Origin of the sequence: Paenibacillus sp. FSL R7-0273, assembly GCF_000758625.1 — a bacterium.
Taxonomy (GTDB): Bacteria; Bacillota; Bacilli; order Paenibacillales; family Paenibacillaceae; genus Paenibacillus_AQ.
This window is the reverse complement of record NZ_CP009283.1, coordinates 5780001-5895343: the sequence shown is the minus strand read 5'-3', so window position 1 is coordinate 5895343 and position 115343 is coordinate 5780001. Positions and strand designations below refer to the sequence as shown.

Annotated in this window: 98 protein-coding genes, 1 tRNA gene, 1 rRNA gene, 1 riboswitch and 1 other annotated feature (2 of these 102 cut by a window edge); of the genes, 87 read left to right on the top strand and 13 right to left on the bottom strand. The window is 51.0% G+C overall.

The genetic code is table 11. The features are described 5' to 3' along the window. Positions 1 to 690: the 5' portion of an ABC transporter permease gene (locus tag R70723_RS25320; protein WP_039876581.1), read on the bottom strand. 348 nt of this gene lie to the left of the window's left edge; the window shows 690 of its 1038 coding nt (coding positions 1–690); the start codon lies at positions 688 to 690; the stop codon falls past the left edge of the window. Continuing rightward, a complete protein-coding gene (locus R70723_RS25315; RefSeq protein WP_039876579.1) occupies positions 687 to 1418 on the bottom strand; it encodes an ABC transporter ATP-binding protein in 732 nt (243 codons plus the stop codon). The genes R70723_RS25320 and R70723_RS25315 overlap by 4 nt, the downstream gene beginning before the upstream one ends. Positions 1419 to 2742: 1324 nt before the next feature. On the opposite strand from R70723_RS25315, the gene R70723_RS25310 reads away from it, so the two are divergent. The 6 genes from R70723_RS25310 to R70723_RS25285 all read left to right on the top strand — a co-directional run bounded on the left by R70723_RS25310 (position 2743) and on the right by R70723_RS25285 (position 9739). Continuing rightward, entirely contained in the window at positions 2743 to 3192 is a 450-nt protein-coding gene (locus R70723_RS25310; protein WP_039876577.1) for a hypothetical protein, read from the top strand. A gap of 184 nt (positions 3193 to 3376) precedes the next feature. Next, the gene (locus R70723_RS25305) at positions 3377 to 4789 is read left to right on the top strand and encodes a stalk domain-containing protein (protein WP_144027111.1); all 1413 of its coding nucleotides are present in this window, start codon (positions 3377 to 3379) and stop codon (positions 4787 to 4789) included. 60 nt (positions 4790 to 4849) lie between these two features. Next, positions 4850 to 5713, top strand: coding sequence for a phosphate ABC transporter substrate-binding protein (locus R70723_RS25300; RefSeq protein ID WP_039876573.1), 864 nt, complete (start codon positions 4850 to 4852; stop codon positions 5711 to 5713). An 80-nt stretch (positions 5714 to 5793) separates the two neighbouring features. After that, positions 5794 to 6738: a phosphate ABC transporter permease subunit PstC gene (gene pstC, locus R70723_RS25295; protein WP_039876571.1), complete on the top strand. Its 945-nt coding sequence runs from the start codon at positions 5794 to 5796 to the stop codon at positions 6736 to 6738. Beyond that, positions 6738 to 7616 carry a phosphate ABC transporter permease PstA gene (pstA, locus tag R70723_RS25290; RefSeq protein ID WP_039876569.1) on the top strand — a complete coding sequence of 293 codons (879 nt, stop codon included), beginning with the start codon at positions 6738 to 6740 and terminating at the stop codon, positions 7614 to 7616. The genes pstC and pstA overlap by 1 nt, the downstream gene beginning before the upstream one ends. Before the next feature lie 254 nt (positions 7617 to 7870). Further along, positions 7871 to 9739 (top strand): FapA family protein, encoded by a 1869-nt coding sequence (locus R70723_RS25285; RefSeq protein WP_039876566.1) that lies wholly within the window; start codon positions 7871 to 7873, stop codon positions 9737 to 9739. A gap of 94 nt (positions 9740 to 9833) precedes the next feature. Here R70723_RS25285 and R70723_RS25280 read toward each other — a convergent pair. Further along, a tRNA-Arg gene (locus tag R70723_RS25280) sits at positions 9834 to 9907 on the bottom strand. A 217-nt stretch (positions 9908 to 10124) separates the two neighbouring features. Between R70723_RS25280 and R70723_RS25275 the strand changes: the two genes are divergently transcribed. From R70723_RS25275 to ispG, 5 genes are all read left to right on the top strand, one after another. After that, positions 10125 to 10970, top strand: coding sequence for a hypothetical protein (locus R70723_RS25275; protein WP_039879259.1), 846 nt, complete (start codon positions 10125 to 10127; stop codon positions 10968 to 10970). 95 nt (positions 10971 to 11065) lie between these two features. Then, positions 11066 to 12388 (top strand): trigger factor, encoded by a 1323-nt coding sequence (gene tig, locus R70723_RS25270; protein WP_039876562.1) that lies wholly within the window; start codon positions 11066 to 11068, stop codon positions 12386 to 12388. Positions 12389 to 12749: 361 nt separating this feature from the next. Next, positions 12750 to 13340: an ATP-dependent Clp endopeptidase proteolytic subunit ClpP gene (gene clpP / locus R70723_RS25265; protein ID WP_039876559.1), complete on the top strand. Its 591-nt coding sequence runs from the start codon at positions 12750 to 12752 to the stop codon at positions 13338 to 13340. Positions 13341 to 13352: 12 nt separating this feature from the next. After that, positions 13353 to 14609, top strand: a complete 1257-nt coding sequence (gene clpX, locus R70723_RS25260) for an ATP-dependent protease ATP-binding subunit ClpX (protein WP_039876556.1) — start codon at positions 13353 to 13355, stop codon at positions 14607 to 14609. A gap of 115 nt (positions 14610 to 14724) precedes the next feature. Beyond that, complete coding sequence (ispG, locus tag R70723_RS25255) at positions 14725 to 15858, top strand: flavodoxin-dependent (E)-4-hydroxy-3-methylbut-2-enyl-diphosphate synthase (RefSeq protein WP_039876555.1); 1134 nt, start codon at positions 14725 to 14727, stop codon at positions 15856 to 15858. Between the two features lie 93 nt (positions 15859 to 15951). Here the strand turns inward: ispG and R70723_RS25250 are convergent, their stop codons facing one another. From R70723_RS25250 to R70723_RS25235, 4 genes are read right to left on the bottom strand one after another with little or no spacing between them, the layout of a single operon-like run. Then, positions 15952 to 17103 (bottom strand): GerAB/ArcD/ProY family transporter, encoded by a 1152-nt coding sequence (locus R70723_RS25250; protein ID WP_039876552.1) that lies wholly within the window; start codon positions 17101 to 17103, stop codon positions 15952 to 15954. Between the two features lie 28 nt (positions 17104 to 17131). Continuing rightward, positions 17132 to 17344 (bottom strand): hypothetical protein, encoded by a 213-nt coding sequence (locus R70723_RS25245; protein ID WP_039876551.1) that lies wholly within the window; start codon positions 17342 to 17344, stop codon positions 17132 to 17134. Then, the gene (locus R70723_RS25240; protein WP_039876548.1) at positions 17341 to 18549 is read right to left on the bottom strand and encodes a Ger(x)C family spore germination protein; all 1209 of its coding nucleotides are present in this window, start codon (positions 18547 to 18549) and stop codon (positions 17341 to 17343) included. The genes R70723_RS25245 and R70723_RS25240 overlap by 4 nt, the downstream gene beginning before the upstream one ends. Before the next feature lie 28 nt (positions 18550 to 18577). Beyond that, positions 18578 to 20041 carry a spore germination protein gene (locus tag R70723_RS25235; protein ID WP_039876546.1) on the bottom strand — a complete coding sequence of 488 codons (1464 nt, stop codon included), beginning with the start codon at positions 20039 to 20041 and terminating at the stop codon, positions 18578 to 18580. 170 nt (positions 20042 to 20211) lie between these two features. Between R70723_RS25235 and lonB the strand changes: the two genes are divergently transcribed. The 26 genes from lonB to R70723_RS33835 all read left to right on the top strand — a co-directional run bounded on the left by lonB (position 20212) and on the right by R70723_RS33835 (position 47169). Beyond that, entirely contained in the window at positions 20212 to 21918 is a 1707-nt protein-coding gene (gene lonB, locus R70723_RS25230) for an ATP-dependent protease LonB (RefSeq protein WP_039876544.1), read from the top strand. Between the two features lie 417 nt (positions 21919 to 22335). After that, positions 22336 to 22491 (top strand): hypothetical protein, encoded by a 156-nt coding sequence (locus R70723_RS33585; RefSeq protein ID WP_156123845.1) that lies wholly within the window; start codon positions 22336 to 22338, stop codon positions 22489 to 22491. 182 nt (positions 22492 to 22673) lie between these two features. After that, entirely contained in the window at positions 22674 to 25037 is a 2364-nt protein-coding gene (lon, locus tag R70723_RS25225) for an endopeptidase La (RefSeq protein WP_047171228.1), read from the top strand. Positions 25038 to 25051: 14 nt separating this feature from the next. After that, positions 25052 to 25699: a ribosome biogenesis GTP-binding protein YihA/YsxC gene (yihA, locus tag R70723_RS25220; RefSeq protein ID WP_039876542.1), complete on the top strand. Its 648-nt coding sequence runs from the start codon at positions 25052 to 25054 to the stop codon at positions 25697 to 25699. Positions 25700 to 25709: 10 nt separating this feature from the next. Then, the gene (locus R70723_RS25215; RefSeq protein ID WP_039879257.1) at positions 25710 to 26297 is read left to right on the top strand and encodes a hypothetical protein; all 588 of its coding nucleotides are present in this window, start codon (positions 25710 to 25712) and stop codon (positions 26295 to 26297) included. Positions 26298 to 26405: 108 nt separating this feature from the next. Then, a complete protein-coding gene (locus tag R70723_RS25210) occupies positions 26406 to 27188 on the top strand; it encodes a tyrosine-protein phosphatase (RefSeq protein ID WP_039876540.1) in 783 nt (260 codons plus the stop codon). Between the two features lie 139 nt (positions 27189 to 27327). Beyond that, positions 27328 to 29328, top strand: coding sequence for an S-layer homology domain-containing protein (locus R70723_RS25205; RefSeq protein WP_039876536.1), 2001 nt, complete (start codon positions 27328 to 27330; stop codon positions 29326 to 29328). A 107-nt stretch (positions 29329 to 29435) separates the two neighbouring features. Next, positions 29436 to 30215 (top strand): YveK family protein, encoded by a 780-nt coding sequence (locus R70723_RS25200; protein ID WP_039876533.1) that lies wholly within the window; start codon positions 29436 to 29438, stop codon positions 30213 to 30215. Then, complete coding sequence (locus R70723_RS25195; protein ID WP_039876532.1) at positions 30196 to 30882, top strand: CpsD/CapB family tyrosine-protein kinase; 687 nt, start codon at positions 30196 to 30198, stop codon at positions 30880 to 30882. The genes R70723_RS25200 and R70723_RS25195 overlap by 20 nt, the downstream gene beginning before the upstream one ends. Before the next feature lie 43 nt (positions 30883 to 30925). Next, positions 30926 to 32758 carry a polysaccharide biosynthesis protein gene (locus R70723_RS25190; protein ID WP_039876528.1) on the top strand — a complete coding sequence of 611 codons (1833 nt, stop codon included), beginning with the start codon at positions 30926 to 30928 and terminating at the stop codon, positions 32756 to 32758. Positions 32759 to 32782: 24 nt separating this feature from the next. Beyond that, complete coding sequence (locus tag R70723_RS32355) at positions 32783 to 33445, top strand: hypothetical protein (RefSeq protein WP_052421466.1); 663 nt, start codon at positions 32783 to 32785, stop codon at positions 33443 to 33445. Positions 33446 to 33447: 2 nt separating this feature from the next. Then, complete coding sequence (locus tag R70723_RS25180) at positions 33448 to 34461, top strand: stalk domain-containing protein (RefSeq protein ID WP_039876526.1); 1014 nt, start codon at positions 33448 to 33450, stop codon at positions 34459 to 34461. A gap of 109 nt (positions 34462 to 34570) precedes the next feature. Beyond that, positions 34571 to 35200 carry a sugar transferase gene (locus R70723_RS25175; protein WP_039876525.1) on the top strand — a complete coding sequence of 210 codons (630 nt, stop codon included), beginning with the start codon at positions 34571 to 34573 and terminating at the stop codon, positions 35198 to 35200. Positions 35201 to 35202: 2 nt separating this feature from the next. Beyond that, the gene (locus R70723_RS25170) at positions 35203 to 36003 is read left to right on the top strand and encodes an NAD-dependent epimerase/dehydratase family protein (protein WP_039879254.1); all 801 of its coding nucleotides are present in this window, start codon (positions 35203 to 35205) and stop codon (positions 36001 to 36003) included. 26 nt (positions 36004 to 36029) lie between these two features. Next, a complete protein-coding gene (locus R70723_RS32350; RefSeq protein WP_052421465.1) occupies positions 36030 to 36932 on the top strand; it encodes a glycosyltransferase family 2 protein in 903 nt (300 codons plus the stop codon). A gap of 28 nt (positions 36933 to 36960) precedes the next feature. Next, positions 36961 to 37887: an alpha-1,2-fucosyltransferase gene (locus R70723_RS25160; protein ID WP_039876524.1), complete on the top strand. Its 927-nt coding sequence runs from the start codon at positions 36961 to 36963 to the stop codon at positions 37885 to 37887. After that, complete coding sequence (locus tag R70723_RS25155) at positions 37884 to 38783, top strand: glycosyltransferase (RefSeq protein WP_039876522.1); 900 nt, start codon at positions 37884 to 37886, stop codon at positions 38781 to 38783. The genes R70723_RS25160 and R70723_RS25155 overlap by 4 nt, the downstream gene beginning before the upstream one ends. After that, entirely contained in the window at positions 38783 to 40045 is a 1263-nt protein-coding gene (locus R70723_RS25150) for an O-antigen polymerase (protein WP_039876521.1), read from the top strand. Before R70723_RS25155 ends, R70723_RS25150 begins: the two co-directional genes overlap by 1 nt. Continuing rightward, positions 40042 to 41118: a glycosyltransferase family 4 protein gene (locus R70723_RS25145; RefSeq protein ID WP_047171227.1), complete on the top strand. Its 1077-nt coding sequence runs from the start codon at positions 40042 to 40044 to the stop codon at positions 41116 to 41118. Before R70723_RS25150 ends, R70723_RS25145 begins: the two co-directional genes overlap by 4 nt. Next, a complete protein-coding gene (locus R70723_RS25140) occupies positions 41115 to 42545 on the top strand; it encodes a polysaccharide biosynthesis protein (protein WP_039876520.1) in 1431 nt (476 codons plus the stop codon). Before R70723_RS25145 ends, R70723_RS25140 begins: the two co-directional genes overlap by 4 nt. Positions 42546 to 42568: 23 nt before the next feature. After that, entirely contained in the window at positions 42569 to 43735 is a 1167-nt protein-coding gene (locus R70723_RS25135; protein WP_039876518.1) for a nucleotide sugar dehydrogenase, read from the top strand. Positions 43736 to 43752: 17 nt separating this feature from the next. After that, positions 43753 to 44631: a glucose-1-phosphate thymidylyltransferase RfbA gene (gene rfbA, locus R70723_RS25130; protein WP_039876517.1), complete on the top strand. Its 879-nt coding sequence runs from the start codon at positions 43753 to 43755 to the stop codon at positions 44629 to 44631. A gap of 18 nt (positions 44632 to 44649) precedes the next feature. Beyond that, positions 44650 to 45204, top strand: coding sequence for a dTDP-4-dehydrorhamnose 3,5-epimerase (gene rfbC / locus R70723_RS25125; protein WP_039876516.1), 555 nt, complete (start codon positions 44650 to 44652; stop codon positions 45202 to 45204). A gap of 40 nt (positions 45205 to 45244) precedes the next feature. Further along, positions 45245 to 46240 (top strand): dTDP-glucose 4,6-dehydratase, encoded by a 996-nt coding sequence (rfbB, locus tag R70723_RS25120; protein WP_039876513.1) that lies wholly within the window; start codon positions 45245 to 45247, stop codon positions 46238 to 46240. Positions 46241 to 46243: 3 nt separating this feature from the next. Further along, on the top strand, positions 46244 to 46891 hold the full coding sequence (locus R70723_RS25115; protein ID WP_039876511.1) for a YdcF family protein: 648 nt from the start codon (positions 46244 to 46246) through the stop codon (positions 46889 to 46891). A 122-nt stretch (positions 46892 to 47013) separates the two neighbouring features. Next, positions 47014 to 47169: a hypothetical protein gene (locus tag R70723_RS33835; protein ID WP_179088066.1), complete on the top strand. Its 156-nt coding sequence runs from the start codon at positions 47014 to 47016 to the stop codon at positions 47167 to 47169. Between the two features lie 35 nt (positions 47170 to 47204). On the opposite strand, the gene R70723_RS25110 is transcribed toward R70723_RS33835, so the two are convergent. Next, positions 47205 to 48893: a methyl-accepting chemotaxis protein gene (locus R70723_RS25110; protein WP_039876509.1), complete on the bottom strand. Its 1689-nt coding sequence runs from the start codon at positions 48891 to 48893 to the stop codon at positions 47205 to 47207. Between the two features lie 282 nt (positions 48894 to 49175). Here R70723_RS25110 and R70723_RS25105 point away from each other — a divergent pair, with 282 nt between their 5' ends. Then, positions 49176 to 54452, top strand: a complete 5277-nt coding sequence (locus R70723_RS25105; protein ID WP_156123844.1) for an S-layer homology domain-containing protein — start codon at positions 49176 to 49178, stop codon at positions 54450 to 54452. 122 nt (positions 54453 to 54574) lie between these two features. Continuing rightward, a complete protein-coding gene (locus R70723_RS25100; RefSeq protein ID WP_039876506.1) occupies positions 54575 to 54943 on the top strand; it encodes a hypothetical protein in 369 nt (122 codons plus the stop codon). 6 nt (positions 54944 to 54949) lie between these two features. Here R70723_RS25100 and R70723_RS25095 read toward each other — a convergent pair whose 3' ends face one another. Next, entirely contained in the window at positions 54950 to 55411 is a 462-nt protein-coding gene (locus tag R70723_RS25095; protein WP_144027108.1) for a hypothetical protein, read from the bottom strand. 138 nt (positions 55412 to 55549) lie between these two features. Between R70723_RS25095 and R70723_RS25090 the strand changes: the two genes are divergently transcribed. After that, positions 55550 to 55852, top strand: coding sequence for a hypothetical protein (locus R70723_RS25090; protein WP_052421464.1), 303 nt, complete (start codon positions 55550 to 55552; stop codon positions 55850 to 55852). Positions 55853 to 55931: 79 nt separating this feature from the next. Here R70723_RS25090 and hpt read toward each other — a convergent pair whose 3' ends face one another. From hpt to R70723_RS25075, 3 genes are read right to left on the bottom strand one after another with little or no spacing between them, the layout of a single operon-like run. Then, entirely contained in the window at positions 55932 to 56465 is a 534-nt protein-coding gene (gene hpt / locus R70723_RS25085; protein WP_039876500.1) for a hypoxanthine phosphoribosyltransferase, read from the bottom strand. Between the two features lie 32 nt (positions 56466 to 56497). After that, positions 56498 to 58009 carry an IMP dehydrogenase gene (locus tag R70723_RS25080; protein WP_039876498.1) on the bottom strand — a complete coding sequence of 504 codons (1512 nt, stop codon included), beginning with the start codon at positions 58007 to 58009 and terminating at the stop codon, positions 56498 to 56500. Between the two features lie 29 nt (positions 58010 to 58038). Then, positions 58039 to 58599: a phosphoribosyltransferase gene (locus tag R70723_RS25075; RefSeq protein WP_039876496.1), complete on the bottom strand. Its 561-nt coding sequence runs from the start codon at positions 58597 to 58599 to the stop codon at positions 58039 to 58041. A 123-nt stretch (positions 58600 to 58722) separates the two neighbouring features. Beyond that, positions 58723 to 58825: riboswitch (purine riboswitch) on the bottom strand. A 203-nt stretch (positions 58826 to 59028) separates the two neighbouring features. Here R70723_RS25075 and R70723_RS25070 point away from each other — a divergent pair. The 11 genes from R70723_RS25070 (at position 59029) to ypfJ (ending at position 73599) form a co-directional block, all read left to right on the top strand. Beyond that, on the top strand, positions 59029 to 60348 hold the full coding sequence (locus R70723_RS25070; RefSeq protein ID WP_039876494.1) for a hypothetical protein: 1320 nt from the start codon (positions 59029 to 59031) through the stop codon (positions 60346 to 60348). A gap of 26 nt (positions 60349 to 60374) precedes the next feature. Then, the gene (locus R70723_RS25065; protein ID WP_179088065.1) at positions 60375 to 61205 is read left to right on the top strand and encodes a protein phosphatase 2C domain-containing protein; all 831 of its coding nucleotides are present in this window, start codon (positions 60375 to 60377) and stop codon (positions 61203 to 61205) included. 207 nt (positions 61206 to 61412) lie between these two features. Beyond that, positions 61413 to 62810: a glutamyl-tRNA reductase gene (gene hemA / locus R70723_RS25060; RefSeq protein WP_039876490.1), complete on the top strand. Its 1398-nt coding sequence runs from the start codon at positions 61413 to 61415 to the stop codon at positions 62808 to 62810. Between the two features lie 5 nt (positions 62811 to 62815). Continuing rightward, positions 62816 to 63643, top strand: a complete 828-nt coding sequence (ccsA, locus tag R70723_RS25055) for a cytochrome c biogenesis protein CcsA (RefSeq protein WP_039879250.1) — start codon at positions 62816 to 62818, stop codon at positions 63641 to 63643. Between the two features lie 2 nt (positions 63644 to 63645). Beyond that, on the top strand, positions 63646 to 64305 hold the full coding sequence (locus tag R70723_RS25050; RefSeq protein WP_231574779.1) for a precorrin-2 dehydrogenase/sirohydrochlorin ferrochelatase family protein: 660 nt from the start codon (positions 63646 to 63648) through the stop codon (positions 64303 to 64305). A gap of 159 nt (positions 64306 to 64464) precedes the next feature. After that, entirely contained in the window at positions 64465 to 65499 is a 1035-nt protein-coding gene (hemC, locus tag R70723_RS25045) for a hydroxymethylbilane synthase (RefSeq protein WP_039876489.1), read from the top strand. A gap of 5 nt (positions 65500 to 65504) precedes the next feature. Next, on the top strand, positions 65505 to 67061 hold the full coding sequence (cobA, locus tag R70723_RS25040; RefSeq protein ID WP_039876487.1) for a uroporphyrinogen-III C-methyltransferase: 1557 nt from the start codon (positions 65505 to 65507) through the stop codon (positions 67059 to 67061). Between the two features lie 752 nt (positions 67062 to 67813). Then, on the top strand, positions 67814 to 68812 hold the full coding sequence (gene hemB / locus R70723_RS25035; RefSeq protein WP_039876486.1) for a porphobilinogen synthase: 999 nt from the start codon (positions 67814 to 67816) through the stop codon (positions 68810 to 68812). A gap of 28 nt (positions 68813 to 68840) precedes the next feature. Beyond that, on the top strand, positions 68841 to 70142 hold the full coding sequence (gene hemL, locus R70723_RS25030) for a glutamate-1-semialdehyde 2,1-aminomutase (protein WP_144027107.1): 1302 nt from the start codon (positions 68841 to 68843) through the stop codon (positions 70140 to 70142). Between the two features lie 407 nt (positions 70143 to 70549). Next, a complete protein-coding gene (locus R70723_RS25025) occupies positions 70550 to 71419 on the top strand; it encodes an RluA family pseudouridine synthase (RefSeq protein WP_047171529.1) in 870 nt (289 codons plus the stop codon). Between the two features lie 1322 nt (positions 71420 to 72741). Further along, the gene (gene ypfJ, locus R70723_RS25020; RefSeq protein WP_039876484.1) at positions 72742 to 73599 is read left to right on the top strand and encodes a KPN_02809 family neutral zinc metallopeptidase; all 858 of its coding nucleotides are present in this window, start codon (positions 72742 to 72744) and stop codon (positions 73597 to 73599) included. A gap of 115 nt (positions 73600 to 73714) precedes the next feature. On the opposite strand, the gene R70723_RS25015 is transcribed toward ypfJ, so the two are convergent. Then, positions 73715 to 74950 carry a GGDEF domain-containing protein gene (locus R70723_RS25015; protein WP_039876482.1) on the bottom strand — a complete coding sequence of 412 codons (1236 nt, stop codon included), beginning with the start codon at positions 74948 to 74950 and terminating at the stop codon, positions 73715 to 73717. 193 nt (positions 74951 to 75143) lie between these two features. Between R70723_RS25015 and R70723_RS25010 the strand changes: the two genes are divergently transcribed. The 36 genes from R70723_RS25010 to R70723_RS24830 all read left to right on the top strand — a co-directional run. Then, complete coding sequence (locus R70723_RS25010) at positions 75144 to 76547, top strand: glycosyltransferase family 4 protein (RefSeq protein ID WP_052421462.1); 1404 nt, start codon at positions 75144 to 75146, stop codon at positions 76545 to 76547. Between the two features lie 159 nt (positions 76548 to 76706). Next, a complete protein-coding gene (locus R70723_RS25005) occupies positions 76707 to 78131 on the top strand; it encodes a LysM peptidoglycan-binding domain-containing protein (RefSeq protein ID WP_039876481.1) in 1425 nt (474 codons plus the stop codon). Positions 78132 to 78904: 773 nt separating this feature from the next. Then, on the top strand, positions 78905 to 81604 hold the full coding sequence (locus R70723_RS24995) for a valine--tRNA ligase (RefSeq protein ID WP_047171528.1): 2700 nt from the start codon (positions 78905 to 78907) through the stop codon (positions 81602 to 81604). A 5-nt stretch (positions 81605 to 81609) separates the two neighbouring features. Continuing rightward, positions 81610 to 82986: a bifunctional folylpolyglutamate synthase/dihydrofolate synthase gene (locus R70723_RS24990; RefSeq protein WP_039876475.1), complete on the top strand. Its 1377-nt coding sequence runs from the start codon at positions 81610 to 81612 to the stop codon at positions 82984 to 82986. Between the two features lie 7 nt (positions 82987 to 82993). Beyond that, positions 82994 to 84382, top strand: coding sequence for a UDP-N-acetylmuramate--L-alanine ligase (murC, locus tag R70723_RS24985; RefSeq protein WP_039876473.1), 1389 nt, complete (start codon positions 82994 to 82996; stop codon positions 84380 to 84382). Between the two features lie 258 nt (positions 84383 to 84640). Beyond that, on the top strand, positions 84641 to 85810 hold the full coding sequence (locus R70723_RS24980) for a GGDEF domain-containing protein (protein WP_039876472.1): 1170 nt from the start codon (positions 84641 to 84643) through the stop codon (positions 85808 to 85810). A gap of 47 nt (positions 85811 to 85857) precedes the next feature. Beyond that, positions 85858 to 87072 carry a GGDEF domain-containing protein gene (locus tag R70723_RS24975; protein ID WP_039876469.1) on the top strand — a complete coding sequence of 405 codons (1215 nt, stop codon included), beginning with the start codon at positions 85858 to 85860 and terminating at the stop codon, positions 87070 to 87072. A 170-nt stretch (positions 87073 to 87242) separates the two neighbouring features. Further along, entirely contained in the window at positions 87243 to 88430 is a 1188-nt protein-coding gene (locus R70723_RS24970; RefSeq protein ID WP_081957487.1) for a glycosyltransferase family 4 protein, read from the top strand. Positions 88431 to 88613: 183 nt separating this feature from the next. Beyond that, positions 88614 to 89792 (top strand): glycosyltransferase, encoded by a 1179-nt coding sequence (locus R70723_RS24965; RefSeq protein ID WP_039876466.1) that lies wholly within the window; start codon positions 88614 to 88616, stop codon positions 89790 to 89792. Positions 89793 to 89879: 87 nt separating this feature from the next. Beyond that, on the top strand, positions 89880 to 91496 hold the full coding sequence (locus R70723_RS32345) for an SPOR domain-containing protein (protein ID WP_052421461.1): 1617 nt from the start codon (positions 89880 to 89882) through the stop codon (positions 91494 to 91496). 889 nt (positions 91497 to 92385) lie between these two features. Next, entirely contained in the window at positions 92386 to 92631 is a 246-nt protein-coding gene (locus R70723_RS24955; RefSeq protein WP_039876464.1) for a DUF4321 domain-containing protein, read from the top strand. Between the two features lie 37 nt (positions 92632 to 92668). Beyond that, complete coding sequence (locus R70723_RS24950; RefSeq protein ID WP_039876462.1) at positions 92669 to 93277, top strand: Maf family protein; 609 nt, start codon at positions 92669 to 92671, stop codon at positions 93275 to 93277. A 20-nt stretch (positions 93278 to 93297) separates the two neighbouring features. After that, positions 93298 to 93987 carry a RadC family protein gene (gene radC, locus R70723_RS24945; protein WP_039876461.1) on the top strand — a complete coding sequence of 230 codons (690 nt, stop codon included), beginning with the start codon at positions 93298 to 93300 and terminating at the stop codon, positions 93985 to 93987. Positions 93988 to 94027: 40 nt separating this feature from the next. After that, positions 94028 to 95062 carry a rod shape-determining protein gene (locus R70723_RS24940; RefSeq protein ID WP_039876459.1) on the top strand — a complete coding sequence of 345 codons (1035 nt, stop codon included), beginning with the start codon at positions 94028 to 94030 and terminating at the stop codon, positions 95060 to 95062. Between the two features lie 59 nt (positions 95063 to 95121). Beyond that, positions 95122 to 96000, top strand: coding sequence for a rod shape-determining protein MreC (gene mreC / locus R70723_RS24935; RefSeq protein ID WP_039876458.1), 879 nt, complete (start codon positions 95122 to 95124; stop codon positions 95998 to 96000). Beyond that, positions 96000 to 96530: a rod shape-determining protein MreD gene (gene mreD, locus R70723_RS24930; RefSeq protein ID WP_081957486.1), complete on the top strand. Its 531-nt coding sequence runs from the start codon at positions 96000 to 96002 to the stop codon at positions 96528 to 96530. The genes mreC and mreD overlap by 1 nt, the downstream gene beginning before the upstream one ends. Positions 96531 to 96610: 80 nt before the next feature. Next, positions 96611 to 97270, top strand: a complete 660-nt coding sequence (locus R70723_RS24925) for a septum site-determining protein MinC (protein WP_039876456.1) — start codon at positions 96611 to 96613, stop codon at positions 97268 to 97270. Between the two features lie 5 nt (positions 97271 to 97275). Next, positions 97276 to 98070: a septum site-determining protein MinD gene (minD, locus tag R70723_RS24920; RefSeq protein WP_039876455.1), complete on the top strand. Its 795-nt coding sequence runs from the start codon at positions 97276 to 97278 to the stop codon at positions 98068 to 98070. 222 nt (positions 98071 to 98292) lie between these two features. Next, on the top strand, positions 98293 to 99153 hold the full coding sequence (locus tag R70723_RS24915; RefSeq protein ID WP_039876453.1) for a M23 family metallopeptidase: 861 nt from the start codon (positions 98293 to 98295) through the stop codon (positions 99151 to 99153). Continuing rightward, entirely contained in the window at positions 99146 to 99988 is an 843-nt protein-coding gene (locus R70723_RS24910; protein ID WP_039876451.1) for a M50 family metallopeptidase, read from the top strand. Before R70723_RS24915 ends, R70723_RS24910 begins: the two co-directional genes overlap by 8 nt. Positions 99989 to 100049: 61 nt before the next feature. After that, positions 100050 to 101291: an Rne/Rng family ribonuclease gene (locus R70723_RS24905; protein WP_039876449.1), complete on the top strand. Its 1242-nt coding sequence runs from the start codon at positions 100050 to 100052 to the stop codon at positions 101289 to 101291. A gap of 80 nt (positions 101292 to 101371) precedes the next feature. Next, positions 101372 to 101457 (top strand) — a sequence feature (ribosomal protein L21 leader region). 14 nt (positions 101458 to 101471) lie between these two features. After that, positions 101472 to 101783, top strand: a complete 312-nt coding sequence (rplU, locus tag R70723_RS24900) for a 50S ribosomal protein L21 (RefSeq protein WP_039876447.1) — start codon at positions 101472 to 101474, stop codon at positions 101781 to 101783. 12 nt (positions 101784 to 101795) lie between these two features. Further along, the gene (locus tag R70723_RS24895; protein WP_039876445.1) at positions 101796 to 102131 is read left to right on the top strand and encodes a ribosomal-processing cysteine protease Prp; all 336 of its coding nucleotides are present in this window, start codon (positions 101796 to 101798) and stop codon (positions 102129 to 102131) included. 18 nt (positions 102132 to 102149) lie between these two features. Next, a complete protein-coding gene (rpmA, locus tag R70723_RS24890; RefSeq protein ID WP_039876443.1) occupies positions 102150 to 102461 on the top strand; it encodes a 50S ribosomal protein L27 in 312 nt (103 codons plus the stop codon). A gap of 226 nt (positions 102462 to 102687) precedes the next feature. Further along, positions 102688 to 103428, top strand: coding sequence for a Spo0B domain-containing protein (locus R70723_RS24885; RefSeq protein WP_047171226.1), 741 nt, complete (start codon positions 102688 to 102690; stop codon positions 103426 to 103428). Between the two features lie 15 nt (positions 103429 to 103443). Continuing rightward, positions 103444 to 104754, top strand: a complete 1311-nt coding sequence (gene obgE, locus R70723_RS24880; protein ID WP_039876439.1) for a GTPase ObgE — start codon at positions 103444 to 103446, stop codon at positions 104752 to 104754. 232 nt (positions 104755 to 104986) lie between these two features. Then, positions 104987 to 106162, top strand: a complete 1176-nt coding sequence (locus tag R70723_RS24875) for an SPFH domain-containing protein (RefSeq protein ID WP_039876438.1) — start codon at positions 104987 to 104989, stop codon at positions 106160 to 106162. A gap of 11 nt (positions 106163 to 106173) precedes the next feature. Then, positions 106174 to 106920 (top strand): hypothetical protein, encoded by a 747-nt coding sequence (locus tag R70723_RS24870; RefSeq protein ID WP_144027220.1) that lies wholly within the window; start codon positions 106174 to 106176, stop codon positions 106918 to 106920. Between the two features lie 15 nt (positions 106921 to 106935). Then, entirely contained in the window at positions 106936 to 107724 is a 789-nt protein-coding gene (locus R70723_RS24865) for a hypothetical protein (protein WP_076418585.1), read from the top strand. Between the two features lie 158 nt (positions 107725 to 107882). Continuing rightward, complete coding sequence (locus tag R70723_RS24860) at positions 107883 to 108320, top strand: ACT domain-containing protein (protein WP_039876434.1); 438 nt, start codon at positions 107883 to 107885, stop codon at positions 108318 to 108320. Between the two features lie 32 nt (positions 108321 to 108352). Then, positions 108353 to 109639, top strand: a complete 1287-nt coding sequence (locus tag R70723_RS24855; RefSeq protein WP_039876433.1) for a homoserine dehydrogenase — start codon at positions 108353 to 108355, stop codon at positions 109637 to 109639. 64 nt (positions 109640 to 109703) lie between these two features. Next, positions 109704 to 110681, top strand: coding sequence for a homoserine kinase (thrB, locus tag R70723_RS24850; protein WP_039876430.1), 978 nt, complete (start codon positions 109704 to 109706; stop codon positions 110679 to 110681). Further along, on the top strand, positions 110681 to 111568 hold the full coding sequence (pheA, locus tag R70723_RS24845) for a prephenate dehydratase (protein WP_039876427.1): 888 nt from the start codon (positions 110681 to 110683) through the stop codon (positions 111566 to 111568). The genes thrB and pheA overlap by 1 nt, the downstream gene beginning before the upstream one ends. Positions 111569 to 111571: 3 nt before the next feature. Next, on the top strand, positions 111572 to 112453 hold the full coding sequence (gene ilvE / locus R70723_RS24840; protein ID WP_039876425.1) for a branched-chain-amino-acid transaminase: 882 nt from the start codon (positions 111572 to 111574) through the stop codon (positions 112451 to 112453). 329 nt (positions 112454 to 112782) lie between these two features. Continuing rightward, entirely contained in the window at positions 112783 to 114351 is a 1569-nt protein-coding gene (locus R70723_RS24835; protein WP_039876424.1) for a LysM peptidoglycan-binding domain-containing protein, read from the top strand. A gap of 453 nt (positions 114352 to 114804) precedes the next feature. Beyond that, positions 114805 to 115343 (top strand): 16S ribosomal RNA (locus tag R70723_RS24830); it runs 1009 nt beyond the window's last position.

Here is a 115343-nt window from a genome sequence, read left to right as displayed (position 1 = left end):
GAAGCTGCCGGCCATCATAATGCCGAGCACCTGGACCGAGAACCAGGAGATCAGCAGCGCCTGGACAACCGTAAAAATCCCGAAGCCGCCGACATACCCGAGCACAATCTCCCAGCGCTTCAGCGGAGTGGAGAGCAGGCGTTCCAGCGTACCGGTCGTCCGCTCCCGCAGGAAGGAAACACCGGCAATCAGGAAGACGAAAAAGAAGACAAACACGCCGATCATAATCGGCCCGAACCGGTCGATCGTCGTCATATCCTCAGATCCGTACATGTAGCTGACCGACGGCTGAAGCAGCCCTTGACTGGAGGCGGCCGGCTGCAGCTGCAGAATTGCTTCCTGCAGAGCCTGCATGACGGCGCGGTTAGCGGCCGGATTGCTGCCCTCCAGGGTAATTGCGGGTGCTGTTCCTTCAACGGTAATCAAAGCATCAATGCTGCTGTCACGCAGGGCAGCCTCTCCTTGTTCAGCGGTAGTAAAACTTATAACAGTAGCGTCCTGTTCCTCCAGCGCAGAGGTGAAGACAGCAGCGCCTCCGCTAACGCCGATATTCGGCTTGTAAGCCTCACTGTTAAAAACAAGGCTCATCAGGCTGAGCACGAGCAGGGGAGCGATGAACATCAGCGCCATCGTCCGTTTATCATGAATGAACTGCCGCAGAATACGCAGAGTTATCGCACGGATTCTCATTTGCGGGCACCTCCATAGGTTACAAAAGCTTCCTCGATCGTTGCCGAGCCGGCAGCCTGCATTAATCCTGCCGGAGTATCTACCGCCAGCAGCTCACCGTCCCGGATCATGCCGAGCCGGTCGCATTTTTCTGCCTCATCCATAACGTGAGTAGTCAGCACGATGGTGGTTCCCTGTTGGTTGAGCGACCGCAGCTCCTTCCAGATCGACTGGCGCAGCAGCGGGTCAATTCCTACAGTAGGCTCATCCAGAATGAGCAGCGAAGGCTCATGCAGCAGGGCAATGGCCAGCGACAGCCGGCGCTTCATCCCGCCGGAGTACTGGTCCACGCGCTTGCGCAGATGCTCCTGCAGGTTGACCAGCTCCATCACATCGCCGATCCGCCGCGTGCGGTTCCCGCCCTTCAGCCCGTAGAGGGCTGCGAAGAACTCCAGATTCTCCTTCGCGCTAAGCTCCGTATACAAAGCATCCGACTGGGCCATATAACCGATTTGCTGCAGCATCGTGAGCTTGGGCATCGTGACACCCATAACCTGTACGTCACCGGAGCTAGCCTCGTCGATACCGGTCAGCAGCTTAACCAATGTAGTCTTGCCCGAACCCGACGGGCCCAGCAGCCCGAACGTCTCCGCACGGTTCACCTGAAGGCTGATATCCTTCAGCACGGTTTTGCTGCCAAAAGCCCTGCTGACGTGGTTTACGGAAATAACCGGAGCATCCTGTCTCATGTCGATCTCCTCGATTCCATTATAATGAGTGAGTACTCACTCATTATTGTAGCGGGTTGCCTGCAAATTGTAAATTATTATTTGCGGAGGGTGGAGAACGAGCGGGAATGGGTCAAGTAACGGTAAAAGTCCCGTTGTTTCCGCGCTAAGTGGGCGGGAGCGGGCCAAGTAACGGTAAAAGTCCCGTTGTTTCCGCGCTAAGCGGCGGGAGCGTGCCAAGTAACGGTAAAAGTCCCGTTGTTTCCGCGCTAAGCGGCGGGAGCGGGCCGAGTAACGGTAAAAGTCCCTTTGTTTCCGCGCTAAGCGGGCGGGAGGGGCCAAGTAACGGTAAAAGTCCCGTTGTTTCCGCGCTAAGCGGCGGGAGCGGGCCGAGTAACGGTAAAAGTCCCGTTGTTTCCGCGCTAAACGGGCGGGAGCGGGCCAAGTAACGGTAAAAGTCCCGTTGTTTCCGTGCTAAGCGGCGGGAGCGGGCCGAGTAACGGTAAAAGTCCCATTGTTTCCGCGCTAAGCGGCGGGAGCGGGCCAAGTAACGGTAAAAGTCCCGTTGTTTCCGCGCTAAACGGGCGGGAATGGTCAAGTAACGGTAAAAGTCCCGTTGTTTCCGCGCTAAGCGGGCGGGAGCGGGCCAAGTAACGGTAAAAGTCCCGTTGTTTCCGCGCTAAACGGGCGGGAATGGTCAAGTAACGGTAAGAGTCCCGTTGTTTCCGCACTAAACGGGCGGGAATGGGTCAAGTAACGGTAAAAGTCCCGTTGTTTCCGTGCTAAGCGGGCGGGAGCGGGCCGAGTAACGGTAAAAGTCCCGTTGTTTTCGTCCTAAGCGTGGTTTTATCTGCTCCTGCATTTGCAGCAGCAGATAATGGATTAGTTAACGAGTAGTTAAACTGATTAGTTAGAGCATCAGTTTAGCTCGAGCATCTGGTTAGTTAGAGCATCTCATTTGTTTGGATATCTGATTAGGTGGAGCATTTGGATAGTTAGAGCAACTGATGGGTTTTAGCATCGGCCTATTTTTAACATCTATTATGTTCAAATAATTTGCCCGCTGGATCAACCGTTTCATTTGCGATTTTATATAAAATTTGTAGAAACCGTTTGCTATACAGCCAAAAAGGTTAATTACCTCTATATACTTCATTCATATTTATTTCATTCACATTATTTACCCAACTCACTCTATTCACTCTATTCACTCTATTCACTCTATTCACTCTATTCACTCTGCCACCCAACCCACTCCATACACCCTACTATTCCAGCCGCACAACTAATCACGCTCGCGCCTTTGTCTTCTCTCACCCTAATACCGACTAGGAGGATTCTACCGATGCCTACCAAGAAACCTGTGCTTCCCCTGCTGATTATGCTGGCCGCCAGCCTGAGCCTCAGTGCGTGCAGCCGGACGGAGAGCGGCGGTGCGGAGAACCGGCATTTTCATACGCTGGCTGAGGAGCAGATTGTTGAGCCGCAGTATTTTCCGGACGATTTGCCGATTCCTGAGGGTGCGGGTATTACGTTTACGGAGGGGGAACTGGTGGACGGCAAGAAGTCCTCGATGCTGATCTACGAGACTGAGCAGACGATGGCAGCGCTGGGCACCACTTATATGAAATATATTGCGGACAAGGCACTGGAGAGCGGTACACAAATTGTGGACAAAAACAATATTCTCATCAGCGGTAAAGCGCCGGGCAGCTACTCTTACTCGATTATCGGCAGCAGCTCTGCGGCGAACCCCGGGGGTGCCGAAATTATAGTAACCTGGATCGAGAACTGACATTGCTTATTGAATTTTTTGCAGAGGATTTTACATAGCGTTTACCAAAGAGCTATCCCCAGGGTATTACGGGGCTGGTTTTTTTGTGCTAGTTAATATTTGCCAAACAATCCTCTCGAACAGAATTCACACTGATAGAAGAAAATAACAGTAGCAGTTACCTATAGGAAAAGGGTGAATCTAATTGAGAAATAGTAAATGGTTCAGCGCGGCTTTAGCTTCTGCACTTCTTGTAACAGGGGGAGCGGGCAGTATTGTAGGAGCGGGTAGCGCTAGTGCCGCAGCCGTCGCCAGTACAGTGAAAACAGGTACAGCCACTTGGACTGTAAACAGCAATCCGGCCCAGTTCAGCACCATCGACAGCAGCGGTTACAAGCTGTATTCGCTAAGCCAGGTAGCCGGTGAGCTTGGTGCCAAGCTGATTCTCACAAACGGCGGCTTTGAATTAAATGACAGCAAAGGATTACATACAGTACAGCTTCAGGCAGGCTCCAAAAGCTATGTGGTAGACGGTGCAGCACAGCAGTTTACGGTAGCGCCTGTTGTATACAACGGAAAAGTGTACGTAGAGCTGACCAAGCTCGTAACCGCTCTGGGCGGTGAGCTTTCGGCTGAAGGCCAGGAGATTCTGAGCTTTGCCCGTCCGGAAGGCCAGTTCGATACCCTGCACTGGACCGCAGACGGCAGCATCATTGCGAACAAAAGCGATTCCGAAACAGCACAGCTGCTCAAATTCAGCGCTTATCCGGGTGACTATGAAGTGTTTTCTTCTAATGAAAGTGCACTGGATTTCGCAGTTTCCGCTGACCAGAAATGGGGCGCATTTACGGATGAGACAGGCCAGCTGAAGCTAATCAACCTGGCGAACGGTGCGATTTCCTCCCTCGGTACCGATACAAGCGTGAAGACAGACCTGGTCTGGTCGCAGGACGGCAAAACGATCTACTTCATCCAGGGCGACAAGCAGGAAAAGATTGCCCAAATCGCGGTTGAGACCGGAACGGTTAAAGCTGTGCTTGAGGATAAGGTGGAAAACAAATCCGAACTCCGTCTTGCTGCTGATGCAAAAAGCGTAGTTTATATCGTCAATGTAACGGGCGTAGCCAAAAATGATGCCGACAGCACCGAGGATTCCCTGACTGTAGACTACAGTAAAGCAGGAGAGCAGCTCTACAAACTGGACATCGTAACCAAGGATGCTAAGCCAAAAGCACTGACTACAGAGCTCGACAACAAGCTGTATCCTGAAATTCTTGCTAACGGCGGCGTGGTCTATCTGAGTGCTGATGCGGAAGGAAATGCGGCTAACACCCTGAAATCGATCAGCGCAGACGGAGCCATTACAAACATTGCACTGGATACGGAAGCAACCTGGTCTGCCGGAGTAGCTACAGGTCTTGTTGTATCCGGTATGGCTGCAGACGGAAGCACTACGATCTACTCCATTGACGCAAGCGGTAATAAAACGGTGCTGTTCCAGACAGCTGAAGATGTATCCGAGGTTGCGGTATCCCATGACGCCAGCAGGCTGGCAGTAGTAAGTGACGGTAAAGTCCTGCTGATCCAGGGCGGCAAGGCGCTGCAGCTGACTAAATAAGACACGTCCCTCATAGCCCACACAATATAACGGCATAGCGCCGGGAGGAGAATTCAGATCATGAAGCTTTTCAAAAAATTTACGGTAACGGCTCTGACAGCAGTGATTGCTGTGACAGCAACATTCGCGGGGATTGCATCGGCAGCCGACACCCTCAAGGGTAAAATCACCATCAACGGCTCCACGGCACTGCTTCCGCTCACCTTGCAGGCGGCTAAGGAATTCCAGAAGCTGCACCCTAAGGTGAAAATCGCTGCATCCGGCAAAGGCTCCGTAACCGGACCGCAGGCTGTTAAAAAAGGCATCGCTGACATCGGTGCCTGCGACTGGGATGCAAGCGTCGACGTTCCGGGCTTCAAGGCTTTTGACGGACAGGTAGCGAACAAGGTAGCGGTTATTCCTTTTGCCACCATCGTTAACAAAAACGTCGGCGTAGACAACCTGACTACGGAGCAGCTGGCCGGTATTTTCTCCGGTAAAATCACGAACTGGAAGGAAGTCGGCGGTTCGGACGCCAACATCGTGGTTATCACCCGTTCTTTCGGTTCCGGTACACGCGTTAACTACCAGGCTAAGGCGCTGGGCGGCGGCGACATCGTGAAGAAAGAAAAGAACTACAAGGAAACCGGCTCCAGCGGTGACATGAAAACTGCCGTTGCCACTACTCCGAACGCTATCGGCTACATTGACCTTGTCTACGTAACCGGCAGCGACATCAAGGCTGTGAAGCACAACGGTATCGCAGCTACTACGGATAACGTAATCAACGGCTCATACAAGATCTGGGCATACGGCTACTACATGACTAAGGGCCAGCCAACCGGCGCGACCAAGGAATTCATCGAATATGTACAGAGCAAGAAGTTCCAGAACGGCTCGCTCAAAAAGCTTAAGTTCATCCCGATCGCAGCAATGAAAGGCTAAACCAAAAGCTTCATTATATTGAACGGTAACAGCGGCCAGCTCCGGAACATACGGGGTTGGCCGCTTACAGGAGGGAAAGTATGGGGGCACCCGTCCAAAGCCTGGCATCCCAGACGCCAAAGAAGGCTGAGCACAGTATCATTAATGACAAACGCCACAGAAGACATCTGCTTGGCAACCGGTTATCGCGTTATTATTTCTTTTTTAGCATCCTGGCGCTTTGTTTCGTGCTTGGACTTGTCATTGTATTCATTGGAAAAACAGCGCTGCTGCTGTTCGGGGATGTCTCTCCGGCCGAGTTCTTCCTGTCCTTTAACTGGACACCGGAGGAGGAGGTTTTTGGTGCGGCTGCCTTTATAGTCAATACATTAATTCTAACTGCGCTTACCCTGCTGATTGCAGTGCCTGTCTCTGTCGGGATGGCTGTGCTCTGTGCGGAGATCGCCCCCAAGTGGATGAAAAGCTTTATCCGCCCCGTGCTCGATCTGCTTGTCGGCATTCCTTCTATAGTATACGGCTATCTTGGTCTCACCGTACTGCTGCCTTTCCTGCGCAGAGTCAGCGGTGAAGGGCTGGGCGACGGCGTTCTGGCTGCTGCGCTGGTTCTGGCGCTGATGGTGCTGCCGACAATCTGCCGGATCAGCGATGATGCCATTATTGCCGTACCGCGCAAATTCCGCGATGCGGCCTACGCCCTCGGCTCCACCCGTCTGCAGGTCATTATGCGGGTTGTGCTGCCGGCGGCCAAGCGGGGGATCATCTCGGCGATCATCCTGGGGATGACCCGTGCAGTCGGTGAAACAATGGCGGTGGTCATGGTAATCGGGAATACGCCGCAGCTGGCTAAAAGCCTGTTCACCCCGTCCTCCGTACTGACCAGCAATATTGTTATGCAGATTTCGAACGTGGAATTCGATTCGAACTGGAACTACGCGCTGCATATGATGGCCTTCCTGCTGCTGCTGATTTCCTTTGTGCTGATTCTTATTATCCGAGTAATCGGCCGGAAAAGGGAGGATGCGTGATGAATTTTACCCGTAATCCTCATACTGCACGCTCCCGGCGCAACAACCAGCTTGCGACCTACGGCTTCTATGCCCTGGGTGCGCTGGTTATGCTGCTGATCTTCTGGCTGCTCTTTACCATTCTCGGCAAAGGCTTGCCGCAGCTCAGACCGGAGTTCCTGTTCAAGCTCCCGGAGGAGATTGATCCGGGCGGCGGGATCGGGCCGGTCCTGTTCAACTCCTTCTATATCCTGTTCATCTCCCTGCTGATATCCATTCCGATCGGACTGGGAGCCGGGATCTATATGGCGGAGTATGCTCCGGATAACCGTTTTACCGGCGCGCTGCGCATCTGCGTGGAGTCGCTGTCCTCCGTACCTTCGATCGTGTTCGGTCTCCTGGGTCTGGCCATCTTCGCCGAATATTTCGGCATCGGCCTGACCATCCTCGGCGGCGGTGTCTCCTTGGCTCTGCTTAACCTGCCGATGCTGGCCCGCGTAACCGAGGAAGCGGTGCGGGCCGTTCCCGGTGACATCCGGGAAGCCGGCTATGCGCTGGGGATGACCAAATTCCACGTCATCCGCAAGGTTGTACTGCCGGTGGCCCTGCCGGCCATCGTTACCGGCATCTGCCTTGTGGCCGGACGCGCCTTCGGGGAGTCGGCGGTCATTATACTGACCGCCGGCCTCAGCACCTCCGGCGAAATGTGGGACTTCAACCTGTTCTCCCCGGGTGAGACCCTGGCGGTGCATCTCTGGTATGTGCAGTCCGAGGCCATTGTCGAAGACGCGCGGCAGATCGCCGACAAGTCGGCGGCAGTGCTGGTCTTCGTTGTGCTGCTGATCAACTTTATTTTCCGGTTCCCGCTGTGGCTGGGCAACCGCAAAAGAGGGAACTAATAGAGAGGCTTACCGGCTGTCCGTGGTGGTAATTTGCACTCCGGACAGCTTTTTTTTGGTAATAAAGAATGGGGTCCCCGCAAAGCACCTGATTCAGCATCCTTGTAAGGGCCCCACCTTGTGGGGTTATTTGGCGTTTCTCCGCCTGCGGCTGTTTATCAATTGCTTAAAATTATTAATAATAATAGAATGAAGCAACAGGCATATAATGCCGTTTTTCGACAATTATGCAGTAACCTGGAGGTGCAGATCTGATGCCGGACCGGATGAATGAGCAGGAGCTGAACCAGCTGATCAATATGCTGGAGCTTTCGGAGAATGTGGATGAAGAGGCGCTTGATGCATCCTTTGCTGAACCTGACCTTGATAATGATCTCGGAGGCCGCGTGCTCGTCCGTGCGGGTAAAATCTTTGTCCAGGACCCGCTGCCCGGCGGCAGTCCTGCAGTCATTACAGCTGCGGCTCCGGTCGTAGTCCTTGTCAACGGACAGCCGGTTACAGGTCCTGCCGAGGTGACCTCACTCGATAAGATCGAATGGTCGATCACGGAGCCGCCGCTGTATAAGATTCATGTATCCGAGGATCACCTGCAGGCTTTTTTCACCCTGTATTCCACGCGGCGTTACCAGTGGAAGCTGAATGACTGCTATTCGTCCAGCATGATTGAGGTGGGGGCGGCGATGGATACGGATACTGTAATAGAGCTGCTGGGCTTGAATCAGATTATTGCCGACTTTGAGCAGCGGGGCATTATGCAGAATCTGAACATCTCCGGCATTCATGCCGAGCTGCAGAACCCGACATACCAGCCGATTACAGCAGCTAAGGGGAGGGCGGCAGTCCCGGGGGAGAATGCGTCGCTGGAGCTGTTTTTTTCCGAGACGATTGAGAACGATTTCAGTGAAATCGAAGGCCAGGTGGACTTCCGCAGCCATCTCCGCATTCCGTCTGTGATCAGGGGCCAGGTCATTGCCCGCAGGCTTCCTTTTGTAGAGGGCATTCCGGGCTGTGACGTGTACGGGGAAATCCTGTATCCGCCGCGTCCGGGCGATATTACGATAGCTGCCCATAATAACACGGTGCTGCTGATCAACAACGAGATTCGTGCGCTGCGCGAGGGCCGCCCCCGGGTGACCGGGGAGAAGGTCAAATCTTTTGACATTACAACGACCTATACGGTGCCGGGCAATGTCAGCATCAAGACGGGCAATATTCTGTTCTCGGGTGATGTGGTGGTGCGGGGGAACGTTGAGGACAATATGATTATTGAATCGCTCGGCAATGTGTACGTAGAGGGCAGCGTCTATAACTCAACCATTACCGCCACCGGAAGTATTGTCGTAAAAGGAAACGTCGTTAACAGCAATCTGTATTCCGGCTATTTCGGCGTGATGTACAACCGGATTTTTAACTGCTCCAAGCTGTTAATTGAAGAAGCGATGCTGCTGAAAAAAGCGGTCCGCATGCTCATCCAGGCCGTCCAGGCCCGCAAGCAGAGTGTAAAATACGGCCAGGCCGTCGTGCTGCTGCTGGAGAGCAAGTTTCAGAAAATTCCCGAGCTGATTAAAGAGCTGCTCTCGGTGCTGGCAACGGTGCAGGCCTCGTATCATCAGGATCTGGAGCAGACGCTGCATTTTCTGAAGCTGATGCTGAAGCCGGTGCAGCTCATTGACTTCATGAACGAGGCCTCGCTGAGCGGTGTGATCAACATGATCGAGGAGCTGCACGCGGGCGTGGCCCGGATGCAGGAGAATAAGGTGGAGGTCAACATCGGCAAATGCCAGAACAGTACGCTCAAATCTAACGGAGATATCATTATCCACCGTGACGGTATTGTGCAGAGCGAGCTGTTCTCTTCGGGCAATATCAGCTTCCGCAAGGTGTTTGCGGTGTGCCGGGGCTCCAGGCTGGAGGCGGGCGGCAGCATCAGTGCGTATTATGTCGGCGGCGAGAGCGGGGCTCAGTCCTATCTGAAGGCCAAGCACAGTATCACCGTGCGTAAAATCTACCTCGGCCGCATCACCATCGACCGCTACGCCGCAGATATCACCACGCCGCTGGAGAACATTACGTTCGACGCGGACAATATCCGCATAATCAAGCTGCGGATGGAGTCGGAGTAACGAAGCGTATGCTCCCACGTCCCCCGGAATGGGGTTCTCATCCCGCCGGAACGCAAAAACAGCCTCCCCGAAGGAAGGCTGTCAGTGCTTGTTACGTCCCGGAAGGGATTCGAACCCCCGACCGTGCGCTTAGAAGGCGCATGCTCTATCCGGCTGAGCTACCGGGACATGAATACTCAAAAGCAAGCAAAAATTATGTTATCACATATGAATAACTTTATCAACTTGTTTTTTTGAATGCGTTGCAGGATATGCTATAATCTACAATTGATCATGGATCGGATAAAAAGGAGGTGCCCTCATTAATCAATTCAATTCCCCCGCCAAAGAGAATATCGTGCTGTTTCCGAAGACGCTGGATTATTACCAGATTCAGCTTACGGTCATGCTGGAGAGTGAGCGTTACGGGGAAGCGATGGAGCTGCTGCGGTTTCTGCTGCAATGCCAGGGACAGGAAGAGCGGCACTATGAGGAATGGCAGTCGCTGCTGGACTGGCTGGAGGCGGCTTTTCCCTATGATGCCCGGAGCAACGGCGCAGATCATGCAGAATCCGGCGAGGAGCAGGATCTGAAGGAAGAGGATATGGCGCGTATTTTGGCGAAATCCAAGCTGGAGGAAGATGCGGGCTACCCTGACAAGCTGCTGCGCAAGGTCATGCAGGAGCCGCTGTCGGAAGGAACAATTCTGGCGCTGGAGCAGCTATCGTATCTTGAGGGCAGTCATGTGGATGACACGCTGACGAATTGGCTGCAGAAGACACCTGTACATCCGCTGCTGCAGTTCCGTACACTGCAGACGCTGAAGAAGCGCGGGGTGCAGGGCGTGATCAGGCTGGCCCGCGGCAGCGAGCTGGCGCAGATTGAGATTGAAGCGGTGCCGCTGCAGAATGACGATTTTCCGCCGCAGGTCGCCCAGGTGATGGAGCGGGTAGCGGAGCAGGCCGAGGTGCACGAGCCTACGCTGTACTATTTTGCCCAGGAGCTCTGGGGGCAGTTTATGATGTCGATATACGGGTCGGGCGATTACCGCAAGCTGCTGGACGGCGGCGATGACCTGCTTGATATCTGGGCCGGCGCGCTGCATCAGCTGGTGTCTGAGAGCCTGAACGGAACCCGGCAGGAGGAAGAGACGCGGGCCATGTACGGCATTACGGACAGCATGCGCTTTCAATTTGAAGGGGCCTACAGGTCCCTGAGGGGATTTGTTAAGAGTTCCATACTTGATAAATAAAGCAATGTTGTATATAATATAATGGTTATTCTGTGCGTGAAAAATGTGATTATCTAAACTAACATGCAACCTATTTTTGGAGGGAAAAGTATATTATGAAAGCAACCTGGGAAAAAATAGAGAAGAACCTTGGAGTTCTTGAAGTCGAAGTAGAAGCAGAGCGCGTAGCTGCTGCCCTCGACAAAGCTTTTAATAAAGTAGTTAAGAAAGCAAACGTACCTGGCTTCCGTAAAGGTAAAGTGCCGCGGCCGATCTTTGAATCCCGTTTCGGTGTAGAGAGCCTCTACCAGGATGCAATCGACATCCTTCTTCCTGAAGTATACGGCGAAGCTGTTGAGCAGGCTGACATCTTCCCTGTTGACCGTCCTGAAGTGGACATCGAGCAATTCGCTAAAGGCCAAGCCTTCATCTTCAAAGCGAAGATCACCGTTAAGCCTGAAGTGAAGCTGGGCCAGTACAAAGGCCTGGAAGTTCCTGCCCAGAAGGCAGAAGTTACTGAAGACGAGCTGAACGCTGAACTGAAACGCCTGCAGGAGCGTCACGCTGAGCTGGTTGTTGTTGAAGAAGAAGCGGCAGTTAATGGCGACATCGCTGTTATTGACTTTGACGGTTCCGTTGACGGCGTTCCTTTCGAGGGCGGTTCGGCTGAGCGTCATTCTCTGGAGCTTGGCAGCAACTCCTTCATCCCTGGCTTCGAAGAGCAGGTTGTAGGTATGGCTACTGGCGATTTCAAGGATGTTGAAGTAACTTTCCCTGAGAGCTACCATGCAGAGAACCTTGCCGGCAAGGCTGCAGTATTCAAAGTGAAGCTGCACGAAATCAAACGCAAACAGCTTCCTGAGCTGGATGATGAGTTCGCTAAGGATGTAAGTGAATTCGACACTCTTGAAGAATACAAGGCAGACCTGAAGGCACAGCTGGAATCCCGCAAGCAGGAAGAACTGAAAGGCACCCGTGAGAATGCAGTAGTTGATGCAGCGGCTGCTAACGCAGAAGTTGAAATTCCTGAAGCGATGATCAACAGCGAAGTAGCGAACATGGTTCGTGATTTCGACAACCGTCTTCGACAGCAGGGCATGAACATGGACATGTTCCTCAGCTTCTCCGGCCAGACCCGTGAAGATCTTGAAGGCCAGATGAAGGGCGATGCCGAGAAGCGCGTCCGCAACAACCTGGTTCTTGAAGTGATCGCGAAGGAAGAGAACATCGAAGTTTCTGAAGAAGAAGTAACACAGGAGCTTGCCAGCATGGCTGAATCCTTCAAGCGTTCGCCTGAAGAGATCCGCAGCATCCTGGCAGCGAACGGTTCCCTGAGCAGCCTGAACGAAGAAATCTCCCTGCGCAAAACCATCGACCTGCTTGTATCAAGCAGCGTTGAAGTTGAAGCGCCAGCAGCTGAAGAAGCAAGCGCTGAGTAAGTTCAGCTGTAAACTCCATTTTACCTAGAGCGGCCAGGCAAGTCGGCCTCCATAATAGCAGTCAATAAGGCACGTAAGTTCTGTTACGTGCCTTATTTTTTATCGGCGGCCGGGTGTTTGGGTGTGTATAAGGGTCTGGGTGTACATAACCGGAAGGTGTAATTGGCATTCTGGCAGGAAGTACGCTATAATGGCATGCACGCGGGTTTATCAGCTTTTGCAGAGAGAAGTGATGCCGTTCCTGAGTGGACGGGCAAGCTGCTTCTGCTTGTAAAGTGAAAAAATGACATCCCGCTGCGAACGTGTTAAACTATTTCTGAAACGGCAAGACTAATCTGTATAGAGAAAAGAGGTTGGTGGCATGAGTCTGGTACCTATGGTTGTGGAATCAACTAATCGTGGCGAACGCTCATACGATATTTATTCCCGGTTGCTTAAGGACCGCATTATCTTCCTGAGCAATGCGATTGACGATGATGTTGCCAATCTGGTTATTGCCCAGCTGCTGTTTCTGGCTGCGGATGACCCGGAAAAAGACATACACCTGTACATCAACTCACCCGGTGGTTCTGTGACAGCCGGCATGGGTATATATGATACGATGCAATATATCAAACCGGATGTTTCCACCATTTGCGTCGGGATGGCAGCCAGTATGGGCTCCCTGCTGCTTACAGCCGGAGCGCCAGGCAAGAGATATGCACTGACCAACAGTGAGGTTATGATTCATCAGCCGCTCGGCGGTGTTCAGGGGCAGGCATCCGATATTTGGATTCATACAGACTGGATTCTCAAGACGAGACAGAAGTTGAATCAGATTTATGTGGATCGCACAGGTCAACCCCTTGAAAAAATCGAACGGGATACGGACCGCGATAACTTCATGAGCGCGGAAGAAGCGAAGGATTACGGGCTTATTGACCAGGTACTCTCTTCACCGATCATATCTTAAAGGGGTGGTAAGATGTTTAAGTTTAATGATGAAAAAGGGCAGCTGAAATGTTCCTTTTGCGGTAAATCACAGGAGCAGGTCCGCAAGCTTGTAGCAGGACCAGGCGTTTATATATGCGATGAGTGCATCGAGCTGTGCACGGAAATCGTTGAGGAAGAGCTCGGCCATGAGGAAGAGCTGGATCTGAAGGATATTCCGAAGCCGAAGGAAATCCGCGACATTCTGGATCAGTACGTAATCGGCCAGGAGCAGGCGAAGAAATCGCTCTCCGTTGCTGTATACAATCACTACAAGCGTGTTAACAGCCAGAGCAAGATTGAGGATGTTGAGCTGACTAAGAGTAACATCCTGCTGCTCGGTCCGACCGGCTCCGGTAAGACCCTGCTGGCTCAGACTATGGCGAAGATCATCAACGTGCCTTTTGCCATTGCTGACGCGACTTCCCTGACGGAAGCCGGTTATGTGGGCGAGGATGTTGAGAACATTCTGCTCAAGCTGATTCAGGCTGCAGATTATGATGTTGAGAAGGCCGAGCGCGGCATTATCTATATTGACGAAATTGACAAGGTAGCCCGCAAATCCGAGAATCCGTCGATTACACGTGACGTTTCCGGTGAAGGTGTACAGCAGGCGCTGCTGAAGATTCTGGAAGGCACAGTGGCTTCCGTTCCTCCGCAAGGCGGACGTAAGCACCCTCACCAGGAATTCATTCAGATCGACACGACGAACATTCTGTTCATCGTCGGCGGTGCTTTTGACGGTCTGGAGCAGATGATCAAACGCCGTATCGGCAAAAAAGTCATCGGCTTTAACGCAGCCATGGAAGGCCAGAAGGATCTCAAGGCCGGCGAATACCTGTCCATGGTATTGCCTGAGGATCTGCTGAAGTTCGGTCTGATCCCTGAGTTTGTCGGCCGTCTGCCGGTTATCTCCACCTTGGAGCCGCTTGATGAAACGACGCTGGTACGCATTCTCTCCGAACCGAAGAATGCACTGACCAAGCAGTACATTAAGCTGCTGGAGATGGACAACGTAGCCCTGAAGTTTGAGCCGCAGGCCCTGGAAGCTATTGCCAAGGAAGCGATCAAACGCAACACAGGTGCCCGCGGTCTGCGTGCCATCATCGAGAGCATCATGCTCGATGTAATGTACGAGGTTCCGTCACGCGACGATATTAAGGACTGCGTGATCACGGAGCAGGTTGTCCAGGAGAAGGCTTTGCCTGAGCTGGGCATTAAGAAGGACAAAAAGAAAGAGGAAAGCGCCTAAGAGCCGCTGGCCTTACAATAAATTACATCACAGCCTCCACCGTTCTCCCGCTTAGCCCGCTTCACCGCGGAACGGGAGGGGTGGAGCTTTGATCGTTATGGGGGAGAGAGAAACCATGTTCTTGAGACACCAGACCCGGCCCGTCAATGTAGGCGGAGTCATCATCGGGGGTAATAACGAGGTTGCAATTCAAAGCATGTGTACGACCAAAACCGCTGACGTAGAAGCTACAGTGGCTGAAATTCTGCGTCTGGAAGAAGCAGGCTGCCAGATTGTACGCGTAACCGTCAACAATGAGGAAGCGGCTGCGGCGATCAAAGAGATCAAGAAGCAGATTCATATTCCGCTCGTAGCGGATATTCATTTCAACCACAAGCTGGCGCTGCTGGCGATTGAGAACGGCATCGACAAGGTGCGGATTAATCCCGGCAATATCGGCCGCCGCGACAAGGTAGAGGCAGTAGTCAAAGCCTGTAAAGAGAAAGGCATTCCAATCCGGATCGGCGTTAACGCCGGCTCCCTGGAGACTCATCTTCTGGAGAAATACGGTTATCCGACACCGGAAGCGATGGTCGAAAGCGCCCTATATCATATTGGTATTCTCGAAGAGCTGGATTTCCATGATATTATCGTCTCGCTGAAGGCTTCCGATGTCCCGATGGCAATTGAAGCATACCGCAAGGCGGCGGAGGTCATCCCTTATCCGCTCCATCTAGGCATTACCGAGTCCGGTACGCTGTTCGCCGGAACCGTGAAGAGCTCAGCCGGTATCGGTGCATTGCTCTCAATGGGTATCGGCAGCACTGTGCGGATCTCGCTTAGCGCAGACCCGGTTGAAGAGGTGAAGGTAGCCCGTGAGCTGCTCAAGACCTTCGGCCTGATCTCCAATGCGGCTACGCTGATCTCCTGCCCGACCTGCGGACGTCTGGATATCGATCTCTTCTCCATTGCCAATGAAGTAGAAGAATACATCTCCAAGCTCAAGGTACCAATCAAGGTGTCTGTACTCGGCTGTGCGGTTAACGGCCCCGGAGAAGCACGTGAAGCGGATATCGGTATTGCCGGTGCCCGCGGTGAAGGCCTGCTGTTCCGTTACGGCCAGATGATCCGCAAGGTCCCTGAGGCTGAACTGGTATCCGAGCTGAAGAAGGAAATTGATGTGATTGTAGAGCATTTTGAACGGACGGGTGAAATTCCGGGCCGCAAGCATGCCAATCTGGCTCCGGCTGTACAGCCGGGTAATGCTTAAGTTAAAAGGTTCAGCAGATTTTCTCTGCAATAACGTACTCATATAACAATTAGCTATACAACAAATCCCCTTAGCTTCCGGAGCATCCGGAGTTTAAGGGGATTTTTGGGTTTTCTGCTGCTGTGACCGGCCTTCTGCCGGTTTCCCGGGCGGCTTCTGCTTCAATAGCTTTACCCGCACCAGCGCGATAATATAGAGCAGGGCCGGTATAATCAGCAGGTAAATGGACGAGAATTTCATCCACACTGTAGCGATGATCTCATTAACGTAGACGGTGTTAATATAGGTGTTCCAGGCGATGATCATGAACAGGGCGGCTAAAGGATAGATCAGATGATTCTGCCGCTTCAGTCCGAATATGCTGCGCAGGCCCTGGAGCATGGACAGGAACAGCACGGAGATTTTGATGAAATAGGTCAGGATCCAGATCGTAATCAGAATACCCTCCACGCGCTGCAGGATGTTGCCGATATTGATCGTTTTAGCCAGGGCGTATGCCGGAAAGGTGCTGTTCTCCGTCTGTTCGATGCCGAGCACAAGCACGCTGAGCAGAACGATGCTACTAAGGACAAGATCACCTGCAGCGGCTCCGAGGAGGTAGGCACGTTCACGGGGCTTATTCCGCTTGACCAGCGGAAGGAAGACCATCAGCACAATCAATTCCTGAAAAATAGAGGTCTGCAGTCCGGCCTGCAGCACCGGCATCCATCCCTCCTCCAGCACAGGCTTGATGTAATTCCATTCGATCTGCGGAACCAGGGCCAGAATGAGGATGAGCAGCAGCACCACTACCCACGGGAAGAACAGCTCCCCGACCCGGGCCACAATGATAAGCCCTTTACGGGCGCTGATGATAGCGGCAATCAGAAAAATGATCTGCACCACCTCAGGCGGTGTTTCGGGCATCACCTCACCGGAGACAAAGAAGCCGAGATTGCCCAGCAGCGTGCCGGTCAGTGAGATGAAGTAGAACAGGTAGACCAGCGTCAGCAGCTTGCCGGGCCATTTTCCAATCACCGATTCCAGAATCTCATACAGGGACTGTCCGGGATACAGCCTGGAGAGGGCGATATACAGCAGCACCATTATCAGATTGATCAGCATGCTGACCAAGGAGGCAATCCAGGCATCTTCCCGGGCTATGTGGGCGATTCCGCTCGGGGTCACAAGAATGGAGGTGCCGATGGTGAAGCCGAAGGTCAAGATGAAGAATTGCAGTGCGCTTATACCGGTTTGCCGCTTCAAGGCCAGCCGCCTCCCTCCTCATAGTTAATCATCCCGGGAACAGCTGAACGAAGCTGCGGGCCCAGTCCAGCACCCGCCACTGCGGGAGCCCGGCCATAACCCCGATAGTAGATGCCAGAGCAACAGCCCATATCCCCAAAAAGACAAGCAGATCCCGGCGCGAGCGCAGCTTGATAAGCTGAGGTATTTCGAACACCGGCACCAGAAGCAGTGACAGGAGTAAAAAGAGGCTCCAGCTCATTTCTGCTCCATCTCCTTCTGCTGCGGCTGTACAACCGAACCGATCCGGCGGATGTCGACATCTGATTTAACGCTGACCTTAACTGACTGGAAGCTTTCGGCCCAGTGCTTGCGGTAGCTTCGCCATAGTTTCGGGTACTGCCGGTGCAGCTCCTCGCCGAGTCCAAAAATATCTGAGTCATATTCCTCCTGCACCAGCCGGATGTTGGCAGTCATCAGATTATTGAACTTCCCTTCGATCCGCTGCTCCAGCTCCCTGATGCTGGCCGTTTGGCTGAGATCCATTCTGCTGTGGAGCGCAGTGAGATTGGCCTCCGCTTTTAGATGAATAACGAATTCGGGCTCTTCCTGCTCATTGATTGAAATCCTGATCCGGCTCTTGGCATTGGTGATGATAAATCCTGCAACTCCGCCGTCAGGACATTCTACATTGCCTTGGGTCGATTCCACCTCATTCAGCACATAATTGACGGTTTTACTCGGGCCTTCACCCAGCCAGCCGATCAGCTTGTCCTTCTTGAATACGGCGATGCCGGCCTGCTTGATCAGCGATTTGGGGATGACGCTCTGCACATTTTTGAGCGAGCCCTGCTCTGAAGTGTCGCCCTCCAGCTGTACACCCGACATGATCGGATTGGAGCCGCCGCGCTCCAGCTCTACGATGAATTGCTGCAGCGTTACTTTTCCGGTGCCTGCCCAGTTTTTGTGGGCGACCAGAATGGAGGAGTAAAGAGAGTTGGCCGGGATCTGCTCAAAGGGGGTGATGACATCGAGTATGGTGGACGCTTCGGTGTGTTTGGCTACCAGCAGAAAGAAATCCGTACGCAGCTCATGGTTGCGGGTAATAAAATCCACGGCATCGCCCACTCCCTGCCTCGCGAAGGCTTCCCCGAAGACAAGCACACGGATATGAGCCAGGTACAGATTACGCGGAGTGGTGCTTAACATACGCTGGAGCGCTTCGGGAATCGTTTTACCCTTCGCTTTGTAGGTCACAATCGGCAGACTTCCATTGGCCCCTCCCGACAGGCTGCCGGCCTGACCGGGATTCATCACCTGGGCCGATACGGCGTAGCCGTCCTTGTCGAGATCTACGCCGAGCGCCATGACGATGGCCAGATCATTAAGCTCCCTGCGGCTCCAGCAGCCGCTAAGAACGGTCAGGCTGATGAGCAGCAGGATGCAGCTGAGTGATTTTGTGTGCAAAAGACAGCCCCTCCTTTTCCCGCCATAATCAGCTCGGGCCAAAGTACCGATTCTTCATCCGCTGTGACAGCCTCAGCAGTGTATCCTTCTGTGCTCCCCGGCGCAGCGGTGCGAATGAGCTCATATAAGGAACGCCCAGCGACTCCAGGCTGCAGAGATGCAGAGCGAGGATAATCAACGCAATTACTATGCCGTACAGGCCGAACGAAGCGGCAATTGCCATCAGTACGAACCGCAGCATCCGCACGGAAATGCCCACATTGAACGCCGGCAGGGCAAAGTTGGCGATCGCGGTAATCGCGACAACAATGACCATGGCTGCAGATACAAGCCCGGCATCCACCGCCGCTTGGCCGATTACGAGAGTTCCGACAATCGAGACGGACTGGCCGATCGACTTCGGCAGCCGGATGCCTGCCTCGCGCAGAATTTCGAAGGTAACCTCCATAATGAAGGCCTCCAGAAAAGCGGGAAACGGAATGCCCTCACGCTGGCCGATCAGGCTGATCAGCAGGGTGGTCGGGATCATCTCCTGGTGAAAGGTCGTAATGGCGATATAGAACGACGGTGTCAGCAGGGCAAGCAGGAAGCAGAGGTAGCGGAGCATCCGGACCAGGCTGGCAAAATCACTGCGCTGGTAGTAGTCCTCACTGGACTGGAAAAACTGGACAAGCAGCGCCGGAACAATCAGCACAAACGGTGTGCCGTCCACGAGAATGGCGATCCGCCCTTCCAGGAGGGCTGAGGCAGTTACATCCGGCCGTTCGGTATTGTATACGGTGGGAAATGGGCTGTAGCGCTTATCCTGGATCATCTCCTCTATATAGTTGCTCTCCAGCACGCTGTCGAGCTTCACGGCATCCAGCCTGCGCCTAAGCTCCTCCAGTGCCGCCATGTCTACCCTGTCTTCCATGTACATGACGGAAACGGAGGTCCGGGTGGCTGCGCCCAGCTTCCGCTCTTCAATCCGCAGCTGCGGATTCTTGACCCGTCTGCGGACAAGGGCCGTATTCTCGCGCAGCGATTCCGTGAAGCCCTCCCGCGGACCTCTTACGACGGACTGGGAGGTAGCATCCTCTACAGCGCGCTGCTTCAGATTTTCGGTCCCTGCAGACAGGGCTGCTACAGCCTGCTCGATATACAGAATCGTGTTGCCGCTGAGGATTTCCGCTTCAATCTCCTCCAGAGTCTGTACCTCACCTACTTTGCCGAGCGTGATCGTCCGTTCTTTTAACAGCTTCAGCCCTTCGCCGGGCTCTGCGCCGTCCATCTCCGCAAACAGGGGCAGATCGCGGTGCAGTGACTCAATCAGCGCCTGGGGATCGGCCATTCCTTCTATGAAAACAACGGCGGCAGAGAAGGGGCCCAGGGCCAGAAAACGGTAGATGATATCCGTGCTCCTCCCCAGCCGTCCGCGCATCGCCTCCAGAAAAAGCGCCAGCGAACCGGGCAGCTGGCCTTGCGGTTCCTCCGGATGATGCTTCTCAGTCATTTCGATCTCCTCCTGTCCGCTCAGTATTTCCGCCTGAATATGGTAGTATGCAAAAAATAGTGCAGTACGATTCCCCTCTGCGGCGTTTATGAATTTCCGAAACGGCTATACTACCAAGTAGTAGCCAAAAGAGCCGAACAGATAGAATGAATGAAACAGGAGGATGACCTATGCAACTCAGTATACTGCTGATGATCGTGCAGCTCTTTTTCGCGCTGGTTATCGGCATTTATTTTTGGAATCTGCTGCGTGGACAAAAGACGAATAAGACTGCGGTGGACCGGGAGTCACGCAAGGAGCTGGACAAGCTGCGCAAAATGCGGATGATCTCTCTGACCAAGCCGCTCTCGGAAAAAACACGTCCTGCCACTATTGGAGATATCGTCGGACAGAAGGACGGGCTGCGTGCGCTCAAAGCGGCGCTGTGCAGTGCCAACCCTCAGCATGTCATTATCTACGGGCCTCCGGGAGTCGGCAAGACGGCAGCTGCCCGTGTGGTGATGGAGGAAGCGAAGCGGAATCCGCTGTCGCCTTTTAAGAATGATGCAAAGTTCACGGAGATTGATGCGACTACGGCGCGTTTCGATGAGCGGGGGATTGCCGATCCGCTGATCGGCTCTGTACATGACCCGATCTATCAGGGGGCCGGGGCGATGGGGATCGCCGGTGTGCCGCAGCCGAAGCCGGGTGCGGTGACGAAGGCGCACGGGGGCATCCTGTTCCTCGATGAGATCGGCGAGCTGCACCCGATTCAGATGAACAAGCTGCTTAAGGTGCTGGAGGACCGCAAGGTGCTGCTGGAGAGCGCGTATTATAACTCCGAGGACAGCAATACGCCTGCTTATATCCATGATATTTTTCAAAATGGCCTGCCCGCCGATTTCCGGCTGGTTGGAGCCACCACCCGCTCGCCGGACGAGATCTCACCGGCACTGCGTTCGCGCTGCATGGAGATCTATTTCCGTCCGCTGCTGCCGGAAGAGATTGAGGTTATTGCCAGGGATGCGATTCAGAAAATCGGCCTGAAGCCTAGTCCGGAAGCAGTGGCTGTAGTCCAGCAGTATGCGACGAATGGCCGAGAAGCAGTCAACATGATCCAGCTGGCCGCAGGGCTTGCGCTCACCGAGCAGCGGGATACACTAAGTGCCGCGGAGGTGGAGTGGGTGGCAGGAAGCAGCCAGCTGCCGCTGCGCACCGAACGTAAAATCCCATCCTCGCCGCAGATCGGGCTCGTCAACGGGCTCGCCGTCTACGGGCCGGGCATGGGCACGCTGCTTGAGATCGAAGTCTCCGCCGCACCGGCGAAGAACGGCCAGGGCAGGCTCAACATTACCGGAGTAGTCGATGAAGAAGAGATTGGCGGCGGCTCACGGACCATCCGCCGCAAGAGCATGGCCAAGGGCTCTGTCGAGAACGTGCTCACCGTGCTGCGCATGATGAACCTGGAGCCGGACCGCTTCGACCTGCACGTGAACTTCCCCGGCGGGACGCCGATCGACGGCCCGTCCGCCGGTGTGGCCATGGCCGTCGCCATCGTCTCGGCCATCCGCCAGCTGCCGGTGGACAACACCGTTGCCATCACCGGCGAGATCGGCATCCACGGCCGCGTGAAGCCGGTCGGCGGCGTCATCGCCAAGGTCGAAGCCGCCTTCCAGGCCGGCGCGACCACCGTCTTCATCCCCAAGGACAACTGGCAGTCCCTGTTCGCCGATGTCGCTCCGCTCCAGGTCATCCCTGTCGATACCGTGGACGAGGTGTTCCGCAGCCTGTTCGGTGCGGGTACCGCCGACATCCGCCTGCCGGCGGTGTCGGGGGAGACGTTCTCCTCGCCTTCTCTGCTGAAGGCGGATGCTGCGGGTGAGGGGTCGCAGGCTTAGGGTGAAGAACAGTATAAAGAGGCTGCCTTTGTGGAGGGCAGCCTCTTGTGCTTGTTAAAGTAACAAATTTTACATACATATTTGGTAATTTGCTGGTATTATATTAAGGTGATGTAAAATTAATGAGTAGATTAGGAGTACGCAATGCGAAACAAGCCGTTACATAGAAAGCATATTGTTACTGTTCTGATTATCTTGTTACTTCTTCTATCATTCCTGTTGCCGGTAAAAGCGAATATTCTCGGATAATAATAGTGCCAGATATACATATCATATGAAGTACATACTGCAAGACAAGCTGTTTCAAAAGCCGGAGGAATGTTCTCCGGCTTTTTGTGCTGGCTGTACTATTTTCGCTTAATCCCTCATACATATGGGTAATAATCCATACAAACAATTCAGCAAAGGGGGATTCTCATGCTACACGAATGGAGACGCAAGTGGAACGATTTTCTGGCCGGGTATTATGAAACTCTTTATGCCGATTGCCTCGTCCCTGCGAAGAGAGAAGAGCTGCTGTTGAAAGCCCGCGAGCATTCATACAGATCCTATAGATTGAGCCGGACGCCGTGAGGCGTCTTTTTATTTACGCTGCCCTGACATATTCTTCTGAGGAAACACGGATAATACATATGAATTGTCCTGCGATTGAATATTAACGTCTGCTTTATGCTTAGTCAGTTGGTGTTTTCAACCTGCTTTTGTTAAAATGATGTATATGACATAACTTGAGAACCATGGGAGGTGCGAAAGCGATGATGCCAAACAAATCAAAAGGTCGTCGTTTTCCTTTATTGCCGCTTAGAGGTCTTCTTGTGTACCCTAGCATGGTTCTGCACCTTGACGTAGGGCGCGAGAAGTCCGTTCGTGCACTGGAAAAAGCTATGGTTGAAGATAACCTGATTCTCCTCTGCTCCCAGTCGGAAGTGAATATTGAGGAGCCTGGACAAGAAGATATTTTTCGGGTCGGCACGGTCGCCAATGTGCGGCAGATGCTGAAGCTTCCGAACGGCACGATCCGTGTGCTGGTGGAGGGAGTGGAACGGGCCGAGATTATTCATTATACAGACAATGAGGAGTATTACGAGGTTATGGCGCGTGAGCTGCCGGAGCAGGAGGATGTCGATCAGGAGAGCGACGCCTTGATGCGTACGGTACTCAGCCAATTCGAGCATTACATTACGCTGTCAAAGAAGGTTACTCCAGAGACGCTGGCAGCCGTATCGGATATTGAGGAGCCGGGGCGTCTGGCCGATGTGATTACAAGCCACCTGGCGCTAAAGATCAAGGATAAGCAGGAGATTCTGGAGACCATCGATGTCAGCAAACGTCTGGAGAAGCTGCTCGACATTCTCAACAATGAGCGTGAAGTGCTGGAGCTTGAGCGTAAGATCAACCAGCGCGTGAAGAAGCAGATGGAGAAGACCCAGAAGGAGTATTACCTGCGTGAGCAGATGAAGGCGATCCAGAAGGAGCTGGGTGAGAAGGAAGGCCGGGCCGGTGAAGCCGAAGAGCTGCGCTCGCAAATGCAGGAAAAGAATCTGCCGGAGCGGGTACAGGAGAAGATTGAGAAGGAAATCGACCGTCTGGAGAAAATGCCGGCAAGCTCGGCCGAAGGCAGCGTAATCCGCAATTATGTCGACTGGCTGCTTGGACTCCCGTGGAGTGAAGAGACGGAAGATGATCTGGATATTCAAAAAGCGGAGCAGGTGCTCGACGCCGATCACTACGGCCTTGAGAAGCCGAAGGAACGCGTCCTGGAATACTTGGCGGTACAGAAGCTGGTCAAACAGCTGAAGGGTCCGATTCTCTGTCTGGTAGGGCCTCCAGGTGTCGGTAAAACCTCACTGGCCCGTTCCATCGCCCGTTCCCTGAACCGCAAATTCGTCCGCATCTCGCTGGGCGGGGTACGTGATGAAGCTGAAATCCGCGGTCACCGCCGCACTTATGTCGGCGCAATGCCGGGCCGGATTATCCAGGGGATGAAGACGGCGGGAAGCATCAATCCGGTCTTCCTGCTCGACGAAATCGACAAGATGGCTTCAGACTTCCGTGGTGATCCATCTGCCGCTCTGCTTGAAGTACTCGATCCGGAACAAAACAATACGTTCAGCGACCACTTTGTGGAGCTGCCGTTCGATCTGTCGAACGTTATGTTCGTGACTACAGCCAACGCTGTACACAACATTCCGCGTCCGCTGCTCGACCGGATGGAGATGCTCTATATTCCCGGTTATACGGAGCTTGAGAAGCTGCAGATTGCCAGCCGCTACCTGCTGCCGAAGCAGCGTAAGAATCATGGGCTAGATGAAGGACAGCTTATTATTGAAGACGACACGCTTCTTAAAATTGTCCGCGAATACACCCGGGAATCCGGAGTGCGTAATCTTGAGCAGCAGATCGCAGCGCTTTGCCGTAAGGCTGCGAAGCAGATTGTCTCCAGCGAGAAGGAGCAGGTCACTATCCTGCCTGCTGAGGTCAAAGATTATTTGGGTGAATCCAAGTACCGTTATGGAATGGCGGAGCTGGAGGACCAGATTGGTACCGTAACCGGGCTGGCATGGACCGAGGTCGGCGGCGATACGCTGCTGATTGAAGTGACGGTTGTTCAGGGTACCGGGAAGCTGACGCTGACCGGTAAGCTGGGAGATGTCATGAAGGAATCGGCGCAGGCTGCCTTCAGCTATACCCGTTCCAAAGCAGAGGAACTGGGACTGGCACCCGACTTTCATGAGAAGAATGACATTCACATTCATATCCCTGAAGGTGCGATACCGAAGGACGGTCCGTCTGCCGGGATTACCCTTGCCACCGCGCTGATCTCTGCACTTACTAAGCGTTATGTCTCTAAGGATGTAGCGATGACGGGAGAGATTACCCTCCGCGGACGTGTTCTGCCGATTGGCGGACTCAAAGAGAAGTCACTTGCCGCCCACCGGGCCGGTTACAAGAAAATTCTGCTGCCGAAGGATAACGAACGCGACCTCAAGGATATTCCGGAGAGCGTACGCAACGATGTGGAGTTCATCCCGGTATCCCATATGGATCAGGTGCTCCAGCATGCGCTGGTAGACGGGCAGGGAGCCATTAGCAGTAAAGCGCCGAGTAGTGTGCATTAGAAAGGAAGTTCTATTTGAAAGTTAATAACGCCGAATTTATCATCAGCGCCGTAGGCCCTGATCAGTACCCGATGGACGCCTTGCCGGAGATTGCTCTGGCAGGGCGCTCCAACGTCGGTAAGTCTTCCCTTATCAACCGGATGATCAACCGCAAGAATCTTGCGCGTACCAGTTCTACACCGGGTAAGACCCAGCATATGAACTATTACCGGGTTAATCAGGATATGTATTTTGTCGATTTCCCGGGTTACGGTTATGCGAAGGTATCCAAGACCCAGCGGGCCTCATGGGGCAAAATGGTTGAGAAATACATGGAAGAGCGTGAGACACTGAAGCTTATCCTGCTTGTTGTAGATCTGCGTCATCCGCCGACAGGCAACGATAAAATGATGTTTGACTGGCTCAAGCATTACGACCTGCCGCTCTGCGTGGTAGCAACCAAGGCAGACAAAATTCCCAAGACACGCTGGCCGAAGCACATCAAGATCATGAAGCAGGAGCTCGGCGTGTTGCCGGGGGATAACTTTATTCCATTCTCATCGGAGCTGGGGCTTGGCCGTGATGAGCTATGGGCACTTATTGAGGATTACAGCAGAGTTAATGAAGCAGATCAGCAGCCAGAAGAAGAAGCAGTTGAACAGGAGGAGCTATCACAAGAATAGAGGGATGGTTATGGCTCAGCGATTGGCTACAGAATATGTAAATGCGACTCTGCAGATGACAGAATTTCAGATGAACCAATTTCTGCTTACTGCCGACACCTGCTATATCAGCCACCGGGTTAAGGTGGTCGGCGGCGGTGAGCAGGTAATTGTTCTTGAGGAGACCGGTGGAGAGGAAGTACGCTTCACGGTAGCGAACAAACGCGGGATTTACTGGTGTACGTTATCCTGCCGTGTGGTCAATCCGCATCTTAACAATGCTATCCGCAAGCTGTTCATTACCTATAAAGGCTCGGGGACTATTAATAGAATTTATCAAGGGTTTACTATGGTCTATTACTATGAACACGGCTCTGTACGCCGGATTTCAGAGCTGACGGCTTCGGGCAGTAAGCTAATCTACCAGCACAAGCACTCTCTGTCAGAGATAGTGGCCGTATATAAGTCGGAAGCAGTGGAGCGGGAAATTGCTGTGCTGCGCTGTAAAGCCGACGGGTTACTCGATATTCGCAACTCATTGCGTTCTGCAGAAGAAATTAACGATATTGATAATGAGCTTGCCTCAATAGCCGAAACTTTGTTTTATCTGGAAGCTTAGGCTACAATACAATAAGATCACATAACTAGCAATCATTTCCTAGTGAAATGGTTGTATTTTTTTGATAAAACTATACAATACAACTGGAAAAGGACCGATAAAAAGTATATGATAGATATTCATAGCCACATTTTGCCTTTTATGGATGACGGAGCTGCCGACTGGGAAGCGGCCCTCGCCATGGCACAGGATGCTGTACAGGACGGTATTTCCACGGTTGTTGCAACACCACACCATGCGAATGGAGTGTATATGAATCCCGCCCAGACTATTGGACAAGCGGTGGAGCTGCTGAATGATAGAATCCGGCAGGCTGGACTTCCGCTGCTTGCGCTTCCCGGTCAGGAGATCCGTGTCTACGGGGATCTGTTGAATGATCTGGAGCAGGGTGAACTCCTTACGCTGGCTAATACGCGGTATATTCTGCTGGAAATGCCTTCTTCACGTGTGCCCCGCACCATGGAGGAGACGTGCCACGAGCTGGTGATTCAGGGTTATGTGCCGGTTATCGCCCACCCGGAGCGTAATGCTGAGGTTGCCAGTAATCCTGCCAAGCTTGAGAGATTAATAGAGCTGGGAGCGGTGGGTCAGGTAACTGCCCAGAGTCTGGCCGGAACCTTTGGCAGTAAGCTGCAGAGGCTGTCTGTTGATCTGTGCCGGCGGAACGCCGTTCATGTGATCGCATCGGATGCACACGATAACAGTCATCGTCCGTTTGGATTGAGCGAGGCTTACAAGATTATTGAGAAGGAACTGGGTCCTGTGGCTTACGACAATTTCCGCCAAAATTCGCAGAGAATCATCGACAATGAGGAGTTAATTCGAGCTAATTATAGCAATTCAGGCAAGAAGCTTCATAGAATGTTCGGATTTTTTTCTCGTAAAGGGTGACCTATCCTTTGAATAATGGTAGAATGGTTTTTACTGGGTTATTGTTACAATTTATCAGATTAGTATGAGTTAGGGCGAAACTTTTCTGGCATTACCGCAGTATAAGAGTTATTACTACATAAGAAGAGGTGGATGACAAGTGAGTTTGAAGAAGAAACTGGCAGTATCAACTCTAGCAGTAAGCATGGCGGCAGCATCCGTTGCAGGGTTTCCATTCAGCAGCGAAGGACTGGCTAAGCACCTTGGCGTGAGCGTAGCATCTGCTGCGACTGGCACTACAATTATTGACACACTGAAGACCCGTGCAAGCGTGCTTTACGCATCGCTGACTGCTGATGAGAAAGCGATTTTACGTGATTTCCGTACAGAACTGCAAGGTCTGTCCCAAGCGCAGCTGGCAGCAGACTTCTCACCTGTAGTGGACAAGCTGACTTTCCTGGACAGCGCGGATAAAGCACTTTTCTACGAACTTTACAGTGAACTGGTTAATTCTTATTTCACAACTGATTTCTCGGCAGTGACTGATATTCAGCAGTCTCCGAACTACCAGGCCTACAAAAACCTGCTGAAAAAGGTAGCAACTAACATTGGTGTACCTAGCCTTACCGTAGATGATCTGTACAACACACTCTTCGGATCAGCTGGTGTTGAGCAGACTCTTATTCCAGTTCTGAAGGGTAAGGGCGAGGCTGTAATTGCAGCAGCGCTGCTTGATCCGAGCAGTGAGCTGTTTAAGCAAGTCGAAACAGCTGTATACGGCGTAAAGGTTGGCAGTTCAACAGTTAAGGATGTAGTGTATGGACTGAATGATTTCAATGTTACTAAGGCTGACTTCAGCGAAGTTAAAACTAACCTGGAGCAATCTATCTCACCTGCAAAAGCTAAGGCAGCTGCACTTGTGCTGGCTCACGCCTACTATAATGCTTATCTACAGCCAACTGATCCGGGAACTAACCCAGGAACAACTAATCCGGGAACTGGTGTAGTTACTAATCCTACTGCAACCCCAGGGATTTATGATGTATCTGCTCTGGTAAGTGTGGTTAACGGTAAAGCAACACTGAAGCTGGTTGACGCTGACGTGCTGAAAGCTTTTGATGCTCTGCTGGCAGCAAACCCTGGAAAAACCGGCTTGACACTTACATTGAATCTTGGAACTGTGAACGCAACTGTTGTTGAAGTTCCGCTGTCTAAAGCGATTATCGAAGCTGCTAAGGCTAAAGGTATTGCCAATATCGCAATTACGTTTAATGGTCTGACAGTTACTATTCCGGTAGCCCAGTTCAGCGATGCTGTGACACTGACAGTTACCAATGAAGCTGATTCTACAGTAACCTCGCTGACAAGCCAAAAGCTGGCTTCCAAGGTCTACTCTTTCGACATGACAGTAGGCGGCGTAGCAACAACAGTCTTCAAACAACCTGTGACTATCAAGCTTCCACTGGTTAACACAACAGGCCTTGATAAAGAACTGTTGTCTGTAGCGAAGGTTGTATACGGAGCCCTTCAATACCAGGGTGGTGTTGTAGACGGTGAGCACATCGTTGAACCGCGTGATACATTCTCTTCTTATGCAGTAGTTGAGAACAAAGTTAGCTTCAACGATATTGCTAATGTACAGGCTTGGGCTGGCAGACAGATTCAGGTTGTAGCTGCTAAGGGCGCAATCGAAGGTATCGGCTCCGGTAAATTTGCTCCTAAGAGCAATGTAACCCGCGCTGAATTCTCCAAGATGCTGATCCGTGCGCTGAACCTTGAGAACAGCACTGCAACTGAAAGCTTCAGTGATGTGGCTTCCACAGCATGGTACGCTCCTTATGTTGCAGTAGCAGCTGAGAAGGGTATTATCACTGGACGTAACGCTTCGACCTTTGATCCAAATGCAACTATTACCCGTGCTGAGATGGCTACAATGATCTCCCGTGCAGTTAAATCCATTAACCCTGCTGCTGTTACAGACGCTTCCGCACTGAGCAAGTTCTCGGATGCTGCTAAGATCAGCGCTTCCCTGAAAGATGGCGTGGCATTTGCAGCCAGCAATAACCTGGTAATTGGTAATGCCGGTAAGTTCAACCCTAACGACACTGCTACTCGTGCAGAAGCTGCCGTTATTATCTACCGTACTATTAACTTCAAGTAAGAAGTATGTAAAGAAGCAAGTGGAGAGCCTCCTCTCGTCAGTTTGAGAGGGGGCACTTTTTTAGCACAGATTATATCATTATAGAAACCGCTTGGAGGGAAATTCACTTGTCAGCACAAGAATTGGATCTTCGCGATTATTTTCAGATTGTTAAGAAGAGACTGTGGATGATTGTCAGTATTGTGGTCGTTGTATGTCTTCTAGCCGGGATTTACAGCCTTTATATTAAGAAACCGGTGTATGAAGCATCAACCAAGATTATCGTTAATCAGACACAGCAAGTACAGACCGCAGGATCGGAGCTGGACCTGAACCAGATTAATACCAATATCCAAATGATTAACACGTACAAGGAAATTATTAAGACCCCCGCCATTCTGGATGTTGTGTCCAATAACTACCCGGAGTTTAATACTAACGCCGAAGAGTTGCTTAAGAAGGTTAATGTGAGCTCAGTCAATAATACGCAGGTGATGACACTTGTCGTTCGAGATAATTCATACCAGAGAGCAGCAGAACTCGTAAATGCCATTTCACTTGTGTTCAAACAGGAGATCCCTTCCTTGTTCAATGTACAGAACGTATCGATTCTGAATGAGGCTAAGCTTAATCCGCCTGTTGAGCCGGGACCGGTTGAACCTAATGTCGTGATGAACCTGGCCATTGCTTTTATCGTATCGTTAATGATCGGTCTGGGTATTGCCTTCCTGCTGGAGTATCTGGATGATACATTGAAGACGGAAGAGGATATCGAGAAATACTTGGGGTTGCCGACAATTGCAATGATTACCAGACTCGGCCAGGAAGAAACAAGAGGAACAGAAACACAGGTACAGAAGCTTTCCAGAAAGGCGGGCGAACTCGAACATGTCACAGCAGCCAAATAAACAACGCCACTTGATTACCGTGACCAATCCGCGCTCTCCGGTATCGGAAGCCTTCCGGGCACTGCGCACGAATATTGACTTCTCTTCAATCGATGAACGCATTCAGATTATTATGGTTACTTCATCAGGTCCAGAAGAAGGAAAGTCCACTGTAACAGCTAACCTTGCTGCGGCATATGCTCAGGCTGATAAGAAGGTGCTGCTAATTGATGGTGACATGAGAAAGCCGACTGCACATAAGACCTTCTCACTTAGTAACCGTCATGGTCTGTCTTCATTACTGTCTCAACAATCTAATCTAAATGAAGTCATTCAGGAATCTGGTGTTCCTAATTTATTTATTATGACTTCAGGACCAATTCCTCCTAACCCTGCTGAAATGATGGCTTCTAACCGGATGAGTATGGTCCTGCAGGAGCTGCGTCAGCAATTTGATGTCATTATGTTTGATACACCTCCCTTGCTGGCAGTTACAGATGCACAGATTGTCGCCTCGAAGAGTGACGGTGTCATTATGGTTGTCAGCTACGGTAAAGTGAAGCGGGATATTGCCGCCAAGGCTAAGGCGAACCTGGATAGAGTCGGTGCGAAGATGCTTGGAGTAGTGCTGAATAATGTCAAACGTAAAGCCAGCGAAGGCTACTATTATTACTACTATGGAAATTGACATTGTTCTATAGATCAAATTGTTATTTTTGGAGGCACTAAAAATGACAGCGAAAACTAGAGTGTTCATGTTGTTCCTAATAGATCTTGCTATTATATGGTTCAGCATTGTGACATCGTACCTGTTCCGTTTCTATAGCGATATTCCACAAGAATATGTTGTGCAAATGCTGTTTTATGGCTTAATCTGCACCCTATCCTTTGGGGGGAGTCTGATTTACTTCGGACTGTACCGAAGACTATGGCAATATGCCAGTATCGGCGAGATCGTATCGGTCATGAAAGCTATTGTAGTAGGGGCGGTAATCTCATACGCAGTAGCTTTTGTTATGCTTCCGTCACGGGTTCCGTTCAGCATAGAGATCCGATCTGTAGAGACTATTCTATTATTAGTAGGTGGTGTACGCCTTTTCTGGAGAGTTGTTCGCAGGGGGAAATTTAATAATACAGAAACTGAGATTCACACTTTAATTGTTGGAGCCGGGGACTGTGGTATATTGATTGCCAGAGAACTGACGGGTGTATCCTTTGCCAATACACGCTTAATAGGCTTCGTGGACGACAATGCTGATAAGCTTCACTTGAAAATTCTTGGAGTGCCCGTTCTGGGCAACCGGTATGATATTCCTAGAATCGTGAAGGAACGGGAGATTCATGAAATTATTATAGCGATGCCTTCGGTTTCACGCAGTGTTATATCTGAGATTGTTAGCCTATCCAAGGCTACTGGTGTGAAGCTGAAGATTATACCTGCGCTCAGTGACTTGATCACCGGTAAGGTATCTGTGAAGAAGCTGCGGGATGTCAGTGTGGAAGATTTACTTGGACGCGAACCGATTGTTGAAGATATGAACAGTATCCTTGGTTATGTACACAATAAGACGGTTCTGGTTACTGGAGCAGGAGGATCAATAGGTTCTGAGTTGTGCCGGCAGATTTCTCCTTACTCACCTGACAAGCTGCTAATACTAGGGCATGGAGAGAACAGTATCTACACAATTGAAATGGAACTCCGAAAGAGCTTTCCTGAGTTGAATATTGTCACTGTAATTGCTGATGTGCAGGATCGCACCCGGATGATGGAGGTCTTTGAAAGCCACAGACCGCATGTAGTCTTTCACGCGGCAGCGCATAAGCACGTGCCACTGATGGAGCGTAATCCCTCTGAGGCTATTAAGAATAATGTGTTTGGTACACGCAATGTAGCCGATTGTTCTGAAAAGTACGGAGCAGAACGATTTGTAATGATTTCTTCTGATAAGGCTGTTAACCCTACAAGTGTTATGGGAGCGACGAAACGGATTGCAGAAATGTATGTACAAAGTCTAAATACTACAAGCAGCACCAAATTTTCGGCTGTCCGCTTTGGTAACGTACTCGGAAGTCGTGGCAGTGTTATTCCTGCCTTTAAGCAGCAGATTGCCGCTGGCGGCCCTGTGACGGTTACACATCCAGAAATGATTCGTTATTTCATGACCATTCCGGAAGCCGTACAATTGGTTATTCAATCCGGTGCTTTCGCCAAAGGCGGCGAAGTGTTCGTGCTTGATATGGGGGAACCGGTTAAGATCCTAACCCTTGCAGAAGATTTAATTACCTTGTCTGGCTATGAGCCTTACAAAGATATCGACATCGTCTTCTCAGGTATTCGCGAAGGCGAGAAGCTGTATGAAGAACTGCTGACCGCTGAAGAGAATCTGGGCTCGACCCAGCATGACCGTATCTTTATAGGTAAACCAAATGTCATCAGTCAGAATCAGCTGGAGCTGGAATTTAAGAGGTTGGAACGCGTCTTGTCTGAAGAGCCAGAAGCGATCCGTGAAGTGATTAATCAGATTGTGCCAATGCAGCCGGTAGCCCAGGTGGCAATTAGCTAACTATTGTATGTGGAGGTACTTGAAGTGAAGAAATGGAAGAAAGTATTGATTTGGACGTTGTCGGTAATTGTGGTGCTGGGAGTTGGCGGACTGTTCGCCGCGAATTATGCGGTAGACAGGCTGATGAATTCTATGGCAGGCGGGTTCGAGGTAGAAGATACTGCTGACAATGTAGCACAGGGCGAGGTTGTTGAGCCTGTGGTTGCAGAGGGGGATGATACTGCTTCATCACCATCAACAGCGCCAACACTAAGTGCATCTCCTGCTAAGACAGAGTCGCCGTCGTCCAACAATACTAGTAATCAGGGTTCAGAAGCAACTGCTAGTACTCCTAAGCCTGCTTCTACCCCAGCACCAACACCTGAAGCTGTGGATGGGATTGCTCACATTTCAACGGACAAAGCGAAAGAAGTTCAGGATGATGTCTCTATTAAGGATAAAGCTAACGTGGCTTCTATAGTGGCACAGCAATTAAGTGTTTCGGATATTAAGAGACTTCAAGAGCTAGCCAAAGGTGGCTTAACTAATGAAGAGAAACGGGAAGCGCGCAGTATTATTCTTGGTAAAGTATCTGAAGAACAGTACAATGAACTGATAGGAATCGCAAAAAAGTATGGTGTTAGCCAGGGGAAAACCTACAATGAGGTAAGTGGAAGTAAGAAAACAACAGAACAAGGTGGTGAGTAGTTATGTTTAATATTAAATTACCTGCAGCGGTATGTTTGCTAGCTGTGCTAATAGGAGCCGCACCCTTAACCGCCTCAGCTCCAGTATCAGTTTCTGCTGCATCTGTCCATGATTCCATTAAAGTTCAGAGTGTGAATGTGAAAATGGTATTTGACGGTGTAGATATACAACCTCCAACGGGTCAATATGTCTTTATTTACAATAATACAACCTATGTGCCGATTAGATTTGTCTCCTACTCCTTACAGAAGAGTGTCAGCTGGGACGCTAAAAATTTGAAAGTTACTGTTGCTGAACCAAGCAGTTCTGAACATGTCATTATTAAAGAATATCTTATGAATGCTGGAAATGCGAACACTTCCATAACAGCAGCTAAGAGTATTACTCTTAATAATGTGAAAGCGAGCTATGTCTTTAATGGAACAACTAAAGCTATACCATCAGGACAGGCAAGTTATATGTTGAACGGTTCTTTATACGTTCCACTTCGTTATCTTTCTGAGTCTGTAGGTCATAAAATCTCTTGGGATCAAAAGACAAAGACTATTACTTCTACATCCGCTAGTTATCAAGAGCAGAATAGCGGCTCAACTAACAATAGTTCTACAGGGGTTGGAGCAACTCCAGCAACTCCTTCTGCAACAGCTACACCAGCACCGCCGACTGGAGCAGCTGGAGGAGGCGGATCTACTGGAACAGGTACAGTCACCTATGAACAAATTACAAGTGCCACAGAAGCGAAGCTCTCTTCATTACGTAATCAGAGCAGTTCGGCTTTGATGAGTCTTGCACTTCAATATGTTCAAGCAACAGATCAAGCAACCAAAGCTAGCCTCCTGGCTCAAGGTAAGCAACAACTGGCTTCATCCACTTCTAGCTTCAATAGCATAGTTGCTGATGCAGAGAAGCAGTTGACTGCCAGTGGGTACAGTACAGATGTTATCAGTCAGTATAGAGCAACCTTTGAAGCTGAATTACAACAAGGTATGGCACTGGCTGAAGGTATGGCGGACTAACAAGGTTGCTATTTAATTTGTACAGCACAACCTCACTCTCTATTTCTAATAACGAGAATGAGGCTGTGCATATTTCGAAATACTAGTACTAAAAGGATCAGGTGAAATTATGAAGCCTTATACCATTGTAAAACCAATCTTTGATTTTCTACTGGCTCTAATCGGAATTCTCCTGTTATGGCCTTTTTTCTTGATTATTGCTATTTTCATAAAAGTAGGTTCTAAAGGACCGGTTTTATTTAAGCAAAAAAGAATAGGTAAAGATAAAAAAGAGTTTTACATATTCAAGTTTAGAACAATGCGTATAGATACTCCAGCAGAAATGCCAACGCATCTGTTACAAGACCCTGATTTCTTTATTACAAGGGCAGGTAAATTCCTGAGGAAGACAAGCCTAGATGAGCTGCCTCAGATTATTAATATACTAAAAGGGGACATGAGTATTATTGGTCCACGACCAGCTCTATGGAATCAATATGACTTGAGTGCTGAACGGGATGTTTATGGAGCGAATAATATAAGGCCTGGATTGACAGGCTGGGCGCAAATTAACGGTAGAGATGAACTGCCCATCGATGTTAAAGCTAAACTGGATGGCGAATATGTAACAAAGCTTTCGCTTTTTTTCGATATCAAGGTTTTTTTCATGACCATAACAAGTGTGCTTAAGTCTGATGGTGTAAGAGAAGGGGCCGACGAGCAGGAAGCAACAACACGCACCAAAGGAGCTGCTTTGTAATTATGTACAAGAAAAAGATATTGATCACCGGTAAGGGAAGTTATGTAGGTACAAGCTTTATGAAATGGCTGGAGCAATGGCCTGAGCAATATGAGGTTGAAGAAATCTCCGTACATGGAACGGCGTGGAGGAAACATGACTTTTCGAAATATGATGTTGTACTGCATGTAGCTGGAATAGTACATAAACAAGAAAAGACTGAGATGAAAGAAATGTTTTTTGAAGTAAATGCTATTCTACCTACAGAAATAGCAATGGAAGTAAAGAAAGCAGGAGTTAAACAGTTTGTATTTTTAAGTACAATGGCTGTATATGGGGAAGAAGGCGAGTTATTAAAGAAAGTTGTATTAAACAAAAAGTCTGTTCCTTCTCCCAAAACTATGTATGGTATAAGTAAGCTAGAAGCGGAAAAAAAACTGAATAATCTAAATGATAAGAAATTTAACGTTGTAATAGTTAGACCTCCTATGATCTACGGTGATAACTGCCCTGGAAATTATTCTAGATTAAAGAGACTTGCTGTGAAAATTCCAGTCTTTCCTCGCATTGAAAATGAAAGAAGCATGATTAGTATTATTAAACTATGTAAAGATTTGAAGGGTTATATTGATAATGAGAACCCTGGACTATATTTACCTCAAGATGAACAATATACTAATACTAGCAGGTTAATTCAGGAACTAGCGGCAACTGAGGGCAAGAATATACACTTATCTCCTATACTGGGTTGGATAGTAATTACCTTTTTCAAAAATGTAAATATCGTGCGGAAAATGTTTGGTAATTTAACATATGAGAAGTAATACAAGTAACTTTGAGGATGGATGAAATGAATTATAAAGTTAGTGTTATTATTCCAACATATAAGCGTAGTGAGTTCTTAACAAGAGCAATTGACTCTGTTTTAGAGCAATCATATAAAAATGTTGAAATAATTGTTGTGGATGATAATGATCCGATTTCCGATTTCAGAAGTCAGACAGAGGATAGAATAAAGGAATACATAGAAAGAGCAAAAGTTATCTATCATAAAAATATTACTAACATGGGTGGAGCTCTAGCAAGAAATGAAGGAATCAGTGTCGCCTCAGGTGATTATATAACTTTCTTAGATGATGACGATGTGTATGAAGAGATGAAAATCGAAAACCAATTACAGTATATGCTCGATAATAATTTAGACGCTTCTTTTACTAATGTGAAAATATGTAATATTACGGGGAAGTTAATTGATTACCGAGACCATAAGTATGTCACAGATCTTTCCAACGGTGAATTGCTAAAACAGCATATTATGCATCATTTAACTCCTACAGATACTTATATGTTTAAAAGAGAAAAACTTATTGAATTAAAGGGTTTTGATGATGTAACTATGGGGCAAGAGTTTAGGCTTATGCTTAAGGCTATTGTGGGAAATCTGCGAATTGGCTATCTGCCAAGGGCCGATGTGATTCAATATATACATGATGCAGAAAGAATTTCGGTTGGTAAAAATAAAATAATAGCAGAAAACGAATTGTATGAGTTTAAAAAAAACTATTTCAGCAAATTAAATAACAGTCAGATCAAGTATGTAAAGTTCAGACATTATTCTGTTCTGGCTGTCGTGGGAGTAAGGAGCAAGGAGTATAAATTGTCTATAGTAAATTTATGCTTGGCTTTTCTTACCTCTCCCAAATACTTTTTTTCTGAAATATTCCAAAAATTACGAATGAATTCAATGAATTGAATGGTGGAAGCGGAAATGGGAGGTTCTAATGATTTTAGTTAGATTGATGGGCGGGTTGGGAAATCAAATGTTTCAGGTGGCATATGCAAGAATGCTTGCCTTGGAATATGGAGACAATATTTATCTTGATATAACAGGCTACGAAAAGTATAAAATAAGAAATTACTCGTTGCTGAATTTGAAAATAAATGACTTTCTTAAAACTAATAATGACCTTGAAATAAATAAGATAGAGAGTTTTTTATTACGTTTTTCACAAAAAACATATCATATTTATCATAAAGTGGCGAAAATATCAACAAAAATTGATCGATATGGAAATTACCCGTTCAAAATATTATCTAAATATGGCTTGTATTATAATTTTGATCGATACTATTATGAAAGCATGTCCAGTAAATCTAAACTGAAATGTGTATATGGATATTTTCAGAGCGAAAAGTATTTTGAAAAATATAGTCAACAGATTTGTAGTGAATTGAAGGTTAATAAGCCAGTATCAGAACGTGAACAGAACGAGTTGGATGATATTACACAATCTAACTCAATAGCTGTCAGTATGCGTCTTGGTGATGATTACCGAAATTCTTCTTCACTTAATATTTGCAATGAGGACTATTTTACTCGTGCAATGGACGAGATTTTCGAACAACATCCAGATTCGGTATTTTATATTTTTTCGGATGATATTGACAGAGCAAAAAAAATTAATTTCAAATATCCAGTGCGTTTCATCGAGGGATTTCAGGATTATGAAAGCCTTCGTTTAATGTACTCTTGCAAACACTTTGTGATTTCAAATAGTTCATTTTCATGGTGGGGGGCTTATTTAGCAGATAATCCCAATAAAATAATTATTGCCCCAGATCGCTGGTATAATGATTGTAAGATTAAGCCGGATATTTACTTTGAACAGATGCTAAGTCTAAATAGTTTTAAAGGAGTTTCTACATGAATAGTTACGTTGAGTTTGCTATTGGAGTGGTTTTTTACAATCCGACAGATGAAGAAGTTCTTAAGGTTAAAGATTACTCGGAAATTGTTCCTAGAGTATATATTTATGACAACACAGAAGAAAATCCTAATCCCCTTTGTTTAATTAACCTGAAACAAGATGAGTATACCTATATTGCAAATAATAAAAATGACGGAATAGCAGTAGCTTTAAATAAACTATGTAACTTGGCTAAAAAAGATGGGTATAAATATTTACTGTTGTTGGATCAAGATAGTATTTTTAAAATTGAAGATATTCGAAAAATGTTTCAAGAAATTAGAAATCATGCTTCAAAAGATATTGGTATATATACTCCTGAAATTCACTATATGAAAGGAAATGGTGAGATTAGAGCAAGAACAGTACAGACAAAGCCAAGTACTGTTTTTTCGGAGATTTCATGGGCTATTACTTCAGGAAGTGTTGTAAGTCTTGAGGTGTATTCTCAGAGTAGTGGCTTCGATGAATTTTTATTTATTGATAGGGTTGATTATGAATATTGTGTACAGCTAAGGAAACTTGGTTTTAAAACAGTTAGAATTAGTGGTGCTATTTTATATCAGTTTCTAGGAGAAACCCAAGGGGGAATATTTAAATTTTCAGGGCATAATCCTATCCGTCATTATTATATTTTCAGAAATAGACTTTATCTTGTACAAAAGTATAAAGAAAATTTCAACGGAATTAAAAAAGTTGCATATTTAGGTTTAACTATTACCCGTCATCTGGCTCTAGTTCTAATATGTGAATCTAGAAAGACTGAAAAATTTAAAGCTATAAAAGTTGCGTACCGTGATTATAAAAAAGGGAAAATGGGGAAATATGATCCTGAAAATTCAAGGGAGCTGGCCTAGTGTTTGTAGCAATTATTTTACTGTGTACATTTTTAATGGGCTTTAGTTGGATTAAAGAAAAAAATATATATAATCCCCTGTTTTTGTTTTCTGGACTATGGACCCTAGTTGTTATAGGGAGTAAATTGCAGCTATATGATCTATTTAAGCCTAATGATTATGTATTTCTTATTTATAGTTTAGGAATAGCTTCTTTTGGTATTGGATGTCTTCTTGTCTCCGGTCTTAAAGTGGGGACTTTGATAAAACCAGATAATCAAATTTCCCAGTACATGATTAATGATAGAGTTTATTATTTGTTTACAATTATCACCTGTATAATCGTATGGAGTGCAGCCGCACCAACTATCAAGCTATTGATGGAAGGTGCGAATTTCTATGAAATTCGATATATTATGATAGGTCAGATTCAGGAATCTCAAAATAATCTATTACTGAGCTATTTTGCCTTGCCATTTACACATGTTATGATGCATATTTCAGTGATATATATGTTGGTACACAAGAACAAAAAGTACTTGTTTATAACTTTATTTACGATACTCGGAGTTGTATTAACGAATGGAGCAAGATTATTTCTTTTATACTATTTAATAGATGTTGCTATTACGAAAATAATTTTAAAAACGCTGTATGAGGATAATAAAAAAAACAAAAAGAAAAAAGACAGCAATATTTATGTGACCCTTATAACCTTATTTATAGTAATTGGTATGGTGTATATTACATTATTGCGTAAATCGGATATTTTTAGAACTATATATATGTATACTGTGGGCACAGTTCCTCATATGAGTCAGAGAATTGAGCAGTTTAATGTAATTGGACAACATACTTATGGATTAACCTCACTACAGGGGGTATTTAGACCCGTCTTTTCTGTACTTGAAAGATTGGGAGTTAATAGTTCATTATTTCAATTATCTGATATATATATCGAACAATGGCAATCTATAGCATTTATAGCACCAGAGGTGACATATAATTTCTGTGTCTCTTTATTTATGTATTTTTATGCTGATTTTGGTTTGTTTGGTGTTTTCATTGGTTCTATTCTTTTTGGGCTTATTAGCTCGTTTGCATACAAAGCATTAAAACGTAATTTTAGTATCAGGAGTCTTGCAATTTATCTGATATTTGTTCAGGCAATTCTGCTTTCTATGATAAGATTTCAATTCTCAGATCTTTCTTATGCACTAGCATTCATATACCTGTTCATTGTTATGAGAAAGAAGTCGAATCTAGATGAGGAGATAAAATGAACATTAATTTCATCCTACCGCCTCCCAGTGCAAAAATAGCGGGCGGTTATAAAATTGTATATCAGTATGCGAATTATTGTTCCATTAATGGGATGGATGTGAATATTATCTATGACTGTGGGACTGGGAAGAATCCATATCGAATACCACCCTCCCTTTTTTTTCAGTTGAAACGTATTACTGCCGCAAGGGAGCCTAGATGGTTCCCTTTAGATAAGAAGATAAGGAAATTACCTGTCTTCGCGGTAGATAATCATTCAATTCCAGACGCTGATTTTATTGTCGCTACCGCTTGCGGTACTGCTCCTAAAGTCAATGCACTGCAGTCTTCCAAAGGTAGAAAATTATATTTGATTCAAGATTTTGAAAACTGGAATAGAACGGATCAAGAAGTTTATGATTCATACAAATTTCCTATGGAACATATTGTAATATCCAAATGGTTGAAGCAGATTGTCGATGTGCATAGTTCTACTGAGTCGATTTATATTCCTAACGGTATTGATGGCAATCGGTTTTATGTATCTGTCCCTGTTGAGTCTCGATCCCCTCATTCTATTGCAATGTTATATCATCGGGATGAGAGAAAGAGAAGCAAAGAAGGATTGGAGATTATCCATAAAGTTAAGGAAAAGTATCCTGATCTGACTGTTGAGTTGTTTGGTTCCCCGGAGCCGCCTAAAGATTTACCCGACTATATCACTTATACAAGAAATGCTAACGAGTCAAAACTTCATGAAATATATAATAAATCAGCAATCTATATGGTTACGAGTGCGGTTGAAGGTTATGGTTTAACTGGCCTCGAGAGTATGTTTTGTGGCTGTGCGTTAGTAAGTACCGATTGTCAAGGAGTTCATGAATACGCTACTAACGGTAGAAATGCTCTACTGTCACCAGTTAAGGAATTGGATAAGTTGGAAGCGAATCTATTGCATTTATTGGAGAATAGCCCCAAAAGAATTGAAATTGCTCATAATGGAAGCAGTGATGTCAAAGGTTTTTCACTTTATCAAGCTCAAACGCAATTTATGAGTATACTCAATAATACTGAAATTAAGAGGACAATATGAATTCAAAGTTAAAGGTATTGACCCGAAATTTGACTTACAGCGTTAATGCTAAAGTATTATCCACCTTAATCTCTATTTTTCTTATACTAATTGTTCCTAAGGTACTAGGTGTAACAGAATATAGCTATTGGCAGCTTTATGTTTTTTATTTGAATTACATAGGAATTTTAGGTTTTGGGTGGAGCGATGGCATTTACCTGAAGATCGGGGGCGCTAAATATATAGAATTGGATAGAGCTGTGCTCATCTCTCAGTTCTGGCTGATGGCTATAACGGAGACTATTTTGTCACTTGCTTTCCTTGGAATTATATTTAGTTTCATAGCAGACCCAGATAAACGTTATATCCTCATAATTACAGCAATCAGCGGTTTTTTTCTTATCATGAGGTCGCTTTTCTTTTATATCCTGGAGGCAACGAACCGGATCAAGGAGTTTGCACTATTTAATATTATTGACCGGGTATTGTACCTCTTGCTTACAGTTGTTGCACTTGTTCTTCACGTCGTATCTTATAAACCACTTATCATAATTGATATGGTGAGTAAGATCGTGAGTTTTCTAATGCTTGCGTATCTGTGTAAAGATATTGTCATTGGTAAAGCCATTTCTTGTAGCCAGGGTATTCGAGAAGCATGGGATAATATTAGTATAGGAATAAAATTGATGATTGCCAATATTGCCAGTACTCTTATCATTGGGGTGGTTCGATGGGGGATTGAACGTCAATGGGATATTGCAACCTTTGGTAAGGTATCACTCACATTAAGTATTTCAAATTTATTGTTGCTATTGGTTAACTCAGTAGGGGTTGTAATGTTCCCTTTGTTAAGGCAGGCAAAGCAGGAGAAATTACCAAGATTATATTTGCATCTGAGGAATGGGATGATGTTCCCACTGTTTGGATTGCTAGTTCTCTATTACCCTGGAGTTCTGCTCTTGTCACAATGGTTGCCTAAATACAGCGAATCCTTAAAATATATGGCTATTATTCTACCGATATGTATTTATGAAAGCAAGATTTCTATGCTTATCAATACTTACTTAAAGAACTATCGAAAAGAGAAAACAATTTTGTTCGTGAATGGGATTACACTAGGACTTAGTGTTCTAACAACATATGTATCGATCTTTGTTGTATCCAACCTCTTGTTGGCTGTTTTATCAATATTTATCTTACTTGCCTTCAGATGTATACTTGCAGAAATTATTCTGGCTAAGTTTATCAAGATTCAAGTTTTCAAAGATACAGTGTACGAGCTTGTTGTTAGTATTTGTTTTATTTTATTCAATTGGTACTTTGCTGGTTATGTGGGATTTATATTATATCTAGGAATTTACTTCGTATATCTACTAATTAAACGAAAAGAACTTTCGAATTTGCTGATTCTAATTAACACACGCTTGCGTTCGAGTAATACAGAATAAAAGCCGATGTTGTGGGAGGAACTATGAAAATTGCAATAGCAGGAACTGGGTATGTGGGGTTATCCAATGCAGTCCTATTGGCTCAACATAATGAAGTAACGGCTTTAGACATTGATACTCAAAAAGTGGAGATGATTAATAATCGGATCTCACCTATTATTGATGCTGATATTGAACATTTCCTTGCAAGCAAGAAATTAAATTTGACTGCAACAGCTGATGTCGTTCGCGCGTTTCAACAGGCCGAATACATTATTGTTTCGACACCAACCAACTATGATCCAGATAAGAATTATTTTGATACCAGTAGTGTAGAAGGGGTAATTGAGCAGGTCATTGAAATAAACCCTAATGCAATTGTAATCATTAAATCTACAGTTCCTGTTGGATATACAGAATCTATTCGAGAAAAGTTTAAAACGGATAATATTATTTTCTCACCTGAGTTCTTAAGGGAAGGAAAAGCACTTCATGATAATTTGTATCCTTCTCGAATAATAGTAGGGGAACAGTCAGAGAGGGCTAAGGTATTTGCTGACTTGTTGGTTCAAGGTGCATTTAAAGATGATATTGATGTGCTCTTTACTAATTCTACTGAAGCTGAAGCAATCAAGCTGTTCGCGAATACTTACTTAGCAATGAGAGTTGCATTTTTTAATGAACTGGATTCATATGCTGAAGTTAGAGGACTTGATGCCAAACAAATCATTGATGGTGTAGGACTTGATCCGCGTATAGGCAACCATTACAATAATCCATCCTTTGGTTATGGAGGTTACTGTCTTCCGAAGGACACGAAGCAACTATTGGCTAATTATGAGAACGTTCCTAACAATATCATTGCCGCTATTGTTGATGCTAATCGCACCAGAAAAGACCATGTTGCTGACATGATACTACAGAGGAAACCAAAAATTGTAGGCATTTACCGATTGACAATGAAGCTTGATTCCGATAATTTTCGACAGTCTGCAATTCAAGGTGTTATGAAGAGAATTGAGGCTAAAGGTATTGAAGTAATTGTATATGAGCCCAATTTTTCGGGTGAGAAATTCTATAATTCACGAGTAATAAATGATTTTTCACAATTTAAAGAGCTATGTGATGTAATTGTAGCGAATCGGTTATCTTATGATTTAGAAGATGTTAGTCACAAAGTATATACAAGAGATTTGTTTGGACGGGATTAATTAGAGGAGGTGCTCAATTGAAAGGTATTATCCTAGCAGGCGGCAGCGGAACCCGCCTCTACCCACTAACCATGGTAACCAGCAAACAACTGTTACCCATATACGACAAACCTATGATCTATTACCCACTTTCTACATTAATGCTCGCTGGCATTAAAGAAATCCTTATTATTTCTACCCCAGAGGACACACCGAGATTTGAAAGTCTCTTAGGTGATGGATCACAGTTCGGTATCTCGCTGGAATACATAATTCAGCCAAGTCCTGATGGTTTAGCTCAGGCTTTTATTTTGGGGGAGTCCTTTATCGGAAATGACTCCGTTGCTATGATCCTTGGGGATAATATCTATTATGGTAACGGAATCCGAAAAATGCTAAAACGGGCTTCGGAAAAGGAGCAGGGTGCCACTGTGTTCGGGTACCATGTACAAGATCCGGAGCGTTTTGGTGTGGTTGAATTTAATGAAGATGGTAAAGTATTGAGTGTCGAGGAGAAACCGGTACATCCTAAATCTAATTACGCTATTACTGGACTCTATTTCTACGACAACCGGGTTGTTGAGATTGCGAAGAGTGTTAAGCCTTCCGTAAGAGGAGAGCTTGAGATTACGTCCATTAATGAAGCCTACCTTAATCTAGGTGATTTAGATGTGGAATTGCTGGGTCGTGGCTTTACTTGGTTGGATACTGGGACTCATCAGAGTCTAGTAGATGCGACTAATTTTGTTAGAACTATTGAGGACCATCAAGGCATTAAAATTGCAGCTCTTGAAGAGATTGCCTATATCAATGGCTGGATCACTAAAGAGCATCTGTTAGAGTGTGGTCAGAAGCTCAGTAAAACGGGTTACGGTCAATATTTAATTAAAGTTGCTACTGGTAAAATTAAATACTAGGTACTGAGGTGTGAGCAGATGAAATTGACAGAAACATTGCTACCAGGAGTCTATATTGCTGAACCGGCAGTCTTCGGGGATCATCGCGGATGGTTCATGGAGACCTTCAGTGATGCGAAATTCAAAGAACAGGGCATTGATATTACTTTTGTACAAGATAATCAATCCTACTCAGCTGTCAAAGGAACGCTTAGAGGACTTCATTACCAATTGAATCCTAAAGCTCAGACTAAGCTCGTTCGCTGTACGCGAGGCGTTATCTATGATGTAGCAGTTGATATTAGAAAAGGTAGCCCTACCTACAGTAAGTGGTTCGGAATTGAACTGAGCGCAGATAATAAGAAGCAACTGCTTATCCCTAAAGGATTCGCACATGGGTTCATGACTCTGACCGAGGAGGTTGAAGTTCAATACAAATGTGATGAGCTGTATGCTCCGGACTGCGATGGCGGTATTCTTTGGAATGACCCTGCTATTGGTGTAGAATGGCCCATCGATGTAACGCCAATCCTTTCTGGTAAAGACGAGAAGGCACCTTTGCTAAAGGATGCTCAAGTGAATTTCGAATACTAAGCTTTCATCGAGAAAAATAGATAAATCTGAGGTGTATAGAATGAGCAGGAAAAAGTTGCTGATTACAGGCGGTGCCGGTTTTATTGGCGGTAATTTCGTACAATACATGGTTAAGAAATATGCTGATTACGATATTACTAACCTGGATTTGCTGACATATGCCGGAGAGTTAACCAAGCACTCTGAGATTGAACATAAGTCAAATTATCATTTTGTTCAGGCTGATATTGCGGATCGTGAGGCCGTTATATCCCTGTTTGAACAAGAGAAGTTTGATTATGTCGTGCATTTTGCAGCTGAGAGTCATGTGGACCGTTCGATTACAGATCCTGAAGTGTTCGTTCGTACGAATGTAATGGGGACTCAAGTATTGCTTGATGCTGCCAGAAAGATTGGAATCTCTAAGTTTGTTCATGTCTCTACCGATGAGGTTTATGGCGAATTGGATTTCGATCCGACTGTTTTCTTTACAGAAGAGACTCCGTTACAGCCTAACAGCCCATATAGTGCAAGTAAAGCCTCTTCTGATTTGCTCGTACGTGCCTACCATGAAACGTTTGGCTTACCGATGAATATTACACGTTGTTCTAATAACTATGGACCTTATCATTTCCCTGAGAAACTGATTCCGCTGACCATATCTAAGGTAATGAATGAGCAGAAGGTTCCTGTCTATGGTGACGGTAAAAACATCCGTGATTGGCTGCATGTATGGGATCACTGTGCTGCGATTGATCTGGTGCTTCATGAAGGTGTTAGCGGTGAGGTCTATAACGTTGGCGGCCATAATGAGCGCACTAATCTTGAAGTGGTTAAAACGATTATTGAGACTCTGGGTAAATCCGAAGATCTTATTGAGTTTGTCACGGACCGATTGGGTCATGATAAACGTTATGCTATCGATCCGACCAAGCTTGAGAAGCTAGGATGGAAACCGACTTATACTTTCGAGACAGGAATAGCTCAGACTATTCAATGGTACATAGATAACACCGAATGGTGGGAGCTTATTCTTAGTGGCGACTATCGGAAGTAATTCATGAAAAAATTTTCATTCAAATTTAAGCCAGGTAAATATAGGAAAAAAATCATATTTCTATATTTACCTATGTTACTTCTCGTTGCATTCTTGCTTTTTGCGGGGCGTTTTCTTGTGCTTTCACAAGCTCCACAGAAAGCAGATGTTATTATAGTACTAAGTGGTGGAGCAGGAAGAGTAGAAAAAGCAGCGGAGATATACAATGAAGGATACGCGTCTGAAGTTATCCTCACAAATGTAAATGGATTTGCTGGCCCTCTAGGAAATTTATTAAATACAGCAATTGCAAATAACATATCTGAAATCGACATTATATCAGAAGAGTCAGCTAGAAGTACTTATGAGAATGCTGTATTTACTTTGGCAATAATGCAAGAAAAGAAATATACTTCGGCAATTGTAGTCTCTTCTAATTTCCATATGCGCAGAACAAAGTTTAATTTTGATAACATATACAAAAATTCTGATATTCAACTCACCTATGTATCATCTCCAACCAATTTTAATGCTAGTCGCTGGTGGAGTAATCAATACAGTAGAGGGTTAATTTTTGAAGAATACAGTAAAATGTTGGGGAATTTTCTCGGGTATAATGGTCCAGAAGCTAAAAAGATACTTTATCAAGTTAAAAAGTGGTTTGATATATAACGATTTCTGACAAAAAAACATAAAACATTTCATGTTTTGGTGGACAGGTTCCGACAAACAAATTAGTTATCCCGGTCTATAATTAGATTAAGAATCTACTTATCCTCTGGGAGAGAAGTCCTATGCCAAATTATTACTTCAAGGAAATTTGGACACCGCTGAAGTGGGTAAAGATAAAGTTTTTCCGGGATGATGATGACCGGATCTGGGTGAAGTTCGGATCGAAGAGACGGCAGTTATTGAACCGGCGGGCTGGAGACAGCAAAACGGAGGCCTAAGGGCCTCCGTTTTGCTGTCTATAATACTTTATTGTTTATATCCTAAACCGCCCCAGCGCCCCCTTCAGCTCCTCCGAAGTCTTGACCAGCCCCGCGGCAGAGCGGCTGATCTCATCGATCCCCTCAAGCTGTACCGCAGTAGCGGCCGCGACCTGGTGGGAGCTGGTGCTGGTGGTGCGGGCGATTTCGGTGATGCTGGTGACGGAGGCGGTGATCTGCTGGACTCCGGCGGACATTTGCTCGGAGGCTGCGGCCATCTCTTCGATCTGCGAAGTGATCTGGCCGTTGGTCACGAGGATCTCCCGGAAGTTGTTCTCGGTATCACTCGCGATCTGCAGGCCGGACTGAACCTCGCCGATCATCTGGGCCATGGCCAGCACGGACTGCTGCATTCCGTTCTCCATCTGATGAACCAGCTCGGCAATGCGGGCAGAGGACTGTCCGGACTGTTCGGCCAGCTTGCGGACCTCAGTGGCTACAACGCCGAAGCCCCGGCCATGCTCGCCTGCCCGTGCTGCTTCAATAGAAGCGTTAAGGGCAAGGAGGTTCGTCTGGCCTGCAATCTGCTGGATAACAGCAAGAATAGCGGAGATTTCCCGGGACTGCTCGTCCAGCTGGCGGATGACGCCGTCTGTCTCATGCGCGGAGCGGCTGATCTGGTTCATTTGCTGGACGGTGCTGTTAACGAACCCGGCTCCGGCCTCTGCCTGCAGTCTAGAATGATGGGCAGAGGCGGAAATGTCGGCGGCGCTTTCGGCAATCTTTTGGATTCCGATCGAGACCTCCTCCATAGCCAGCAGATTTTCGTTGCTGCTTTGGGTTTGCATTTCTGCCCCTTGTGCGACCTCTCCGATGGCCAGGGCAATCTGCTTAGACTCTGCAGCTGTCTGCGTTGTGACCTCTTTAATTGTGCCGGTTGCGTTGCCCACCTTGGCTGCTGTGGTGAGACCGTGAGCGATCAGGGTCTGCAGACTGTTTTTCATCTGATTATAGCTTGTGACCAGGTCGCCGATTTCATCCCGTGTAGCATCCTGTATGGAAACGGTGAAGTCACCGCCGCCTGCATGCTGCAATGCTGAGGAGATTCTGCTGAGTCTGGCACTCATCCGGCGGATGAACCACACCATCACCAGAACAGATAGGATTATAGAAATGACTATCACCCACGCAAAATGCTTCATAAAGGAAGCGATAATCACATCAATCAAGCCTTGCGGTGCGCCAACATAGAAAATGCCGATAATCTCATTTTGTTCGCTCAGAATCGGCATATATGCAGTCTGGTAGGTTTGGCCTACTACATCCGCTTCCCCGTAGAACTCTTCCCCCTGGATCAGCACCGCTTGATTGACCTCTTCCGAGACTGCTGTACCGACCGCGCGCTGATCATCGATCATCACGTTAGTCGTTACCCGCTCCTCCCCCTGAAAAATAGTCACCGTATCACCGGTCATCTCGCCGATCTCATCGACAAGTTCGAAATTCCCGTTAATCTGCAGGTTGCCTTTGTAGAGCTGACCGTCTCTGATCTGCCAAGGTCCTGGGTATTTATATTCAAGGAACCCTTCAGCCAGCTTCAGATCGCTCCGCGCCTTCTCCTTGGCAAAGGTGGTAATTCCGCTCTTCATCTCATTAATGGCGACCACCATCACAGCAGCCGAAAAGACAAGCAGCACGCCTATCATAATCATGCTAATTTTGGTTCCGATACTTCTCTTTTTCATCCTTTTCCCGCTTCCCCCAGTCAAAATATCCGGTATGTAAATTAAGCCGCAGCTCTACTATATTTATCGGCAGAAAAATAGCTGTTTATTAAAAATTAAAATCTTTTTCATTTTCAGATAACGACCTTTTAAGACAGCAATAGACAATATTTTCAAAAGTAGTTATCATGGAGCTTGGAGTTAAATTTTGGCATGGTATTTCTTAGTAAAGGGGCGTTGTGATTACACTGGAGGAAAGTCAACCGATTGTTCAATTATTCACTGGGGAGTAGGAGATAAGGTATGTATTCAAAGAGATTACGCATGACTGTGTCACTGGTATTAGTATTTATGTTGTCTTGCATGAATGTGCTGGGAGCCTCAGCAGCTTCGTTAAAAGCCGGGCTGGCTTCCAATGAACAGGCTCAGGATGGCACTCAATCCATTACGGTGAACAGTGTGGTAGATGTCACCTATCACGATCTTAAGGTTCTGCAGGATGTCCGGTTCATCCTTAGTAAGGATGGGGCTGAAATCGCAAGGGTAGTGAAGCCTAAGCAAGAGGCTAAGCATACTGTGCTGGACGCTGTATACACTTCCTTGGAATATAGCCGTATTCCGTTCGCAGGCCTGGCAGCCGGCGGGGAGTATACCTTGCGGGCAGAATATGAAGGGGCAGGGGGAACGATTGTCACTCCGTCCGAGACTGTAAGGGTTCCTTCATCGACCGGAATTGAAATTAACATTGAACGGATGGCTAAGGATTCCGACACCTATGTAAGTGCCGGCAATGCCGAAGTCCGCAGCGACGATAAGAACATCAGAATTACAGTGTTACACAATGGGGTTCCTGCAGCCGGGGAATCTGTCGCAATCTGGAATTATTATTATTCTTCTTATTATACAGCAGATGCCAACGGCCAGATTCTGTTGAAGAATAACGCCAGCTTTACTTTCCGCTCAGCAGTGTCCGTTGTACTGCTAAGACAAGGGAGCGAGCAATACGAGGCTAAGCCTTTCTATGCGACGGATCTGGAGGAAACAGGAACTTATACCGCTGCTATCCGTTATCTTGATGCAGACGGCAAGCTGATGCCTAAACATAGTGAAAGCTCATATATATCGAACGGCTACGTTAACCGTTTCAGCTTACCGGGAATGGATGTCCTTGTGCTGAGAGCCGGTGAAGGTTCAGGAAGTGCTTCAACCCGTTTCACTACAGGCAATGAGACCTATCTGTTCGAGATCGGACAAGCGGCTTTATATTCATCTGTCAGTGGAGTACATAAGGAGATCATTGAAGACGGAAGCAGCTACAGCAGGCTGAGCTTCAATTATACCTGGGACAACAAGCCGATAGAGCTGGAGTCCATTAGTTTGATTAACAATAACCAATACAAGCAGATTAATAACGGATACAATGCTATAAGTCTTACCAATCTTACAGCCCCTGTGCTCTATGTAAAAAAAGATAAGGAATATGAATTTACCGCACTAGGTACGGCTCAGGGTGTGGACGGCAAAGTGGTGGTACGTAAAAGAATTCAACCGACTGAAGCGGCAGAAGAAGTTGCATATAATGCCAAACCAGCTGATTTCAGTGCAATTACACTTCAGGTTCCAGTCATCTATACCGGAGCTGGACAGGTGCACCTCTCTTATCTTAACAGCAAGTATAATTATAGCCAGATAAGCACTGCAATTTCTGCCGGTAAGGGAAAGCTGTATGTCCAAAGAGATGAAGAAATCCACCGGCTGACAGCAAGTCCGGTTACTGAAACCAGTCAATATAGCTATAACGCAGACCGTATTCTGCTGAAAGCCTTCTTCACTCCATCTGAGAGCGTGTATTCTCTGAAGGCCGGCAGTAGCTATACGGCGCAGATCAATACGATTGTTACTGATCCTAACTACAATGGGGAGCCCGAGGCACGGAATGAGCTTGTGCTGGGTGAAAGTGTAAATAACCGTGTAGTAATGAAGGATGAATATGGTAATCTTCTCGATTTGGGTAGTCACAGGCTAGTCGTTGTAGACGCCAAGGGGGTTACCATTGCGGATGACTCGCTCAATTGGTCAGCCATGGAGCAGGACGGCCATCTTCAGCGGATCAACCAGCGTGACTGGAAGCCGGCAGCAGCAGGTGACTACAAAGTCCAGCTGTATTCGTCAGACTACATCAATGGACAACTTGTAAACGGGCCTTTGCTCGCCGAAACGCAGCTAAAGGTTCTGCCCAAGAATGAACTGGATGTTGAAATCAGAGACAAGGACGGCAAGCTGGTTGATCTGGTGGATAAGCCGTACTTAACTGTTGACCAGGCTAACCAGGTTACCTTTACTGTGCGGCAGCATGTGACCGGCGAACAGGGAGCGCTGCAATCCGGTGTCAAAATATACCGCTATGGCCAGCTCCTTGGAGAGACGGATGCACAAGGGCAGTTCACTATACCTGAGGATCAAGGCGTTTATCTCGGTGAGCTTCTGTTTAAGAAGCCTGCTTACCTGTTCAAGAAGGTGAACGTGGCGGTCATTAATCCCGAGAATCAGGCGGTAGTAAGGGTACGTGGGCTGGACAAGGCTGAAGGCAGCACTTATGCCGGCGGTGTACCGCTGGATTATGCAAGTATTCAGGCCGTGGTCAAGAACCCGGACGGCTCCCATATCAACCAATCGGCCTTCATTGATACCTCCGGATCGCAGGCCCTGCTGATTGTCGATTCCCCTTCTGTGGTGGACGTTGACTTCATACGCTATAACCGGAGCTACACAGGGATTGAATCTAAGTTTGGATACTATATGTACGGCTCAGTCCGTACGGAGCCGGGCAAAGAATATTCACTTGTGCTGGATGCCAGACAAGAGCAGCAGGAAGTCAGCAAGGTGATTCTGGACAGACCGGCTGAAGATCTTTCGGTTATTAGAAAAGACTTGGCTGGTGTGAATAATGCACCATACGTAGTTGACAGCAATGCAGTGAATGAGAATTACTTCTATGCTACCCAGGGTACGTACAGTATGCTGGCCCAGACAACGCGGGGAACCTTTATCTACCGTGATAACGTGGTAGTCGGTGCAGGAGACAATACGCTTGTTCTCGATGATTCTACGGCTGGCTTGGCAACTGTAGTCGCACCTGAAGCGGCTACGATTTACAGAGTCGAATATACAACCCCTGATCAGTCGAAGCTGAGCAGCTATGTATATAATATGAATCAGGTTCAATTGACGCCTGGTGATGTAACCATCCAAATGGATCAGTCTATTGGAGCTACAGAATATCAGTTTAATATCCGTTTTGCGCCGGGTTCACTGAAGGCCGGAACGATTACTGAGCTTACAACGCAGACGATACAGGGGCTTGATATTTTTGGACTGCAGGACGGCAAAGTGAAGATATCGCGTGGGACGGGCTCTCTGCGGATAGGTCTGGTTGATACTGCAGGCAATCAGATCGGACAGATTAAGAAGCCGCAGATTCTCGTTACCAACGGGGGCTGGTCCAACGGATACAGATCCGTTTCTCCGGAAACGGCATCCTACGAAGTACAGGATGAGTCCGGTAAAACCCTGATTTCAGATATAGCCGGAGGCTATCCTTTATACGTTTCCACGTATACTTTTGACGCTTATAATGGTTATCGTGAGCTTCCTTCCGGTACGTATGTGATCAAAGCTTCGGTGACGATTGACGGACAGAAGTATAGCCTGGATAAGAAGGTTGTGCTCGAAACATCAACAGATACTATAGTCGATCCTGGCGGGGAGAATCCGGGTAACGGCGGTCCGGGTACGGTTGATCCTGGCGGGGAAACTCCGGGCAACGGCGGCCCAGGCCCAGGCCCTGGTGTAGGTCCTGGGCCGGTTGCACCGGCCCCGTCTCCGGCTCCAGCAGCGGGGAACAGCACTGAGAATGTGCAAAAGCAGAATGACAAGCTGCAGGAATTGCTGACCAATCCGGCTGGCTCGGCTGCGGATAAAGCTGCGGCAGCACAGACTGCAATCAGCAGTATTGCGGATTCTCTCAAATCTGCGGCAACCTCCGCTGAAGCGGAGCAGAACAGCAAGAGTCTTACTCAGGCAATTGACACTGCTGCAGGATTGCTTGGAACCATTCAGGATGCTGCAGCAAAACAAAAGATTGTAGATTCCATCACTGAACTGGTCGGAAGCGCATCTTATCTGCTGAACAAGCTGGACAGCGCTGATAAGGCGGTTACACTGGCGCAGAGTCTGATTACCAATGCGGCGGCGGTATTGAATAATTCGCAGGGTGTAGCAGCCGATGAAATCCAGAAGCTGAAGGAGAATGTGATCTCCTCTAGCCAGACTGCTCTTAATAAAGCTGGTGAGGTTACTATCGCGAAATCCAATGTTACGGTGTCAGGCAACGAGGTGTCTTCACAGCTCGATCAGAGCCTGGTCAGCTCACAGATCCAATCTGCCAAGCAGACCCTGTCGGATCTCTCCAAGAATCTGACCAGTAAGCTGGGGGCAGGAAGTGCCGCAGATCTGAAGGTAGGTATTACCGTTAAGGTACCGGCAGTAGAAGAAGGGATTCACAAGCTGAACACCTCACTTCCGTCGGATATCCTTACACTGGTTAAAGACAATGATATTTCCGGCCTGAAAATCCAGATGGACCAGACCGCATTCACTATTGAAGCAGATACCTTCGGTCCCCTGGAACCAGGACAGACGATTAAGCTGGCAGCAGAGGTTGTTGAAAATGCAGTCGTGACCAAACCAAGCCAGGCTGATCCGCTGGCCAGTATTCCGGTAATGGAGTTCAGTGCGAATATCGGCGGACAGCAGGTCAAAAACTTTGCCAAGCCAATCGATGTTACCTTTGATGTATCCACGATTGATACTGCCAAATACTCTGAAGCCAACCTGGAGAATCTGACAGTATACGTATTAAATGAAGAAAGTCTTACCTGGGAAGCTGTCGGCGGCAAATATGATCCGGTTACCCGCACGGTGACAGCGCCAAGAGGACATTTCAGTAAATATACAGTGATGCTCGCGAAGGCAGCATTCACAGATGTTCCGGCAACCCACTGGGCTGTTCAGGAAATCAGCTACCTGCTGAATAAAGGAATTGTGGACCAGAGCGCGGCATTCCGTCCTGCAGACAAGGTTACCCGTCAGCAGTTCGCGGCTATGATCGCCCGGGCTTATGGTCTGAGCGGCGACGGTCTGGTATTATCGTTCAAGGATGTAACAGCAGCAAATCCATACTACAAAGAAATCGCTGCAGCCTATGCAGCAGGCATTATTACAGGTAAATCGGCTAACGCATTTGACCCGGATGCAACCATTACCCGTGAGGAGATTGCAACAATGCTGGCCCGGGCGCTTACAGCCTTTAACGGCGAGCAGGCTGTCTCCCAGCCTGAATCTGTGAATGCAGTCTTTACAGACGCGGCCAAGATCTCCAAGTGGGCAGCAGCAAGCGTAGCCCTGACCAAGAGTATCCGGTTGTTTGAAGGCTTCGAGGATCAGAGCTTCCGTCCGGCCCAGACCGCAAGCAAAGCGGAGGCCGCAGCGTTAATCTACCGTTTATACCAGCTGAAATAAAACGCAGCAAACAAGCAGGGCAGCCGTCATCCATCTGGATGATTGCTGCCCTGTTTTTCATGTTTCTTTTTAATAGCAATGCGCTATTATAATAGAAATAACATCTTCAGGGAGTGAGCCGAATGGAAAAATATACCAAAATGCTCCTGATGAACCTTACCGTATGTTCCCTAATCTTGAGTATCCTGTATGCCGGTATTATAACTAATATTGATAATAGCCTGGTGTCCGGAGCACCGTATGTCAGCGGCCCGGGGGATGCGGTTGTGTTTATGCTGTTTTTTCTGACTCTGTACATGTGTCATATGGTGCTTAGTCTGCTGCATTATTTTGTGTTCAGGAACACGGCATGGAGGCTTTCCGCGAGATTGATAGCTTTTAACGGCATAGTAGCAGCTATGATTGTCCTCTTATTCCTGTCCTTGAATGAACCGGTTGTGTTGCTCTTACTCATTACTCCGGTGGTCTTTTCGATCAGGGCTGCCTTCTAAAGCTCCTTACAGCACCGGCTTCAGCTTCCAATCCTCCGTACCGCCGCTCCATTCCACATGCATTTGTACGGTAGAATCCTGTTCGGGGATTGTGCCGGTTCCGCCGCTGCTGCCCAGATTGTAAATGACGGATAGTCCGGCTGCTTCCTCCAGCATTCCGCTGCCTGTGGCTGCGCCTTCTGTAGAGTAGGCGTATTTTAATTCTCCAGAAGGGCTTGGTTCTTCACCGATATATTTCATGAAAAGCCTGGTAACATGGATGTCGCTGCCCTTCATCCGATAGACGTAATAGGAAGCTGCCCAGTTGTCCGTGTATCCCTTATATTCATAGATAAACTCCAGCTCCTTGGCCGATTTAATGCCGGTTATATCCTGCTTCTCAATCCCGGCGTAGATACTGTCATCCCCGGTACAGCCGCTGATCACGCATGTGCACACCAGCAGTAACAGACACAATATTTTTTTCAAGTGTGTTCACCGCCCCTATGATTATTTGGGTAATTACAGTAATAGATAATATTATACTATAAAATGGAAATTTGTTTTGATAGTGCACTGTGGAATTAGCTGAATGGAGTCTGTGTTAGGCGGGGGAGGAGAGTATAGATGAATAAGTTATTTAAAAGAGTGTGGAAAATCTCCATCTTTGGGAATATCGCGGCTGTTCTATTCTTCTTTCTACAGGTAAACCGCTTCTTCATAGACGGTATGATTATGGATTTGGTCAGCACTGTTGTTTTGATGGCTTTCGGGATTCCCTCGGTGCTGCTGATTATAGCTTCTATTACTATATTTAATTCCGGCTGGAAGCCGTATAACAAAGCGGGGTATGTGAGTGCATCTGTTATCATTGCAGCTCTGCTTGGACTCGCCGGATATTTCCTTTCATACGTCAGATACCTCTTTTGATAAAAAAAGCCCGCCCCGGCACCCGTAATACATTACGGCTACCGCGAGGCGGGCTTTCTGTTAAAAGCTGTACTACGGCTTAATGTGCCGCATCCGTCTCCACAATCCATACCTCAGGCAGGTTGCGGTACTGCTCGGCGTAGTCGAGGCCGTAGCCGACGACGAATTCGTCGGGGATGTCGATGCCGCTGTAGTCGATGGGGATATCGGCCACGCGGCGGGAGGGCTTGCTGAGAATAGTGCAGATGCGGACGCTGGCGGCTTCGCGGAGGGCGAAGAGCTGCTTCAGGTGCTGCAGGGTGAGGCCGGTGTCGATCAGGTCCTCGACGAGCAGCACATGCTTGCCGCGGATGTCGGTGTCGATGTCCTGCTTGATCGTGATGACACCCGAGGTGGTAGCGCTGCTGCCATAGCTGGATACAGACATATAATCAACGGCGACGGGGAAGGTGATCTCCCGCATCAGATCAGACATGAATACGGCGGCTCCCTTCAGGATGCCGATGAGCACGAGCTCCTTGCCTTCATAATCGCGTGAGATAACGGCGCCCAGCTCCCGTACCTTGCTCTCCAGCTCTGCCTTGCTTACCAGTACCTTGCGTAATTCGTTCATAACCACTGCTCCTTGTGAGTCGATATTATCTGTCAGGATGTGCGATCCTTCTCCTTAAGCATAACATCATGTGCCCCACCTTCGTAAATAGTTGTTGCAGAGACGAGCGTAATTTTGGCGTGCTGCTGCAGCTGGGGGATGGTCAGGGCGCCGCAGTTGCACATGGTGGATTTGATTTTGCTGATGCTGAGATCGAGGTTATCCTTAAGCCGGCCGGCATACGGGATGAAGGAATCCACGCCTTCTTCAAATTCCAGCTTGCTCTCCTTGTCGGCATTGCCGAAGTCGTAGCGCTGCCAGTTGCGGGCCCGGCTGGAGCCCTCGCCCCAGTATTCCTTGACGAAATTACCGCCGACCAGCAGCTTGCGGCCTGGGCTCTCGTCGAACCGGGCAAAATATCGGCCCAGCATGACGAAGTCAGCGCCCATCGCCAAAGCGAGCACAATATGATAATCATGGACGATGCCGCCGTCAGAGCAGATCGGGACGTAAATCCCTGTTTGTTCGTAATACTCCTGGCGGGCTGCAGCCACCTCAATGACGGAGGAGGCCTGGCCGCGGCCGATGCCTTTTTGCTCACGGGTGATGCAGATCGAGCCGCCGCCGATGCCGACCTTGATGAAGTCCGCTCCGGCCTCTACCAGGTAGAGGAACCCTTCCTTATCTACGACATTGCCTGCGCCAACCTTCACATTGTCCCCGAACGTTTCCTTTATATACCGGATAGTCTCCGCCTGCCACTCTGAATAGCCGTCGGAGGAATCGATGCACAGTACATCTGCTCCCGCCTCTACCAATGCCGGAACCCGCTCCTTGTAATCACGGGAGTTGATGCCCGCACCGACGATTAGCTGCTTGTTGCTGTCGTGCAGCTCCAGCGGATATTCCTGATGGCTGTCATAGTCCTTGCGGAAGACCAGATACATCAGATTACCCTCGCTGTTCACGACCGGCAGGCAGTTCAGCTTGTGATCCCAGATCATATCATTGGCCTCGGTCAGCGTAATGCCCTCCTGGGCATAAATTAAGGAAGAGAGCGGAGTCATGAACTCCGTAATCGGGCATTCCGGCGGCAGCCGGTTCTCGCGGTAATCACGGCTGGTGACGATACCCATCAGCTTGCCTGTCGGCTCCCCGTTATCCGTGATGGCGATGGTGGAGTGGCCGCTGCGCGCCTTAAGCTTCAGCACTGCCTGCAGCGTATCCTCCGGACGGAGATTGGCGTCGCTGACTACGAAGCCGGCCTTGAATTTTTTGACTCTGCGGACCATTTCGACCTGCTGCTCGACAGACTGGGAGCCGTAGATGAAGGAGATACCGCCGCTTTTGGCCAGAGCAATCGCCATATTGTGGTCGGAGACTGCCTGCATGACGGCGGAGGTGACCGGCAGATTCATCGTCAGCGCCGGCGTCTCGCCGCGCTTGAATTTGGTTACAGGCGTGCGCAGATCCACGTTGCCGGGGATGCACTGTTTGGTGGTCAGATTCGGAACGAGCAGGAATTCGCTGAACGTTCTGGACGGCTGCTCATAATAATAAGCCATGCTTTTCACTCCTCAAGGTTAGGTTAGCTTTATACCACGGACAGCACTCGTACCGGAATGCCGTAATCGTCTGCGAGCTTAATGTAATGCTCTCCTTTGGCCAGAATGCCCTGTACCCCGACAAGCTCAATCCCCATGACCTTCATCTGGTCTGCAATACAGCGGATCGTTGCCCCGGAGCTGATCACATCATCCAGAATAAGCACCCGGTCACCGCTCGTGAATCCGTCAAAATAAATATAGTTCTCGTTATACGCCGTCTCCCGCTTAATGGACACCTCATAATTGTCGTACAGCTCGGTGCTGAGCCGCAGAATGTTCATCGGCTTGTTCAGCTTGTAGGCCGCCAGCATCCCCCAGGTGTGACCGCCCGGCTCGGGCGAGACGATATAATCAAAAGCGGGAAACTGCTCCGTTATGCTGACGGCCAGGCTGTCAGTAATCTCACTGATCAGCTCCGGATGAATGTAGGTGCCGCGCTCGCCAAAAGGATACAGCTTAAAGTCATAGGCAGTATCTTTATTTTTGTAGATTCTCACGTTTCTGGCATTGCTGATTGATTCACTGAGCCGTGCATAGGATGCGCTCATAGCTTCCACTCCCTTTATCTGATTATGCAAAAGCCCCGGGCAACAAGAGACACCAGCAGGAACAAATACGGCCAAAAGAGAGCGGAACACAGGGAACACTGCGGCTGCTCAGCCTTAAGCTTCTTTATTTGCGGTGTCTCTTGTAGCCTGGGGCAATTTACGGTTGCCTGTAGAAACGCTCAAACCGGATTAATGAGCTTATACAAGAGGTATGTGATTATAAATGTGAACTTCGTGTAAGTTATTGTAACTTTAATTATTTTTAAATATGCTATCATTGTGGATTATATGTGTCAATGCTTGATTTTGTGTAAGTATATATCACATAAAAATTATCAACGTAATTGAATCAGTCTGAAAAGAAGGGTTTTGCTTGGTTTTGCGAAATATTTAGTAAAGATGAACTGCATCAATGGAGGATGATAAGCAATGCGCTTTAGAATGTATCGTGACTATTTTTGGTATATAGCAATGCTCAAAAAGAAGGAAACCTTTATCATTTTAGTGGATTTCGGGATTTTTTTAGCGACAGTATATGCTTTTATCGAACAAATGAGGCTTGAATTCAACAGTAGCGCTATTTCTTTCAGTATCGGGATTCTGTTGTTTCTTAGCCTAATCAAGTTCGTATGGGACTGCTATAAGATGTATTCGGACTATGCTGCTTATAAAGGTGAGGGGAAGTACACTACGGAGCAGATAGAGCAGATTTTAAATGAAAAGGGTATTTACAAGCTTGCTGATATACGGCCAGGCAGTGATGAGGAGAGCAGAGGCTTTCAGGTACATCCTGTTCCAGACAGCAGGGAGTATGTGCTTTACTCGGATGAAATAGACCATTATCTGCGGACCACCGAAATAAGGCTTACTCTCCATACCAGAAAGTATGCAAAGGTTAGAGACCAGATCAAGAAAGAGGGAGATGCCCTGCTTTCGTTCCTGAGATACAATTTCTATAGATCCCTGAATAAAGGCCAGCATTTTTATAACGAGAAAAAGCTGTGCTTGTCCACGGATATTTGTCTACATACCAATGAAGCAGAATGTCATAAAGGAAGTTATTTTGATACATATCTTACAAACATTATCTCGATGCAAAAACTGATTGAAGCTGAAAATCCTGAACGTGCCGTTTTTGACGGGCGCAGAGGTTATCCTTACAGCCTCAATGCCGGAATCCTCAAGCTTTGCAGCATTAAAGATTCATGTGTTAACAATGAGATTGGGGTTTCCACGCTTGCTTTTACTAAGGATGGCTATTTGGTCCTGTGGAATCAGAATGCATTGGCTCAATCAAGCGGCGCTATGCTCGTTCCGTCGGGAAGCGGGTCTGCGGATTGGGCGGATATTGTGGGGACAAACTTTACTAAGTCTATTCAAAAAGGAATGAGCCGTGAGTTAAAGGAAGAGAGCACATTAAACCGGTTATCCGGTGAGGATATCGGCGAAACACGCATTGTCGGATTCTTCCGCTGGATTCGCAAGGCAGGTAAACCGGAATTCGTAGGCATCACTAAAATGAAGGTCGATTGGCTGGATATTAATCCTGAGACAAAAGAGGTAGCACGTATAAGCCATGCTGATAATAAAACGATTAAAACCCTGGAGCAATTAACTACAACCCTGGCAGAGATCAAAGATAGCCCCAATATCTCTGTTCCGTTATATATGAATATTAATGCTTTGGAACGGTATATCGCACGTGATCCTGCAGGAGTAACTGCTTTTTTGGAGCTGAGAGCCCAATAACGAAAGGAATGAGAGAATTGGACAGCATGAACCACAGGGAAGTTGAGACTTACACATTACAGGGTGACGGAGAATGGAATGAGGATGCACTTGTAATCAATGAAGCTGCAGCTGTATACGGGGTTGTGGACGGGGCGACCTCGCTTTCGCCTTACCGGAACCCGGAGGGATTTACGGGAGGGTATCTGGCTGCACGGCTTGCTGCCGGATATTTTGAAGAAGTGAACGGGCTGACGCTGGAAGAGAGGGCGGTTCAGGCCAACGCACGCCTGCGGGAGGTTATGGAAGCAGAGGGCGTAAATGTGCTGAAGCCCTCTGAGCTGTGGTCTGCGGCCTACATTATTGTCAGAATCAATACGTTTTCTATTGAATACGTGCAGTCCGGGGACTGTATGCTGCTGTGCAAGTACAAAGACGGTACGTTAAGGGCACTCACCCATACACAGGTTGCGCATATCGATCAGAGGACGCTGAACCGGATGGCGGAGCTGATTGCGGGCGGGGTGAAAGAGCCGGTGGAGCTGCGCAGGCTGCTTATGCCGATGCTGCAGGATAACCGGAGCAAGGCGAATACGCTGGAGGGGTACGGGGTAATGAACGGCAGTCCGGAGTTTCCTCATTTTTTGGAGAAGGGTACATTCAACCGGGCTAATGTGGAGAGTATTTACCTCGTTACCGACGGGCTGTTCACTGGTGTTGAAGGTTGGGATAAGCTGGTTGCCGGCATCGATCATAAAGGGCTGAAGGGATATACAGATGATCTTTATACGGCTGAGCAGGAGGATGCCAGGCTTCAGGCGACATTGCGGCTAAAAGTGTCCGATGACAAAACTGGGCTGGTACTTCGTTTTCTCTGATTCATAAATAAAATAAAAATAACCCATCATAAACCATAGTACTTTTATGGTTTTTTATTTATAATCATTATTATCTGGATGTCATAAAGAGTTCAAAGGTTTTGTAAAAAGCCGCATTTTGATGTGATATACTTAACACACGTGATTTCGAGATTGTGAAATACAGTGCCTACACCACTGAATATAGACTAGGATGGTGAACAAGCGATGCACATTGTCGTCGTTGGCCTGAATTACCGTACGGCTCCCATCGAGGTGAGAGAGCAGTTCGCTTTTGCGGAGAAGGATCTGCCCGCAGCGCTTCATCAGCTGATGAAGACCAAGAGCGTGCTGGAAGGGGTCGTTGTTGCCACCTGTAACCGTACGGAAATTTATGTGGTCGTAGACCGCCTTCATATGTGCGGATATTTTATCCGCAGCTTCATGGAGCAGTGGTTCAATGTGAAAAGTGAGCAATTTACACAGCATATGTATATATACGAGGATGAGCAGGCCATTGCCCATCTGTTCCGCGTAACCTGCGGTCTGGATTCGATGGTGATCGGTGAGACGCAGATTCTGGGGCAGGTGCGCAATGCTTTTTTGACTGCACAGGGCGAAGGCGTGACCGGAACGTGGTTCAACCAGTTGTTCAAGCAGGCGGTAACCCTCGGCAAACGAGCGCACAGCGAGACCTCGATCGGCGAGAGTGCTGTTTCGGTCAGCTACGCGGCTGTGGAGCTGGGCAAGCGGATTTTTGGCATGTTTACCGGCAAAAGAGTGCTGATTCTCGGCGCCGGCAAAATGAGCGAGCTGACAGTGAAGCATCTGTACAGCAGCGGTGCGGCTGAGGTAATTGTCGCCAACCGTACGCTGTCGCGGGCGGTGGAGCTGGCTGAGAAGTTCGCCGGCCGGCCGAGCACGATCGATGAAGCGATGCGGCATCTGGACGAGGTGGATATTGTAATCAGCTCCACAGGAGCCGAAGGCTATGTGCTGACAGCGGACCAGGTGGCTGCCGGTATGAAGCGCCGCCCGTCGCGTCCGCTGTTCATGATTGATATTGCGGTTCCCCGTGATATTGATCCCGAAGCGGCAAGTGTGCCGGATGTCTTCCTGTATGACATCGATGATCTCGAGGGTATTGTGGAGAGCAATCTGGAGATGCGCCGCAGTGAAGCCGCGAAGATCGAAGTGATGATTGCGGAGGAGATGGACGAATTCCAGGTGTGGCTGAAGACGCTTGGCGTCAGACCGGTCATCCGCGCGCTGCAGGACAAATCAAATTCGATTTATGAAGAGACGATGGACAGCCTGTTCAACAAGCTGCCTGAGCTCGATGACCACCAGCGCAAGGTGATCCGCAGGCTGACCAAAAGCATCGTCAACCAGATGATGCATGATCCGATTAATGTGATCAAGGAAATGTCCGGCGGTGACAAGGGGAATGAAGCCCTTGCGTATTTCACACAGATTTTTGCTCTGCAGGAGCAGCTGGAAGCCGGCAGCGGCGGAAGCAGTCCAGCTCCTGTGCTGCAGCAGCAGAATAATGATGACCGTGTCTCTGCTGCCGAATTCCTTGTGCCTAAGACCGTTTTTGCTCCGGCAGGCCTGCTGGGCGGGTGAGCAGCATGCAACTGCTGAACGGAATATATGATGCCGCTCTGCTGCTATATGCCCTGAGCCTGCTGTTTATTTTCTCGGATTGCCTCAAGCGCAATCCGGGCGGAAAGCGGCTGGGCACAGGGCTTCTTGCCGTTACGGGCCTTCTGCAGCTTGCGGGGCTTGCGGTCCGCTTCTCGCAGGAGGGCGGGCTGCCGATTTTTACGCCGTATGATTTCCTGTTCTGGTTCTCCTTTATCATTGTGCTGACTTCACTGGCGCTTGCTTTTACGCGCGGCGGTGAATTCACCATTCTGCTTATAAGCGGGGCGGGCTTCAGTGTCTTCCTGCTGAACCGGGTGTGGCTGACCGCGGCGGATCACGGGCTGGAGAGCTGGAGGGCGGTGCACGGCTGGCTGGCGATGCATATTATTTTGGCCAACCTGAGCTTTGGCGCACTGACACTCGGGACGGCTTTTGCGATAATGTATCTGTTCCTGCATACGAAGCTGAAAAGTAAAAAATGGGATGACCGCATCCGCCGTCTGCCGAGTCTGGAGACGATGGACAAATATTCATATACCGCCATTCTTGCGGGGGTGCCGCTGCTGATCGTGTCACTGGTGCTGGCGGCGATGTCGATTATTGCCGAGGGGCGGACACCGCTGTTCCAGGATTCCAAGGTGCTGACCACTATGGTTGGGCTTGGGGTATATATAGCGTATATCCTGCTGAAGCGTTCCGGCCGCAGGAGCGGTACGGTGATGGCCCGCTGGGCGATTTCAGGGTATGCTTTTATTATCCTGAATTTCCTGCTGAATTCGTTGTCTGACTTTCACGGCTGGAGCGGGAGGTGAGCATGATGGCACATTATTTGCCGGTTATGCTTGATGTAAGCGGTCAAAAGATTGTGGTCATCGGCGGCGGGGCCGTTGCGGAGCGCAAGGTCCAGTCTCTGCTTGAAGCTGAGGCTATGGTTACGGTGATTAGCCCTGCGGTTAGCGCTGCCCTTGCTTCGCTCGCTGAGGCGGGGAAGCTTGTGTGGGTTGGCAGGGAATATGCACCCGGAGATGTGCCGGGAGCCTTTCTGGTCTACGCTGCGAGCAGTGATCCGGCGGTTAATGAGGCTGTAGCGGAGGAGTGCCGGGCGCTTGGCCTTCCCGTAAATGTAGCCAGCCATGCCGGGGCCGGCAATTTCATTACGCCGGGGGTTCTGCGCCGGGGAAGGCTGACCGTAGCCGTCTCGACCTCCGGTGCAGGACCCTCTGCTGCGGCTGCGATTACTGCGCAGCTCGCGGAGCTGCTCGGAGAAGAATATGAGCCTTATCTGGATTTTCTGCACCTGATGCGGACGGAGATTAAGCGGCAGGAGGCATCGGCAGAGATACGCGGCCGGCTTCTGCGCCGGCTGGGACAGCTTGATGTGTTGAATGAGCTGCGGCAGGGCACCTTTAAAGAATGGACCCCGGAGGCCGTCAGTTCGTGGATTGCGGCGAACCGGGCGGAGCAGCTAGAGTGATTGTACTAGTGCAACTGATTTCAGGGAAATGTGGCTAAAAGGCTTGAAGCGTGAGAATCTGCAATAGGATATCCTTGCATGCCGCAGACTGTATGAGAGTACAATGGTGGAGAGAGCGGCGGGAGAAGAAGCTTATTGTTACCGGGAGGGATTATTGGAATGCGCAAAATTATTGTAGGCAGCAGACAAAGCGCGCTGGCGCTGACCCAGACGGGGCATGTCATTGATGATCTGACCCGGCTGAGTGAGAAGCATGGCTTCGGGTTCACCTTTGAGGTGCACAAAATCATTACCAAAGGCGACCGCATTCTGGATGTTACCTTATCCAAGGTCGGGGGCAAAGGGCTGTTTGTGAAGGAAATCGAGCAGGCGATGCTTGATAAAGTAATCGATATGGCTGTACATAGCATGAAGGATATGCCCTCCGAACTGCCGGAGGGTCTGATTAACGGCGCTGTTCCCAAGCGGGTAGACCCGCGTGACTGTCTGATTGCAACAGGTGCAGCAGGTCTTGATGAGCTGGCCGCGGGTGCGCGTGTGGGCACAAGCAGCCTGCGCCGCTCCAGCCAGCTTGCCGCGCTACGACCGGATCTGGTTATTGAGCCGGTGCGCGGCAACATCGATTCCCGGCTGAAAAAGCTGGAGAACGGCGAATACGATGCCATCCTGCTTGCGGCAGCCGGCCTGACCCGGATGGGCTGGCAGGACCGCGTGACCTCCTACCTTGAGCCGGAGGTGTGTCTGCCTGCAGTCGGGCAAGGTGCTCTCGGTATTGAATGCCGCGAGGACGACGCCGAGCTGCGCAGCTTGCTTGCGCTATACAACGATGAGCAGACAGCTCTTACGGTGGCGGCGGAGCGGACTTTTCTAGGTGCGCTGAACGGCGGCTGCCAGGTGCCGATTGGTGCTTATGCAGTGCTTGAGGCAGAGGGCGCTGCGGTTGGAGAGAGCTCCGATAATCAGGGGAGTGCTGCCGGAGGTGCTGCGGGTCAATCCGGAGAAGCCGGGCTGCAGGGGTCAACTCATTCGGCAGAGCGGGTAATTACTCTGACAGGGATGGTAGGGACACCGGACGGGTCAGTGATCCTTAAGGAGACCATGACGGGCACAGACCCGGTATGGCTTGGTGAAGAGGTGGCCCGGAAGCTGATTGCCCGGGGCGCAGAGAAGATTCTGGCAGATACAAGGGGATGATGGAGATGGCGGAGAAGACGGGGAAAGTATATCTGGTAGGTGCAGGACCGGGCGATGCGAAGCTGATCACTGTGAAGGGGCTGGAGTGTATCCGCAAGGCGGATGTGCTGGTCTACGACCGGCTGGCAAGTCCCCGGCTGCTGAAGCAAATGAAGCCCGGCGGAGACAAAATTTATGTCGGCAAGCTGCCCGACCGCCACACCATGAAGCAGGAGGAGATCAACCAGCTGCTGGTTGATCTTGCCCTGGAAGGCAAGACGGTGGTGCGGCTTAAGGGCGGGGACCCGACGATTTTTGGCCGGGTGGGCGAAGAAGCGGAGCTGCTGCGCCGGAACGGCATCTACTATGAGATCGTACCGGGCATTACCTCGGCGATCAGCGTGCCGGCCTATGCCGGCATTCCGGTTACCCACCGGGACTATGCCTCCTCCCTGTCGATCATTACCGGGCATGAAAGCCCGGACAAGCTGGATCTGTCCATTCACTGGGACAAGGTTACGAATGCGACCGGCACGCTGGTCTTCCTAATGGGGGTAGCTAAGATCGGCTACATCAGCAGCCAGCTGATCAAGCACGGCCGTCCGCCGGAGACCCCGGTGGCGCTCGTGCGCTGGGGCACGCGCGCAGAGCAGGATACGCTGACCGGCACGCTCGCCGACATCGAGGCGAAGGTGCTGGCGGCGGACTTCAAGCCGCCGGCGGTCATTGTCGTCGGCGAAGTGGTGCGCCAGCGCCAGCAGCTGATGTGGGCCGAGGCGCTGCCGCTGTTCGGCAAGCGCATCGTGGTCACCCGCGCCCGCAGCCAGGCGAGCGAGCTGGTGGACCGCATTGAGGAGCTCGGCGGCGAGCCGTACGAGTTCCCGGTCATTGAGACGGTCATGCCGGCAGGCGAAGAGAAGAAGGCCGCCATTGCTTCCGCGCTTGGCGCGCTGGAAGCCTATGACTGGGTCTTCTTCACGAGCCCGAACGGCGTGGAGTTCTTTTGGCGCCACCTGGCGGAGCTCAGGGTGGACATCCGCGGCTTGCACCGCGCGCGCATCGGCGCGGTGGGGCCGGCCACAGCCGCCGCGCTGGCGGAGCGGGGGCTGGTGGCTGAGGAGCTGCCCGTCCGCTTCCAGGCGGAAGGGCTGCTGGAGGCGTTTGGCCCGCGGCTGGAGGCGGGCCAGAAGGTGCTCCTGCCGCGCGGGGACCTCGCGCGGGAGTGGCTTTCGGCCAAGCTGCGCGAGCTTGGGCTGGAAGTGACCGAGATCGACACCTACGAGACGGTGGTGACGGGAGAGGACGACATCGAGCTGCTGCGCCTGCTCGAGGAGAAGCGCATCCATGCGGTTACGTTCACCAGCTCCTCGACGGTGCGCAACTTCATCGAGATCCTGGCGCGCATGGGTCTGGAAGATCCGGTGGCCGTGCTGGCCGGCGTCAAAATCGCCTGCATCGGCCCGGTGACCGAAGAAACGGCCGTTGCCGCCGGCCTGACCCCGGGCCTGCTGCCGGACGAGGCCACGATCGAAGCACTGGTGCAGGAGCTGTGCCACTGGAACGAGTCTACGCGAGTACGATAGGAGCTAGATACACTGCTGGCGGGCCAGATTGATGAGGAGGCGGCTTATGCCTTTTTGCGCAGGCGGTTCGGAGAAGCCGCAGTACGGGGTGTGTTGGATGAGCCTCTACGTGTTATTAGATGCACCAGCTGTCTGCAGAAGTGTTGAACATATTAGTTTGCCGGCTGGACGAGCTACGCAGCGTGTTGTTAGATGCACCAGTTGTCTGCAGAAGTGTTGAACATATTAGTTTGCTGGTTGGATGAGTCAAGCTGCGTGCTGTTAAATACTCCGGTGGTCTGCGTTAAGGCAGGTAACACTCTCCTGATGCGGTTTAACTGCACTTTGTGCAGCTAAAACGGTCATATTTGGCTGGTGCGCGTGAATAGCTGCACTCCATACAACTAAAGTCGCCTATTTCGGCTGAAAGCTGCTTTTTCAGCCAAAATAGCTGCACGAAGTGCAGCTAAACGGGTTACTCAGAGGAAAACGGACGGAATAGCTGTACAGAGTGCAGTTAAAGTTAGTATGAGGCTGGGACATTCGGCCGGAGCAGCATAATAGTACTCACAACACAACATCCAGCAACAAACAGAAACGATGTGGTACACGACCACGCGATGTTTCGCATTGTTTGATGTTTATGGTTTAGTTTTGCCCAACCCGGGTTGCCACACGTGGCATACCAACATTGCAGGTACTCCGGACATGTGCTGACATAGCTCAGCGCTGCCGGACTTTTTTACATATTAACTACACAGGAGGATACATCAATGAGCTTTCCAATTACCCGACACCGCCGTCTGCGCGGTACAGCCGGAATCCGCGGGATGGTGCGGGAGACTGTGCTGAATACGCTGGATCTGATCCAGCCGATTTTTGTGACTTACGGGACAGGTGTAAAGACGGAGATTGGCTCGATGCCGGGCGTGTACCATTTTTCAATGGATATGCTGAAGGCCGAGGTGGACGAAATTGCTGCTCTGGGAATACCGGCGGTTCTGCTGTTTGGGATTCCGGAGACGAAGGATGCGGTAGGTTCGTCCGGCTTTGCGGATGACGGGATTGTGCAGGAGGCAACACGCCTGATCAAACAATGGTACCCTGAACTGCTCGTTGTAGCTGATACCTGTCTGTGTGAGTTCACGGACCACGGCCATTGCGGCATGGTTCACACTCATGTGGTTGACGGCGTAGTGCATGGGGATGTCATTAACGATGCTTCGCTTACGCTGCTGACCCGTACTGCGGTATCGCAGGCCAAGGCCGGGGCGGATATTATCGCGCCTTCGAACATGATGGACGGTTTTGTGCAGGCGATCCGCGCCGGACTGGATGAAAATGGTTTTGAGCATGTGCCTATTATGTCCTATTCGGTAAAATACGCCTCCGCCTTCTACGGCCCGTTCCGCGAGGCTGCTGATTCTGCGCCGCAGTTCGGCAACCGCAAAACATACCAGATGGACCCGGCTAACCTGCGGGAAGCGATCCGCGAAGCCGACTCCGATGTGCTTGAAGGTGCAGACATGCTGATGGTTAAGCCGGCGCTGGCTTATCTCGATGTGATCCGGACGATCCGCGACCAGTTCGATCTGCCGCTGGTGGCTTACAATGTGAGCGGTGAGTATTCGATGGTCAAAGCGGCGGCGCTGCAAGGCTGGATCGATGAAAAAGCAATCGTAATGGAGATGCTGACCGGCATGAAGCGGGCGGGCGCGGACATTATTATCACTTATTTTGCCAAGGATGCAGCCCGCTGGCTGCGCGGCTAAACTAACGAACAGAACAGGAGTGAATAACATGGGCAATGTGCCATTGTCGCGCCGGGAAGAGGCTTCCCGGAACGCTTTTGAAGAAGCTAAGCAGTATATTCCCGGCGGGGTGAATAGCCCGGTGCGGGCGTTCAAATCGGTCGGCCTGACACCGGTGTATGTGGATCACGGGATCGGCTCGCGTATTTATGATATTGACGGCAACAGCTTTATCGACTATGTCTGCTCCTGGGGCCCGCTTATTATGGGACATGCCCATCCAGAGGTGGTTAAAGCTCTGCAGGAGACTGCGGTAAAAGGGACAAGCTTCGGTGCGCCGACGCTGCTGGAGACGGAGATGGCCAAGCTGGTCGTCGAGCGTGTGCCGTCCGTGGATATCGTGCGGATGGTTAACTCCGGTACGGAAGCTACCATGAGCGCAATTCGTCTGGCCCGCGGCTACACCGGACGCAGCAAAATCCTCAAGTTCGAAGGCTCGTACCACGGTCATGCGGACAGCCTGCTGATCAAGGCGGGATCGGGTGTCGCTACGCTGGGCCTGCCGGACAGCCCGGGCGTGCCGGAAGGGGTAGCGGTGAACACGATCACTGTACCTTACAATGACCTGGAAGGTGTCAAAATCGCCTTCGAACGCTACGGCAACGAAATCGCCGCAGTTATCGTCGAGCCGATTGCCGGCAATATGGGCGTTGTGCCGCCGCAGCCGGGCTTCCTTGAGGGCTTGCGCAAGGTGACTACGGGTTATGGGGCGCTGCTGATTTTTGATGAGGTGATGACCGGATTCCGGGTGAACCGCAGCTGTGCGCAGGGCCTGTTCGGTATTGAACCAGACCTGACCTGCTTCGGCAAGGTCATCGGCGGCGGTCTTCCGGTCGGCGCTTACGGCGGCCGCAGGGAGATTATGGAGCAGATGGCTCCGGCGGGGCCGATCTACCAGGCGGGTACGCTCAGCGGGAATCCGCTGGCGATGGCTGCCGGCTACAGCACGCTGAAGCTGCTGACTCCTGAAGTGTACGACCGTCTGGAAACGCTGGGCGCGCGTCTGGAAGCCGGGTTGAAGCGCAACAGCGCCGACACCGGAATTCCGCTGACGGTCAACCGGATCGGCTCAATGGTCTGTCCGTTCTTCACGGAAGGGCCTGTCTATAACTTCGAAACGGCTAAATCCAGCAATCTGGAGCAATTCCGCAGCTACTTCGGCAAAATGCTCGACCAGGGCATTAGCGTGCCGCCATCCCAGTTCGAGGGGATGTTTGTGTCAGGCGTGCACAGCGAGCAGGATATCGACGATACGCTGGAGGCCCACTACCGGGCGCTGAAGTCGCTGTGACGGCTGGCGGCGGGGATAAGCCGAGAAGCGGCGGCTGGGATAAGCCTGTAAGAGGCAGTGAGAATAAAGCAGTTACGGGCGCTGAGGATAAAGCGGCAAGAGGCCGCTGGGATAAGCCTGCAAGAGGCAGTGAGAATAAGACGGTAAAGGGCAGCTGGGATAAAGCGGTCCAGGGTAGCGGGAATAAGGCTGCTAAGGGCGCCGGTGACAAGGCAGTAACAGGCAGTTGGGATATAACCGCAAAAGGCAGCGGGAACCAAACTGTACAGAGTGCCGTCAACAAGGCCGCCAACAGCAGCAGGGACCGAGCTTTAAAAAACGCCGAAAATAAAGCGGCAGAGAACGCAGGGAATAAGCTGTTTCCAGGCGGAGGCGCCTGGAAACGGCGCGGGGAATGGCTCGAAGCCATGCCGGGCCGGGCCCTTACCGGCGCAGCCGATAAGGAGGCTGCCATTGACCGCTGGCTGCTGGAGACTGCCGGGATGCCGGCAAAGCTCCATGCCCGGCTGCGCCGCGAAGGCGGCATCCAGTGGCGGGGCGACCGGCTGCGGCTGGCGCTTTGGCCTGAGCGGGAAGCCGGCATTGAGCCGGTGTGGCAGGAGGCTCAAGTGCTGTACGAGGATGATTTTTGCCTTGTCGTCCATAAGCCTGCGGGTATGGCGGTTCACCCGGACGGCAGCGGATCGGACACGACGCTGGACCACCTTGTAGCCGGGCATTACGCTGCTTCCGGCGGCGGCATTCCCGTGCGCCATATTCATCGTCTGGATAAGGATACGACCGGACCGGTGCTGTATGCGAAGAATGAGTACGCACAGCTTGTACTCGATGAGGATATGCGCAGCAAGGATATTTCGCGGCGCTATGCGGCAATCGTTGATGGGGCCGTGCCGGCTCAGCTCACGGTCATCGACGAACCGATCGGCCGCGACCGGCATCATGCGTCGCGGCGGCGGGTATCGCCCGGCGGCCAGCCGGCGGTGACGCTGATCACCGGGCTAGAGGTGCTGCGAGGTGCAACCTCGTTGCAGGTTGAGCTTGAGACCGGACGGACGCATCAGATCCGCGTCCACCTGAGCCACGCCGGCCATCCGCTCATCGGAGATGAGCTGTACGGCGGGCCGCGCTGGGGGCTCGCTGAACGCGGCCGCCAGGCACTGCACGGCGAAGCGCTGGCGTTCCGCCATCCGTGGACCCGGGAGCTGACCGTGGTGGCAGACCCGTGGCCGGAAGATATGCTCCGGCTGCGTGAGTCGCTGGGCGGGGCGCCGGTGTAGACCTGCCGAGCTGCCGCCGCGAGTGGAGTTACCGGCGGGAATTGCGGGAATGTTGTTACTGGGCGGAATGTTACTGTAAACGGCAGCGTCTGTATAGTGTTTGGTGCTTTATAGTAACTGAATGGCCTCAGCCGCTGGTTTATTGTATTAGGAGTAACTGAGCAGTGTAGGATGCATTCTGGTGCTTTATGGTAACTGGATAGGTCCAGCCGTTGGCTTATCGTATTAGGAGTAGCTGAGCGGTGTAGGACAGTATTTTGGTGCTATATAGTAACTGCATGGCTCCAGGTTATACCTTGTGTATTAAGAGTAACTGAGCATTCTAGGACAGTATTTTGGGTGCTTTATAGTAACTGGGGCGCTTTATAGTAACTGAATAGCTCGGCACAGCGCTTAGTTGTGTGCGAGCCCTTAAGCTTGCCACAGTATCTAACTAGCGCCGTCATTACCTCACCTTAGGTTTGCCGAAGTTACTGAACAGCATCGAACGGTATCTTATTCTTGATTACATTGCAGTAACTGAACGACGGCAGGCCATTACACTGTGCGCGTTACAGTAACACAATGCGCCTAAGCTATCCTTGTCAGAACGCCGGATTAGCTCATAAAGACAGGTAACTACTGACTGAACCTACAGCCAGATATGGCTGCGGGGTGTAGATAAGTTTGTTTGGGCAGCCGTTGCCTTTTGTTCATTTATAACCCGCATGACCCGCTGGCAGCTTGGCGGGGAGTGCGGGTTTTGCTATGCAGAGGCTAGGTGGAAGGTATGTGGTTTGACTTTTACGGCTCTTGTGCCCCCACTTATTTTTCTCTCTACGGAATTAAGTGGATTTTGGTCACCTATTGTTCAGTTTGTTGTTCCGCGACAGCGATTAGTGGGAAAAAGGTCACTTAATATGGCTATTTTCGCTGTTTGAAGGGAGAATGCCCGAATTAGATGACGTTTTTCCAACTAAAGTGTGCTAATGTCCGATTTTCGTTGAATTAGGTTACCTAATTACAACTAATTAACAATTTAGCTCCCCAGTGAGCTTTTACCCGCATATAGCGACCTGCTCCCCTTCCGCACATAGCGACCTGCTCCCCTCCCGCATATAGCAACCTGGTCCCCTCCCGCACATAGCAGCCTGCTCTCCTCCCGCACCCAGCAGCCTGCTCCCCTCCCGCACCCAGCGACCTGCTCCCGCATACCTCGCAAATCGCCCCTAGACTGCCCGATTTCCACCCTTTCGGTCCGCCGCAGAATCGAACCCTGCCGATTTTGGGTATAACACTATTAAGCGGTTTTAGATTAGTGTTAACAGACTGGGGGTCGGGCCATGAAGTGGCAGGGAAGAAGAGGCAGCTCGAATGTGGAGGACCGCAGAGGCAGTGGCGGCGGCGGTGGAGGTAAGCTGATTGGCGGCGGGATCGGCGGCATTATACTGGTCGTTGTAGTCACGCTGCTCAGCGGCGGTAATGTCGGGGATATTCTGGGGAATCTGACCTCGGGCGGAACCGCCACCGGAGGCGCCCCTTACCAGGAGAGCGCTGAAGAACAGGAACTGGCGCAGTTTGTTTCTGTTGTGCTGGCGGATACGGAGGATGTGTGGAGCGAGCTTTTTGCCCAGCAGGGGCTGACTTATACGGACCCGACACTCGTGCTGTACAGCGGCAGTGTCAATTCGGCCTGCGGGACGGCGAGCTCGGCGGTCGGGCCGTTTTATTGTCCGGGCGACAGCAAGCTGTATATTGACTTAAGCTTCTATGATGAGCTGCAGCAGCGCTTCCAGGCGCCGGGGGATTTTGCAATGGCTTATGTCATCGCCCACGAGGTGGGGCATCATGTACAGACCCTGCTTGGAACGACGAAGCAGCTGGATGCATACCGCCGTACTCTGAGCGAGACGGAATACAATAAGTATCAGGTCCGCTTCGAGCTGCAGGCTGACTATCTGGCCGGTGTCTGGGCTAACCATGCCCAGGGGATGAATCTGCTGGAGGAGGGTGATCTGGAGGAGGCGCTGACTGCGGCCAGTGCGGTCGGTGATGATACGATCCAGAAGCAGGCCCAGGGCTATGCGGTGCCGGACAGCTTCACCCACGGAACCTCGGAGCAGCGCAAACGCTGGTTCTACAAAGGCTTTAACAGCGGCACCATTGCCGGCGGGGACACCTTCAACACAACCGAGCTGTAGAGGAATGCGGGACGGTTTATGGAGCTCCTGAGGTACCTTCCGACGCATCTTCCACACAATAAAAAGAGCCGTTTCAGCCGGAAATCCGGTGAAACGGCTCTTTTGTCATACCAGCCTAATCCTCCAGCGTGTTCTTCGACGACAGCCGGTTGCGGCCGAGCTTCTTGGACTCCAGCAGCAGCTGGTCGGCGCGGACGTACCCTTTTTCCATGGAAATAGTCTGGTCCGCTTTAAAGTAATAGAGGCCAAAGGAAGCCGAATAGCTCACTTCGATCTGCTGCTCCTCATACTCGGCTGTGGCGCTATGGCTGCCCACATCCAGAAGAGTCTCCTGCACGATCATACGGCACTCGCGGAAAGACTTGTTTCTCAGGAACATGGTGAATTCCTCCCCGCCGCTGCGGAACAGGACATCCTCGTCCAGGAGATGGGCCTTGAGCGTATTGGCAAAATGCAGGATAACCTTGTCGCCGACGGCGTGATTGTAGGTATCGTTGATTTTTTTGAACCGGTCGATGTCAGCTACGACGATGCCGATGAATTCCCCGCTGTGGTCCAGCTCGTTCATCATTTTATCCATATGGGCCCGGTTAAAGGTTCCCGTCAGAAAGTCCTGGTAGGCCATCTGCTCGAACTTGTCCCGCTCGAACTTGTGCTGGGCGCTCTGGGATTTCGAGAAAAAAGAGAGGCTGACAATATAATTCAGCAGGAACAGCGCGATCAGCATCTCCCATTTCTCCATTTGCAGCAGACGCAGCAGCAGGGCGTTGGTCAGGGCAACCTTGCTGAAATCCAGCAGGTTTCTGCTTTTGAACAGCAGGTTGACCGCTTCCTGGCGTGTCTTGATGTCTCCTGACAGGGCAAAGGTGATGACCAGAAACCCCGAGGACAAAAAGGTGGTCACACAGACCACCAGCAGGAACAGCAGCCAGTAACCGGCCGGAAGCTGGGAGGCATACGGATAGAGCAGCGTATACAGGTAATAAGCCGCCGTACCGCCGAGCGTGAAGGAGCCGATATTATAAAAAGCGTCCAGGAATTCTCCCGGATCCGCCGTTTTGGTTTTCTTTTTATAAAGATACACGGTTGTCCGGTAAAAAATTTCATAAATCAGAGTCCCGAGCGGTCCGGCAAAAATACCGAAGGAGGAGGTGTAGCTGATCGCATAATCAATCGTCGAATTGCCGCTCCGGGTCACAATGCGCAGCTGAAAATAAAAGCTGGCGAATACCCAGTAGAGCAGCATGGCTTTTATATAGGTAACATCCAGAACCGCCGCAGGGTGCGTAAAAATCGCCAGGCCCACAGCCGCCGCAAACAGCGAAAGGTCAAATACCCTTGCTTTAGACATAGCAGTAACATTCCTTTCAAGAGTTATACCGATTATACCCGAAATGCCCCTGTGTGATGAAAATAGTTTCGCAAAAATTCATATGACCTCTACCCATACCGCAGAAAGGGCGCCGGACATATAATAATCTGTTCATACTAATGCCGGAGGCTTCTTATTACGGAAGAATTCTAGGATAAGAGGAGAGTGACTCATGAAAATACTGCTGGTTACCTACTGGGGGCTCACCAATATGGGCGGGATCTGGACGTATATGAGACAGCTTGCAGACAAGCTGGGCGGGCAGGGGCATACAGTAACGCTAATGGGCAGCCATGTGGATAGCAATACGCTGTATCTGCTGGACCGGAATGTGTTTTTTGATAAAAAAGCTTATTATTCTGCCCTTCTCCCTTATCTGGACCCGCTGCAGTTTCCGCATTTGCATCAGGAGCACGGTATTTTCAGCTTTGAGCTGGGCCGTTACGTGTTTGAAGGCGGGGCTGCGGCGCTTGGGCTTGAGGATTATGACGTCATCCATGCCCAGGACCCTATTTCTGCATATGCGCTGAGGCGGATTATGAAGCGTCCGGTGCCGCTGGTCGCAAGCGTTCACGGGGCACTCGCCCGCGAATCGTATTATGAGTACCGGGGGCTAGAGCCGGGGCTGACCCTGCAGGAATATGAGAGCAGACCGATCTGGAGCTATTTCCGGCGGATGGAGCAGCTTGGGGCGCAGGCGGCTGATCTGATTCTGGTCTCTTCAAAGTGGATTGGACAGGTTGTGGGCGGACACGGGGTGGCAGCGGACCGGGTTCATATACAGCCTTACGGCGTTAATCTGCGGGAGTACCGGGAGAAAGCTGCGGTGGCTGCACCCCTGAACCCTGTTCCCGGCAAAAAAACCATCATGTACGCGGGACGCCTTGAATACATCAAAGGGGTCCACGTATTAATCAGTGCGCTCGGCCTGCTGAAGCAGCGGCGCGGGGACTGGACCTGCGTCATTGCCGGCAGCGGGAGCCTGCTGGAGGAGCTGAGGGTACAGGCGAAGGAATGCGGTGTTCAGGATGACGTTGTATTTTCCGGAAAAATAGACAATATCCCCTCCGCGCTGACTGCCGCGGATATATATGTCCAGCCCAGCCTGCAGGACACGCAGCCTTTTTCGGTGACCGAGGCGCAGCTTGCCGGTATCGCGCCGGTAGTGGCCGGTACCACCGGAATGCCGGAGATGGTCCGGCACGGGGAGACAGGCTGGATTGTTCCGGCGGAGGATGCCGCAGCACTGGCTGACCGGCTGGAGCTGCTGCTCCGTGATGATGCCCTGCGGGCCCGGACGGGCAGCGCGGCCAGGAAGTGGGCAACGCAGAACCGCTCGCTGGATGTGATGACTGAGGGCACGCTCAGGGTGTACCGCCGGGCGGCGGGGATGCGCAGCTGGCCGCTGCCGGGTCTTCCTCCGGGAGCCGGGCCTGCCGGGGACGGCGGAGCAATGCCGGGCGCGTTCCATCCGGCAGATCTGCTCAAAGTCATCTCGCCCGGCAATCCCCTGGAGCCGGTGCTGCGCAGCGCACTTCCGGCAGATTATCTGGTGCCGGATGCGGGTATTCTTTAAGATTGGCACGGCTAAGCCGGAGCTGCCGCGGTTGTGTCAATATGTCCAAATTAGTCATGCCGTCCTGATTGAAGCATATACATGTGGGGAGTAACATTTTGGGCTTATGCTCTGGGCTTGTCTCAGGGTTAGATGATGCCAAGAAGGAGGAAGTTTCCCGTGTTTGACCAGTCCCACGGCTTGCGGTTTGATATTTATGAACGCATTCACCTGCCTGCAGAACTTCCGGGAATCGCTGAGCTGGAAGAGGTGGAGCTCATTCCCGAAATACAGGTGATTCAGAGGGAAGACCGGGCCGAGCTCTATGGCCAGCTGCTGCTCACCGGACTTTACCGGGGAGAAAATGACCGGACGGAGCGCCTGGAGCATGCGATACCTGTTGAAATCACAGTCCCGCTGACCCGGGTCAGCTCACTTGATGACATAGGGGTGGAGATCGAGAATTTCGACATCGACCTGCTTACGATGCGAACCGTCAACATCACCGGCGTCCTGTCCCTGCGGGGGATCGGCGGAGCTGAAGCGGGGTCGGCCTGGCCGCAGGAGGAGTATACTGTAGCCTACTCTCCTGAGGAGGCTGACCGCAGCAGTGCTGCTCCGGAGGAAGCCCGTGAGCCTGAAGGTGACGCCCTGTATGAGAATTCGCTGTGGACTTACGGCGAAGGTGCGGCAGAAGTTCCTGCGGAGCAGCAGGAGTACACCTCATTTGTGCCGGATGAAGGGGCTGTAAGCCCGCTGGTTCTGGAAGGCTCAGTCTACACACAGGCGGCCGGACACGCTGCCCAGCCGCCGAAGGACAAGGAAGCGAAGCTGCGCACACATAGTCTGGAGGCGCAGTCCGGCTTCCCGGGCGGCGCGGCGGCGGAGGGCTGGCAGAAGGGCAAGGCCCCGGCCGAGCCGGTATCGGGATACTTTTTCGGTGCCCGCGAGAAGGAGAAGGCTGCGGCACCGCCGGCTTCTGCTGAGATTGTGCGGGCTGAGGCCGGCAATGCAGCAGAGGATATTGTCCCTGCGGCGCAGGACTATGCATTTGCTGACATTGCCTCCGGAACACTCTTTGCCGGGAACCGGGAGGAGCCGGTTGCTGCTGTTGAGGCGGAGACACAGGAGCCAAATCCGGCTCCGGCTGAGGCTGAGGCTGTCCTGCCTGATCTGGCGGACTTTAAGGAGAACGAGTTCCTTCCTTCGGCAGAGACGCTGCCCGCCCAGGAAGAAAAGGCCGATCTTAAGGTGGCACTCGGCAGCAAGAAGGAGGCGGATTCTGCCGCTAGGGAGCCTCTGACCTTCTCCTCCCTGCTCAGCTCAAGCCGGGCCCACAAGGAGCAGGAGAGTGCAATTGCCGCTGCTGAAGCGCCCCCGGCGGCGGTCCCTGAAGCGGCGAATGACAGCGACTGGAAGACCCGCTTCATCAGCCGGACCGGCGGTGCGGAGCTGTTCCGTAAGGTCCGGATGTGCATTGTGCAGCGTGAGGATACGCTGGACACAATTGCCGAGAAGTACCAGCTCAGCGCGCGGGAGCTGGTAATGTACAACCGGCTGGCCGGCCAGAGCGTGGAAGAGGGCCAGGTTTTATATATTCCTTAAGCCGCCAGGCGTAAGGAATGGAATGGGGCAGAGCAGCGGTTCCTGTTATCGGGGAGTGCTGCTCTGTTTCATTATGAAGGAAGGCCGGACCTGAGTGACTTTATTTTCACTCAAAAGGCCATTTTGGCACCCTAACGGACCGCATTTCCCTTATTGCCCCTCGAACGGTCATTAATGAGCCGATTATCAGCAGATAGAGTCACTGGTGGCCGTCAGCACGCCGAATAATGAAAGTTAGTGAAAGTAAGTGCATCTGAGTCCGTTGGAGCAGGGGATGATCAGGGACAGTCTATAAAGATCGGTATGTATAACTCCCTCTGTTTGTGCGTATGCTGGTTGACTAGGAATAGTACTAAAGGTATTATGGGAATAAGTAAAACTTAGCTAAAAGACTGGGAACGGGAAGAGTAGGCGGTCAGCCCTTCAGAGAGCGGAATTGCAAGTGCTGTGATTTTCCGCAGGATGTTTGACACCGAAGTCGCCCCGGAGTCGCCCTTCTGAACCTGCCGCCGTTCATCCGGCCTGCAGCGTAGGATGCGGCCGGACGCAGCCGTTATCTGCATGAGTGTCGCGCTAAGCTCCGGGAACCGCAGGGTGACCGGGCACAGGTGTATTTGCTGCTAGCGCGAAACAAAGGTGGTACCGCGAAAGAATGGCCTTTCGTCCTTTGAGACGAAAGGCCTTTTTGTATGTTCACAAGCTTATAAGTCTTCAACTCAAACCGTATCTTAATGGAGGTTCAGAACATGGCTGATCAAGGCAAAGCGGCAGAGATGCTGCCGGACACGCAGGAAGCGGCAGCGCAGGCTGCAGCTGACAATAGCACCAAGAACGACATGCCGACTACGTACGATCCGAAAGCGGCAGAGCACAAGTGGTACACCTACTGGATGGAGAATGAATTCTTCAAGGCCGGCCAGCGGCCGGACGCAGAGCCTTACAGCATCGTAATCCCGCCGCCGAACGTAACGGGGATGCTGCATATCGGGCACGCGCTCGACTTCACCCTGCAGGATATTCTGATCCGCACGAAGCGGATGCAGGGCTTCGACACCCTTTGGCTGCCGGGAACGGACCATGCGGGTATTGCTACCCAGACCAAGGTGGAGCAGAAGCTGCGCCAGCAGGGCATTTCCCGCCATGACCTCGGCCGCGAGAAGTTCCTGGAGCAGGTATGGGCCTGGAAGGACCAGTATGCCGAAACGATCCATGAGCAATGGGCGAAGATGGGCCTGTCCCTGGACTATTCCCGCGAGCGCTTTACTCTGGATGAAGGCCTGACCAAAGGCGTACGCCAGGTCTTTGTAGAGCTGTACCGCAAAGGCCTGATCTACCGCGGCAAGCGCATTATTAACTGGGACCCGGCTGCACGTACAGCCCTGTCCGATATTGAGGTTGAATATAAAGAGGTTAACGGGCACCTGTATCACCTGCGGTATCCGCTGAAGGACGGCAGCGGCCACATCACTGTAGCCACTACACGTCCGGAGACGATGCTCGGCGATACAGCGGTAGCGGTGCATCCGAAGGATGAGCGCTACAAGGATCTGATCGGCAAAACGCTGATCCTGCCGATTATCGGCCGGGAAATTCCGATTATTGCTGATGATTACGTAGATAAGGAATTCGGCAGCGGTGCGGTAAAGATTACTCCGGCTCATGATCCGAATGACTTTGAGGTAGGCCAGCGCCACAATCTGCCGCAGATCAATGTGATGGACGAAGGCGGCGTAATGAATGAGGAAGCCGGACCGTATAACGGCCAGGACCGCAGCGAATGCCGTAAGAATATCGTTGCTGATCTGAAGGAGCAGGGCGTCCTGATTTCGATCGAGGATCACGTACACCAGGTAGGACACAGCGAGCGCTCCGGCGCCGTAGTTGAGCCGTATCTGTCCACCCAGTGGTTCGTAAAAATGCAGCCGCTGGCTGAGGTTGCCATCAATGCGCAGAAGGAAGGCAACGGCGTTAACTTTGTTCCTGAGCGTTTCGAGAAGACCTACCTGAACTGGATCGAAAATGTACGCGACTGGTGTATCTCCCGCCAGCTGTGGTGGGGACACCGCATTCCGGCCTGGTACTCCGAGTCTACAGGTGAAGTATTCGTAGCCTACAGTGAGGAAGAAGCCCGTGAAATGAGCGGACTTGATGATCTGAAGCAGGATGAGGATGTACTGGATACCTGGTTCAGCTCGAACCTCTGGCCGTTCGCCACACTGGGCTGGCCTGACGAGAGCAGCAGCGACTACCAGCGCTTCTATCCGAACAACGTGCTTGTTACCGGATACGACATCATCTACTTCTGGGTAGCGCGCATGATCTTCTCCGCCTTTGAATTTACCGGCCAGAAGCCGTTCGCTGATGTATTCATGCACGGCCTGGTGCGCGATGCCGACGGCCGCAAAATGTCCAAATCGCTCGGCAACGGGATCGATCCGCTGGATGTTATCGAGCAGTACGGCGCGGACGCTATGCGCTATATGATTTCGACCGGTATTACTGCCGGGCAGGATCTGCGTTTCCGGATGGAAAAGGTAGAGCAGGCCCGTAATTTCGCCAACAAGATCTGGAACGCATCGCGCTTTGCGCTGATGAATCTGGAGGGCGTAAATTTTGCAGATATTGACATTACAGGTGAGCTTACTACGGCTGACCGCTGGATTTTGCACCGCCTGAACGAAACTTCCCGCGATATTACGCGTCTAATTGACTCGTACGAGTACGGCGAGACCGGCCGTCTGCTGTACAACTTCATCTGGGATGATCTGTGCGACTGGTATATCGAGTTCGCGAAGCTGTCGCTGTACGGCAGCGATGCTGCTGCTAAGGCCAAAACCCAATCGGTGCTCGCCTACGTGCTCGACCGCACGCTGCGCCTGATCCACCCGTTCATGCCGTTCATTACCGAGGAGATCTGGCAGCATCTGCCGCATGAGGGTGCGACGATTACGCTGGCAGAATGGCCTAAGTACGATGCAGCGCTTGAGAGTCCTGAGGCTGTAGCCGAAATGAACCTGCTGATGGACGTTATCCGTGCGGTACGCAACATCCGTGCAGAGGTTAATGTGCCGATGAGCAAAAAGGTAGAGCTGATCATCAAGGCAGGCAGCGCAGAAACACTCAGCATTATCAGCCGCAACGATAATTACATCGGACGCTTCTGCAACACATCTTCGTTTGAAGCCGGACTGGAGCCGCAGACGCCGGACAAAGTAATGTCCGCTGTGGTTACCGGAGCAGAGCTGCTGCTGCCGCTGTCGGGGCTGATCGATATTGACCAGGAAATCCTCCGTCTCGAAAAAGAAGTGCAGACGCTGAACAGTGAAGTGGAACGCGTTGAGAAAAAGCTTGGCAATCAGGGCTTTGTTGCCAAGGCTCCGGCTAAAGTCATCGAAGAGGAACGGGCGAAGCAGGCGGATTATTCCGCTAAGCGCGAGAAAGTGCTGGCCCGCATCGCAGAGCTGAGAGGATAAGGGATATGGAAGAGATGATTAGGAGCGGTAACGCCGCTCCTTTGGGTTCTTATACAGAAGCAGTGGACTGGATCAACGGGCTGATTCCGTTTGGCATCCGTCCGGGGCTGGAGCGTATTGAGCTCCTGATGGAGAAGCTTGGCAACCCGCACCGCAGGCTGAAGTTCATTCATGTGGCAGGGACGAACGGCAAAGGTTCGACCTGTGCTTTTTTGACAAGTGTGCTGCTGAAAAGCGGCTACAGTGTAGGGACGTTTACTTCCCCGTACATCACGAAATTCACCAATCGTTTTCAATATAACGGTACGGATATTCCCGAAGACACCCTTACTGCGCTTGCGGAGAAGCTGCGTCCCTTAGTGGAAGAGATCGCCGCCGGCGAGCTTGGTTCACCGACCATGTTCGAGGTCGCTACAGCACTGGCTATCCTCTACTACGCCGAATGCTGTTTCCCTGATGTAGTCGTATGGGAGACAGGGCTTGGGGGAAGGCTGGATGTAACGAACATCGTAATGCCGGTTGTTTCCGTAATTACCAATGTCGGACATGACCATACTGATGTGCTGGGCGATACGCTGGAGAAGATTGCCTTTGAGAAGGCCGGGATTATTAAGCCCGGTGTTCCTGTGGTCAGCTGTGTCAGCCAGCCGGAGGTTATCTCTGTCCTGAAGGCCAGGGCAGAAGCCTGCCGCTCAACGCTCTATCTGGCCGGGGAGGACTTCAGCTACGAGCTTGCGCGGATTGAAGACGGTGTTCAGCATTTCAGCTTCAAGGGTCCGTTCCGCCCGTTTGAGGCCGGCATTGCCATGAAAGGCGAGCATCAGCTTAGCAATGCAGCCGGAGCGATGATGGTGCTGGAGGTTCTGCGCCAGTACATGGCTTTTGTGCTGGATGATGAGGCTGTGCTAGATGGCTTCCGCGATACCTTTTGGGCCGGACGGCTGGAGGAAGTAAGCAGCCAGCCGCGGATTGTACTCGACGGTGCGCATAATCCTGAAGGTGCGGAGAGTCTGGCGAGAAGCCTGCCGCAGTTTTATCAGTACGGTAAATTAAATTTACTCATGGGGATGCTGGCTAATAAGCATCATGAGTCATACTTCAAGCATATACTGCCTATAGTGGATACGCTCATCCTGACCGAACCGGATTTCCGGAAGAAAATGGACGCGGAAGAACTGCAGGTCATCGCAGAACGTCTGCGGGAGAAATATGCCAAGAGCAATTTGGAAATTATAGTAGAACGAAATTGGGGCAAGGCGCTGCAGCTGCTGCAGTCGATTACGTCGGAGAAGGATCTGGCGGTCGTGTCCGGCACGCTGTATCTGATTTCTGATGTACGCAGTACGCTTTTGCAGCAACCCGATTCTGAAAAAGGCTGGTGACGAACTGTTGGATACTACTGAACGTGTACATTTTATAGGGATCGGCGGCTACGGAATGAGCGCGATTGCCCGGGTAATGCTGGAGATGGGATACACGGTTACGGGCTCCGATGTGGCTGCCCAGGAATTAACCGAAAAACTGATTGCCAAAGGTGCCAAGGTCTATATCGGACATACGGCGGAGCAGGTCAAAGGCGCAGATCTGGTCGTCTATTCGACCGCGCTGGCCAGCGACAATGTGGAGTGGGTGGAGGCTGAGCGCCTCAACATTCCGGTGCTGCACCGTTCGCAGATGCTGGCACGGCTGCTTAATGAACGCAAGGGGGTTGCCGTTGCAGGGGCGCACGGCAAAACAACCACCTCCTCGATGATCGCGCTGATCATGGAGGATTGCGGAGTGGACCCGACGTATATTATCGGCGGGGAGATTATGAATGTCGGCACAAATGCCAAGGCAGGACAAGGGGAATTCGTTGTTGCGGAAGCAGATGAAAGCGACGGCTCCTTCCTCCAGTACCACCCCTGGCTGGCGATTGTAACCAATATTGAAGCGGATCATCTGGAGAATTACGGCGGTGACTTCGGCAAGCTGAAGGCCGCTTACGTCCAGTTTATGAATCAGCTGCGTGAAGACGGCACGGCGATTGTATGTGCTGATGATGAGACAGCCAGCTCTCTTTTGTCTGAAGTGAAGGGGAGTATTATCACTTACGGTATTGATTCTCCGGATGCGGACTACACTGCTACTGATATCGTGCTGGGAGACAGAATGGTCTCCTATACGATGAATCATCAGGGACAGGTGCTGGGCAAGATTGAGCTGTCCATCCCGGGCAAATACAATCTTTATAACTCGATGGCAGCGGTAATCGCCTGCCTGAAGTCAGGCGTTGCCTTTGAAGCCATTGCTGACGCCATCGTGAAATTCCATGGCGCGAAGCGCCGCTTCCAGGTGCTGGGCGAGGTTAATGACATTCTGGTCATTGATGACTACGCCCACCATCCGACGGAGATTCAGGCTACAATCAGCGCCGCCAAGGCTACCGGCAAAAGGATTATCGCCGTGTTCCAGCCGCAGCGCTATACCCGTACCTTCTTCCTGCTGGATGCCTTCAGCCGTGCCTTCAGTGAAGCGGATGAGGTTATTATTACCGACATCTACTCGCCGGCCGGTGAGAAGCAGATTGAAGGGGTGACCTCTGCGAGGCTGGTGGAGCTTATTGTGCAGAACAGCAATTCCAGCGCAAGGCATCTGCCGACCAAGGAAGCGGTGCTTGCCGATCTGCAGGGCCGGATCGCTCCGGGCGATCTCGTGCTTACCATGGGCGCGGGTGATATCTGGAAGGTAGGCTATACCTTGGCAGAAGAACTGCGCGGACACGCGGCAAAAGAATAATTCAATCACGCTGTTCCTGCAGCTGCAGTGATTACGCGAGCCAAGCGTATTCCCTCTGGATACTCAGAGAGAATACGCTTTATTTATAGGTTTTTCGGGGCCCCCGCAGAGTATCTGTGTCTGCCTCCGTGAGTGGCACCGCTTTGTGGGGTATTTTGCTGCAGGTCAATTCTTGGCGGGTGTCTGCCGATAATAAACTTGGAGTGCTGAGAGCACAATGATAACGTCATTAATCCCCGGACATGTGGTGGTGTAGATATGGATTTTCAGCTTGATATCGGAACCTTATTGTACCTTTTTATCTTTGGAAATTTATTTACGGGGCTCTTAATAACCTTTTACCGCTTTCATTCGCCGAAAGATATGGCTTCCCTCCTGTTTATCAGCGGCAAATGGGTGCAGGTGCTCTTTTGGAGCTCCATCCTGCTGTGGGATTCTCTGCCGCATAAGCTGATGATTCCGCTCAGCAATTTCCTGATTCTGCTGGGGGGACTGCTGGAAATTACCGCACTGCTGATGATGATGGATATATTCGGACGGACGGCCAAGCTGTATTTTACGGCGTTGACGGCTGTAAGTGTGGCCAGCTTTTGCATAATTGCACTGTTCTTTAACCAGGCCAATCTGCGTGTGGCTTCAGCTTCACTGTCTGTGATGCTATATGTCCTGTATCCGGCTGTCCGGCTGACCACAGGCAAGGAGACACCTCCGCTGCAGCGGATTACCGGTTATGTTTTTTATGGAATTGCCTTTACTATGCTGGGCCGCTTCTTCGTAGCGCTGTTTGTTGAACCGCAGATGGGTGCGTTATCGGCCAATATGGCGCAGTATCTTTATTATGTGGGCATGTTTTTCATGCTCGTAACGGGAACCGCAGCCTTTATTCTTCTTTCCAATGAGCATTCCTATGAAAAGCTGAAAAGAATTGCTACCTACGACTCCCTCACCGGTATCCTTAGCCGCAGGGCATTTTTGCTGGAGGCGGAGCTGAAGCTTGCCCTTGCTGTGAAGAAGGGACAGGTCTATTCCCTGCTGCTGCTGGATCTTGATCATTTCAAGAGAATTAATGATACCTACGGGCATGATAAGGGAGATAAGGTTTTGCAGGATTTTGCCTTTACGGTGGAGAACAATCTTGGCAACGGTGATCTGTTCGGAAGAGTGGGCGGAGAGGAATTTGCAGCCGTTCTGTACGGTCCGGATGAAGCTGAGAGTATAAATAAGGCAGAGCAGCTGCGGAGGGCGGTAGCTGAGGCCTCACAGACCGGCGGACACGGTAAATATACAGTAAGCATCGGGGTCATTACGGTTCTGCCCGATTCGCGGACCTCGGTGAACATGCTGTTCAAGCTGTGCGACCGGGCGCTTTATCAGGCCAAGCAGGAAGGAAGAAACCGGGTTGTCTGTTACAGCTGCCTGGAGGAGTAACCGCCCGGTAAATACATATAAGAATCAGGAAAAATGCGGGCAGGAAGGTGAGCCTCATCACGACAGCTGTCAGTTTTGATTTTAATACCATGCTGGTATGCCTTTTTATCGTCAATTTATTTACAGTCCTGTTCATGCTGTCGTACCGTTCGAGGTATCCGGAGGGGAGCGGACTGAGGATATATATCACTGCCAAGCTGATTCAGCTGCTGATCTGGGCGCTGCTTCTGCTGGAGGCGGCTGCAGAGCTGCGCGGTATCCGTCTGCCGGTTATGCTCTTATCACTGGCCGGGGGAGCCGGGGAGGCTTTTGCCCTGCTCAAGCTGCTCGGTGCATACAGCGGAGCAGTCAGGCGGCTGTATTTCTGGCTTGCCGGCCTGTCAGGCGCAGGTATGCTCGTGCTGGAACGGCTGCTGCCGTCAGCTGCGCCTGCCGGTGCGCTGGCTGCAGCAGCGGGGGCAGCCATGATTGCGTACCCTGTATATCTGCTATGTGTGAAGCGCAAAGAAACGCCGCTGCAAAAGCTGATGGGTCTGCTCTACAGCCTTGTCATAATCGCACTGCTCGGACAGGCTGTCCATCTTATGCTGGCATCCGGCTTGAATCATTTATGGGTTAATTCCTTGCTGGAGGGCATGTTCTATATCAGCCTTTATCTGCTGATGTTTCTGGGTACCGCCGGGTATATGCTGCTCACGCGGGAGCATACCTACGCCGAGCTTGAGCGCGTGGCAACCTATGATGAGCTGACCGGTCTTCTGAACCGCAGAGCCTTTGTGCTGCGAGCCCGTCCGATGATAGCGGCTGCGGCCAAGGGGAATCAGCCCTTTTCTTTTCTGCTGCTTGACGTTGACCATTTCAAGCACATTAATGATAGCTTTGGGCATGACACCGGGGATAAAGTGCTGTGGGATTTCTCGCGCAAAATCGAGGAGCAGCTCAGCAGCGGTGACCTGTTCGGCAGATTCGGCGGCGAGGAATTTGCAGTGCTTTTGCACAGGGCTGATGAAGCAGACAGTGAGGAGCTTGCCGAACGGCTCAGGCGTTGCGTGCTGGGTGCCGTTATTGATGATACCCTGCTGCCGTACACGGTCAGTATCGGAGTTATTACCATCCTTTCGGAGAAGCGGATCAGCCTGAACCGATTATACAGGCTCACGGACGCCGCCTTGTACGAGGCTAAGCAGACAGGCCGCAACCGGGTAGCCAGGACCTATGAATACAGCATTTTAGCTGACGAGACAGTACCTTCCTCATTATGAGCAGGGTGCTTTTTTTTTAGCATATTAAAACTTTTATATATTATGAAATAATTTTCAAATAATTAAGAAAAATTTCCATTATGGAGTGGGATTGGGCATACGTATGGGTAATATATCCTAGACATCAGCGCCAGGGCAGATTGTGATACATATAGAACGTAGGAGATGTGATGATGACCAAGGAGAGAATCCTGTTTATTTCCGCAGAAAACCCTTTTCCGCAGGACAGCGGTGGCAAGCTGAGAACCGGCAATATCCTGAATCTGCTCAAGACCAAATACGAGGTGGATCTGCTGACATACCGGAATAAGCGGGGAGAGGGACTGCAAGAGTATGCCCGGGGCTTTAATGTTCATGAGGTGGAGCGCACGGTGAGCTATCGCCAGGCCATGCTCCGCTCGCTCTATAAGTGGCGGAATTGCTCATACCTGAGTCATGCGGATAAGGACATGCAAGGCCGGATCGTTACGCTCAGCAGAGAGCACCGTTATGCTCAGGTCTTCATTTCTCACAGTCTGCTCGGCTCCTGTATTGATATTGTGCGCAGGGAGCTGCCTGAGGCGGTCATTATTACGGATGCGCATAATTTTGAGAGCAGCCTGTCTGCCCAGCTGGTGAAAAAAAAGCAGGGACTCGCCAGGCTCTACTTCAGGCTAAATGCGGTTTGGACCAGACAGGATGAGCTGAAGCTGATGGATAAGACAAGCCTGCTGCTGGCTACCTCGGAGCAGGATGGTCTGGCCTTCCGGGCCCTCTCAGCCAAAAATTCGCATAAGGTGCATGTCATCCCTAACTTTATCCGGATCAGCGACTATATTCTGAAGCCGGATTCGGGCAAAGAAAAGTGGATCATTCTGCCGGGCAACATGAACTATTTTCCGAACATTCATGCCGCCTCCTATTTCAGCAGGGAGATTTATCCCCTGATCAAAGCCGAGTTCCCGGATATTAAATGGTATATCGTCGGCCGGGATGTTCATCCGGAGGTTGCCGCCCTGGCTAAAAAGGACCCCTCTATTGTCATTACCGGTTACGTTGATAGTGTTGCCGATTATGTGCGGAAGGCCGGGGTTGTGGTTGTTCCCCTGCTGGAGGGCAGCGGTACGCGGCTTAAGATACTGGAGGCCTGGGCCCTGAAGACCCCTGTAGTCTCAACCGCGATTGGTGCGGAAGGCCTGCTCTGCGAGCATGGAAGCAATATTCTAATCGCCGACAGTCCGGCAGCCTTTGCCGGCAGTGTGCTGCAGCTTCTCCGGGACCGGGAGCACGGGAGACAGCTGGCGGATAATGCCTACCGGACACTGCTGGCCAATTATGAGGCGGAGAGTGTGAAGGAGAAGCTGCTGAGCCTTGTCTAAAGATATTCATATTTATAAGTTTTTTAATAAAATCTCCCATGAATCGACAGTCTTCTGCAGAAAATTGCGCTACTATTGATCTACAACTAAAGTTTCATAACGGGCGGCCGGATATGTATCCGGCTTGCTTTTTCTGCGGAAGAAGCTGTTATCCGTTATTTATACAGGCCAAGGAGTAGAGAGATGAGAGAGAAGCTGCTGTACCTGTCCGCCCGGAACCGGGGGCTGGAGGAAGATGTAGAGGAAGAAGCCCGCACCGAAGGGATGATTCGCATCCTGATGGAGCGGTTTGATATTGATTTGCTGGAGTTCTGCAGCAGCCGTAACACCCAGCTGAGGCCCGACCCTGCGTTAAGAATACATGCCGTTACGCCGGCGCCGAGGCCGCATACGATACTGAGGAATTCGCTCAATAAGCTGCGCGGGAGCACCTTCCATACCGAGACGGATAAGGATCTGCAGGCTGAGATCAGACGCCTGTGCGGGTCCAATCAATACAGCCATGTATTTATTACCAGGGGTCTGCCTGGCAGCAGCATCGACCTGTTGTCTTCGCTGCTGCCGGATGCCGTTATCATTACAGATGCCCTGCGGCTGGAGAGCCGGCAGGCAGAGGGCAAGGCAGCCGGCAAACGCGGCTTAAGCAGACGCTACCATATGCTGAATGCAGCGCTGTCCCGGCGTGATGAGCGCAGGCTGCTGAACAAGACCGGGCTGCTGCTGACTGCCTCGGAGTGGGAAGCCTTATCCTTCAAGGCTCTGTCCTTTGCAGATGCGGGCAAGGTTCATGTCGTGCCGCAGTTCATTGACATGGACGACTACGTCTACAGCGAGCCTCCCGTCAAGGAGGATGCGGTTCTGCTGCACTGGAATATGCATACAAGCCAGGGCAGGGATACTGCACTGACCTTTTATAAGAAAGTGTACCCGCTGATTAAGGACAAGGTTCCGCATTGCAAATGCTACATTGTCGGGCGGGAGATTCATCCTGAGGTGTCCGCGCTGGCCAAGCTGGATTCCTCTGTAATTGTCATAGAGGGCGGGGATGCGTCTGACTATATCCGCCGTTCCAAGGCCGTAGTCGCCTCACTGCGTGAGGGCTGCGGCGGCCAGCTGCGCATTCTGGAAGCGTGGGCGCTGCGTACGCCGGTGGTTACCGGGGTGAAGAGTGCAGAAGGCCTGACCTGTGAGCCGGGGCGCAACATTCTGCTGGCCGGCACCACCGGGGAAACTGCAGGCCATGTGCTGAGGCTGCTGCAGACGCCGGAGCTGGGAGCGATTATCGCCGATCAGGCTTACCGGACACTGCAGAAGCATTATGAAGCCGGCAGCGTTAAGGCTAAGGTGCTTAGCCTGGTGTAAATATAGTAATATTATTATCGCAAAATAGCATATAACCCTCCTCTCTATCATATATTCTATTAACGAAATTAGGATAGTGGGGTGTAGATGTTGACTAACGGAAAGATGACGTTCCGCTTTGATACAGGCACAGGTAAGGATGGACAGGCAGGGAAAAGCGGGGGACGCGAGTCCGGCCGCGGCTCTCTCGGAACGGCCAGTGACTATAGCGCAGACAGGAATAACAGTGCTGACGGGGATAAAAGTCCGGGCAGGATTAGCAGCGTTGACGGGGACGGAAGTGCGGACAGACATACTAGCGTTGGCGGGGAGTACAGTGCTGGCGGGAGTTATAAGGCTGGCGGGGAGTACAATGCTGGCGGGAGTTATAAGACCGGCGGGGAATACAGTGCTGACAGGAATAATAAAACCGGCAAAAATTATAATATAGTGTCCTATCGTAATGCTAAAGCAAATGCGGATGCCAATGTGAATGCGAATGGCAATGCGAATGGCAATGCGAATGCGAATGCTTCGGCTGATGTCTGGCCGTATGATACGGCGGGTGAACCGGCTGGACGGGATCAGAACGTGGGCCGAAATGACAGAGGATTTGAACCGGGGCTGCAGCCTGTACGGTATGTGGAATGGGAGACCTCAGGCCGCAGCTCCGGATCTGTCAGCTCAGAATCTACCTTCTTCCGGGCTGAGCCGGTGACCGATTTGTGGGAGAAAAGCCCGCGCCGTATTCAGGATAATGATGCGGAGGATCAGTACGGATATAATACGCAGTATTCTGAGCCTCCGGAGGACGAGGAGCCCCGGGAATTCGGGGACATATCCTACTCCGGGCTCGGCTACGGGAACGGAGGCTACTACCAGACACGGCGGCCTGCCCGCTGGTGGAAATTTGCCCTTTCCGTTGCCGGAGCGCTTGGCACAGGCCTGCTGCTGGGCTATGCGGCGTTGAACTTCATCAGCGGCGTGAACGACAGCGCAGACGGGCCTGCGAATCCGGCGGCTGTGCAGAATGAAGCCGCTGGCGCCTCCGGACAGCCGGTTGATGCGGCTACCGGCCTGCCGGCCGCCGGAGAGAGCAGCGCTGCCGGACGCATTCCGGTTGCCATTGCTGCGCAGAGCTACTACCTGCTGCAATACGGGGTGTTCAGCACTCCTGACGGAGCAGAGCAGGCACAGCAGGAGCTGCTTGCTGCGGGGCTTGCTGCCGGGACTGATCCTGACGGGGGAAACCGCGTATATGCCGGGATGTCGCCTGACCGTGAGCAGGCTAAGCTTCTGAGCAGCGGACTGCAGCATCAGGGGATTGAGCTCTACGTCCGGGAGGTAACACTGCCGGCTGCAGAGCAGGCTGTTTTTGCCGGGCAGGCAGAGGCGGTAAACAGCTATTTCGCAGCCAGCGCTGAGCTGCTGAATGAGCTAAGCGGCCTGTCCGCTACGTTGCTCAGCGGAGCCGGCGGTCCAGCCGATACCGCTGCCGTCACGGATCTGCATATGAAATGGACTGAAGCGGTCAAAGCGCTGGAGCCCGGTTTAAGCGCTGAGGGCCAGAGCCTGTGCGCCGGCCTGGAGAAATCGGCGAGCCAGGGAATCGCTGCTCTGAACGAATACAATAAGAACCAGGCACAGGGCCTGCTCTGGGAAGTACAGGAATCCGTGCTGAGCTTCCTCGCCGGCCAGAAGACCCTGCTGTCTTTACTTAAATAGTCTGAACAAGCATCCCCCGGCTGCGTTAACCCGCAGTACCGGGGGATGCTTCTATGTCCTGACATCATAATGCTTATTATTCGCTTATGTGGATGAGTGATGGAGGGGAATGGCGGATTAATGAAGGTTGATGAACAAATTAAGTGGAAATTCGTCACCTAATTCCTCATCAGCCATCGAAAAAAGAATATTAGTGGGAAAAAGGACACTTAATTTACCGGATTCCGCTGTAATCAGGTTTTTTTGCTAAATTAAGTGACTAATTTCCACCTAATGATTAAAAAAGTAGAAAGTTGGAGGAATTAACTGTCGAAAATCCAACTAAATTTAGAGGCCCCACGTCTGCGGACCTTTGGGCCGCTAACCGAGTAACCGACCCAGCCACCGAGCAACTCAGCCACCCAGCCACCGAGCAACTCAGCCACCCAGCCACCGAGCAACTTAGCCACCGAGCAACTCAGCAACTCAGAGCCACCCAGCACCCGAGCACCCGAGCACCCGAGCACCCGAGCCACTCAGCCACCGAGCAACTCAGAGCCACCCAGCACCCGAGCACCCGAGCACCCGAGCCACTCAGCCACCGAGCAACTCAGAGCCACCCAGCACCCCAGCAACTTAGCCACCGAGCCACTCAGCCACCCAGCAACTAAGCACCTAAGCACCTAAGCACCCCAGCAAGTGAACCCCAACCCCAACCCCAACCCCAACCCCAACCCCAACCTTATACCTATCCACCAAGACGCTCCGCAGGACTTGTATCCCGCACGCCCAATACGCGGCTGAGGCATGTCCGGTGGTAATCATTTCCGCTGCGGATTTTGAGTTTGTATTGAGCCCCGTTTCACCGTATAATAATTAGGGTGTCAAAAAATGGCGAGGGAAGACGTGGATGAAGAAGAAAAATGTAGGAACACTGCTGTTATTTCTTATTCTGGGCTGGCTTGCCGGGGCGTGGATTGCCAAGCTGCTGGAGCCTGTAAAAGCCCTGTCTTTGCTTACAGCCTCGACTATACTCAAGTGGTCGCCGCAAGCCGATTTGGACATCATAACCTATGACATCACCATTCATTTGAAATTGAACCTGCTCAGTCTTGCCGGTATGATTACAGCCGTGTGGCTGTACCGCAGGCTGTAGCTTTCAGCTGCTGATTTTAGAAGGGACGTTTTATACAGTGGAGCATGACAACCCGCGAATCATTATTCTTGCTTCAGGCTCGCCGCGCCGCCGCGAGCTTTTGTCCAATCTCGGCCTGCCGTTTGAGGTGCTGGTCAGCGATGCGGATGAAAGTACACCTGCGGACTACACCCCGGAGATGATCGTGCATACCCTTGCCCTGCGCAAAGCGCAGGCTGCAGTGTCTGCTGCCGGAGAGCGGAATGCGGTTGTTGTCGGCAGCGACACGATTGTTGTGCTGGACGGTAAAGTGCTCGGCAAGCCGGCGGATGAGCAGGACAGCCACGCCATGCTGAGCATGCTTCAGGGCCGTACCCATCAGGTGTATACCGGCGTTGCCTGCATCGGACTGCCGGACGGCAGGTCTGAGGTAGCGCACCGCGTAACCTCAGTAACGATGAGGGCGCTCAGCGAAGATGAGATCTCAGCTTACATAGCGACCGGCGAGCCTGCTGACAAAGCCGGCTCCTATGCGATTCAAGGACTCGGTGCGACATTTGTCGAAGAGATCCAGGGCTGTTATTTCAATGTGGTCGGGCTGCCGCTGTCGCTGCTTGGCGGCATGCTGCCCCGGTTTGGCATATCTGTGCTGGGCCGGCAAGGATAGTACAGGAGAGAGGGATAGGGATGGAGTCGCAACCGTTTATGCTGCGGGACCTCCCCCATGAAGAACGACCACGAGAGCGCATGATGCATTATGGGGCGGAATCACTGAGCCAGGCAGAGCTGCTGGCCATACTCCTGCGCACGGGAACGCGCCGGGAATCAGCCATTCACATCGCCCAGCAGCTGCTGGGCCATTCAGGCGGACTCCGCGGGCTCGCGGACCTCAGCATTGAAGAACTTACGAATATCAAAGGCATCGGCCCTGCCAAGGCGGTGCAACTGAAAGCAGGCATAGAACTGGGCAGGCGGATGGCGAACTCCAGGCTTACTGAGCCGGTCATCATCCGCAGCCCGCAGGATGCAGCAGAAATTCTGACCGAGCAGCTGCGCTATCTGCAGAAGGAGCATTTCGTCTGTCTGTTCCTGAACACGAAGAATCATGTCATTTCGCAGGAGACCTTGTCGATGGGCAGCCTCAACGCTTCGATTGTGCATCCGCGCGAGGTATTCCGGGCTGCGATGAAATACAGCAGTGCGGCAATTATCTGTGCGCATAACCATCCGAGCGGCGACCCTGCGCCAAGTCCCGAGGATATCGCTCTGACATCCAGGCTGGTTCAGGCAGGCGAGATTGTTGGAATTGACGTGCTGGATCATCTGATTATCGGCGACAGCCGGTTTGTAAGTTTGAAAGAAAAAGGCTTAATGTAATATAATTGTGCAGATTCATTAGGAAAAGGAGAATACAAGCATGTTAGGTGGTTTTACGAAAGATTTGGGGATTGACCTGGGGACAGCAAATACGCTTGTCTATGTTCGCGGTAAGGGAATTGTAGTAAGAGAGCCTTCCGTGGTTGCCATTAATACGGATACTAAGACGATTGAAGCAGTGGGCGAATCCGCCAAAAAAATGATCGGACGCACGCCGGGCAACATCCGTGCCATCCGTCCGATGAAAGACGGCGTTATTGCCGACTTTGATACAACGGCGACGATGATCAAATATTTCATCCGCCAGGCGCAGAAGCAGCGCTCCATGTTCCAGCGCCATCCGAACGTGATGGTCTGTGTACCTTCCGGCATTACTGCAGTGGAGCAGCGTGCCGTTGAGGATGCAACCAGACAGGCGGGCGCACGTGAAGCCTACATTATTGAAGAGCCTTTTGCTGCGGCCATTGGTGCGGATCTTCCGGTATGGGAGCCGACAGGCAGCATGGTGGTGGATATCGGCGGAGGAACAACGGAAGTTGCGGTTATTTCACTTGGCGGTATTGTAACCAGCCGTTCTGTACGTGTGGCCGGCGATGAAGCGGATGAGTCAATTATCCAGTACATCAAACGCCAGTATAACCTGATGATCGGTGAACGCACCTCCGAGCAGCTGAAGATGGATGTCGGTTCAGCACTGCCGCTGGAGAAGGCTGAAACGATGGAAATCCGCGGCCGCGACCTGGTTACCGGACTGCCTAAGACGCTGACCATTACCTCGGATGAGATTTGTGAAGCTTTGTCGGATACGGTAAATGCGATTGTTGAAGCTGTAAAAGTAACGCTTGAGAAATGTCCGCCGGAGCTGGCGGCCGACATTATGGACCGGGGCATTGTGCTGACCGGCGGTGGCGCACTGCTGCGCAATCTGGACAAGCTGCTGGCACGTGAGACAGGAATGCCGGTTATTGTAGCCGAGAATCCGCTGGACTGCGTCGCGATCGGTACAGGCAAGGCACTGGAGAACATTCATTTGTTCAAGAGCCGCAACAATACAGGACTGCGTACGAAACGCTAAGGCTTACTGCTGATTGTGTACATCAACCCCTGATACGGGTGGAATACGGTTGTTAGAGGGTGTTGAAACTGTTTAAATTGTTTAACAATAAACGTCTGTTCATCCTGCTGATTACACTGGTAATGTTCATCGTGGTTATGGGCTTCAGCCTGGGGACAAGGAAGTCCTTGTCCTGGCCGGAGAACTTTCTACGCGATACGACCGGATTCGTGCAAAATTTGTTCTACAAGCCCGCTGGATATGTAGCGGGCTTCTTCCAAGATATCGGCAATCTGCATGATCTGGCCGAGGAGAACGAGCGGCTCAAAATTCTGGCCGCCCAGTATGCGCGGGATAAAGCTATCTATAATTTCACTAATGCGGATAATGAAAGATATAAAGTACTGCTTGATTTCAAGGAAGCCCAAAAGAAACTGTACGATTATGAGCTGCACATTGCCCAGGTAATCAGCCTGGTGACAGAACCAAACAACAGCTCTGTTGTTATTGATCTCGGTTTAAAGGACGGCATTAAACCCAACATGTCAGTAATTTCTCCGGAAGGGATGGTTGGCGTTATCAGCCAGGTGAGCAACTTCACCTCAACGGTGAAGCTGATGACGATGATGGATATCAACGATCCCAACTCCCAGCCGCCGATTGCCGGAACCGCACTGAACAAAGAGCAGGACAGCTTCGGTATGATTGAGAGCTATGATCCGCAGTCCGGATTGCTGGAGATGAATAAGATTCCGGTCGGTGATCCGATTGCCGCAGGGGATACCATCATTTCCAAGGGAAGCGGCGGTGTGTACCCGCGCGGCTTGACCATCGGAACCGTCAAAAGCGTTCAGGAGGGGGCTTACGGATATACATCGACTGCCCTGATTGAGCCGAGCGCCAATTTCCAGGACTGGAAGGACCTGTTTGTGGTGTTCACGGAGGAGCGTGTTGAATAGTGAGGATGCGCAGATCAGTTCTTATCCTGCTGTTATTTCTTTTATTTATTGTTCAGGGAACCCTTCTGCCATGGCTGCTTCCGAATGTATGGCAGATGAGAATCATCCCTAATCTTGTCTTTATCGTAATTCTGTTTGTGACCATCTACCATCACCGGCATACAGCACTTATTCTGGGTTTATCCTTTGGCATGCTGCATGATGTGGTTTTTTACGGAAGAATTTTGGGTGCCCACTCCTTTGCAATGGGGGTGTCTGCCTATCTGATCGGTCTGCTGTTCCAGCTTCCCCGTGCCCCGCTGCCGCTGATGATGACGGTTGTGCTGCTCGGGAGCCTGCTGGAGGACAGTATCCTGTTTGGCATATACAGTGTGTTCAACCTGAACAGGGAGCCTTACAACTGGGCGCTTTTGAATTATATGCTGCCGACCATGCTGTTCCATTTTGCTGTCGGGCTGCTTCTGTATATTCCGGTAAGGCGTCAGCTGGAGCTGATTAAGAATGAGACCCGCAAGGAAGAAGCGGCATAGCCGGTCTATGCAATTTCTTTCAGGCAAAGCAGGAATTCACCTGATCCGGAACGAATGAATGAGGATGGGGGGACAGGCATATGACAGTAAAATCCAAGCACGTGAGGATTAAGGGCATCAAGGACGGCCTGGTATTCCTGCTAGACGACAAGTGTCCCTTTGAAGATCTCTTAAATGAGCTACGCTACAAGCTGGAGCACAGCCATCAGAATATTCTAACCGGACCGATTGTGCACGTGGATGTCAAACTGGGCAGCCGTCCCGTTACCGAGGAAGATAAAGCGGCCGTCCTGGATATTCTAAAGGGACAGGGAAATCTCTTGATCCGTTCCATAGATGCGGTTGTTGAAAGTACCGAAGCAGACCCGGACGCCCTCTTCATTATGAGCGGGATTGTCCGTTCAGGCCAAGTGCTTCATCATGAAGGAAATCTTCTGTATCTGGGTGATGTTAATCCTGGAGGAGCGATTACCTGTACGGGGGATATTTATATACTCGGAGCCCTCAGGGGCGTTGCCCACGCTGGTGTGGACGGCAATCAGGAGGCGATTATCGCCGCTTCTTTATTGACCCCGACCCAGCTGCGGATTGCCGATTGCATCAGCCGTCCTCCGGATGAATGGGGGACCCGGGAGAGCAGTATGGAATTTGCCTATTTGTCCAGCGGTGCCATGCAGATCGACAAAATTCATAATATAATCAAATTACGTCAGGGTTTAAATGTGTTTAAAGGGGTGTAGCCTCCATGGGAGAAGCGATTGTCGTAACCTCGGGCAAAGGCGGCGTTGGCAAAACAACCACAACAGCCAATATTGGAACCGCGCTTGCACTGCAGGGCAAAAAAGTATGTCTGGTCGATACGGATATCGGACTGCGGAATCTGGATGTAGTTATGGGGCTGGAAAACCGGATTATATATGACCTCGTTGATGTGGCGGAGGGACGCTGCCGGCTGAATCAGGCGCTGGTTAAGGATAAACGTTTTGATGAGCTGTATATGCTGCCTGCTGCCCAGACGAAGGATAAGACTTCGGTTACTCCGGAGCAGGTCAAGGATATTATTCTGGAGCTGAAAAAAGAATACGAATATATCCTGATCGACTGTCCGGCCGGAATTGAGCATGGGTTCCGCAATGCCATCGCCGGTGCAGACAAGGCGATCGTCGTCACTACTCCGGAGCATGCGGCGGTAAGGGACGCAGACCGGATTATCGGACTGCTGGAGCAGTCCAGCGTGGAATCACCGAAGCTTGTGGTTAACCGGATTCGTCCGGGACTGGTCAAATCCGGAGATATGCTGGATATTGAGGATATTTTGCAGGTTCTGAACATTGATCTGATCGGAATTGTACCGGATGACGAGCTGGTCATTAAGGCAGCTAATAGCGGTGAGCCTACGGTCATGAATCCTGACTCCGCTGCAGCTATAGCCTACCGCAATATTGCGCGCCGGATTCTGGGCGATGCTGTTCCGCTAATGCAGCTGGACCGGAAGCCAGGGGCCTTCAAGAAATTCAAGAAGTTTTTCGGTATGGGCTAACCTGTAACAAGCAATTATACAATAATAAAGAATCCCGCCGCAGGGCTTATTGCGGCGGGATTCTTGCGGTGCGGTGAGAAGTGCCGCCCCCTCTGTGCCCGGCGGGATGATGGAGCAGCTTTTACCCTCCGGGTATTCGTGCATGCCTTCCCAGGGCTTGTTCTAAACCGGCTCCGGCGGCTCATAAGCTATCAGTAAAACAAGCCCGCCGGAGGGATCATTATGGAACAGAGATCAGGGATCAAAGGCCGCCGCCAGGAGCGGATCCGCAGCCTGCTGGATGAGCAGCCGGAAGCCGCACCGCTGCCGCTTTATGAGCTGAATGAGGATACAGCCAGCTTCAGGGAATGGGCGCAGCAGCCGGAGCGCAGAGAACATGCTCACGAGCCGGATCCTGAGAAGCTTTGGAAGCAGAGCCGTGGAGGCTGGATGCATGAGGGAGACGGGGGAGATGGCGGCAGGCCGCGGTTCACAGGCGGTTTTGTCCGGAGGACAATAGCTAGTGTACTGGTGTTCGGAGCGGTATGGGGAATTTTTATGGCCCGGGAGCCCTGGGCGGTCAGAGCGCAGTCGTTTATTACAGATGCGCTTAGTAATGATATGGACTTTGCCGCTGCCCGGGTATGGTACGAAACACATTTTGAAGGAGCTCCTTCGTTTATACCTATTTTCGGGGAGGATGAGATTCCCGCGGAGAAGGTAAGTGCCTCACACAATCTGAGTGCACCGCTGGAGGGCGATATCCTTCGTTCTTTTGCCGATACCTTATACGGTGTGGAAATTATGCCTTCAGCCGATTCAAGCGGCAGTGTGACGGTGAAAAGTGTAGATACGGGCCGTGTCCTGTCCGTTTCCAAGGAAGCGCAGGGAGGCATCCGGATCGTTATCCGCCATACAGGCAGCCTGACAGCAGAGTACGGGCATCTCACCGGAACCCGGCTGTCGGCAGATGACTGGGTGGAGAGCGGGGATACGGTGGGCTGGATGCAGGAGACGGAGAACAATGCAGCGCCGCTGCTTTTTTTTGCGGTGATGAAAGACAAGACTTATATTGATCCTGCCGAAGTGGTATCGTTTGATTAGGGTATCGGGTATCCAGCTGTCGCTGCATCCGCTGTTCGTGCTGGTTATGCTGCTCTCGGTCATTACCGGACAGTTCCTGGAGCTGTTGACGTTGTTTATCATTGTATTGATTCACGAATTGGGACATGTCTGTGCCGCCCTGCTGATGGGGGTTACTGTCAAGTCAGTCCAGCTGCTGCCCTTCGGCGGGGTAGCGGTTATAGAGGATCATGGAAGGCTGAACGCCGGCCGGGAGATTGCGATTGCGCTTGCCGGACCGCTTCAGAACGGAATTATGATTCTGATTGCTCTTGTCCTTCAGCAACTGGGGAGCGGCAGCACTGCCTTTCTTGCTTATTTTATCCAGGCGAATGCCATTATTGCGCTGTTTAATCTGTTGCCGGTACTTCCGCTTGACGGGGGCAAAATCGTCCAGGCTGCGCTTAGCATGCTGTTGCCCTATTATTACACCCTGCTCTGGAGCGGGAGAGTAAGCATAGCGGCAAGCGGGCTTGTCATCAGTTATGCGCTGCTGCCCCTTACAGCAGGATCAGGGCTGCGGCTGAATCTGCTTATGATCGGAGCGTTTCTGCTCTATTCGAATATTACGGACCAGCGGAATCTGCATTACCGCTTTCTCGCTTTTCTGATGAACAGGGAGGCTGCCTATGAGCGGTATTTGCGGCTTGGCAGTGCGGCACGTCCGATTGTTGCCTTTGCTGCGAAACCTTTGGATGATATATTGCGTCTATTTAAACGTAACCAGTATCATTTTATTTATGTGATGAATGATGATAAGAATGTGGTAGCCGTTGTACCGGAGCAGCGCCTGATCTCCTCCTATTTCGGAAGGTAGATCCGGTTTAAGGCTGCACAGCGGATGGCGACAAATGAAGATTTAGACCAGAGGTGAAGCCATGAAACAAATGATCGTTCACTGCACGCAGCATGTTACCCGGATGGCTCTTCTGGAGAACGGGCGGCTCGTGGAGTATGCGGCTGAACGCGATCAGCAGCAAGGGCTGGTCGGCAGCTATTACAAAGGCCGGGTTATGAATGTATTGCCAGGCATGCAGGCTGCTTTTGTCGACATCGGACAGAAGAAAAATGCCTTTTTATATGTAGATGATGTGCTTCATCCCCATCTGGAGAAGCAGCCGCAGGTCAAGCCTTCCATTGATACGCTGCTGGAGCCGGGACAGGAGATTATTGTCCAGGTCCGCAAGGAGCCGCGCGGCGGTAAAGGGGCACGGGTAACCACCCACTATACACTGCCGGGACGCTGGATGGTGTACATGCCGTTTGCCGAATATGTCGGGGTATCCAAAAAGATCAGCCGTGAATCAGAGCGGAACCGGCTGAAATCAATCGGAGAGCGGCTGCGGCGGCGCGAGGAAGGGCTGATCATGCGGACTGTATCAGAGGACGAGCAGGTGGATGCGGTTGAAGGCGACCTGTCTTTCCTCCGTGCGCAGTGGGAGATGATTGTCCGCCGGGCGGAGGAAGCCTCCGCACCGGCCTTGCTGCATTCCGATCTCAGTATTGTTCAGCGTTTCATCCGGGATGCCTTTAACCCGCAGCGGGATGAGCTGATGATAGACTCAGCTAAGGCCGTGCGGGAGGCGGAGGCGTTTCTGGCCGATATGGCCCCAGGGGGCCATAAGCCGGTAGGCTTTTACCGCGGAGCAGAGCCGATATTCGCCGCTTACGGCGTGCAGGAGCAGCTGCTGAAGAGCTTCAGCCGTAAAATCATCCTCGAAGGCGGCGCGACACTGATCTGGGATGAGACCGAAGCGCTGACCGTGGTCGATGTGAACACTGCCCAGTATACGGGCGGGTCGACGCTGGAGGAGACAGTGACGCAGACGAATCTGCTTGCGGCCGAGGAGATCGGCCGGCTGATCCGGCTGCGTGATACGGGTGGCATTATTATCGTTGATTTTATTGACATGGAGCTTGAGGAACACCGCCGGCAGGTGCTGGAGCGGCTGGAGCGCGTAGTCAGCAGTGACCGGACCAAGACACATATTCTGGGCTGGACACAGCTCGGACTGCTGGAGATGACCCGCAAAAAGGCAAGACATGACTCGGCGGGCTTTGCTCCCGTGATCTGCCAGTGCTGCGGTGGGACAGGCAAGGCCGGTGCCTGGCTGGAATAAATGAATTCAGCATGTACCATTGACTATAGTAAATAAGTATGATAATATCTTCAAGTGTGTGTTTGGTTATCCTAATCTTGCACATGCTGTAACCGCTCCGATCGGGTACATAAGCGCAGTTCCTCCGGGAATCTGCCACCTAGACTAGGCGAGTCTGAGACATGAGGAGGTGCAAGTACAATGTATGCAATTATCGAAACTGGTGGTAAACAATACAGAGTCCAAGAGGGCGATGTTCTGTTCATCGAGAAGCTGGAAGCTGAAGACGGCGCAAGCGTAACGTTTGACCGTGTATTGGCTGTTTCCAACGAAGGCGGTCTGACTGCAGGAACTCCGCTTCTAAGCGGCGCATCTGTAACAGCTAAGGTCGAGAAACACGGTAAGGGTCAGAAGGTTGTAGTTTACAAATACAAACCGAAGAAGAACTACCACAAGAAACAAGGCCATCGTCAACCGTACACTAAAGTAACTATCGAGAAGATTCAGGCGTAAGAAGGTGCGTTAATGATTAACGTGCGGATTACACGGGCTTCGGACATGGGTACTGTTATCGGTTTTGAGGTGGAAGGGCATGCGGGTTATGCCAAACGCGGCGAAGATATTGTGTGTGCCGGAGTATCTGCTGTAACGGTGGGTACGGTGAACTCAATTGAGAGCCTGACCGGAATTTTGATGGATACGTCCATGAAGAACGGCTTTTTAAGCGGAACCCTTGGTTCTGTTAAAGATGCTGAAACCTCCGCGAAAGTTCAGCTGCTGCTGGAATCCATGGTCTTAATGCTCAGTGATATCGCAGAATCATACGGGAAGTATATTAAGATACAGCAAGTCACTATTTAAAGAAGGAGGTTGACCAACATGTTGAAATTGGATCTTCAGTTATTCGCATCCAAAAAAGGGGTAGGTTCCACAAAGAACGGACGTGACTCCCACTCCAAGCGTCTTGGCGTGAAACGTGCTGACGGTCAGGCGGTTACCGGCGGTAACATTCTGGTTCGTCAACGCGGAACCAAAATTCACCCGGGCACTAACGTAGGCATCGGTAAAGATGATACGCTGTTCGCTCTGGTTGATGGCGTAGTGAAGTTCGAACGTTGGGGTCGCGACCGCAAAAAAGTGAGCGTGTACCCGGTTGATGTCGCTCCGGTAGCAGCGGCAGTGGAAGCGTAAGCTTTCCGAACCACATCTGTAAGTAGAAGCCTCCGGCATCAGTGCCGGGGGTTTTTTTGATAAGTGAGGCGGGAGATCAGGGGTTTCCCTGAAACTGTCTGAATGCTGTTGATTGCTGGTGATTGCACCGGATGCCTGTGTTATACTGGAAAATGGAAAAAGCGCCTTAGGGCCGGCTAGACTAAATTTGGAATGAATTTTGCGAACTGAGGGACGGGGAGAAAGAATGAAATCCTGGAAAGGTATTGTCTGGGCAGTCATGTTATCCGCAACGCTTCCTTTAGGTCTCGTGTATTGGCACACCTCCCTTTTCACATGCCTGCTGCTCGGAGTATGGGTAGCTGCAGTGCTTGCTTTCAGCTTTTTTTACAACCGGCGTCATTATGAAGAGGAACTGCGCATACAGGAGAAGACTCTGCAGCAGGCGGCGAACCGGACACTGAATCATCATCGTCATGACTGGATGAATGATCTGCAAGTGCTTTACGGATATATTCAGCTGAACAAGCCTGATAAATCCGTGCAATGTGTGGAAAGAATAAAGGAGCGAATTGCGCTGGACAGCCGGATCGCTAAGCTTGGCATTCCGTCACTGGTATTCTATCTGCAGTCGTTCCGTACCTTCAGCAGCAGTCTGGAGCTGGAAGTGCAGGTGGAAGAGGGGCTGCAGCTGGAGGACAAGCTGACATCCGGTCAGGGTGACGAATTAACTTCTGTGGTTATGCAGACGGTAAGGGCTTACCAATACAGCGGAATGGCACCCCAAGGGGATACGCGGATACTCCGTCTGGGCTTTACTCAGGATAAGGGAGACATTCTTATCTCATTTCAAAGCAAGGGAGAGCATGGCAATCCCGAGCTGCTGCAGGGGCAAATTTATAATATAGTACAAGGTAAAATCATGAAAGCGGAGCAGTGGAAGCCCGGTGAGGCTTACGTAGAGCTGCGTGTACCGCTTGAGATGTAAGGAAGGTGAACTTAAATGTTCGTAGATAAAGCTAAGATTTATGTTAAAGGCGGTGACGGCGGCGATGGTCTCGTAGCCTTCCGCCGTGAGAAATATGTTCCGGAGGGCGGACCGGCCGGAGGTGACGGCGGGCGCGGAGGTGACGTTATTTTCCGTGTAGATGAGGGCTTGCGTACTCTGATGGATTTCCGTTATCAGCGCCACTTTAAGGCTGACCGCGGAATTAAAGGCCGCAACAAAAGCCAGCACGGTGCAAATGCCGAGCATATGATTGTACGCATTCCTCCGGGAACCGTGCTGATTGATGATGATACACAGGAAATTATTGCCGATATGACCCGTCACGGCCAGCAAGTGGTCGTAGCACGCGGCGGACGCGGCGGACGCGGAAATGTCCGGTTCGCTACGGCGGCTAATTCTGCCCCTGAGCTTGCAGAGAACGGGGAAGAGGGCCAGGAGCGTTATATTGTGATGGAGCTCAAGGTTATGGCAGATGTGGGTCTCGTAGGCTTCCCGAGCGTGGGCAAGTCAACACTGCTGTCGGTTGTGTCAGCAGCACAGCCCAAGATCGGTGCCTATCACTTTACGACAATCACCCCGAATCTGGGAGTGGTTGCAGCCGGCGACGGCCGCAGCTTTGTTATGGCGGACCTGCCGGGTCTGATTGAGGGTGCCAGTGAAGGTGTGGGTCTGGGACATGAATTCCTGCGCCACGTTGAACGTACGCGGATTATTATCCATGTGGTGGATATGTCCGGGTCCGAAGGACGCGATCCGTTCGAGGATTGGGTGCTTATCAACGATGAGCTGAAGCAGTACAATGCCAACTTGCTTGACCGTCCGCAGGTTGTGGCGGCGAACAAGATGGATATGCCGGAATCGGAGGAGAATCTGATTTCCTTCCGGGAACGGATTGCTGAGGTTCGCCCGGACCTTGAGATTATGCCGATTTCCTCACTCACCCGCCAGGGAATCCAGGAGCTGCTCTACCGTGCAGCAGATCTTCTGGACAGCATTCCGGTGGCTCCGGTGGTCGAAGAGGTCGCCGAAACGGTGGAGCGCAAGGTATATAAGCTGGAGGCTGAAGCTGATGACAGCTTTACCATTACCCGTGATAACGAAGCTTTCGTTGTCACCAGTCCCCGCATCGAGAAGATGCTCAAGCGCATGCAGCTTAGCACCCATGATGCCATTCTGAAGCTGGCACGCACACTCCGTCATATGGGCGTAGATGCCGAGCTGCGTAAACGGGGTGCTGTGGAAGGCACAATCGTGCGCATCGGGGATTTTGAGTTCGAATTTGTAGAAAGCAGCAGCTACTACTAAATCATGCGTCTGCCCGCCGGGCAGGCGGCTATAGAAAGCCGGCAGTGTCTTCTCCTTACGGAGCACACTGCCGGCTTTTTTTGTCATAAAGAACACCCAAACCCTCTAAAGATCGTATACAATGGTAACGGAAATGCATGATTTTCCATATAAGCGGATGTTTGCTTTTTTATCGGATAAGAGTTACCGATATATACAATACATACCTGCCCTCAGGAAGGAAGGAAAATTAATGGCTATTATTGAGGTAGTAAAATATGACGGGCCTCCCGGCGTGTTCGCCTGGAAGCATCCGGAGCAGGAGCTTGGCACCTGGACGCAGCTGATCGTTAACGAGTCTCAAGAGGCGGTTCTGTTCAAGGGGGGACAGGCGCTGGACTCCTTTACGGCAGGCAGGCATACACTCAGTACTGCGAATATTCCGGTTCTATCCCATATTGTAAACCTGCCGTTTGGAGGGAAATCTCCTTTTACAGCAGAAGTGTGGTTTGTCAACAAGCTCAATTCGATGAACGTCAAATGGGGCACCAGCTCACCGCTGCAGCTTCAGGATCCTAAATATAACATGATGGTTTCAGTCCGCTCCTTCGGGCAGTTCGGGGTACGGATCGAGGATGCGCGTAAATTTCTGCTGAAGCTGGTCGGTACGCTCCCGCAGTTTGATCAGGAGACCATGGTCAGCTATTTCCGCGGACTGCTGATGTCCAATATTAATGAGCTGATCTCCTCCTATCTGATCCGGAAAAAAATCAGCGTGCTGGAGGTAAACGCATATGTCGTAGAGATCTCGCGGCATATCCAGGGCCGGCTGGCTCCGGTTTTTCTGGAGAACGGAATCGAGCTTAACAACTTTTATATCGACTCCATCAACATTCCCGAAGATGATCTGGCAACCCGTACCTTGAAGGAGGCCTTGGCCAAAAAAGCACAGATGGATATTATCGGCTACACCTATCAGCAGGAACGGAGCTTTGATACGCTGGAGGAAGCAGCAGGTAACCCCGGCAATCTGGGGACCGGCATGATGAATGCCGGCCTCGGCTTGGGGATGGGCTTCGGTATGGCCGGACCGGCAGCCGATATCCTGAACCAGATGACCAAGGGGATGGGGGAGGGCGGCAAGGCTGCCGCAACCGGAATCGCCGGCAAGGCCTGTCCGGCCTGCGGGGCAGTAAGCCCGCAGGCGGCACGGTTCTGCGGCGGATGCGGAAAGGGCTTCAGGGCGGTTGAGCCTGAAGGGGAAGCAGAGGATACCGTCGTATGCCGCAGCTGCAGCAGCCGTGTTGCCGCCGGAGCCAGATTCTGCACACATTGCGGGGACAGCATGATCCTGAAATGTGCAGGTTGCGGTCATGAGCTGGAGGCGGGACAGCGGTTCTGCGGCGAATGTGGAAAACGAAGCGGCTGAAAGGGGCAGAGATGCAAAAGAAACGAAGCTACACGGGACTTATTAGCCTGATATATGCTGCAGCAGCAGTTCTGACATGCGCAGCCTTTATCCTGCCGGGCTTCCCTGAATCACGGGGACGCTTCATCACCTCATTGCTGTCGGTCCTGGCTGCGGAGAGTGCGGTGTACGGCTATATATTATTCTGGATCAGATCGGCAGGAAAGAACAGGAGGCCCTCGCCTGTACTGATCAGCGGAGCCTGGATTACGGCAGCTTATGCAGCAGCTGTATTCATAGCGGCTGCACTGCTCGATTGGGGGCTGCAGCTGCCGCCGCGGCTGTATATGACGGTGCAGCTGGCCTTGCTCCTGGTAAGTGCTGGCTTGCTTGCAGCGGTAGCGCTGTACGGACAGAGAGCTGCGGCAGAGGAACGCCGGGCTACTGATGCCGTCCGGGCACACCAGCAGCATCAGGCGGAGCTGCGGGAAATCCGGGAGCTTGCCGGCAGCTGGAGGCATCCGGGAGCAGAGTGGCTTGCTGATCTAATCGGCGGGCTGCAGGAGCAGTTCAGATACAGTGATCCGCTGTCCAGGCCGGAGCTGTATGATACCGAAGATATGCTGACCCGGCAAATCTCTTTACTGCATGACCAGGTTGCGCTGCTGCTGGCGCTTCAGGACCCGGGCAGCGGCTGGGAAGGGACGGCAGCTGAACTGGCCGGGAGTATTACCGGCACGCTTCAGCGCCGTAACAGGGAACTGGCAGCACTCAAATAGGAGGAAGCTTACAACGTGATAACTGCAGGAAATATGGGAGGGCAGGCACTTGGGAGTAGCGGCGCAAATTCCGTTAAGCTGCCCAAGTATGCCCGGACCGCTTTTGATTATATTGTAATTGCCGCGTGTTATCTGTTTATGCCGGCAGGACTGGTGCTGGCACTGGTACGTCTAATAACCACACATTATAAGAATTACCGTAAGCCGGTTAACTTCAGCCTGCTATATCATGCCTTTGTCGGCGGGTTTGTTGAGATCGTTATCTTTATAATCTATGAGGTGGCGGACCAGCAGTATGATTTCGGCGGAACCGGGATGCTGATCAGCCTTCTGATCTTTTTCAGTGTGCTTTTCCTGCTGCCGGCAGCTGTGTTTGCATACGTTGCAGCTGTCAGCAGGCATGATTTTTCACTGCTTGCCGCAAAATATGTACAGCTGGCCGGCGTCAGCGGCATCCGCCGGACCGGGCGCCTGTCCGCAGAGACGGGACAGCACGAGCGCGACGTGCGCCGGGATCTGCTGTACCTGCAGGACTGCGGCGCTCTGGACCGCGGACTCGTATTTGAAGAGGGGGACACGGCGGCAGCTGCGGGCGGTATTGACGCAGCAGGCGGTTCGGCCCCGGGCTCAGCCCGCTGGTTCGCCGAAAAAGCTTCCGGCGTGCCGCAAGCTCCGCAAAGCCCGCAAGCCCCGCCGCAGCTGCCGAAGTCCATCCTTTGCTCCGGTTGCGGTGCACAGAATACGGTGCTGCCGGGACAGGCGAAGGCCTGTGACTACTGCGGCACTACTATTCCTTACAGGTAACTGCAGACAGCTGACTCTCCACGAAGCCCCCGGCATCTACCCGGGGCTTTGCTGCATCTGCGCTTTTCTCCGTGGATGAAAATCTATTGCTTTTTTCAGACCTTTTCAAGTATAATGTCCACTATGTAAACACAAAAGTCTTTGGGGTGAGGACGTTCGTGAAAGAGCGCTATTATTTGGTCCGCGAGGACATTTTACCTGACGCCGTGCTGAAGACCATGCAGGTCAAACAGCTGCTGGAAGCGGGAGACGCCAAGACGGTGCATGAGGGTGTGGAGCAGGTTGGGCTTAGCCGCAGCGCTTTTTATAAATATAAAGACGGCATTCATCTGATTCACCAGCTGGAGCGGGAGCGGATCGTTACCATCTCGCTTGATCTGGAGCATGAATCGGGCATGCTGTCCAAGGTGCTTGGCTGTGTAGCGGTCCATGGAGCCAACGTGCTCACAATCAATCAGAGTATTCCGCTGCAGGGACGGGCAAACGTCGTCATCTCTGTGGAAATTTCGCATATGAATCAGGAGCTTGGTGATATGCTGGACGGACTGAGAGAAATCTCCGGTGTAAAACGGGCTGTAATCATCGGGCAGGGCTAGTAAAGCTTCATAAAACTTTTAGGAGGAACCACATGAAGCCGGTTAAAGTTGGACTATTGGGACTGGGTACAGTCGGTGCGGGCGTTGTCCGTATCGTAGAAGGAAATCAGGAGGACTTGAGCAGTCAGGTAGGTTCCCCGATTGTCATTGAACGCATAGCTGTCAAGAATGTTGATAAGCCGCGCGATATCGAAGTGGATGCAGCTCTGATTACCACCGATCCGTGGGAGGTTATCCGCGATCCTGAGATTGATGTTATCGTTGAGGTAATGGGCGGCATCGCCGGCACGAAGGAATATATCCTTGAGGCGCTGGAGCTAGGCAAGCATATCGTCACCGCCAACAAGGACCTGATGGCCCTTCACGGTTCAGAGATTCTGGCCAAGGCGCAGGAGAAGCAGTGTGATGTATTTTATGAAGCCAGCGTTGCCGGGGGCATTCCGATTATCCGCACGCTGATTGAAGGCTTTTCCTCGGATAAAATCAAGAAGATTATGGGGATCGTAAACGGTACAACCAATTACATATTAAGCAAAATGAGCCAGGAGGGTGCCTCGTACCATGATGTGCTGAAGGAAGCGCAGGGGCTTGGCTACGCCGAGTCGGACCCGACCTCTGATGTGGAGGGACTGGATGCCGCCCGCAAAATGGCCATTCTCGGCACGCTCGGCTTCCGCACCAATGTGGAGCTGAATGATGTCAGTGTCAGCGGGATTTCCGGGGTAAGCAAGGAGGATATCGCCTTTGCCAAACGGCTCGGCTATGACATGAAGCTGCTGGGGATCGCCGAATGCGAGGATGAGGAATTCAGCATCAGCGTCCAGCCGACCATGATCCGTACCGGACATCCGCTTGCGTCGGTGAACGGAGTCTTTAATGCCGTTTATGTCTACGGGCAGGCGGTTGGTGAAACGATGTTCTACGGGGCTGGTGCAGGTGCGATGCCGACAGCGACTTCAATTGTTGCCGACCTGGTTGCCGTAATCAAGAACCTGAAGCTGGGTGTGAACGGTCTGAAGCAGATCGTTCCTTATAAGCAGAAGAAGCTGAAGAGTGACGAGGATATTTTCTACAAAAACTTCCTGCTGCTGCATGTCGATGACAAAGCGGGGGTTTTGGCCAAAATCACCCAGGTATTTGCGGAGTATGACGTCAGTCTCGATTCCGTTGTGCAGCAGGCTAACCCGCATAATCCTGACGCGGAAATTATTATTGTGACGCATAATGCCAGCCGGGCGAGTATGAATAAAGTACTGCGTCATCTGGAGGAGCTTCCGGTTATTCACCGGATCAAAAGCCATTACCGTGTAGAGGGGTAATCCTTCTTCTTGAACAGAGCTGCAGCTGTTACGCGCAAATAAACTGAAGGAGATTTCACCTGCTATGAGTATGTATGGAAGGTCTAGAGTAAAAGTGCCCGCCAGTACCGCAAACCTGGGACCCGGCTTTGATACACTGGGGATGGCTTTGTCGCTGTACGCCTGGATTGAGATGGAAGAGGCTGAGGAGACGGTGTTTCACCTTTACGGTGACCAGATGAACGGACTTCCTTGTGATAAAAGCAATCTGCTCTACCAGGTGGCTCAGATGGTGTTCGCCGAAGCAGGTGTTTCGGTTCCTGAGCTGTCCATCTCCATGTATTCCGACATCCCGCTGACACGCGGCCTCGGCAGCAGCGCATCGGCTATTATCGGCGCGCTGGCTGCAGCCAATACGATGATCGGGTCACCTTTGGATGATGCGAAGCTGTTCGATATAGCCTGTTCCCTCGAAAAGCACCCTGATAACGTTGGGGCATCCCTCTTCGGGGGAATCATCACAGCAGTCTGGGACGGTACACACGCCGATTACATCCGGATCGAGCCGCCCCGGGATATGGAGGTGCTCGTCGTTATTCCGGAGTTTGAGCTGGCTACCACCAAAGCGCGCGGTGTACTCCCTGCCGAGATTACAGTCAGCGATGCGGTATATAACATCAGCCGTACCTCGCTGCTTACGGCAGCCTTTGCTGCAGGCCGGCTTGATCTGATCGGCCGGGCGATGCAGGACCGGCTGCACCAGCCGTACCGTGCTCCGCTAGTTCCGGGGATGGAGAAGCTGCTCGCTGAAGCGCCGCAGCACGGTGCGCTCGGAATTGCGCTTAGCGGCGCAGGCCCGACACTGCTCTGTCTGGTAGACGCCGGCGAGAGCAGGAAGCAGGAGCTTGAGCTGTTCCTGAAGGAGACGATGGCGGAGCACGGGATTCCGGCTCAGACCCGCTGGCTGCCCCCGTGTATGGAAGGCGTGAAGACAGAACTGCTGGAAAGAAACGGGATGCAAAACAGCTCATTTTTGGATATGATAAAAGGAGAAATACAGTAATGAAATCGATAGCGGTATTGCCGCAGGGTACGGTATCCCACGAAGCGCTGCTGCATTTATTTGGTGACGAGCCGGTCAGCATTGAGCATCACAAGCTGATCTCCGATGTTTTTCTTTCGACGGCAGGCGGTACTACCGATTATAGTGTGATTCCGATTGAGAATACGATCGACGGATCGGTAAGCCTGCATATTGACTGGCTCATTAATGAAGTGAATCTGCCGATGCAGGCGGAATGGATTTTCCCTTCGATTCAGAATCTAATCGGAAATCCTGGCGAGTTCATGAATGCCGGCGGCGAAAAGGACTATGCCGGAATGGTCAGAATCCTCTCCCATCCGGTTGCAATGGCGCAATGCCTGCAATTCATCCGCGAGCATGCGCCTTGGGCTGAGCTGGAATCGGTAGGAAGCACTTCTGAGGCTGTGGAGATTGTGAAGAACAACCCCGGCAAAGGCTGGGCTGCCATCGGTACGGCGCTCGGGGCGGCTACGCATGGTCTGGAGATTGTAGAGCGCAAGATCACTGATCACCATAATAACTATACGCGCTTTGTTCTGGTAGGGCCGCAGAAGCTGAGTCTTCCAAGGAAGAACTCAGGTGACAAGACAAGTATTCTTGTAACCCTGCCTGAGGATTTTCCGGGAGCCCTGCATCAGGTCCTGGCTGCATTTGCCTGGCGTCGGCTGAACCTGTCACGTATTGAATCACGGCCGACGAAGAAGAAGTTGGGTACTTATTATTTTTACATTGATGTGCTGGAACCGATAGAATCGGTCCTGCTGCCTGCCGCGATCGAAGAGATCAAGGCTTTGGGCTGCCAGGTGCGGATTCTGGGCTCGTATCCCACATACACCTATGAGGAAGAGAAAGCGGAGGTGCAGTAGTTCATGGCTGAGCAATGGATTTATCTGGATGGACAACACGTAAATAAAGAAAATGCAAAGGTATCCGTATTCGATCACGGTTTTTTATACGGGGACGGTATTTTCGAAGGCATCCGTATTTATAACGGCAACATTTTTAAATGCAAAGAGCATCTGGACAGGCTGTATGATTCGGCCAAATCCATCATGCTGGACATTCCGCTGACTTATGACGAAATGCTGGAGGCCATGGCGGAGACCATCCGCCTGAATGAAATGCGCAACGGCTACATCCGTCTGATCGTTTCCCGCGGCCCCGGCAATCTCGGACTTGATCCGCGCCGCTGTCCTAAGGCCAGTGTAATTATCATTGTGGAGCAGCTCGCGATCTATCCGGAGCAGGCTTACCTGAACGGCTTGCGTGCCGTTTCCGTATCCCAGCGCCGCAACCTTCCGGATGCGCTCAATCCGAAGATCAAGTCGCTTAACTACCTGAATAACATCCTCGTCAAAATCCAGTCCAATCTGGCGGAAGCCGACGAAGCGATTATGATGAATGCACAGGGCTATGTAACTGAGGGCTCGGGTGACAACATCTTTATCGTAAAAAGAGGAGTTGTCTACACGCCGCCTTGCTACCTGGGCGCGCTGGAGGGCATCACCCGTCTTGCGATTATCGAGCTGTGTGAGAAGCTGGGCCTGCCTTTGAAGGAAGAGCCTTTCACTATGCATGACGTATATATTGCTGATGAGGTATTCTTCACCGGAACTGCTGCCGAGGTTATTGCTGCCCGCGAAATCGACGGCCGGATTATCGGTGAGGGCCATGCCGGCCCGATCACCCTGCAGCTGCTGGAAGAGTTCCGAAATGCCGTGGATAAAGACGGCTATAAGGTCTGGGAGTAATCTTTTCCTGAGCCGGGCACACCTAAACTAATATAATGAAATCCCTTCATGCCGGCGGTATCGGCCTTTGTCCATGAGACAGAGGGCGGTCCCGTCCAGGCGTGAGGGGATTTTTTTTGCTGCCGGGGATGTCAATCGCCCATGGGCTGCATAAGATGTAGTAACGAAGGAGGCGGCTGTACCGCATATATCGATGCTTTGAGAGCAGTGCCCGGAGTGGGGACAGATGCTCAATGAGCCGGAATTTGCAGCTGGAGCAGGTAATCGATACAGCTGTAAAGCCTGCAACGCGCTCCAACAATTACGCACTTTTAGGAGGTTAATGCTGCGTGAAGATACACATTGTCAAGCAAGGCGATACGCTCTATGCATTATCGCAAAAGTACGGGGTTCCTCTGCAAAAGATCATTGAGGCCAATCCGCAAATCAGTAACCCGGAGGTGCTTAATGTAGGGGATAAGGTTAAAATCCCTGCAGCTTTGGCACCGGTGCACGAGAGCAGCGAGCTTTTTTATAAGCATACTGTTAAACAGGGGGATACGCTCTGGAAATTGTCCAAAGCCTGGGGGATTACGCTGAAGGAAATCATTGATGCGAACCCGCAGCTCAAAAATCCAAATGCGCTCCTGACCGGAGAGATTGTGAACATCCCCAAAAAATCAAATGCAACAGCCATTCAGCCGCAAGCGGTCCAGGGTGCTGTGACACTTCCTACCGAAGCCGGATCTCCGGCGATTGTTGACAAAACGAAAATTGGCGGTAAAACCTACACCGGACCTATAGTACAGCCTGCCAAGGAAGCAGAGACAGCACCCGTGGCTGAAACGATTCCTGAGCCTGTTGTCAATAAAGCGCCTGAGGTTAATATTGCCCCAGAGGTGAATGTTGCTCCAGAAGTGAATGTCGCTCCTATAGTTAACAAAGCTCCTGAGCCTGCACCGGTCCAGATGGTTCATGAATCCCAAAGCCTGTATGTGCAAATCTCTGTACCTGCCCAGGAAGCGGTGGTCTATGAGCCGAAGGAAAAGGGCAAGGCGGCAGTAGAACCAGTAGCATTGGCTCCGTTAACCAAGGAAACCCACTGTGATCCTGCGGCCGGATATCCTGGATTAAACGAAAACCCGTATCATTATGATTGCCCTCAGGTATATCCGTATTACGAGCAGGCTATGCCGATTATGGGTATGAATCCTGCAGAAAATATGTTTCAACCGGCTATGTATATGCCTGAATGCATGACCCCATACGGCTATCCCGGTCATGTATACCCGGCTGCCGAGACTCAGGGCCCCTGGTATCCTAATATGGCGCCTGAATATCAGAATGTACCATTTGCTGCGGTAACTCCGGCTGCTGATTATTCCCCGTACGGAGCTCAGCAATACGGCGGGCAACCGGTAAATCTGCCATGGCCGTCCTGCGGCTGCGGAGGCGGGCCTGTCATTCAGCCGTACGGTTATGAGCAGCCGGTATATAACGGTGCTCCAGCATACCAGCCGCAGCAGGGTGCATTCTCACCATATGGGTTGATGGGAGAAGCTCTGCCTGGCGGCAGTCCTAATTCAGAAGCTTATTTTGGGGTCAACTCGAACCCTATGCTGTCCGGTATCCCGGCCTATCCGGTTTATCCCGGTATGGAGAATGCCGTGCATAATCGTGTTCCGGCAATCCTGGAGCCTGAGCCTACTGTACAGGATATTCCCCAAGCAGCGGCTGAAAATGTAAAGGATACAGCGGCGAAAGCGAAGTCCCGCAGCGGTAAGACCGGAGCGGCAAAAGTGAAAGTCTCCGCTACTAGTGAAGGAAAAAGCATTAAATCAGCTTCCAAGCAGGGAGCAAGCCGGAGCAGCCGTCAGGGAACCAGCAAGAAAAGCAAAAATCCATGGATTTCGAATTAACCGGTTTTGATGCAATTATGTGATCTGGAAGCATGCGGGCTGCTCTGTATGGGCTCTGCATGCTTTTTTTTGCCTGCAAAGCTAAGTAGTAGTGGTTAGCCTATTTGTATTAATGCAACTTTTTTATATCTGGGAAATTTTGTGGGTTGTTTTTGATCAACAATCCATGGTATATTATAAATCCAGTCGCGGACAGCAAGTAATTGCAGTGATTGGACATGCTCTTCTGATCTGAAATGCAGATAACTTTTGAAAAAAGACTTGCATTAAAATGAAGAACATGATATATTATAAAAGTTGCTGCTGACGATAACATCGAAGGCGACGACGAGCTTGATCTTTGAAAACTGAACAACGAGTGAGTATCGGAAATCACTTCGGTGAGATCCAAAAGTAGAGAATGCAAATTCTCGTCAGATGTTTCAAAATGAGCAATCGCTCTTTCTAAATACCAATTTGGAGAGTTTGATCCTGGCTCAGGACGAACGCTGGCGGCGTGCCTAATACATGCAAGTCGAGCGGGGCTTATCCTTCGGGGTAAGCTTAGCGGCGGACGGGTGAGTAACACGTAGGCAACCTGCCCCTTAGCCTGGGATAACTACCGGAAACGGTAGCTAATACCGGATAATTTCTTTTTTCTCATGAAGGGAGAATGAAAGGCGGAGCAATCTGTCATTAAGGGATGGGCCTGCGGCGCATTAGCTAGTTGGTGGGGTAACGGCTCACCAAGGCGACGATGCGTAGCCGACCTGAGAGGGTGAACGGCCACACTGGGACTGAGACACGGCCCAGACTCCTACGGGAGGCAGCAGTAGGGAATCTTCCGCAATGGGCGAAAGCCTGACGGAGCAACGCCGCGTGAGTGATGAAGGTTTTCGGATCGTAAAGCTCTGTTGCCAGGGAAGAACGTCCGGTAGAGTAACTGCTACCGGAGTGACGGTACCTGAGAAGAAAGCCCCGGCTAACTACGTGCCAGCAGCCGCGGTAATACG

Excerpts from the sequence above, each read along its gene's own strand:
- R70723_RS25180 (WP_039876526.1), top strand. The coding sequence starts at position 33,448 with ATGTTTAATATTAAATTACCTGCAGCGGTATGTTTGCTAGCTGTGCTA.
- R70723_RS25275 (WP_039879259.1), top strand. The coding sequence starts at position 10,125 with ATGCTGGAGAGTGAGCGTTACGGGGAAGCGATGGAGCTGCTGCGGTTT.
- R70723_RS25105 (WP_156123844.1), top strand. The coding sequence starts at position 49,176 with ATGTATTCAAAGAGATTACGCATGACTGTGTCACTGGTATTAGTATTT.
- thrB (WP_039876430.1), top strand. The coding sequence starts at position 109,704 with ATGAGTATGTATGGAAGGTCTAGAGTAAAAGTGCCCGCCAGTACCGCA.
- R70723_RS32350 (WP_052421465.1), top strand. The coding sequence starts at position 36,030 with ATGAATTATAAAGTTAGTGTTATTATTCCAACATATAAGCGTAGTGAG.
- lonB (WP_039876544.1), top strand. The coding sequence starts at position 20,212 with ATGCAACTCAGTATACTGCTGATGATCGTGCAGCTCTTTTTCGCGCTG.
- R70723_RS25115 (WP_039876511.1), top strand. The coding sequence starts at position 46,244 with ATGAAAAAATTTTCATTCAAATTTAAGCCAGGTAAATATAGGAAAAAA.
- R70723_RS25310 (WP_039876577.1), top strand. The coding sequence starts at position 2,743 with ATGCCTACCAAGAAACCTGTGCTTCCCCTGCTGATTATGCTGGCCGCC.
- hemL (WP_144027107.1), top strand. The coding sequence starts at position 68,841 with ATGGGCAATGTGCCATTGTCGCGCCGGGAAGAGGCTTCCCGGAACGCT.
- minD (WP_039876455.1), top strand. The coding sequence starts at position 97,276 with ATGGGAGAAGCGATTGTCGTAACCTCGGGCAAAGGCGGCGTTGGCAAA.
- R70723_RS25195 (WP_039876532.1), top strand. The coding sequence starts at position 30,196 with ATGTCACAGCAGCCAAATAAACAACGCCACTTGATTACCGTGACCAAT.
- R70723_RS25175 (WP_039876525.1), top strand. The coding sequence starts at position 34,571 with ATGAAGCCTTATACCATTGTAAAACCAATCTTTGATTTTCTACTGGCT.
- R70723_RS24990 (WP_039876475.1), top strand. The coding sequence starts at position 81,610 with ATGGAAGAGATGATTAGGAGCGGTAACGCCGCTCCTTTGGGTTCTTAT.
- R70723_RS33835 (WP_179088066.1), top strand. The coding sequence starts at position 47,014 with ATGCCAAATTATTACTTCAAGGAAATTTGGACACCGCTGAAGTGGGTA.
- lon (WP_047171228.1), top strand. The coding sequence starts at position 22,674 with ATGATGCCAAACAAATCAAAAGGTCGTCGTTTTCCTTTATTGCCGCTT.
- R70723_RS25285 (WP_039876566.1), top strand. The coding sequence starts at position 7,871 with ATGCCGGACCGGATGAATGAGCAGGAGCTGAACCAGCTGATCAATATG.
- R70723_RS24940 (WP_039876459.1), top strand. The coding sequence starts at position 94,028 with ATGTTAGGTGGTTTTACGAAAGATTTGGGGATTGACCTGGGGACAGCA.
- rfbB (WP_039876513.1), top strand. The coding sequence starts at position 45,245 with ATGAGCAGGAAAAAGTTGCTGATTACAGGCGGTGCCGGTTTTATTGGC.
- R70723_RS24875 (WP_039876438.1), top strand. The coding sequence starts at position 104,987 with ATGGCTATTATTGAGGTAGTAAAATATGACGGGCCTCCCGGCGTGTTC.
- rfbC (WP_039876516.1), top strand. The coding sequence starts at position 44,650 with ATGAAATTGACAGAAACATTGCTACCAGGAGTCTATATTGCTGAACCG.
- R70723_RS24980 (WP_039876472.1), top strand. The coding sequence starts at position 84,641 with ATGGATTTTCAGCTTGATATCGGAACCTTATTGTACCTTTTTATCTTT.
- R70723_RS25075 (WP_039876496.1), bottom strand. The coding sequence starts at position 58,599 with ATGAGCGCATCCTATGCACGGCTCAGTGAATCAATCAGCAATGCCAGA.
- ispG (WP_039876555.1), top strand. The coding sequence starts at position 14,725 with ATGTTCTTGAGACACCAGACCCGGCCCGTCAATGTAGGCGGAGTCATC.
- R70723_RS25300 (WP_039876573.1), top strand. The coding sequence starts at position 4,850 with ATGAAGCTTTTCAAAAAATTTACGGTAACGGCTCTGACAGCAGTGATT.
- rplU (WP_039876447.1), top strand. The coding sequence starts at position 101,472 with ATGTATGCAATTATCGAAACTGGTGGTAAACAATACAGAGTCCAAGAG.
- R70723_RS25210 (WP_039876540.1), top strand. The coding sequence starts at position 26,406 with ATGATAGATATTCATAGCCACATTTTGCCTTTTATGGATGACGGAGCT.
- R70723_RS24925 (WP_039876456.1), top strand. The coding sequence starts at position 96,611 with ATGACAGTAAAATCCAAGCACGTGAGGATTAAGGGCATCAAGGACGGC.
- hpt (WP_039876500.1), bottom strand. The coding sequence starts at position 56,465 with ATGAACGAATTACGCAAGGTACTGGTAAGCAAGGCAGAGCTGGAGAGC.
- R70723_RS24995 (WP_047171528.1), top strand. The coding sequence starts at position 78,905 with ATGCTGCCGGACACGCAGGAAGCGGCAGCGCAGGCTGCAGCTGACAAT.
- R70723_RS25145 (WP_047171227.1), top strand. The coding sequence starts at position 40,042 with ATGAACATTAATTTCATCCTACCGCCTCCCAGTGCAAAAATAGCGGGC.
- R70723_RS25110 (WP_039876509.1), bottom strand. The coding sequence starts at position 48,893 with ATGAAAAAGAGAAGTATCGGAACCAAAATTAGCATGATTATGATAGGC.
- R70723_RS25025 (WP_047171529.1), top strand. The coding sequence starts at position 70,550 with ATGCCGGGCCGGGCCCTTACCGGCGCAGCCGATAAGGAGGCTGCCATT.
- R70723_RS25070 (WP_039876494.1), top strand. The coding sequence starts at position 59,029 with ATGCGCTTTAGAATGTATCGTGACTATTTTTGGTATATAGCAATGCTC.
- R70723_RS25245 (WP_039876551.1), bottom strand. The coding sequence starts at position 17,344 with ATGAGCTGGAGCCTCTTTTTACTCCTGTCACTGCTTCTGGTGCCGGTG.
- R70723_RS24905 (WP_039876449.1), top strand. The coding sequence starts at position 100,050 with ATGAAACAAATGATCGTTCACTGCACGCAGCATGTTACCCGGATGGCT.
- ypfJ (WP_039876484.1), top strand. The coding sequence starts at position 72,742 with ATGAAGTGGCAGGGAAGAAGAGGCAGCTCGAATGTGGAGGACCGCAGA.
- R70723_RS24965 (WP_039876466.1), top strand. The coding sequence starts at position 88,614 with ATGAGAGAGAAGCTGCTGTACCTGTCCGCCCGGAACCGGGGGCTGGAG.
- hemC (WP_039876489.1), top strand. The coding sequence starts at position 64,465 with ATGCGCAAAATTATTGTAGGCAGCAGACAAAGCGCGCTGGCGCTGACC.
- R70723_RS25160 (WP_039876524.1), top strand. The coding sequence starts at position 36,961 with ATGATTTTAGTTAGATTGATGGGCGGGTTGGGAAATCAAATGTTTCAG.
- ccsA (WP_039879250.1), top strand. The coding sequence starts at position 62,816 with ATGCAACTGCTGAACGGAATATATGATGCCGCTCTGCTGCTATATGCC.
- R70723_RS33585 (WP_156123845.1), top strand. The coding sequence starts at position 22,336 with ATGCTACACGAATGGAGACGCAAGTGGAACGATTTTCTGGCCGGGTAT.
- R70723_RS25140 (WP_039876520.1), top strand. The coding sequence starts at position 41,115 with ATGAATTCAAAGTTAAAGGTATTGACCCGAAATTTGACTTACAGCGTT.
- R70723_RS24895 (WP_039876445.1), top strand. The coding sequence starts at position 101,796 with ATGATTAACGTGCGGATTACACGGGCTTCGGACATGGGTACTGTTATC.
- R70723_RS24970 (WP_081957487.1), top strand. The coding sequence starts at position 87,243 with ATGATGACCAAGGAGAGAATCCTGTTTATTTCCGCAGAAAACCCTTTT.
- R70723_RS25155 (WP_039876522.1), top strand. The coding sequence starts at position 37,884 with ATGAATAGTTACGTTGAGTTTGCTATTGGAGTGGTTTTTTACAATCCG.
- clpP (WP_039876559.1), top strand. The coding sequence starts at position 12,750 with ATGAGTCTGGTACCTATGGTTGTGGAATCAACTAATCGTGGCGAACGC.
- R70723_RS24885 (WP_047171226.1), top strand. The coding sequence starts at position 102,688 with ATGAAATCCTGGAAAGGTATTGTCTGGGCAGTCATGTTATCCGCAACG.
- R70723_RS25170 (WP_039879254.1), top strand. The coding sequence starts at position 35,203 with ATGTACAAGAAAAAGATATTGATCACCGGTAAGGGAAGTTATGTAGGT.
- R70723_RS25010 (WP_052421462.1), top strand. The coding sequence starts at position 75,144 with ATGAAAATACTGCTGGTTACCTACTGGGGGCTCACCAATATGGGCGGG.
- R70723_RS25015 (WP_039876482.1), bottom strand. The coding sequence starts at position 74,950 with ATGTCTAAAGCAAGGGTATTTGACCTTTCGCTGTTTGCGGCGGCTGTG.
- R70723_RS25315 (WP_039876579.1), bottom strand. The coding sequence starts at position 1,418 with ATGAGACAGGATGCTCCGGTTATTTCCGTAAACCACGTCAGCAGGGCT.
- pstC (WP_039876571.1), top strand. The coding sequence starts at position 5,794 with ATGGGGGCACCCGTCCAAAGCCTGGCATCCCAGACGCCAAAGAAGGCT.
- R70723_RS24870 (WP_144027220.1), top strand. The coding sequence starts at position 106,174 with ATGCAAAAGAAACGAAGCTACACGGGACTTATTAGCCTGATATATGCT.
- radC (WP_039876461.1), top strand. The coding sequence starts at position 93,298 with ATGGAGTCGCAACCGTTTATGCTGCGGGACCTCCCCCATGAAGAACGA.
- hemA (WP_039876490.1), top strand. The coding sequence starts at position 61,413 with ATGCACATTGTCGTCGTTGGCCTGAATTACCGTACGGCTCCCATCGAG.
- obgE (WP_039876439.1), top strand. The coding sequence starts at position 103,444 with ATGTTCGTAGATAAAGCTAAGATTTATGTTAAAGGCGGTGACGGCGGC.
- R70723_RS25080 (WP_039876498.1), bottom strand. The coding sequence starts at position 58,009 with ATGGCTTATTATTATGAGCAGCCGTCCAGAACGTTCAGCGAATTCCTG.
- R70723_RS25090 (WP_052421464.1), top strand. The coding sequence starts at position 55,550 with ATGAATAAGTTATTTAAAAGAGTGTGGAAAATCTCCATCTTTGGGAAT.
- rpmA (WP_039876443.1), top strand. The coding sequence starts at position 102,150 with ATGTTGAAATTGGATCTTCAGTTATTCGCATCCAAAAAAGGGGTAGGT.
- cobA (WP_039876487.1), top strand. The coding sequence starts at position 65,505 with ATGGCGGAGAAGACGGGGAAAGTATATCTGGTAGGTGCAGGACCGGGC.
- R70723_RS24955 (WP_039876464.1), top strand. The coding sequence starts at position 92,386 with ATGAAGAAGAAAAATGTAGGAACACTGCTGTTATTTCTTATTCTGGGC.
- R70723_RS24855 (WP_039876433.1), top strand. The coding sequence starts at position 108,353 with ATGAAGCCGGTTAAAGTTGGACTATTGGGACTGGGTACAGTCGGTGCG.
- R70723_RS25100 (WP_039876506.1), top strand. The coding sequence starts at position 54,575 with ATGGAAAAATATACCAAAATGCTCCTGATGAACCTTACCGTATGTTCC.
- clpX (WP_039876556.1), top strand. The coding sequence starts at position 13,353 with ATGTTTAAGTTTAATGATGAAAAAGGGCAGCTGAAATGTTCCTTTTGC.
- R70723_RS25135 (WP_039876518.1), top strand. The coding sequence starts at position 42,569 with ATGAAAATTGCAATAGCAGGAACTGGGTATGTGGGGTTATCCAATGCA.
- hemB (WP_039876486.1), top strand. The coding sequence starts at position 67,814 with ATGAGCTTTCCAATTACCCGACACCGCCGTCTGCGCGGTACAGCCGGA.
- pstA (WP_039876569.1), top strand. The coding sequence starts at position 6,738 with ATGAATTTTACCCGTAATCCTCATACTGCACGCTCCCGGCGCAACAAC.
- R70723_RS25065 (WP_179088065.1), top strand. The coding sequence starts at position 60,375 with ATGAACCACAGGGAAGTTGAGACTTACACATTACAGGGTGACGGAGAA.
- R70723_RS25215 (WP_039879257.1), top strand. The coding sequence starts at position 25,710 with ATGGCTCAGCGATTGGCTACAGAATATGTAAATGCGACTCTGCAGATG.
- R70723_RS25050 (WP_231574779.1), top strand. The coding sequence starts at position 63,646 with ATGATGGCACATTATTTGCCGGTTATGCTTGATGTAAGCGGTCAAAAG.
- R70723_RS32345 (WP_052421461.1), top strand. The coding sequence starts at position 89,880 with ATGTTGACTAACGGAAAGATGACGTTCCGCTTTGATACAGGCACAGGT.
- R70723_RS24915 (WP_039876453.1), top strand. The coding sequence starts at position 98,293 with ATGGAACAGAGATCAGGGATCAAAGGCCGCCGCCAGGAGCGGATCCGC.
- pheA (WP_039876427.1), top strand. The coding sequence starts at position 110,681 with ATGAAATCGATAGCGGTATTGCCGCAGGGTACGGTATCCCACGAAGCG.
- ilvE (WP_039876425.1), top strand. The coding sequence starts at position 111,572 with ATGGCTGAGCAATGGATTTATCTGGATGGACAACACGTAAATAAAGAA.
- R70723_RS25190 (WP_039876528.1), top strand. The coding sequence starts at position 30,926 with ATGACAGCGAAAACTAGAGTGTTCATGTTGTTCCTAATAGATCTTGCT.
- R70723_RS25235 (WP_039876546.1), bottom strand. The coding sequence starts at position 20,041 with ATGACTGAGAAGCATCATCCGGAGGAACCGCAAGGCCAGCTGCCCGGT.
- tig (WP_039876562.1), top strand. The coding sequence starts at position 11,066 with ATGAAAGCAACCTGGGAAAAAATAGAGAAGAACCTTGGAGTTCTTGAA.